General features: G+C 69.8%; 104 protein-coding genes and 3 pseudogenes (2 of these 107 only partly in view). 68 read left to right on the plus strand and 39 right to left on the minus strand.

Annotated features, from left to right (window positions below; all coding sequences use genetic code 11):
• The 9 genes from map to OQ968_RS17080 all read left to right on the plus strand — a co-directional run.
• Positions 1 to 404, plus strand: partial view of a type I methionyl aminopeptidase gene (map, locus tag OQ968_RS17040; protein WP_324679940.1) — the 3' portion only. 397 nt of this gene lie to the left of the window's left edge; 404 of the gene's 801 nt are visible here — the last part of the coding sequence; the start codon falls outside the window, past its left edge; its stop codon occupies positions 402 to 404.
• Between the two features lie 50 nt (positions 405 to 454).
• The gene (locus tag OQ968_RS17045; RefSeq protein ID WP_324679941.1) at positions 455 to 1,000 is read left to right on the plus strand and encodes a sigma-70 family RNA polymerase sigma factor; all 546 of its coding nucleotides are present in this window, start codon (positions 455 to 457) and stop codon (positions 998 to 1,000) included.
• Between the two features lie 66 nt (positions 1,001 to 1,066).
• Positions 1,067 to 1,822, plus strand: coding sequence for an anti-sigma factor family protein (locus tag OQ968_RS17050; protein ID WP_324680208.1), 756 nt, complete (start codon positions 1,067 to 1,069; stop codon positions 1,820 to 1,822).
• A gap of 48 nt (positions 1,823 to 1,870) precedes the next feature.
• Positions 1,871 to 3,616 carry a thiamine pyrophosphate-binding protein gene (locus OQ968_RS17055; protein WP_324679942.1) on the plus strand — a complete coding sequence of 582 codons (1,746 nt, stop codon included), beginning with the start codon at positions 1,871 to 1,873 and terminating at the stop codon, positions 3,614 to 3,616.
• Positions 3,597 to 4,244, plus strand: a complete 648-nt coding sequence (locus tag OQ968_RS17060; protein ID WP_324679944.1) for an SRPBCC family protein — start codon at positions 3,597 to 3,599, stop codon at positions 4,242 to 4,244. The genes OQ968_RS17055 and OQ968_RS17060 overlap by 20 nt, the downstream gene beginning before the upstream one ends.
• 7 nt (positions 4,245 to 4,251) lie before the next feature.
• Positions 4,252 to 5,271: a 3-oxoacyl-ACP synthase III family protein gene (locus OQ968_RS17065; protein WP_324679946.1), complete on the plus strand. Its 1,020-nt coding sequence runs from the start codon at positions 4,252 to 4,254 to the stop codon at positions 5,269 to 5,271.
• Entirely contained in the window at positions 5,268 to 6,326 is a 1,059-nt protein-coding gene (locus OQ968_RS17070) for a pyridoxal phosphate-dependent aminotransferase (protein WP_324679948.1), read from the plus strand. Before OQ968_RS17065 ends, OQ968_RS17070 begins: the two co-directional genes overlap by 4 nt.
• 8 nt (positions 6,327 to 6,334) lie before the next feature.
• A complete protein-coding gene (locus OQ968_RS17075; protein ID WP_324679950.1) occupies positions 6,335 to 6,832 on the plus strand; it encodes a MarR family transcriptional regulator in 498 nt (165 codons plus the stop codon).
• Between the two features lie 16 nt (positions 6,833 to 6,848).
• Positions 6,849 to 7,391, plus strand: a complete 543-nt coding sequence (locus tag OQ968_RS17080; protein WP_324679952.1) for a TIGR03086 family metal-binding protein — start codon at positions 6,849 to 6,851, stop codon at positions 7,389 to 7,391.
• A gap of 15 nt (positions 7,392 to 7,406) precedes the next feature.
• On the opposite strand, the gene mmsB is transcribed toward OQ968_RS17080, so the two are convergent.
• From mmsB to OQ968_RS17095, 3 genes are read right to left on the minus strand one after another with little or no spacing between them, the layout of a single operon-like run.
• Positions 7,407 to 8,291 carry a 3-hydroxyisobutyrate dehydrogenase gene (gene mmsB / locus OQ968_RS17085; RefSeq protein WP_324679954.1) on the minus strand — a complete coding sequence of 295 codons (885 nt, stop codon included), beginning with the start codon at positions 8,289 to 8,291 and terminating at the stop codon, positions 7,407 to 7,409.
• 11 nt (positions 8,292 to 8,302) lie between these two features.
• Positions 8,303 to 9,472, minus strand: a complete 1,170-nt coding sequence (locus OQ968_RS17090) for an acyl-CoA dehydrogenase family protein (protein ID WP_324679956.1) — start codon at positions 9,470 to 9,472, stop codon at positions 8,303 to 8,305.
• A gap of 4 nt (positions 9,473 to 9,476) precedes the next feature.
• On the minus strand, positions 9,477 to 10,997 hold the full coding sequence (locus tag OQ968_RS17095; protein WP_324679958.1) for a CoA-acylating methylmalonate-semialdehyde dehydrogenase: 1,521 nt from the start codon (positions 10,995 to 10,997) through the stop codon (positions 9,477 to 9,479).
• A 341-nt stretch (positions 10,998 to 11,338) separates the two neighbouring features.
• Here OQ968_RS17095 and OQ968_RS17105 point away from each other — a divergent pair.
• The 7 genes and pseudogenes from OQ968_RS17105 to OQ968_RS17135 form a co-directional block, all read left to right on the plus strand.
• Positions 11,339 to 11,698 (plus strand): annotated as a pseudogene (locus tag OQ968_RS17105) (hypothetical protein); the annotation flags it as partial.
• Between the two features lie 11 nt (positions 11,699 to 11,709).
• A complete protein-coding gene (locus OQ968_RS17110; protein WP_324679960.1) occupies positions 11,710 to 13,140 on the plus strand; it encodes an NAD(P)/FAD-dependent oxidoreductase in 1,431 nt (476 codons plus the stop codon).
• Positions 13,141 to 13,172: 32 nt separating this feature from the next.
• Positions 13,173 to 13,718, plus strand: coding sequence for a sigma-70 family RNA polymerase sigma factor (locus OQ968_RS17115; protein ID WP_324679962.1), 546 nt, complete (start codon positions 13,173 to 13,175; stop codon positions 13,716 to 13,718).
• Entirely contained in the window at positions 13,715 to 14,425 is a 711-nt protein-coding gene (locus tag OQ968_RS17120) for a Rieske (2Fe-2S) protein (protein WP_324679964.1), read from the plus strand. The genes OQ968_RS17115 and OQ968_RS17120 overlap by 4 nt, the downstream gene beginning before the upstream one ends.
• Positions 14,426 to 14,446: 21 nt before the next feature.
• Positions 14,447 to 14,911 carry a cupredoxin family copper-binding protein gene (locus tag OQ968_RS17125; protein ID WP_324679966.1) on the plus strand — a complete coding sequence of 155 codons (465 nt, stop codon included), beginning with the start codon at positions 14,447 to 14,449 and terminating at the stop codon, positions 14,909 to 14,911.
• Entirely contained in the window at positions 14,908 to 15,831 is a 924-nt protein-coding gene (locus OQ968_RS17130; protein ID WP_324679967.1) for a metallophosphoesterase family protein, read from the plus strand. Before OQ968_RS17125 ends, OQ968_RS17130 begins: the two co-directional genes overlap by 4 nt.
• A complete protein-coding gene (locus OQ968_RS17135; RefSeq protein WP_324679969.1) occupies positions 15,828 to 16,211 on the plus strand; it encodes a hypothetical protein in 384 nt (127 codons plus the stop codon). The genes OQ968_RS17130 and OQ968_RS17135 overlap by 4 nt, the downstream gene beginning before the upstream one ends.
• Here OQ968_RS17135 and OQ968_RS17140 read toward each other — a convergent pair.
• Genes OQ968_RS17140 through OQ968_RS17160 form a run of 5 tightly spaced genes read right to left on the minus strand, consistent with a single transcriptional unit; the run spans position 16,195 to position 20,032 of the window.
• Positions 16,195 to 16,623 (minus strand): hypothetical protein, encoded by a 429-nt coding sequence (locus OQ968_RS17140; RefSeq protein WP_324679971.1) that lies wholly within the window; start codon positions 16,621 to 16,623, stop codon positions 16,195 to 16,197. The genes OQ968_RS17135 and OQ968_RS17140 overlap by 17 nt on opposite strands.
• Positions 16,624 to 16,650: 27 nt before the next feature.
• Positions 16,651 to 17,265 carry a dTDP-4-dehydrorhamnose 3,5-epimerase gene (gene rfbC / locus OQ968_RS17145; protein WP_324679973.1) on the minus strand — a complete coding sequence of 205 codons (615 nt, stop codon included), beginning with the start codon at positions 17,263 to 17,265 and terminating at the stop codon, positions 16,651 to 16,653.
• A 1-nt stretch (position 17,266) separates the two neighbouring features.
• On the minus strand, positions 17,267 to 18,262 hold the full coding sequence (rfbB, locus tag OQ968_RS17150) for a dTDP-glucose 4,6-dehydratase (protein ID WP_324679975.1): 996 nt from the start codon (positions 18,260 to 18,262) through the stop codon (positions 17,267 to 17,269).
• Between the two features lie 27 nt (positions 18,263 to 18,289).
• Positions 18,290 to 19,156, minus strand: a complete 867-nt coding sequence (locus OQ968_RS17155; RefSeq protein WP_324679977.1) for an LLM class F420-dependent oxidoreductase — start codon at positions 19,154 to 19,156, stop codon at positions 18,290 to 18,292.
• Between the two features lie 24 nt (positions 19,157 to 19,180).
• Positions 19,181 to 20,032 carry an LLM class F420-dependent oxidoreductase gene (locus OQ968_RS17160; protein ID WP_324679978.1) on the minus strand — a complete coding sequence of 284 codons (852 nt, stop codon included), beginning with the start codon at positions 20,030 to 20,032 and terminating at the stop codon, positions 19,181 to 19,183.
• Positions 20,033 to 20,189: 157 nt separating this feature from the next.
• Here OQ968_RS17160 and OQ968_RS17165 point away from each other — a divergent pair, with 157 nt between their 5' ends.
• The 9 genes from OQ968_RS17165 to truA all read left to right on the plus strand — a co-directional run bounded on the left by OQ968_RS17165 (position 20,190) and on the right by truA (position 26,714).
• Positions 20,190 to 21,935 (plus strand): serine/threonine-protein kinase PknD, encoded by a 1,746-nt coding sequence (locus tag OQ968_RS17165; RefSeq protein ID WP_324679979.1) that lies wholly within the window; start codon positions 20,190 to 20,192, stop codon positions 21,933 to 21,935.
• A gap of 260 nt (positions 21,936 to 22,195) precedes the next feature.
• Positions 22,196 to 22,417, plus strand: coding sequence for a translation initiation factor IF-1 (gene infA / locus OQ968_RS17170; protein WP_003418601.1), 222 nt, complete (start codon positions 22,196 to 22,198; stop codon positions 22,415 to 22,417).
• Between the two features lie 32 nt (positions 22,418 to 22,449).
• The gene (rpmJ, locus tag OQ968_RS17175; protein WP_003879483.1) at positions 22,450 to 22,563 is read left to right on the plus strand and encodes a 50S ribosomal protein L36; all 114 of its coding nucleotides are present in this window, start codon (positions 22,450 to 22,452) and stop codon (positions 22,561 to 22,563) included.
• Between the two features lie 166 nt (positions 22,564 to 22,729).
• Positions 22,730 to 23,104: a 30S ribosomal protein S13 gene (gene rpsM, locus OQ968_RS17180; protein WP_324679988.1), complete on the plus strand. Its 375-nt coding sequence runs from the start codon at positions 22,730 to 22,732 to the stop codon at positions 23,102 to 23,104.
• Positions 23,105 to 23,107: 3 nt separating this feature from the next.
• A complete protein-coding gene (gene rpsK, locus OQ968_RS17185; protein ID WP_076061621.1) occupies positions 23,108 to 23,527 on the plus strand; it encodes a 30S ribosomal protein S11 in 420 nt (139 codons plus the stop codon).
• 15 nt (positions 23,528 to 23,542) lie between these two features.
• A complete protein-coding gene (rpsD, locus tag OQ968_RS17190; protein ID WP_324679990.1) occupies positions 23,543 to 24,148 on the plus strand; it encodes a 30S ribosomal protein S4 in 606 nt (201 codons plus the stop codon).
• Positions 24,149 to 24,220: 72 nt separating this feature from the next.
• On the plus strand, positions 24,221 to 25,264 hold the full coding sequence (locus OQ968_RS17195) for a DNA-directed RNA polymerase subunit alpha (protein ID WP_324679992.1): 1,044 nt from the start codon (positions 24,221 to 24,223) through the stop codon (positions 25,262 to 25,264).
• A gap of 42 nt (positions 25,265 to 25,306) precedes the next feature.
• The gene (gene rplQ / locus OQ968_RS17200; RefSeq protein ID WP_324679994.1) at positions 25,307 to 25,873 is read left to right on the plus strand and encodes a 50S ribosomal protein L17; all 567 of its coding nucleotides are present in this window, start codon (positions 25,307 to 25,309) and stop codon (positions 25,871 to 25,873) included.
• On the plus strand, positions 25,845 to 26,714 hold the full coding sequence (truA, locus tag OQ968_RS17205; RefSeq protein WP_324679996.1) for a tRNA pseudouridine(38-40) synthase TruA: 870 nt from the start codon (positions 25,845 to 25,847) through the stop codon (positions 26,712 to 26,714). The genes rplQ and truA overlap by 29 nt, the downstream gene beginning before the upstream one ends.
• Here the strand turns inward: truA and OQ968_RS17210 are convergent.
• The 3 genes from OQ968_RS17210 to OQ968_RS17220 are packed head-to-tail and all read right to left on the minus strand — an operon-like array spanning position 26,711 to position 28,900.
• On the minus strand, positions 26,711 to 27,337 hold the full coding sequence (locus OQ968_RS17210) for a cutinase family protein (protein WP_420715942.1): 627 nt from the start codon (positions 27,335 to 27,337) through the stop codon (positions 26,711 to 26,713). The genes truA and OQ968_RS17210 overlap by 4 nt on opposite strands.
• 58 nt (positions 27,338 to 27,395) lie before the next feature.
• Entirely contained in the window at positions 27,396 to 27,971 is a 576-nt protein-coding gene (locus OQ968_RS17215) for a cutinase family protein (protein ID WP_324679998.1), read from the minus strand.
• A 41-nt stretch (positions 27,972 to 28,012) separates the two neighbouring features.
• Complete coding sequence (locus OQ968_RS17220; RefSeq protein WP_420715943.1) at positions 28,013 to 28,900, minus strand: cutinase family protein; 888 nt, start codon at positions 28,898 to 28,900, stop codon at positions 28,013 to 28,015.
• Between the two features lie 203 nt (positions 28,901 to 29,103).
• Here OQ968_RS17220 and eccB point away from each other — a divergent pair, with 203 nt between their 5' ends.
• A complete protein-coding gene (gene eccB / locus OQ968_RS17225; RefSeq protein WP_324680000.1) occupies positions 29,104 to 30,510 on the plus strand; it encodes a type VII secretion protein EccB in 1,407 nt (468 codons plus the stop codon).
• Here eccB and mycP read toward each other — a convergent pair.
• Positions 30,475 to 31,785 carry a type VII secretion-associated serine protease mycosin gene (gene mycP / locus OQ968_RS17230; protein WP_324680002.1) on the minus strand — a complete coding sequence of 437 codons (1,311 nt, stop codon included), beginning with the start codon at positions 31,783 to 31,785 and terminating at the stop codon, positions 30,475 to 30,477. The two genes, eccB and mycP, sit on opposite strands and share 36 nt — an antisense overlap.
• A complete protein-coding gene (eccD, locus tag OQ968_RS17235; RefSeq protein WP_324680004.1) occupies positions 31,776 to 33,164 on the minus strand; it encodes a type VII secretion integral membrane protein EccD in 1,389 nt (462 codons plus the stop codon). The genes mycP and eccD overlap by 10 nt, the downstream gene beginning before the upstream one ends.
• 133 nt (positions 33,165 to 33,297) lie before the next feature.
• Between eccD and eccCa the strand changes: the two genes are divergently transcribed.
• The 9 genes from eccCa (at position 33,298) to OQ968_RS17280 (ending at position 43,297) form a co-directional block, all read left to right on the plus strand.
• The gene (gene eccCa, locus OQ968_RS17240; protein ID WP_324680005.1) at positions 33,298 to 36,984 is read left to right on the plus strand and encodes a type VII secretion protein EccCa; all 3,687 of its coding nucleotides are present in this window, start codon (positions 33,298 to 33,300) and stop codon (positions 36,982 to 36,984) included.
• Positions 36,981 to 38,234 carry a type VII secretion-associated protein gene (locus tag OQ968_RS17245; RefSeq protein ID WP_324680214.1) on the plus strand — a complete coding sequence of 418 codons (1,254 nt, stop codon included), beginning with the start codon at positions 36,981 to 36,983 and terminating at the stop codon, positions 38,232 to 38,234. Before eccCa ends, OQ968_RS17245 begins: the two co-directional genes overlap by 4 nt.
• Before the next feature lie 41 nt (positions 38,235 to 38,275).
• Complete coding sequence (locus OQ968_RS17250) at positions 38,276 to 38,593, plus strand: WXG100 family type VII secretion target (RefSeq protein ID WP_324680006.1); 318 nt, start codon at positions 38,276 to 38,278, stop codon at positions 38,591 to 38,593.
• Between the two features lie 7 nt (positions 38,594 to 38,600).
• The gene (locus OQ968_RS17255; RefSeq protein ID WP_324680007.1) at positions 38,601 to 38,903 is read left to right on the plus strand and encodes a WXG100 family type VII secretion target; all 303 of its coding nucleotides are present in this window, start codon (positions 38,601 to 38,603) and stop codon (positions 38,901 to 38,903) included.
• A 221-nt stretch (positions 38,904 to 39,124) separates the two neighbouring features.
• A complete protein-coding gene (gene rplM / locus OQ968_RS17260) occupies positions 39,125 to 39,568 on the plus strand; it encodes a 50S ribosomal protein L13 (RefSeq protein WP_324680009.1) in 444 nt (147 codons plus the stop codon).
• Positions 39,565 to 40,053: a 30S ribosomal protein S9 gene (rpsI, locus tag OQ968_RS17265; RefSeq protein WP_324680011.1), complete on the plus strand. Its 489-nt coding sequence runs from the start codon at positions 39,565 to 39,567 to the stop codon at positions 40,051 to 40,053. Before rplM ends, rpsI begins: the two co-directional genes overlap by 4 nt.
• A gap of 148 nt (positions 40,054 to 40,201) precedes the next feature.
• Entirely contained in the window at positions 40,202 to 41,539 is a 1,338-nt protein-coding gene (gene glmM, locus OQ968_RS17270) for a phosphoglucosamine mutase (protein ID WP_324680013.1), read from the plus strand.
• 46 nt (positions 41,540 to 41,585) lie between these two features.
• A complete protein-coding gene (locus tag OQ968_RS17275; protein ID WP_324680015.1) occupies positions 41,586 to 41,891 on the plus strand; it encodes a type VII secretion target in 306 nt (101 codons plus the stop codon).
• A gap of 2 nt (positions 41,892 to 41,893) precedes the next feature.
• Entirely contained in the window at positions 41,894 to 43,297 is a 1,404-nt protein-coding gene (locus OQ968_RS17280) for a hypothetical protein (RefSeq protein WP_324680017.1), read from the plus strand.
• A 3-nt stretch (positions 43,298 to 43,300) separates the two neighbouring features.
• Here the strand turns inward: OQ968_RS17280 and OQ968_RS17285 are convergent, their stop codons facing one another.
• From OQ968_RS17285 to OQ968_RS17295, 3 genes and pseudogenes are all read right to left on the minus strand, one after another.
• Entirely contained in the window at positions 43,301 to 44,344 is a 1,044-nt protein-coding gene (locus OQ968_RS17285) for an LLM class F420-dependent oxidoreductase (protein WP_324680019.1), read from the minus strand.
• Positions 44,345 to 44,386: 42 nt separating this feature from the next.
• Complete coding sequence (locus OQ968_RS17290) at positions 44,387 to 45,226, minus strand: hypothetical protein (protein ID WP_324680021.1); 840 nt, start codon at positions 45,224 to 45,226, stop codon at positions 44,387 to 44,389.
• A gap of 9 nt (positions 45,227 to 45,235) precedes the next feature.
• Positions 45,236 to 45,346, minus strand: a pseudogene (locus OQ968_RS17295) (Rv1535 family protein); the annotation flags it as partial.
• A gap of 390 nt (positions 45,347 to 45,736) precedes the next feature.
• Here OQ968_RS17295 and glmS point away from each other — a divergent pair.
• From glmS to groL, 13 genes are all read left to right on the plus strand, one after another.
• A complete protein-coding gene (gene glmS / locus OQ968_RS17300; protein WP_324680026.1) occupies positions 45,737 to 47,611 on the plus strand; it encodes a glutamine--fructose-6-phosphate transaminase (isomerizing) in 1,875 nt (624 codons plus the stop codon).
• Between the two features lie 133 nt (positions 47,612 to 47,744).
• A complete protein-coding gene (locus OQ968_RS17305; protein WP_324680028.1) occupies positions 47,745 to 48,590 on the plus strand; it encodes a DUF4436 domain-containing protein in 846 nt (281 codons plus the stop codon).
• 24 nt (positions 48,591 to 48,614) lie between these two features.
• Complete coding sequence (locus OQ968_RS17310) at positions 48,615 to 49,322, plus strand: rhomboid-like protein (RefSeq protein ID WP_324680030.1); 708 nt, start codon at positions 48,615 to 48,617, stop codon at positions 49,320 to 49,322.
• Between the two features lie 473 nt (positions 49,323 to 49,795).
• On the plus strand, positions 49,796 to 51,226 hold the full coding sequence (locus OQ968_RS17315; protein WP_324680032.1) for an NAD(P)H-hydrate dehydratase: 1,431 nt from the start codon (positions 49,796 to 49,798) through the stop codon (positions 51,224 to 51,226).
• Positions 51,227 to 51,260: 34 nt separating this feature from the next.
• Positions 51,261 to 52,640: a glutamate decarboxylase gene (locus tag OQ968_RS17320; RefSeq protein WP_324680034.1), complete on the plus strand. Its 1,380-nt coding sequence runs from the start codon at positions 51,261 to 51,263 to the stop codon at positions 52,638 to 52,640.
• A gap of 69 nt (positions 52,641 to 52,709) precedes the next feature.
• Positions 52,710 to 53,885, plus strand: a complete 1,176-nt coding sequence (gene alr / locus OQ968_RS17325; RefSeq protein WP_324680036.1) for an alanine racemase — start codon at positions 52,710 to 52,712, stop codon at positions 53,883 to 53,885.
• A gap of 52 nt (positions 53,886 to 53,937) precedes the next feature.
• Positions 53,938 to 55,002, plus strand: a complete 1,065-nt coding sequence (locus OQ968_RS17330; RefSeq protein WP_324680215.1) for an alpha/beta hydrolase — start codon at positions 53,938 to 53,940, stop codon at positions 55,000 to 55,002.
• Complete coding sequence (tsaE, locus tag OQ968_RS17335; RefSeq protein WP_324680038.1) at positions 54,995 to 55,456, plus strand: tRNA (adenosine(37)-N6)-threonylcarbamoyltransferase complex ATPase subunit type 1 TsaE; 462 nt, start codon at positions 54,995 to 54,997, stop codon at positions 55,454 to 55,456. The genes OQ968_RS17330 and tsaE overlap by 8 nt, the downstream gene beginning before the upstream one ends.
• A complete protein-coding gene (gene tsaB / locus OQ968_RS17340) occupies positions 55,453 to 56,073 on the plus strand; it encodes a tRNA (adenosine(37)-N6)-threonylcarbamoyltransferase complex dimerization subunit type 1 TsaB (RefSeq protein ID WP_324680041.1) in 621 nt (206 codons plus the stop codon). Before tsaE ends, tsaB begins: the two co-directional genes overlap by 4 nt.
• Positions 56,070 to 56,537 carry a ribosomal protein S18-alanine N-acetyltransferase gene (gene rimI, locus OQ968_RS17345; RefSeq protein WP_324680043.1) on the plus strand — a complete coding sequence of 156 codons (468 nt, stop codon included), beginning with the start codon at positions 56,070 to 56,072 and terminating at the stop codon, positions 56,535 to 56,537. Before tsaB ends, rimI begins: the two co-directional genes overlap by 4 nt.
• The gene (gene tsaD, locus OQ968_RS17350) at positions 56,534 to 57,559 is read left to right on the plus strand and encodes a tRNA (adenosine(37)-N6)-threonylcarbamoyltransferase complex transferase subunit TsaD (RefSeq protein ID WP_324680045.1); all 1,026 of its coding nucleotides are present in this window, start codon (positions 56,534 to 56,536) and stop codon (positions 57,557 to 57,559) included. Before rimI ends, tsaD begins: the two co-directional genes overlap by 4 nt.
• A gap of 241 nt (positions 57,560 to 57,800) precedes the next feature.
• Positions 57,801 to 58,103 carry a co-chaperone GroES gene (gene groES, locus OQ968_RS17355; RefSeq protein WP_007167930.1) on the plus strand — a complete coding sequence of 101 codons (303 nt, stop codon included), beginning with the start codon at positions 57,801 to 57,803 and terminating at the stop codon, positions 58,101 to 58,103.
• A 79-nt stretch (positions 58,104 to 58,182) separates the two neighbouring features.
• The gene (groL, locus tag OQ968_RS17360) at positions 58,183 to 59,796 is read left to right on the plus strand and encodes a chaperonin GroEL (RefSeq protein ID WP_324680048.1); all 1,614 of its coding nucleotides are present in this window, start codon (positions 58,183 to 58,185) and stop codon (positions 59,794 to 59,796) included.
• A gap of 73 nt (positions 59,797 to 59,869) precedes the next feature.
• Here groL and OQ968_RS17365 read toward each other — a convergent pair whose 3' ends face one another.
• The 3 genes from OQ968_RS17365 to sodC form a co-directional block, all read right to left on the minus strand.
• Positions 59,870 to 60,271 (minus strand): hydrogenase, encoded by a 402-nt coding sequence (locus OQ968_RS17365; RefSeq protein ID WP_324680051.1) that lies wholly within the window; start codon positions 60,269 to 60,271, stop codon positions 59,870 to 59,872.
• A 169-nt stretch (positions 60,272 to 60,440) separates the two neighbouring features.
• On the minus strand, positions 60,441 to 62,771 hold the full coding sequence (locus OQ968_RS17370; RefSeq protein WP_324680217.1) for an arylsulfatase: 2,331 nt from the start codon (positions 62,769 to 62,771) through the stop codon (positions 60,441 to 60,443).
• Positions 62,772 to 62,956: 185 nt separating this feature from the next.
• Positions 62,957 to 63,805 (minus strand): superoxide dismutase[Cu-Zn], encoded by an 849-nt coding sequence (sodC, locus tag OQ968_RS17375; RefSeq protein ID WP_324680053.1) that lies wholly within the window; start codon positions 63,803 to 63,805, stop codon positions 62,957 to 62,959.
• Between the two features lie 135 nt (positions 63,806 to 63,940).
• On the opposite strand from sodC, the gene OQ968_RS17380 reads away from it, so the two are divergent.
• Both OQ968_RS17380 and OQ968_RS17385 read left to right on the plus strand, forming a co-directional pair.
• Complete coding sequence (locus OQ968_RS17380) at positions 63,941 to 65,008, plus strand: phosphotransferase (protein ID WP_324680054.1); 1,068 nt, start codon at positions 63,941 to 63,943, stop codon at positions 65,006 to 65,008.
• Positions 65,009 to 65,010: 2 nt separating this feature from the next.
• Entirely contained in the window at positions 65,011 to 72,348 is a 7,338-nt protein-coding gene (locus OQ968_RS17385) for an ATP-binding protein (protein WP_324680056.1), read from the plus strand.
• Positions 72,349 to 72,449: 101 nt separating this feature from the next.
• Here OQ968_RS17385 and OQ968_RS17390 read toward each other — a convergent pair whose 3' ends face one another.
• Positions 72,450 to 72,746: a WhiB family transcriptional regulator gene (locus OQ968_RS17390; protein WP_324680059.1), complete on the minus strand. Its 297-nt coding sequence runs from the start codon at positions 72,744 to 72,746 to the stop codon at positions 72,450 to 72,452.
• 342 nt (positions 72,747 to 73,088) lie between these two features.
• Here OQ968_RS17390 and OQ968_RS17395 point away from each other — a divergent pair, with 342 nt between their 5' ends.
• The 3 genes from OQ968_RS17395 to OQ968_RS17405 all read left to right on the plus strand — a co-directional run bounded on the left by OQ968_RS17395 (position 73,089) and on the right by OQ968_RS17405 (position 75,364).
• Positions 73,089 to 73,895 (plus strand): hypothetical protein, encoded by an 807-nt coding sequence (locus OQ968_RS17395; protein WP_420715940.1) that lies wholly within the window; start codon positions 73,089 to 73,091, stop codon positions 73,893 to 73,895.
• 91 nt (positions 73,896 to 73,986) lie between these two features.
• The gene (locus tag OQ968_RS17400; RefSeq protein WP_324680063.1) at positions 73,987 to 74,562 is read left to right on the plus strand and encodes a sigma-70 family RNA polymerase sigma factor; all 576 of its coding nucleotides are present in this window, start codon (positions 73,987 to 73,989) and stop codon (positions 74,560 to 74,562) included.
• Positions 74,555 to 75,364 (plus strand): anti-sigma-D factor RsdA, encoded by an 810-nt coding sequence (locus OQ968_RS17405; RefSeq protein WP_324680065.1) that lies wholly within the window; start codon positions 74,555 to 74,557, stop codon positions 75,362 to 75,364. Before OQ968_RS17400 ends, OQ968_RS17405 begins: the two co-directional genes overlap by 8 nt.
• A gap of 14 nt (positions 75,365 to 75,378) precedes the next feature.
• On the opposite strand, the gene OQ968_RS17410 is transcribed toward OQ968_RS17405, so the two are convergent.
• The gene (locus OQ968_RS17410; protein ID WP_324680068.1) at positions 75,379 to 75,792 is read right to left on the minus strand and encodes a DUF5319 domain-containing protein; all 414 of its coding nucleotides are present in this window, start codon (positions 75,790 to 75,792) and stop codon (positions 75,379 to 75,381) included.
• Positions 75,793 to 75,919: 127 nt separating this feature from the next.
• Here OQ968_RS17410 and guaB point away from each other — a divergent pair, with 127 nt between their 5' ends.
• The 3 genes from guaB to OQ968_RS17425 all read left to right on the plus strand — a co-directional run bounded on the left by guaB (position 75,920) and on the right by OQ968_RS17425 (position 80,502).
• Positions 75,920 to 77,518 (plus strand): IMP dehydrogenase, encoded by a 1,599-nt coding sequence (gene guaB / locus OQ968_RS17415; RefSeq protein ID WP_324680070.1) that lies wholly within the window; start codon positions 75,920 to 75,922, stop codon positions 77,516 to 77,518.
• Positions 77,519 to 77,532: 14 nt separating this feature from the next.
• The gene (locus OQ968_RS17420) at positions 77,533 to 78,660 is read left to right on the plus strand and encodes a GuaB3 family IMP dehydrogenase-related protein (protein ID WP_324680219.1); all 1,128 of its coding nucleotides are present in this window, start codon (positions 77,533 to 77,535) and stop codon (positions 78,658 to 78,660) included.
• 96 nt (positions 78,661 to 78,756) lie between these two features.
• Positions 78,757 to 80,502, plus strand: coding sequence for a GMC family oxidoreductase (locus OQ968_RS17425; protein ID WP_324680072.1), 1,746 nt, complete (start codon positions 78,757 to 78,759; stop codon positions 80,500 to 80,502).
• Between the two features lie 4 nt (positions 80,503 to 80,506).
• Here OQ968_RS17425 and OQ968_RS17430 read toward each other — a convergent pair whose 3' ends face one another.
• Positions 80,507 to 81,409, minus strand: a complete 903-nt coding sequence (locus OQ968_RS17430; RefSeq protein WP_324680074.1) for a TauD/TfdA family dioxygenase — start codon at positions 81,407 to 81,409, stop codon at positions 80,507 to 80,509.
• A gap of 61 nt (positions 81,410 to 81,470) precedes the next feature.
• On the opposite strand from OQ968_RS17430, the gene OQ968_RS17435 reads away from it, so the two are divergent.
• Positions 81,471 to 82,037, plus strand: a complete 567-nt coding sequence (locus tag OQ968_RS17435; protein WP_324680076.1) for a helix-turn-helix domain-containing protein — start codon at positions 81,471 to 81,473, stop codon at positions 82,035 to 82,037.
• Between the two features lie 5 nt (positions 82,038 to 82,042).
• Here the strand turns inward: OQ968_RS17435 and OQ968_RS17440 are convergent, their stop codons facing one another.
• The 6 genes and pseudogenes from OQ968_RS17440 to OQ968_RS17465 form a co-directional block, all read right to left on the minus strand.
• Positions 82,043 to 84,418, minus strand: coding sequence for a glycoside hydrolase family 65 protein (locus OQ968_RS17440; RefSeq protein WP_324680078.1), 2,376 nt, complete (start codon positions 84,416 to 84,418; stop codon positions 82,043 to 82,045).
• Positions 84,415 to 85,168, minus strand: a pseudogene (locus OQ968_RS17445) (beta-phosphoglucomutase family hydrolase). The gene OQ968_RS17440 and the pseudogene OQ968_RS17445 overlap by 4 nt, the downstream one beginning before the upstream one ends.
• 56 nt (positions 85,169 to 85,224) lie before the next feature.
• Entirely contained in the window at positions 85,225 to 85,656 is a 432-nt protein-coding gene (locus OQ968_RS17450; protein WP_324680080.1) for a hypothetical protein, read from the minus strand.
• Positions 85,653 to 86,465: a class I SAM-dependent methyltransferase gene (locus OQ968_RS17455; protein ID WP_324680082.1), complete on the minus strand. Its 813-nt coding sequence runs from the start codon at positions 86,463 to 86,465 to the stop codon at positions 85,653 to 85,655. The genes OQ968_RS17450 and OQ968_RS17455 overlap by 4 nt, the downstream gene beginning before the upstream one ends.
• Positions 86,462 to 87,280 (minus strand): class I SAM-dependent methyltransferase, encoded by an 819-nt coding sequence (locus OQ968_RS17460; protein WP_324680084.1) that lies wholly within the window; start codon positions 87,278 to 87,280, stop codon positions 86,462 to 86,464. The genes OQ968_RS17455 and OQ968_RS17460 overlap by 4 nt, the downstream gene beginning before the upstream one ends.
• Complete coding sequence (locus OQ968_RS17465) at positions 87,277 to 88,806, minus strand: MFS transporter (protein ID WP_324680087.1); 1,530 nt, start codon at positions 88,804 to 88,806, stop codon at positions 87,277 to 87,279. The genes OQ968_RS17460 and OQ968_RS17465 overlap by 4 nt, the downstream gene beginning before the upstream one ends.
• Before the next feature lie 76 nt (positions 88,807 to 88,882).
• Between OQ968_RS17465 and OQ968_RS17470 the strand changes: the two genes are divergently transcribed.
• Complete coding sequence (locus OQ968_RS17470; RefSeq protein WP_324680088.1) at positions 88,883 to 89,527, plus strand: helix-turn-helix domain-containing protein; 645 nt, start codon at positions 88,883 to 88,885, stop codon at positions 89,525 to 89,527.
• On the opposite strand, the gene OQ968_RS17475 is transcribed toward OQ968_RS17470, so the two are convergent.
• A complete protein-coding gene (locus OQ968_RS17475; RefSeq protein WP_324680221.1) occupies positions 89,509 to 90,063 on the minus strand; it encodes a peroxiredoxin-like family protein in 555 nt (184 codons plus the stop codon). The genes OQ968_RS17470 and OQ968_RS17475 overlap by 19 nt on opposite strands.
• Before the next feature lie 57 nt (positions 90,064 to 90,120).
• The gene (locus OQ968_RS17480; RefSeq protein ID WP_324680090.1) at positions 90,121 to 91,227 is read right to left on the minus strand and encodes a cytochrome P450; all 1,107 of its coding nucleotides are present in this window, start codon (positions 91,225 to 91,227) and stop codon (positions 90,121 to 90,123) included.
• A 90-nt stretch (positions 91,228 to 91,317) separates the two neighbouring features.
• Between OQ968_RS17480 and OQ968_RS17485 the strand changes: the two genes are divergently transcribed.
• Positions 91,318 to 91,893: a TetR/AcrR family transcriptional regulator gene (locus tag OQ968_RS17485; RefSeq protein ID WP_324680093.1), complete on the plus strand. Its 576-nt coding sequence runs from the start codon at positions 91,318 to 91,320 to the stop codon at positions 91,891 to 91,893.
• A gap of 44 nt (positions 91,894 to 91,937) precedes the next feature.
• Positions 91,938 to 93,506, plus strand: a complete 1,569-nt coding sequence (guaA, locus tag OQ968_RS17490; protein ID WP_324680095.1) for a glutamine-hydrolyzing GMP synthase — start codon at positions 91,938 to 91,940, stop codon at positions 93,504 to 93,506.
• Positions 93,507 to 93,598: 92 nt separating this feature from the next.
• Here guaA and OQ968_RS17495 read toward each other — a convergent pair whose 3' ends face one another.
• A complete protein-coding gene (locus OQ968_RS17495; RefSeq protein WP_324680097.1) occupies positions 93,599 to 94,297 on the minus strand; it encodes a hypothetical protein in 699 nt (232 codons plus the stop codon).
• Here OQ968_RS17495 and OQ968_RS17500 point away from each other — a divergent pair.
• Together OQ968_RS17500 and OQ968_RS17505 are read left to right on the plus strand one after the other, a co-directional pair.
• The gene (locus tag OQ968_RS17500; protein WP_324680099.1) at positions 94,296 to 94,964 is read left to right on the plus strand and encodes a hypothetical protein; all 669 of its coding nucleotides are present in this window, start codon (positions 94,296 to 94,298) and stop codon (positions 94,962 to 94,964) included. The two genes, OQ968_RS17495 and OQ968_RS17500, sit on opposite strands and share 2 nt — an antisense overlap.
• Positions 94,965 to 96,530 (plus strand): DNA polymerase Y family protein, encoded by a 1,566-nt coding sequence (locus tag OQ968_RS17505; RefSeq protein WP_324680101.1) that lies wholly within the window; start codon positions 94,965 to 94,967, stop codon positions 96,528 to 96,530. It abuts the gene before it with no gap.
• A gap of 6 nt (positions 96,531 to 96,536) precedes the next feature.
• On the opposite strand, the gene OQ968_RS17510 is transcribed toward OQ968_RS17505, so the two are convergent.
• The gene (locus tag OQ968_RS17510; protein ID WP_324680103.1) at positions 96,537 to 97,691 is read right to left on the minus strand and encodes an alpha-hydroxy-acid oxidizing protein; all 1,155 of its coding nucleotides are present in this window, start codon (positions 97,689 to 97,691) and stop codon (positions 96,537 to 96,539) included.
• An 84-nt stretch (positions 97,692 to 97,775) separates the two neighbouring features.
• On the opposite strand from OQ968_RS17510, the gene OQ968_RS17515 reads away from it, so the two are divergent.
• On the plus strand, positions 97,776 to 98,888 hold the full coding sequence (locus OQ968_RS17515; protein WP_324680105.1) for an enolase C-terminal domain-like protein: 1,113 nt from the start codon (positions 97,776 to 97,778) through the stop codon (positions 98,886 to 98,888).
• Here OQ968_RS17515 and OQ968_RS17520 read toward each other — a convergent pair.
• The 3 genes from OQ968_RS17520 to OQ968_RS17530 form a co-directional block, all read right to left on the minus strand.
• Complete coding sequence (locus OQ968_RS17520) at positions 98,851 to 99,906, minus strand: nucleoside hydrolase (RefSeq protein ID WP_324680107.1); 1,056 nt, start codon at positions 99,904 to 99,906, stop codon at positions 98,851 to 98,853. The two genes, OQ968_RS17515 and OQ968_RS17520, sit on opposite strands and share 38 nt — an antisense overlap.
• A 42-nt stretch (positions 99,907 to 99,948) precedes the next feature.
• Positions 99,949 to 101,958, minus strand: coding sequence for an SDR family oxidoreductase (locus tag OQ968_RS17525; protein WP_324680109.1), 2,010 nt, complete (start codon positions 101,956 to 101,958; stop codon positions 99,949 to 99,951).
• Positions 101,959 to 102,028: 70 nt separating this feature from the next.
• A complete protein-coding gene (locus OQ968_RS17530; RefSeq protein ID WP_324680111.1) occupies positions 102,029 to 102,739 on the minus strand; it encodes a histidine phosphatase family protein in 711 nt (236 codons plus the stop codon).
• Between the two features lie 105 nt (positions 102,740 to 102,844).
• Here OQ968_RS17530 and OQ968_RS17535 point away from each other — a divergent pair, with 105 nt between their 5' ends.
• Complete coding sequence (locus OQ968_RS17535) at positions 102,845 to 103,714, plus strand: MaoC family dehydratase (RefSeq protein WP_324680113.1); 870 nt, start codon at positions 102,845 to 102,847, stop codon at positions 103,712 to 103,714.
• On the opposite strand, the gene otsB is transcribed toward OQ968_RS17535, so the two are convergent.
• Entirely contained in the window at positions 103,711 to 104,883 is a 1,173-nt protein-coding gene (otsB, locus tag OQ968_RS17540) for a trehalose-phosphatase (RefSeq protein ID WP_324680115.1), read from the minus strand. The genes OQ968_RS17535 and otsB overlap by 4 nt on opposite strands.
• 64 nt (positions 104,884 to 104,947) lie before the next feature.
• Between otsB and OQ968_RS17545 the strand changes: the two genes are divergently transcribed.
• Positions 104,948 to 108,229 carry an error-prone DNA polymerase gene (locus OQ968_RS17545; protein ID WP_324680117.1) on the plus strand — a complete coding sequence of 1,094 codons (3,282 nt, stop codon included), beginning with the start codon at positions 104,948 to 104,950 and terminating at the stop codon, positions 108,227 to 108,229.
• A gap of 92 nt (positions 108,230 to 108,321) precedes the next feature.
• Here the strand turns inward: OQ968_RS17545 and OQ968_RS17550 are convergent, their stop codons facing one another.
• The gene (locus tag OQ968_RS17550; RefSeq protein ID WP_324680119.1) at positions 108,322 to 108,732 is read right to left on the minus strand and encodes a TIGR03667 family PPOX class F420-dependent oxidoreductase; all 411 of its coding nucleotides are present in this window, start codon (positions 108,730 to 108,732) and stop codon (positions 108,322 to 108,324) included.
• Positions 108,733 to 108,766: 34 nt separating this feature from the next.
• On the opposite strand from OQ968_RS17550, the gene OQ968_RS17555 reads away from it, so the two are divergent.
• Positions 108,767 to 109,411, plus strand: coding sequence for a nitroreductase family protein (locus tag OQ968_RS17555; RefSeq protein WP_324680121.1), 645 nt, complete (start codon positions 108,767 to 108,769; stop codon positions 109,409 to 109,411).
• Between the two features lie 3 nt (positions 109,412 to 109,414).
• On the opposite strand, the gene OQ968_RS17560 is transcribed toward OQ968_RS17555, so the two are convergent.
• Both OQ968_RS17560 and OQ968_RS17565 read right to left on the minus strand, forming a co-directional pair.
• Positions 109,415 to 109,741 carry a YciI family protein gene (locus OQ968_RS17560; protein WP_324680123.1) on the minus strand — a complete coding sequence of 109 codons (327 nt, stop codon included), beginning with the start codon at positions 109,739 to 109,741 and terminating at the stop codon, positions 109,415 to 109,417.
• Between the two features lie 37 nt (positions 109,742 to 109,778).
• Positions 109,779 to 110,243 (minus strand): tRNA (cytidine(34)-2'-O)-methyltransferase, encoded by a 465-nt coding sequence (locus OQ968_RS17565; RefSeq protein ID WP_324680125.1) that lies wholly within the window; start codon positions 110,241 to 110,243, stop codon positions 109,779 to 109,781.
• A gap of 274 nt (positions 110,244 to 110,517) precedes the next feature.
• Here OQ968_RS17565 and OQ968_RS17570 point away from each other — a divergent pair, with 274 nt between their 5' ends.
• Positions 110,518 to 113,340, plus strand: a complete 2,823-nt coding sequence (locus OQ968_RS17570) for an ATP-binding protein (protein WP_420715941.1) — start codon at positions 110,518 to 110,520, stop codon at positions 113,338 to 113,340.
• Positions 113,337 to 113,646, plus strand: partial view of a serine protease inhibitor gene (locus OQ968_RS17575; protein WP_324680130.1) — the 5' portion only. Its footprint extends 92 nt past the window's final position; 310 of the gene's 402 nt are visible here — the first part of the coding sequence; its start codon is at positions 113,337 to 113,339; its stop codon lies off the right edge, out of view. The genes OQ968_RS17570 and OQ968_RS17575 overlap by 4 nt, the downstream gene beginning before the upstream one ends.

The raw sequence follows: 113,646 nt of genomic DNA on the forward strand, positions 1-113,646 counted from the left end.
CGCTGTCCGCGGCGACCCGGGAGTCGCTCGAGGCCGGAATCGCGGCGATGGTGGCCGGCAACCGGCTGACCGACGTCTCGTTCGCCATCGAGACGGGCACCCACGCCGCCGAGGCCCGCTACGGGCGCGCCTTCGGGATCGTGGAGGGGTACGGGGGCCACGGCATCGGCCGCCACATGCACATGGATCCGTTCCTGCCCAACGAGGGCTCCCCGGGCCGGGGCCCGGTGCTGGCCCCCGGCTCGGTGCTGGCCATCGAGCCGATGCTGACGCTAGGAACCGGCAAGACCGTGGTCCTCGACGACCAATGGACGGTGACCACCACCGACGGGTCACGCGCGGCGCATTGGGAACACACCGTCGCGGTGACCGAGGCGGGGCCGCGCATCCTCACGCTCGCCTAGCCTTGAACTCAACACCCGCTTGACTCGTGTCAGTAGGCGGAGGTGATCGAGTGGCTCGGGTTGCCGGCACTTGGGGGTCGTCCAGGGCTGCCGAAGCCGCTCTGATGAAGGCGCTCTACGACGAGCACGCCGCGGTTCTGTGGCGCTACGCGCTCCGGTTGACCGGCGACGCCAGCCAGGCCGAGGACGTCGTCCAGGAGACGCTGTTGCGGGCCTGGCAACACCCCGAAGTCGTCGGCGACACCGAGAGGTCGGCGCGGGCGTGGCTGTTCACCGTGGCCCGGAACATGATCATCGACGATCGCCGCAGCGCGCGGCACCGCAACGTGGTCGGGTCGCTCGACGAGGAGGGCGCGCCCGAGCAGTCCACCCCGGACCAGGTCAACGCGGCCCTGGACAGGCTGCTGATCGCCGACGCGCTGGCGCAGCTGTCCGCGGAGCACAAGGCCGTGATCGAGCGGTCCTACTACCGCGGATGGACCACCGCGCAGATCGCCACCGACCTCGACATCGCCGAAGGAACCGTGAAGTCGCGACTACACTATGCCGTGCGGGCATTGCGGCTCACTCTGCAGGAACTCGGAGTCACCCGATGACTACACAACCGCCCATCCGGCTGGTCATCGGCTCCGAATACTTGAGGGTGACAGGAGATGGATGAGATGAGGATGCCGCTACGGGGCCTCGGCCCGCCCGGGGACGACGAGGTGTTTGGTGTGACCGTTCAGGACGACCACCGTTACGCGATGTGGGATGCCGCATACGTGCTGGGGTCCTTGTCGGCCGTCGACCGCCGCGAATTCGAGGCGCACATGGCCACCTGCCCGGCGTGCCGCGAGGCCGTCGCCGAGCTCAGCGGCGTCCCCGCCCTGCTCTCGCACCTCGACCGTGACGAGGTCGCCGCGATCGGCGAGGCCGGCCAGTCGTCGCCGACGCCCGAGATGTCGCCCGACCTGCTGCCGTCGTTGCTGGCAACGGTGCGCTGGCGCCGCCGCCGCGCCCGGGTGACGACGTGCGTGGCCTCGGCCGCCGCGGCCGTCGTGTTGGGGATCGGCGTGTTCATCGGCGTCCAGGGCCACCCCTCGACGTCCGCGCCGCAGATGGCCGCGTCCGCGCAGCCGATGGCGCAGGTCGGCACCACCCTGCTGACCTCCACGGTGTCGCTGTCCAGTCAGCACTGGGGGACGTTCATCAACCTGAAGTGTGTCTGCCTGGCCCCGCAGTACGCGCACCACGACACGCTCGCGATGGTTGTGGTGGGCCGCGACGGCAGCCAGACCCGCCTGGCGACCTGGGTGGCCGAGCCCGGCCACACCGCGACGCCGGCCGGCAGCATCTCCACGCCGATGGACCAGATCGCCGCCGTGCAGGTGGTGGCCGCCGACACCGGGCAGGTTCTGCTGCAGCGCTCGCTGTAAATTCCCGCCCGCGGTGAACTCGATTCGCTCGCGGGCCGTGTACATGACATGCCTCGGAAATGCCGGGTGGTCGACCACGTCGTCGAATGTCTCGCAGCAATCGGAGTCGACCACATCTTCGGCGTCGACGGCGCCAACATCGAGGATCTCTACGACGCCGCGCATTTCCGGTCCGACATCACCGCGGTTCTGGCCAAGCACGAGTTTTCGGCCGCCACGATGGCCGACGGCTACAGCCGCAGCGGGGCCGGACTGGGTGTGGTCGCGGCGACGTCGGGTGGCGGCGCGCTGAATCTCGTCGCGGCGCTGGGGGAGTCGCTGACGAGCCGGGTTCCGGTGTTGGCCCTGGTCGGCCAGGCGCCCACAACCATGGACGGGCGCGGCAGCTTCCAGGACACCAGCGGCCGCAACGGATCGCTGAGCGCCGAGGCGGTTTTTTGCGCGGTGTCGTTGTGGTGCCGGCGGGTGCTCGAGCCGGCCGACATCGTTGCGGCGCTGTCGGAGGCCATCTCAGTGGCGCGCACGGGTGGCCCGGCAGTGTTGTTGCTGCCCAAGGACATTCAGCAGGGATACGTCGACATCGAGGTGTCGTCCGGCGGTCGCGTCCACGACCTGCGGCCCATCGGCAACCCGGCCCCGATCGTCGGCGTGCTGCGCGACGCGGACGGCCCGGTCACCATCATCGCGGGCGAGCAGGTGGCCCGCGACGACGCCCGCGCCGAGCTCGAGGCGCTGCGCGCGGTGTTGCGCGCGCGGGTGGCCACGGTGCCCGACGCCAAGGACGTCGCGGGCACACCGGGATTCGGGTCGTCGTCGTCGCTCGGCGTGACCGGCGTGATGGGCCACCCGGGGGTGGCGGACGCGGTGGCCGCGAGCGCCGTGTGCCTCGTCGTCGGCACCCGGCTGTCGGTCACCGCGCGCACCGGCCTCGACGACGCGCTGGCCACCGTCCGGACGGTCTCGATCGGGTCGGCACCGCCGTACCTCGAGTGCACGCACGTGCACACCGACGACCTGCGCGGCTCGCTGCGCATGCTGACCCAGGCGCTGTCCGGGCCCGGACGGCCCCTGCGCGTGCGGGTGCCCGACGCGGTCCGGCGCACCGAACTGGCGCCGCCTCCGTGCGAGGGCGACGGGGTGCGCTACCGCGCCGCCATGGCGGTGCTCGACGACGCCCTGCCCGACGGGGCGGACATCGTGGTCGACGCCGGCAACACCGGCGCGGCGGCGATCCACCACCTGGGGGCGCGTCGCGGCGGCAGGTTCGCGGTCGCGCTCGGCATGGGCGGCATGGGGTACAGCTTCGGCGCCGGCATCGGGATGGCCTTCGGGCGCGCCAACAGCGGACGGCCCCGCGGCCGCACCGTGGTGATCGCGGGGGACGGGGCGTTCTTCATGCACGGCATGGAGGTGCACACCGCCGTGCACTACCGGCTTCCGGTGACGTTCGTGCTGTTCAACAACAACGCCCACGCCATGTGCGTGACCCGCGAGCAGCTGTTCTACGACGACCTGTACAGCTACAACCGGTTCCGGCCCAGCCGGCTCGGGGCCGGCCTGGCCGCCATGTTCCCGGGTCTGACCTCCGTCGACGTCACCGACCTCCGCGGCCTGGCCGCCGCGATGCGCACGGCGCTCGACGTCGACGGGCCTGCGGTGGTCAGCGTCGAGTGTGCGGCCGACGAGATCCCGCCGTTCGCACCTTTTCTCAGCCGGGTTCCGGTCAAAGCTTCTGTCCCAGACGAGATTTCAATCGAGAAGGAGAACCGATCCGATGTCGCTGCCAGCGCTTGAGGACATCCCCACGCCCATCGAGGGGGTCGTCCGCATCGAAACCAGCCCTCGGGAGAAGGCGACGCCGATCATCATGGACATGATGCGTTCGGTGTACCCGCACGATCAAGTCTTCGGTGAGTACTGCACCGTCAACGACTACATCGACTGTCCGCCCGACGAATTGTTCGAGTACATGTCGGACACGCGCAGCCTCGAGGAGTGGACGTACAGCCTGCGCGGTTTCACCACCACCGACGAACCGGGCCTGTGGCTGGCCTACGACCGGCTCGGCTCGGAAACCAAGATCTACACCCGCACCGTCGTCAACGAGCAGGTGCGCACCGTCGACTACCACTGCGCCTGGGATCAGGGCAAGCACCTGTGGATGATCTATCTGATGCGCGTCATCGACGCCCAGCTGGTACTCGACAGGCCGGGTTCGGTTGTGCTGTGGACCAATTGCCACCACCCGTTCTACGACCGCAACCCGTATCCGGAGACGGCGCCGCCGCAGCGCCCGGTCTGGGTCGGCGACTTCTGGGACATGTTCGGCGCCGGCCACCTACTGGAGATGAAGAACCTCAAGGCGATCGCCGAATACCGCCACCGCAACGGCCTTCCGGTAACCCCGAAATGGATGATCTGAGGACACCATGAGCCAGCCCACCGTCAGCCTGGTCGACGTCTCCACCTACCTGCCCGGTGAACCGATCGGCGCCGAGTACTACGCGCAATTCGCCGAGTCGGATGACCTGCGCGACAACCTCATGTTCCGCGCGCCGAAGTTTCGCCACCACGTGGCGCCGGACGAGACGGCGGTCGACATGGTCGAGCGCGCGGCGCAGGGGCTGATCGAGCGCCACGGCCACGACGTGATCGAGGGTGTGGACGTGTTGATCACCCACACCCAGGTGCCCGACATGGCGTTCTACGGCGAAGGCGGCGGCATCGCTCACCGGCTGGGCCTGCGCCCCTCCTGGGTGCTGGACCTGAACAACGGCGGGTGCGCCGCATTTGTGTTGGCGCTCAACGTGGCCCGCAAGCTGCTGTCGACCGGCGCGGGACACAGCGCGCTGATCGCCATCGCGCAGAACGCGGCCGGCCAGTTTTTCGACCAGCCCACGATCCGCCGCAAGGCGCAGTCGGCGGTGCCCGGCGACGGGGCCGCGGTCGGGCTGGTCACGGTGGGCGACTCCTCGCCCATCCTCGACGTCGAGTGCCGCACCTACGGCGAATACGCCGGCGAGATGACGCTGTCCTACGACCCGCCCCGCAAGTGGTGGGCGGCCGGGCCCGGCGAGGGCAGCATCGGGTTCACCGAAAGCAAGATCACCAAGGTCCTGGCGCGGGGCAACCGGCAGGTTCCCGAGGTGGCGCTGGCGGTCTGTGACCGAATCGGCCTGCCCGCCAAGGACATCGACCTGCTGGTCACCAACCAGCCCAACCGCGCGTTCCTGCGGAACTGGCGTGACGCGCTCGAGCTACCCAAGGAGAGGCACCGGGACACTTTCGAAGAGTGCGGCAACCTGTTCGGCGCCGGGATCCCGGTGAACCTCGACCGCGCGATATCCGACGGTCAGCTCGAGGCGGGCGACGTCGTGATGATGGCGGCGTTCGCCCACGCCGGTGACTTCGCCGGCGCGGCGGCGGTGCGCTGGGGTGGACGGGGATGACCCTGCTGGGCCCGCTGGCGGCCGAGCTGGACGACGCGTTTCCCGACGCGGTCGACCCGCACGCGTTGTCGCTCAACGAAAATCCGTTTCCGCCGCTCCCGGCGGTGCGTTCGGTGTTGATCCGCTCCATCGATGCGGCCAACCGCTATCCGGAGTTTCTGCCCGAGCGGTTGCGCCGCCTGATCGCCGACCGCATCGGCGTGCCCGCCGAGCAGGTGGTGCTGGGCGCCGGGGCCACGGGGGTGGTGCTGCAGGCGCTGCAGGCGCTGACCGTTCCGGGTGACGCGATAGCGATGTCGGCGCCGACCTTCGACGGCTACCCGATCGTCGCCGAGATGACGCGGCTGAAATCGGTGACCGTCGCGCTCGACGAGCGCGGACACAACGACCTCGACGGGCTGGCCGACGCCGCCGCGGATGCCCGGGTCGTGGTGGTGTGCCGGCCACACAACCCGACCGGCACCCTCGAGCCGGCGGCCCAGCTGCTCCAATTCCTGCGCCGCGTGCCGCGCGACACCATCGCGGTGCTCGACGAGGCGTACATCGAGTTCGCCGCGCCCGAGCACCACATCGACGTGGTGGCGCTGCTCGCCCGATTCCCGAACGTCGTGGTGGTGCGGACCTTCTCCAAGGCCTACGGGCTGGCCGGGCTGCGGATCGGTTACGGGGTGGCGTCTCGCGAGCTGGCCCGGATGCTGTGGTCGCAGCAACTGCCATTCGGCATCGCGATGACCAGCTTGCCTGCGGTCGCCGCGTCCTACAACGCCGAAGACGAACTGCAGCAAAGGATCCGGGTGATCACCGCCGAACGCCGCTACCTGCGGATGCACCTGAGCGCGCTGGGGATCTACACCACCGACGCGCACGCCAACTTCGTGTATCTGCCCGCGAGGGGTGGGCGGGGCCGGCTGTGGCGCGAGGTGTTCGCGGACAGCGGGCTGCACGTTCGCTGTTATGCGGACGGTGGGGCACGGATCACCGTGGGCAATCGGGCGTCGACGAAGGCGGTGCTGTCCGCGGTGGGAAAGTTCCCGCCGGGGCTGCAAGTGCGGTAAGAAAGGGCGTGGCCGTCGACAAACGGGATCCGATCGCGGCGGCGCGGGCCAACTGGGAGCGTGCCGGGTGGGGCGATGTTTCGCAGGGCATGGTCGCGGTGACGTCGGTGATGCGTGCCCATCAGATCCTGCTGGCTCGCGTCGAGACCGCGTTGCGGCCCTACGACTTGAGCTTCTCCCGTTTCGAGCTGCTGCGGCTGCTCGCCTTCAGCCGCACCGGCGCGCTGCCGATCACCAAGGCGTCCGACCGGCTGCAGGTTCACGTCACGAGCGTGACCCACGCGATCCGCCGGCTGGAGGCCGACGGGCTGGTTCAGCGCGTGCCGCACCCCACCGACGGCCGGACGACGCTGGTGCAGATCACCGAGCTGGGCCGCTCCACCGTCGAGGACGCCACGGTCACCCTCAACGAGCAGGTGTTCGCCGACATCGGCATGGGGGACGACGAAGCGCGGGCGCTGGTGTCGGCTATTGAAACCCTGCGGCGCAACGCGGGAGACTTCTGAGATTGGAGGCAGACACATGGACCCACTAGTTGCTCACCAGCGCGCCCAGGACGCGTTCGCGGGCGTCCTTGCCAACGTCAGCGCCGACCAGCTGGACGCGCCGACGCCCTGCTCGGAATGGACGATTCGGGACCTGATCGAACACGTCATCGGTGGCAATGCGAACGTCGGGAAATTGGCGGGCGAGGAGCTGCCGGCGCGGCCCGACGACCCGGTCGCGGCCCACCGGGCCTTCGCCGCCGCGGCTCAGCAGGCCTTCGCCGGGCCGGACGGGATGTCAAGGATGTTCACGCTGCCGTTCGGGGAGATTCCCGGACAGATGTTCATCGGGTTGCGCACCAGCGATGTGCTGACCCACGCGTGGGACCTCGCGGCGGCCACCGGCCAGCCCACCGATCTCGACCCCGAGTTGGCGACCGAGCAACTGGCCGCGGCGCGGGCGTTCGTCGGGCCGCAGTTCCGCGGGCCCGGCAAGCCCTTCGCCGAGGAGCAGCCCTGCCCGCCCGAGCGCCCGCCCGCCGACCAGCTGGCCGCGTTCCTCGGCCGAAAGGTGCAGTGACACAAGGTTTTCAGCTCAGCTGCCGCGCAGCATCTCGATCACCGCGCTGAAGTCCTTGTCGGCGTGGTCGGCGGCGAACTTGGCGTAGATCTCGGCGGCGTGACTGCCCAGCGGCGCCGAGGAGCCGGTCGATTTCACGGCATCCATCGCCAGCCCCAGGTCCTTGTTCATCAGCGCGGTCGCAAAACCCGGCTTGAAGTCGTTGTTGGCCGGCGACGTCGGCACCGGGCCCGGCACCGGGCAATTGGTGTGCACGGCCCAGCAATTGCCCGTCGCGCCGGTGATCACGTCGAACAACGCCTGCGCCGACAGCCCGAGCTTCTCGGCCAGCACGAACGCCTCGCCGATCGCGATCTGCTGCACGGCCAGCACCATGTTGTTGCACACCTTGGCGGCCTGCCCGGCGCCCGCCGCGCCGCAGTGAATGATCTTGCCCGCCATCGGTTCCAGCACCGGTCGCGCCCTCTGCAGGGCGGACCCGTCGCCGCCGACCATGAACGCCAGCGTCCCGGCGACCGCGCCCTTGACCCCGCCGGACACGGGCGCGTCCAGTTGCGGCATGCCGTGCGATTCCGCCAGCGAGTGCACCTCGCGGGCGTCGTTGACCGAGATCGTCGAGCTGTCGATGAACAGCGCACCGGCCCGCGCGGCGGGCAACACATCGGCGTAGCAGCGCTTGACCAGCTCGCCGTTGGGCAGCATGGTGATCACCACGTCGGCTTCGGCGACCGCGTCGGCGGCGCTGTCGAATATGGTTGCGCCGCCCGCGGCTCCGGCGGCCGCAGCTGCCGGCACCGGATCGAAGCCGCGCACCGCATGCTTGGCGGCAACGAGATTCGCCGCCATCGGCGCGCCCATATTGCCCAGACCCAGGAAGGCCACCACCACGTGCTCCGTCATCTCGGACCTTCCTACGCGCTGGCGCGGAACCGCGCGGCCTCGGCCCTGCCGATGACCACCCGCATGATTTCGTTGGTGCCTTCCAGGATTCGATGCACCCGCAGGTCGCGGACGATCTTTTCCAGACCATACTCGCGCAGGTAGCCATAGCCGCCGTGCAGCTGCAGGGCCTTGTCCGCGACCTCGAAGCAGGTGTCGGTGACGTAGCGTTTGGCCATCGCGCACAGCTCGACCTTGTTGGCGTCGTCGGCGTCCAACGCGCTTGCGGCCCGCCACAACAGCATTCGCGAGGTCTCCAGCCCGGTGGCCATGTCGGCCAGCGTGAACCGGATGGTGGGCTCGTCCAGCAGGGCGGAACCGAACGCCTGCCGGTCGCGCACGTAGGCTCCCGCCTTGTCGAAGGCGGCCTGTGCGCCGCCCAGCGAGCAGGCCGCGATGTTGAGCCGGCCGCCGTTGAGGCCGTTCATCGCGATGCCGAAGCCGGCGCCCTCGCCGTCCGCGCCGCCCAGCATCGCGTCGGCGGGCACCCGCACACCCTCCAGGATCACCTGCGCGGTGGGTTGGGCGTGCCAGCCCATCTTCTGCTCGAGCGAGCCGAAACTCAGGCCCGGCGTGCCCTTTTCGATGATGAACGCGGAGATGCCGCGCGGGCCGGGATTTTCCGGGCCGCCGGTTCTGGCCATCACCACATAGACGTCGGAGGCTCCGGCGCCGGAGATGAACTGCTTGACGCCGTCGAGCACGTAGTCGCCACCCTCCCGGACGGCGCGGGCGCTCAGCGCGCTGGCGTCGGATCCGGCGCCGGGCTCGGTGAGGCAGTAGCTGGCGATCACGTCCATGGAGGCCAGCCGGGGCACCCAGGCCTTGCGTTGTTCCGGGGTGCCGAAGGAGTCGACCATCCACGCGCACATGTTGTGGATGGACAGGAACGCGGCCGTGACCGGGTCGGCGATGGCCAGCTGCTCGAAGATGCGCACGCCGTCGAGCCGGCGCAGCCCACTGCCGCCGACGTCTTCCCGGCAGTAGATCGCCGCCATGCCCAGGTCGGCGGCCTCGCGTAGCACGTCCGTCGGGAAGTGGTCGGTGGCATCCCATTCCAGCGCGAACGGGGCCATCCGCTTCTCGGCGAAGGCGGCCGCGGTCTCGGTGATGACGCGCTCGTCGTCGTTGAGGGTGAACATGTTGCTAATTCATTGTGGGGATGACGAATTCGGCGCCGTCCTTGATGCCGGACGGCCACCGCGACGTGACGGTCTTGACCTTGGTGTAGAACTGGATCGACGCCGGCCCGTGCTGGTTGAGGTCGCCGAAGCCGGAACGCTTCCAGCCGCCGAAGGTGTGATAGGCCACCGGAACCGGGATCGGCACGTTGACTCCGACCATGCCCACCTGCACGCGGGAGACGAAGTCGCGGGCGGTGTCGCCGTCGCGGGTGAACACCGCCACGCCGTTGCCGTACTCGTGCTCCGAGGGCAGCCGCAGGGCCTCTTCGTAGTCGTGGGCGCGCACCATGCACAGCACGGGCCCGAAGATCTCGTCGGTGTAGATCGACATGTCGGGGGTGACGCGGTCGAAAAGGGTTGGGCCGATGAAGAATCCGCCCTCGAGGTTGGCGTCACCGAACGAGAGGTCATCGCTGGCCCGCTCCCGGCCGTCGATCACCAGCTCGGCGCCGGCGTCGGCGCCCTGGCCGATGTAGTCGCGCACCCGCGCCAGCGCGGCCTCGGTCACCAGCGGGCCGTAGTCGGCCTTGGGGTCCAGGCTGTGACCCACCCGCAGGTTGTTGATCCGCTCCACGAGCCTGGCGCGCAACCGCTCCGCGGTCTGCTCGCCGACCGGCACCGCGACGCTGATCGCCATGCACCGCTCCCCGGCGCTGCCGTACCCGGCGCCGATCAGCGCGTCGACCGCCTGATCCAGATCCGCGTCGGGCATCACGATCATGTGGTTCTTGGCGCCGCCGAAGCATTGCGACCGCTTGCCGGTCGCCGCGGCGGTCGAGTAGATGTACTGGGCGATATCCGAGCTGCCGACGAAACCGACCGCCTTGATGTCGGGGTGGTGCAGGATGGCGTCGACGGCCTCCTTGTCGCCGTGGACGACCTGGAACACGCCGGGGGGCAGGCCGGCCTCGACGAACAGCTCGGCCAGCCGCACCGGGACCGACGGGTCACGCTCGCTGGGCTTGAGCACGAACGCGTTCCCGCACGCCAGCGCGGGCCCGGCCTTCCAGAGCGGGATCATCGCCGGGAAGTTGAACGGGGTGATGCCGGCGACCACGCCCAGCGGCTGCCGCAGCGAGTAGACGTCGATGCCCGGGCCGGCGCCCTCGCTGTACTCGCCCTTGAGCAGGTGCGGGATGCCGAGGCAGAACTCGATCACCTCGATGCCGCGCTGGATGTCGCCGCGCGCGTCGGGCACCGTCTTGCCGTGCTCGAGGGACAGCAGCTCGGCCAGCTCGTCCATGTGGGCGTTGACCAGCTCGATGAACCGCATCAGCACACGGGCGCGGCGCTGCGGATTCCATGCGGCCCAGCCCTTTTGGGCTTCGACGGCCGACGCCACCGCCGCGTCGACGTCGGCCTTGCCGGCCATCGGCACCTTCGCCTGCACCTGTCCGGTGCTGGGGTTGAAAACGTCGGCGGTGCGGCTGGCCTGGCCGGCGGTGCGCTTTCCATCGATGAAGTGCGGGATCTGTGTGGTCATGGGTGTCCTTGTTTGTCCTACGCGGTGAATACTTGCATATCCTAGTAACGTCTTTCGGGCGTGGCAAGGTGGGGTGACTTGTCGCCCCCGTTTGGCCTGAATACCGTTTCGGCGTGTCCGAAGAAACCGGTGCCGCCCCCGACGCGGCGCGCGCCCGGGAGACGGCGCTGGCCCAGGGCGTCCGGGCGCCCGTGGAAGCCGACCGGGTCGTCGTCCCCACGCTGCGGGCCGCCTATCGGACCGCGCTGGGGGAAGGCAGCAACTCGATGCCATCGGAGCCGAGATCGAGGGCGCCGTCGCGAATCAGCGGGCGCTGGCGCTGGGCACACCGGCCGGCGGAGGAGTGCCCGTCCGGTCTGGATCTGCGGAGCCCAAACCCCGAGGCCTACGAGATCACCGGCCAGCGAGAAGGGGAATACGTATTCGTGCTGAATTACCTGGGGCATGTGAGGGCTGTCGTGGGTCAGTGCGTCGTCGAAATCATGCCTATGGCCATCGGGAGGGAATCGACAAGTGAAGTAATCGACCTGAGCAAGTTGGCCGATGTGGCGCTGGACATCGGCCGCACCGTCGGCTGCTCGGCGTACCAGAACGACTTCACGCTGCCGCACGTTCCGGAAGAATGGCGCAACCAGCCGGTGGGTTGGTACACGGAAGGCCTTCCTCCGTACATACCGGGCCTGTCGGACCCGAAGGAATAACCTTACCCGGTATGCACAGCATCGAGGCCGATTATCTCGTCATCGGGGCGGGCGCCATGGGCATGGCGTTCATCGACACGCTGCTCACCGAGACCTCGGCGACGGACGCCCGCGTGGTGCTGGTCGATCGCTACCACCAGCCGGGCGGGCATTGGACGACGGCCTACCCGTTCGTGCGGCTGCATCAGCCCTCGGCGTTCTATGGCGTGAACTCGCTGCGCCTCGGCACCGACAGCATCGACCACGTGGGCTGGAACGAAGGGCTCTACGAACTGGCGACCGCCGGGGAAGTCTGCGCCTACTACGACCATGTGATGCGGCAACGGTTCCTGCCGACGGGCCGGGTCAGCTACTTCCCGATGAGCGAATACCTCGGCGAGAACCGCTTCACGACAATGGCCGGGACCGATTACACCGTCAACGTGGCGCGGGGCGTCGTCGACGCCACCTATATGCGCGTCATGGTTCCCTCGATGCGCCCGCCCCCGTATCGGGTCGCGCCCGGCGTCGAATGCGTCCCGCCCAACGACCTGCCGCGGCACGGCGCCCGCGGGCGCTACGTCATCGTCGGGGCCGGCAAGACCGGCATCGACACGTGCCTGTGGCTGCTGGCCCAGGGCGTCGCGCCGGACCGGCTGACCTGGGTCATGCCGCGGGATTCGTGGCTGCTGGACCGGGCCACGATCCAGCCCGGATCGTTGTTCGCCGACCGGATCAAGGCCACCTTCACCGCGCAACTGCGGGCCGTCAACGACGCGGTGTCCGTCGACGATCTGTTCTCGCGTCTCGAGGACGCCGGCGCCCTGTTGCGGATCGACCCGGCGATCCGGCCCACCATGTATCGCTGCGCGACCGTCACCCGGCTCGAACTCGAGCAGCTGCGGCGCATCACCGACATCGTGCGGATGGGCCACCTGCTGCGTATCGACGCCGACAAAATGGTTCTCGACGAGGGCACCGTTGCGATGGACGGCGGGGCACTGTACATCGACTGCACCGCCGATGGTGCCGAAAAACGGCCCGCCACACCCATTTTCGACACGGGTCGAATCACGTTGCAAAGCGTGCGTGGGTGCCAGCAGATATTCAGCGCCGCGCTGGTCGCCCACGTCGAAACGGCGTACCCCGACGACACCGTGAAAAACCAGCTGTGCGTGCCGTTGCCGCATCCGGACACCGACGTCGACTGGTTGCGCCTCGCGATGGCCGACTACAGAAATCAGCAGCGCTGGCTCGACGACCCCGACCTGGCCGCCTGGCTCGCTTCGGCGCGCCTGGACCTCTTCGGTCACCTGATGAGCCACCTGCTGGCGCCGGCGTCGGTGAAGCCCCAGGTGCGAGACCGAATACTGGGCATCGCCAAGACGGCGCTGTCGGCCACCGCCGCCAAACTCGAGCAGCTGATGGTCGGGGAAGCCTCGCTCACCGCGCCCCCGGTGTAACCCGAGCCGATATTGGTCGGTGAAGGAGGCACGTGGCGGCGCAAAACGAACCCGTCGGACCGCGACCGTTGCGCGCGGTACCCGACAGTGACGAGGGCTACACCGACTGGGAAGCGGTGTACCAGGACAACGCGGCCTGGGTGTACCGGACGCTGTTCGCCCGGGTCGGCAACCGGGCCGACGCCGAGGACCTCGCCGCCGAGGTCTTCCTCGCCGCGCTGCGGCCGCTGCGCCTGACCGCGAGCGTCGGCGAGGTGCGCGCCTACCTGCGGGCCACGGCCCGCACCGTGCTGGCGGCGCATTGGCGCGAGACGATGGGGCGCGAGATCACCTCCATCGACGACATCGAACAACCACCCGACAGCGAGGAAGCGATCAGCACCGCACCCCAGCGCGTCGCCCGGCTTCTCGACAGCCTGCCGGACCGCTATCGACGGATCCTGGAATTGCGTTTCCTGCAGGGCAATTCGATCAAGGAGTCCGCCACCGAACTCGGGATCAGCGTGGCCAACGCCAAAGTGCTCCAGCACCGCGCCCTGCGACTGGCGGCGCAAGTCAACGATGGGGGCCAGCCATGAACGCGCGAGGACTACGCCGTTACGTCGACGATCTGCTGCGGGGCCGCCGGCCGAAGCCGTTCGCGCCCGACGACTTCGAGGCGGCGCAGATCCGCACCGCGATCGAGTTGCGCGCCGCCCGGCAGGAGTCCGGCGTCGTCGACGCCCCGCGCGAGGAATTCCTGTCTGACCTACACCGTCGCCTCGCGGAGCAGATGTCGGGCGCGCCACCGGAAGCCGCGCCGGTGGCGGCGAAGCAAAGCACGACGCGCAGGCAGGTCATCGTGGGCACGTCGGCCGCCGCGGCCGCAGCGGCCGCCGCGGTGTCCATCGATCGCGCGGTGATCGGGAGCCCCGTGCAGGGCCCCGCTGTCGCGGCCGGTGAGCTGACACCGAACGACGGAAGCTGGCAGCGTGTCGCATCCAGTTCGGAGGTCCCCGACGGCGTCATGCATCCGTTCGACCTCGGTTCGGTCACGGGGTTCGTCCACCGCGTCGACGGCAAACTCCGGGCCATCTCCGGCGTCTGCACCCATCAGGGCTGCCGGCTGTGGTTCGACGTCCAAGACGACGCGCTGCACTGTCCCTGCCACACGACGTCGTTCTCGCCCAGCGGGCAGGTTCGCACCCACCAACTGCCGATCGCTCCAAAGCCCCTGCCCGCGCTGATGGTTCGCGAGGTCGACGGGGTTATCGAGGTCTTCGCGCCGCCGCGCCGCGACGCGTAACCCGTCGTCATATCTCTTGGCGTGAACATCGCCAAGCTTCGACAAAATCTGATCGCGGCGTCGGCCGTCGGCGCGCTGCTGGCTGGCTGCTCGTCGTCGCCGCCGGCCGCGCAGCCGTCGGTCACCTTCGGATCGAATACCAGCGGCACGCCCGGGATGTCGGGCATGAGCGGCATGCCGTCGATGCCGGGTCCGTCGGCGAGCGCGCCGGGGACCGGGTCGCCGGCGGCGGTCGCGGGCGACCAGGTGAGCATCGACAACTTCGCCTTCGCGCCGGCCACGCTGACCGTCAAGGCGGGCAGCACCGTCACCTGGACCAACCGCGACGAAGAACCGCATACGGTGGCCGCGAGCGACGGGTCGTTCCACTCGCCCGGAATGGGGACGGGCGCCACCTTCTCGCACACCTTTCCTACGGCGGGCACATTCGACTACGTCTGCTCCATCCACCCGATGATGCGCGGCAGCGTGGTGGTGACGGGATGACTGACACCGCGATGACACGTCGCCAGCTGATTCGGCACTCGGCGTGGTTCGGCGCGGCGGTCGGTTTTGCCGTCGTCGGTGGCGAGGTCATCTCGCACGTCGCCGGCTCGGCTTCTGCCTCGCACGCCGGCGCCCGGCCCGCGCTGCGGTTCGCGCAGGTGAGCGACAGCCACATCGGCTTCACCGGCGCGCCCAATCCGGACGTCACCGGCACCTTCGGCCACGCGATCGATCAGCTCAACAGCCTCGGCTACACGCCGGATTTCGTCATCCACACCGGCGACCTCACGCACCTGTCGACTCCCGACCAGTTCGATCAGGTCAGGCAGATGCTCTCCAAGCTGCACACGCCGCACGTGTTCACCGTGCCGGGCGAACACGATTCGGTCGACGACGCGGGGCAGAAGTACCGCAGCGTGTTCGGCGGGGGGACCCGCGGCGACGGCTGGTACAGCTTCGACATCGCCGGTGTCCATGTGATCGCACTGGTGAACACGCTGAACCTGACGAAGCTCGGGCACTTGGGCGTCGACCAGCTGGAGTTCGTCGAAAAAGACGTCGCGGGATTGTCGAGTGACACCCCGATCGTCGTGTTCAGCCACATCCCGTTGTTCGCGATGTACCCGGACTGGGGCTGGGGCACCGACGACGCCACCCTGGCGCTCAGCTACCTGCGCCGGTTCTCGTCGGTGACATGCATCAACGGGCATGTCCACCAACTCTTTTCCAAAACGGAGGGCAACGTGACGTTCTACACCGGCACGACGACCGCCTATCCGTTGCCGCGCCCGGGTGACGGGCCCGCGCCCAAGCCGGTCACGTTGCCGGCCGGCAAGCTGCGCGACGCCCTGGGCATTCGCGAGGTCAGCTACACCAAGGGGCAGGCCGCGCTGGCACTGAAAGAGGCCACGCTGCAATGACATTCCTGCTTCGGCTCGGCCTGACCCTGTCCCTGGCGGTCAGCGCCACCAGCCACGCCTACCTGTATATCCATGGCTACCAACACATTGCGACGATCGGCACCGCCTTCCTCGTCCAGGCCAGCATCTCGTTCGCCTTGGCGCTGCTGATCATCCTGGGCGGGCCGGGTTGGCTGCAGTGGGTCGCCGCCGCGGTGGCCGGCGGGTCCCTGCTCGCGTTCGCCCTGTCGAGGACGGTCGGGCTGTTCGGCTTCGCGGAGCGCGGCTGGGACCCATCGCCCCACGCCGTAATCAGCGTGGTTGCCGAGGCGCTGACGGTGCTGTTGTGGGCGGGCGCTCTGGTCGGGTGGCGCCGGAGTTACTTCAGGCCGCCCGCGTGAGCTGCTCGTTATTGGTGAACGTGTAGCCCACCGAATCGCCGCACGCCGGCATGAGCACGGTGCTTTGCGACGTGCCCGCGAGGGAATTCGGGTCCCACGTCATGTGGACCATGAGCGCGCCCTCAACCTTCGTACCGTCCGCGCAGTCATCACGGTCGATGAAGTCCATGACCCATTGACCATTGATCAAGTGAGCCTGACTGGTTGGGCCGGACGGCGTGTCCTTGGCTACGTTCGCGCAGCCGTCACCGCACGGAGTGAAGTAGAAATCTGCGGTCGTGGAAACGCCTTTGGAGTCCGTAGAGGTGTCGACGAAGTGGCCGCTCATCTCCTCGGCGGATGCGGGCGCCGCCGTCCCGATCGCGACGGCGCCGACCGTGGCCACGACTGCAAAGCTCCGTGTGACGTTCATCTTTGCACTCTAATTCGATAAGTCCGGCTATCCAAGGCGCTGCCGCAGGCCGGCGATGAACCGCTGCGTCTCCTCCCACGTGGGTAGGAGTCCGGATTCGCGGACTTCCTCGAAGCTGGGAGCCGCCGCGTCGCGGTCGGACAAGCTCGGGGCGGCCCCGGCGACCAATGGCCAGTCGATGGCCAGCGCCGGGTCCGTCGCACAGATGGTGTGCTCACGCTTCGGGTTGTATTCCGCCGAGCACAGGTACATCACCGTCGAATTGTCTTGCAGTGCAAGGAAGCCGTGCGCGAGGCCCTCGGAGATGTAGGTCGACCTGCGCTCGGAATCGTCGAGCACCACCGAATCCCAGCGGCCGAATGTCGGTGAGCCCAAACGGATGTCGACGACGACGTCGAACACCGCCCCGGACACGCAGGTCACATACTTGGCCTGGCTCGGCGGCAGCTGGGCGAAGTGCAGGCCGCGCAGCACGCCGGCCGCCGAGACCGAGCAGTTGGCCTGCCGGACGTCCAGAGAGTGACCGGCAAAGCCGGTGAACCCGCGCTCGGTGAGCCACTCGAAGAACAGGCCGCGGGAGTCGCCGTGGATATCGGGAGTGATCTCCCAGGCGCCCGGGACGGCGAGCTTGCGAACCTTCATGTCACTGACCGCGCTCTTCGTAGCGCGCCTCGGCGGCATCCTTCAGCGGACGCCACCAGGATTCGTTGGCCCGATACCAGTCGATGGTGGCGCGCAGACCCTCGTCAAAGTCGGTGTGCTTTGGCGCCCAACACAATTCGTCGCACAACGCCGAGGGGTCGATCGCGTACCGCAGGTCGTGACCGACGCGGTCGGTGACCTGGTCGAAGTCGTCGGGATCGCGCCCCATCATCTGCAGCAGGGTGCGCAGCACCGTGCGGTTGTCGCGCTCGCCCTCGGCGCTGATCAGGTATGTCCGGCCGATCTCGCCCTTTTCCAGGATCCGCCAGACCGCGCTGTTGTGGTCGTCGACGTGGATCCAGTCCCGAACGTTGGCGCCGCGGCCGTACAACTTCGGCCGCCGGCCGGTGAGCACGTTGGTGATCTGGCGCGGAATGAACTTCTCGACGTGCTGATACGGCCCGTAGTTGTTGGAGCAATTGGAAATTGTCGCGCGCACCCCATACGAGCGCACCCACGCCCGGACCAGCATGTCGGCGGCCGCCTTGGTCGCCGAGTACGGGCTCGACGGGTTGTAGGGCGTCGACTCGGTGAACCGCTGTGGGTCGTCGAGCTCGAGGTCGCCGTAGACCTCGTCGGTCGAGATGTGGTGCAGTCGCACGCCGTAGCGTCGCACCGCCTCCAGGATGGTGTAGGTCCCGATCACGTTGGTGCGCAGAAACGGCTCCGGGTCGTCGAGTGCGTTGTCCACGTGGCTTTCGGCGGCGAAATGCACCACCGCGTCGGACTCGGCGACCAGCGTGGAAACCAGCGCGGCGTCGGTGATGTCGCCCACCACCAGCCTGATGGCATCGTCGACGTCGGCCAGCGACTCGCGCCGGCCCGCGTAGGTCATGGCGTCGAGCACCGTTACCGCGACGTCCGGACGCTCGCGGACGGTGCTGTGAACGAAATTGGTGCCGATGAACCCGGCGCCACCGGTGACCAGCAGGCGCATGAATCAAACCCTAACCGAGTGCGGTGGTCAGTTTCCGCGGGTTAGCCCCAGCGGCCCGGCCAGTTCGCCCAGCGCGGGCAGCAGCGTCTCCTCGTTCCAGCCGCCCAGCACCTGGATCGCCACGTGGTCGGCGCCGGCCTCGCAATGCTCGTTGAGGCGACCCGCGATGGCCTCCGGCATGCCGTAGGCCACCATCGCGTCGATCAGCCTGTTGCTGCCCGGCTTTCGCACGTCGTCATGGGTGAATCCGGACCGCAGCCAGTTGTTCACGTAGTTGCTCAGCCCCAGGTAGTGGTCCAGGAATCGACGGCCGACCGCGCGGGCTTCGTCACGGTCGGTGGTGAGAACCACCTTGTGTTCGGGCGCCAGGAACACCGACTTGCCCATCAGATCGCGCGCCTTGGCCGTGTGTTCGGGGGTGGTCAGGTACGGGTGCGCGCCCGCGCTGCGCTCCGCGGCCAGCCGCAGCACCCGCGGCCCGAGCGCCGCCAGCACCCGACGGCTGGTCGGCACCATCGCCGCGTCGAGGTCGTCGAGGTAACCGACCAGGGCGTCGTACGGCTTCAGATACTCCTCGGTGTGTTCGCGATGTCCCACCCCGATGCCGAGCAAAAACCTTCCCGGATAGGCGTCTTCGATGCGCCCGAAGGACGCGGCGACGGCCGGAGCCGGCGCGGACCAGATGTTGACGATCCCCGTGGCCAGTTGCAGCGAGGCGGTCCGCGCCAGGGCCGGCTCGACCCAGGCCAGGTCGGCGTCGGGCGATCCCCCGACCCAGGCCGCGCCGTAGCCGAGCGACTCGATGCCCGCGGCCAACTCCGGGGTCAGGGAGCGGATGGGCAGCCAGGCGCCGAACCGGCCCAGGTCGGGTTTCAGCGAAACTGCGTCGGTCATCTGCGTCCCCCCTACGCGGTTACCTCACGTGCCGTTCAGTCCGAGCGGCCCGGCCAGCTCGGCCAGCGCAGGAACCAGGTTTTCATCTTTGGTCAGGATCTGCACCGGGACGTGGTCGGCCCCGGCGTCGAGGTGCTCCTTCAGCCGCGCCGCGATCTGGTCCACGGTGCCATAGGCCACCACCGCGTCCACCAGGCGGTCGCTGCCGGGCCGGGTGACCTCGTCGTCGGAAAAGCCCAGCCGCTTCCAGCTGTTGCGGTAGTTGGCCAGGTTGAAATAGATGTCGAGCGCCTTGCGGCCCACCGCGCGCGCCTTTTCCGCGTCGGTGGTCAGCACCGCCTTGTGCTCCGGCGCCAGGAACGCCGACGGGCCGATCAGCTCCCGGGCGTGCGCGGTGTGCTCGGGGGTGGTCAGGTAGGGATGCGCGCCCGCGCTGCGCTCCGCCGAAAGCTTCACCACCCGCGGGCCCAACGCCGCCACCACGCGACGGTGGGCGGGCACACCGTACTCGTCGAGCTGGTTCAGGTACTGCACCAGCGCGTCGTAGGGCTTGCGGTATTCGGTGATCGCCTCGCGATGGCCCACGCCGATGCCGAGCAGGAAGCGGCCGGGGTAGGCCTTGTCGATCCGGTGGAACGAGTCGGCCACCGCCTTGGCGGGCGCCGTCCAGATGTTGACGATGCCGGTGGCCACCTGCAGCGTGGTGGTGGCTTCGAGGATCGGTTCGACCCAGGCCAGCTCGGCGGGCGGTGAACCGCCCACCCAGACGGCCCCGTATCCCAGGGACTCGATCTCTTTGGCTTGCTGGGGCGTGACGCCGCGTCCGAACGATCCGAACCGGCCGAGGTTGGGCTTGCGAGCAGCAGAATCGGTCATGGTCGCTGCAACCGGCGGTGTGCGGGCGCTATTCCGGTTCGCATGGAAAATCAAAGAATCCGTAATGCGCGGAATCGGTGAATATAATCCGTCGGAAATAAATGGGCGCAGTTAATTTGCGATTTTGCGGAAGTCGCCGTGCTTGTGGAGGGGCTCGTTGCAGGGAACGTGGTTCGGAAACTACCGGCTGATCGAGTTGCTCGGCCGGGGCGGTATGGGCGAGGTGTGGCGCGCCCACGACACCGTCATCGACCGGATCGTTGCGATCAAGATTCTGCCCGCCGAGATTTCCCGCGACGAGGTGTTCCAGCAGCGGTTCCGTCGCGAAGCCCATGCCGCCGCGCGGTTGAACAGCCCGCACATCGTGCCGATTCACACGCACGGGGAGATCGGCGGGCGGCTGTTCGTGGACATGCGGCTGATCGAGGGCATGGACTTACAGTCGCTCCTGGACGCCGGGCCCCTACCGCCGGCACGGGCGGTGAACATCGTCGAGCAGGTGGCCAAGGCGTTGCAGGCGGCGCACAAGGCGGGACTGCTGCACCGCGATGTCAAGCCATCCAACATTTTGCTCGACGACGACTATGCCTATCTGATCGATTTCGGAATCGCCCTGGCGATAGGCGAGCGGGGTTTGACAAGCGTCGGCGATGTGATCGGGACGTTCCATTACATGGCCCCGGAGCGGTTCAGAACCCAGGAGGTCGGCGCCCCTCCGATCGACGCACGCTCCGACATCTATTCGCTGGCCTGTGTGCTGTACGAGTGCTTGACCGCGGAGCACGCGTTCCCCGGCGACAGCCTGGAGCAACAGGTGGGCAACCACCTCGTCACCCCGCCGCCGCGGCCGTCGGAGACCAGGCCCGGGCTGCCGCGCGCGTTCGACGCGGTCATCGCCAAGGGCATGGCCAAGGACCCGCGCGAGCGCTACGCCACCGCGCTGGAGCTGGCGCGAGCCGCCCGCGACGCCCTCACCGAGCCGATGCCCGCCGCCGCGGCCGGACCGTCGCGCACCCCGGCTCGGCCGTCCCCGCCGTGGTGGCGCCGCAAACCCGTCGTGGTCTCGGTCGCGGCCCTGCTTGCGGTGGCCGCCGCCGTCGTCGTCGTGGCCGTGGCCGTCCTCGGCGACCATGGCCCACCGCCCGGGAACCCCCGGCAGACGACGCTGCCCTTCACCGGCCTGCGAGAACCGCAAGGGCTGTCGGTCGACATCGGCGGCACGGTGTACGTCGCCGACACCATGCACAACCGGGTGCTGGCGCTGTCCGCGGGCTCGACCGAACCGGCCGTCCTGCCGTTCGAAGGCCTCAGCTATCCGAGCGGTGTGACGGCGGATAACACCGGCACCGTCTACGTCAACGACTCCGGCAACAAGCGGGTGCTGGTCCTCCCGGCCGGCTCGCGGAAGCAGATTCAACTGCCCTTCACCGACCTCGTCCATCCGACCGGCCTGACGGTGGACAACGCCCGCACCGTCTATGTCACCGACACCGCCAGGAATCGGGTGGTTGCGCTGGCCACGGGCTCGACCAGGCAGTACGAGCTGCCCTTCACCGGTCTGAACGCCCCAACCGGCTTGGTGGTGGGGGCCACCGGCACCGTCTACGTCGCCGATGGGGGCAACAATCGGGTGCTGTCGTTGGCCCCCGACTCGAGGGCCCAAACCACGCTGCCCTTCGTCGGCCTCTCCGACCCCGGGGGCGTGACGGTGGACAACAAGGGCGCCGTGTACGTGACCGACAGCGCGGGCAATCGTGCGCTGAAGCTTCCGGTGGGCTCGAGCCAGCAGGTCGTGCTGCCCTTCACCGGCCTCGATTACCCGTGGGGCTTGGCGGTCGACAACAATGGCACCGTCTACGTCGGGGGCCGCAACAACAAGATTGTGGCGCTGCGGCCGAAATAGGGACAGTTGACGCCGGGTTCGCCGCGGGGTCGAGCGGGCGAGGGGCTCCGGCCTTGGCTCGGCGCGCGGCGGTATTTTGCGCCGACTGTGGCCCTGCGGGTAAAGTGGCCAGACGGTGCGGTGTCTCGTGCCGACTTTTTGCGTGCCCAGTCCCTAGGAAATTTTCCGGTCACCGGCTCACGTTTCAAGTCGGTGTGAATGCTGCGCCGATACGGGCGCAGACGCAACGAAACCAAACGACGAGGATTTGACGAGAGGTTATGGCCAAGAAGGACGGCGCCATAGAGGTCGAGGGCCGCGTGGTCGAGCCCCTGCCCAATGCGATGTTTCGCATTGAGCTGGAGAACGGCCACAAGGTGCTTGCCCACATCAGCGGCAAGATGCGGCAGCACTACATCCGCATCCTGCCCGAGGACCGGGTGGTGGTGGAGCTCTCGCCCTACGACCTGTCCCGGGGCCGCATCGTGTACCGGTACAAGTAATCAACCAACAGACGAGAACAGGATCGAAAGCCGTGAAGGTCAACCCGAGCGTGAAGCCAATCTGCGACAAGTGCAGGGTGATCCGTCGGCATGGGCGGGTCATGGTGATCTGCTCCGATCCGCGCCACAAGCAGCGACAGGGCTAGCGCGCCCATACAACTGAATGCAGACCTCCCAGCACCAGTGAGCGGCTGGCATCTATACGAGATGGGCCAGCTCATCCACGCCCGGACGGAGGCCGGGCCCCACCCTTTTGGGTCAGGGAACGGACTGGGACCAGACCTCCGCTAGAGACAAGAGGAAACGCCACACATGGCTCGACTAGTAGGCGTCGATCTGCCGCGCGACAAGCGGATGGAGATCGCCCTGACCTACATCTTCGGCATCGGCCGCACCCGCTCCAACGAGATCTTGGCGGCCACCGGCATCGACAAGGATCTGCGGACCAAGGACCTCACCGACGACCAGCTGACCCACCTGCGTGACTACATCGAGGCCAACCTGAAGGTGGAGGGCGATCTGCGCCGCGAGGTGCAGGGCGACATCCGCCGCAAGATCGAGATCGGCTGCTACCAGGGCCTGCGGCATCGCCGCGGCCTGCCGGTGCGCGGCCAGCGGACAAAGACCAACGCGCGGACCCGCAAGGGGCCCAAGCGCACCATCGCAGGCAAGAAGAAGGCCAGGTAACCGATGCCACCGAAGAAGGCAAGTGGTGCTGCGGCGCCCAAAAAGGGACAGAAGACCCGCAGGCGGGAAAAGAAGAACGTCCCGCACGGCGCGGCGCACATCAAGAGCACGTTCAACAACACGATCGTGACGATCACCGACCCGCAGGGCAACGTCATCGCCTGGGCGTCGTCGGGCCACGTCGGCTTCAAGGGCTCGCGAAAATCGACCCCGTTCGCCGCGCAGCTGGCCGCCGAGAACGCCGCCCGCAAGGCCCAGGAGCACGGGGTGCGCAAGGTCGACGTGTTCGTGAAGGGCCCGGGCTCGGGCCGGGAGACCGCGATCCGTTCGCTGCAGGCCGCCGGTCTGGAGGTCGGCGCGATCTCCGACGTCACCCCGCAGCCGCACAACGGCGTGCGCCCGCCGAAGCGACGCAGGGTCTAGGAGGAGAAACAACCGATGGCTCGTTACACCGGACCCGTCACTCGCAAATCGCGCCGGTTCCGCACCGACCTCGTCGGCGGCGACCAGGCCTTCGAGAAGCGTCCCTACCCGCCCGGCCAGCACGGTCGCGCGCGGATCAAGGAAAGCGAGTACCTGCTGCAGCTGCAGGAGAAGCAGAAGGCCCGCTTCACCTACGGCGTGATGGAAAAGCAGTTCCGCCGCTACTACGAGGAGGCGGCAGGCCGTCCCGGCAAGACCGGCGACGAGCTGCTGCAGATCCTGGAGAGCCGGCTGGACAACGTGATCTACCGCGCCGGGCTGGCCCGGACCCGACGGATGGCCCGTCAGCTCGTCACCCACGGCCACTTCACGGTCAACGGCGTGCGCGTCGACGTCCCCAGCTACCGGGTGTCGCAGTACGACATCATCGACGTGCGGGACAAGTCGGTGAACTCGGTGCCGTTCCAGATCGCGCGGGAGACTGCGGGTGAGCGCCCGATCCCGAGCTGGTTGCAGGTCGTGGGGGAGCGCCAGCGCATCCTGATCCACCAATTGCCCGAGCGCGCGCAGATCGAGGTGCCGCTCACCGAGCAGCTGATCGTCGAGTACTACTCGAAGTAATGCTTCCGCACCAGCCGGTGCGGACTTAGCGGCATCAAATAGCGGGTGCCGAGAAGGAGAAGAAGAAACACCATGCTGATCTCACAGCGACCCACACTGTCGGAGGAGATCCTCACCGACACCCGGTCCCAGTTCGTCATCGAACCGCTGGAGCCGGGATTCGGTTACACCCTGGGCAATTCGCTGCGGCGGACACTGCTGTCGTCGATCCCCGGGGCGGCGGTCACCAGCATCCGCATCGACGGCGTGCTGCACGAGTTCACCACCGTTCCCGGCGTCAAAGAGGACGTCACCGCCATCATCCTGAACCTCAAGGGCCTGGTCGTGTCCTCCGAGGAGGACGAGCCGGTCACCATGTACCTGCGCAAGCAGGGCCCGGGCGAGGTCACCGCGGGTGACATCGTGCCGCCCGCCGGTGTCACCGTGCACAACCCGGGCATGCACATCGCGACGCTGAACGACAAGGGCAAGCTCGAGGTCGAGCTGGTCGTCGAGCGGGGCCGCGGTTACGTCCCGGCGGTGCAGAACCGGGCTTCCGGCGCCGAAATCGGCCGTATTCCAGTCGATTCCATCTACTCGCCGGTGCTCAAGGTCACCTACAAGGTGGACGCCACCCGTGTCGAGCAGCGCACCGACTTCGACAAGCTGATCCTGGACGTGGAGACCAAGAGCTCGATCACCCCGCGCGACGCGCTTGCATCGGCGGGTAAGACCCTGGTCGAATTGTTCGGCCTGGCACGCGAACTCAACGTCGAGGCCGAAGGCATCGAGATCGGGCCGTCGCCGGCGGAGGCGGACCACATCGCATCGTTCGCGCTGCCGATCGACGACCTGGATCTGACCGTGCGGTCCTACAACTGCCTCAAGCGCGAGGGCGTGCACACCGTGGGCGAGCTGGTCAGCCGCACCGAGTCGGACCTGCTCGACATCCGCAACTTCGGCCAGAAGTCCATCGACGAGGTGAAGGTCAAGCTGCACCAGCTGGGTCTGTCGCTCAAGGACAGCCCGCCGAGCTTCGACCCGTCCGACGTCGCCGGCTACGACGTCGCCACCGGGACCTGGTCCAGCGAGGGTGCCTACGACGACCAGGACTACGCCGAAACCGAACAGCTCTAACGCTTTTCAGCGGCCTTGAGAATCTAGACAGGAGCGTCAGCAATGCCCAAGCCCACCAAGGGTCCTCGCCTCGGCGGGTCGTCTTCGCACCAGAAGGCCCTTCTGGCCAACCTGGCCACGTCGCTGTTCGAGCACGGTCGGATCAAGACGACCGAGCCGAAGGCCCGCGCGCTGCGGCCGTACGCGGAGAAGCTGATCACGCACGCGAAGAAGGGCACGCTGCACAACCGTCGAGAGGTTCTGAAGAAGATCCGCGACAAGGACATCGTGCATGCCTTGTTCGAGGAGATCGGGCCGTTCTTCGCCGACCGCAACGGCGGCTACACCCGGATCATCAAGGTCGAGGCGCGCAAGGGCGACAACGCCCCGATGGCCGTCATCGAGCTGGTGCGGGAGAAGACGGTGACCTCGGAGGCCGATCGGGCGCGCCGGGTGAAAGCCTCGAAGAAGGCTGACGCTCCCGTCGCGGCCGCGGCAGCACCGCAGGCGGCGGTCGAGCCGGAGGCGGCGGAGGGCCCGACGGCCGAGGACGTCGCGGCGGAGGACGTCGCGGCCGAAGAGGCCAAGGCTGAGGCCGCCGATGAGGGCGACGGAGCCACCGACAGTTAGCGAGGAAGTCCGTCTGCGGCTCGACATCGCGTACGACGGAACGGATTTCGCGGGCTGGGCAACCCAGGCCGGGCAGCGCACCGTCGCCGGCGTCCTCGATGAGGCGCTGACGACCGTATTCCGCACCCCGGTGCGGCTGCGCGCCGCCGGGCGCACCGACACGGGCGTGCACGCCACCGGCCAGGTGGCACACGTCGACGTGCCGGCCGACGCGCTGCCGAACGCGTATCCGCGCTCACCGCGCGCCGGCGAACCGGAGTTTCTGCCGCTGCTGCGGCGTCTGGGCCGGTTCCTGCCCACCGATGTCCGGGTGCTCCGCATTGCCCGCGCCCCAACCGGTTTCGATGCCCGCTTCTCGGCGCTGCGTCGCCATTACCGCTATCGGTTGTCCACGGCGCCCTATGGGGCCGAGCCGCAGCAGGCGCGCTACGTCACCGCGTGGCCGCGGGCACTGGACCTGGATGCGATGAACGCGGCGTCGCGAGACCTGTTGGGGCTGCACAACTTCGCGGCGTTCTGCCGCCAGCGCGACGGGGCCACCACCATTCGCGACCTGCAGCGGCTGGACTGGTCGCGCGACGGCGAGCGGATCACCGCGCACGTGACGGCCGACGCGTTCTGCTGGTCGATGGTGCGGTCGCTGGTCGGGGCGCTGCTCGCCGTCGGCGAGCACAGGCGCGCGGTCGGCTGGTGTCGCGACCTGCTCACCGCGACGGACCGGTCCAGCGATTTCGCGGCCGCGCCCGCGCACGGCTTGACGTTGATCGGCGTGGACTATCCACCCGACAACGAGCTCGCGTCGCGAACCCTGATCACCCGGGATCTGCGCACGCCTGATTAGACGCGGGCCGCGACGAAACTGGCGGCCTGGTTGGTCGATCCGGGCACGTAGCTCAGGTGCGCTTTCCACTGGTTGCCGTTCGAGCAGATCGGGTCGCCGGTGTTGCACAGATCGATGGTCTTGCCGTCGAAATTCGGGGTCAGGGCGCTCATCAGTCTGCTGGCGCGGGCAGACGGATTGCCGAACAGGGCCACCGCGGCGACGTGGGTGGCGGCGTCGGCGGGCAACGGCTGGCGGAAGCCAAGGCCGGGAACTGGTGCGGCGGTGACGATGTCGATGACGGCAGCTCCTTGCGAATACCCGCCGAGCACCAGCTTGGTGTTGGGGCAGTTGTTCGCCATCCGCTGGACGTGGTTGCTGGTGTCGTTCGCGCCGTCGGCGGCGGCCAGGAAGTCCTTGTTGGCGGGATAGTTAACCGCATATGCGCCAACGCTTTTGCTGGTGTGCTGGCGAAGCGAGCTGATGAACGCCTGGCCCACCCGCCCGACGCCCGGAGGCTCGTCGGTCCCTCGGGCGAACACCACCTCGGCGTCGGGGCACGACGCCCAGGCGAGCGGCAACAGCTTCGGCGCGACGAAAAACGCGACCGCCGCGAGAAATACGACGGCCAGCCCGAAGCGGATAAGTCGCACACAACGATGCTAGGGGCCTATGGTCAAGCGCCGGTAACGATTTGGATGACTACAGTCTTGCGGCGGCGAAGCCGGCGGCCTGATCCACCAGGCCGGAGTCGATGTACGCAGGCTGCAGGTGTGACGCCCAGCGCATGCCTTTGCCGCAGATCGGGTCGCCTTGTGCGCACTGGTCGATCGTCTTACCGGCGAAGGCGGGGGCGACCTGCCGGGTGCCGTTGCCGAACAGCGCGACCGCCGCGACGTGCTGATCCACGCCCGGCGGTATCCGGCCCCAGGTCGCGAGGTCGGCCACCTCCGCGCCCAGGGAATAGCCGCCGAGCACCTCGCGGGTGTTCGGGCAACTTGCGGCCATGGATCGAACGTGCGCGCCCATGTCGTTGGCGCCGCTGTCGACGCTGATGTTCGCGGGGTAGTTGACGCCATACGCGCCAACCGGCATGCGCGTCTTGCCGCGCAGTGAGTTGAGGAACGCGTCGCCGACGGCGCCGAGTCCCGGCGGTTCCTCCCGGCCCCGGGCGAAAACCACCTCGGCACCAGGGCACCCTGCCGAGGCAATGGGCGCCGTGGCGATCACCGACGTCGCGGCGAGCAACGCCGCGGCCGCGAAACCGGGCAACCTCATGGCCCGATCTTAGTAGGGGATTGGCGGACCGGCCCCTGCCGTCAGTGAATCGCCGAGACCAAATCGGGTGCCGGCGTGGGCGCCGCGGGCGCTCCAGGCGCAGGGCCCGTGGGCGCGGGGCCAGTAGGAGCCGGGGCGGTAGGAGCGGGCGCCCCGGGCGCGGGGTCGTGGATGGACGGTGCGGACCCCGGCGTCTGCGGCCCGTACCCCGGAGCCTGCGGGCCGTAGCCCGGAGTCTGCGGGCCGTACCCGGGCGTCGCCGGGCCGAATCCGGGCACCTGCTGCCCGGTCCCGGCCAACAGCTTGGACGCGACGAACGCCGCGGCCTGAGTGGTGTACACCGGCACATACCCCTCGGTGTGCCCGCTCCACTCGTTGCCCGGTCCCGCGTGACAGATCGGGTCGTTGGGGTTGCAAAGGTCGATCGCCTTGGAACCGAACATCGCGCTCTGGGCCGGCAGCGACCCGCCGGCGCGGTCAGCGACGTCACCGAACGTCGCAACCGCCGCGACGTGGCTCGCGAGGTCGGCCGGCAGCTGACTGCCCCAGTTGATGCCCCCGATGGGCACCCCTGCCACGATGTCCATCACGCTGGCGCCCTGCGAGTAGCCGCCCAACACGATCTTGGTGTTGGGGCAATCCGACACCGTCTTCTTGACGTGATTGATCACGTCGTTGGCGCCGTCGCCGCCGTGCAGCTGCAGCTTGCTGGCGGCGTAGTTCACCCCGTATGTGGCGATGTTCATGCCGCCGGTCTGCTGGCGCAGCGAGTCGACGAAGGCGTCACCGACCCGCCCCATGCCGGGCGGCTCGTTGGTGCCTCGCGCGAAAACGACCTCGGCGTCCGGACAATTGTCCGCGGAGGCGGTCGGCGCCGTGGTCGGGAGGGTGAGCAGGCCGGTGGTGGAGAGCAGTGCGGACGCGCCCAGGCCGAGCCAGCGACCCCCCGACCGCCCGCTGAGGGCCGTAGGGCACGGACGGCCGAGTATGCGGTGAATAAACACGCCGAAATTTTACCCGTATCCGGCAAAATCGAAACTCGGCCGCCCTGTGGATAAACTCCTGCAGCCCACTCAACCTGCGGTTTAACGTGGACCAGAAATTCTGATTCGACAAACTTCGCGGGGAGATTTTGGACGCCGCAGGGTCCCGGCAATCGCAAACCCGTCTGCAAATCAGCGCTTACCGATTCCTGCTGCGCCGCATCGAGTGCGCCTTGCTGAGCCGCGGCACCGGCGTGGCCGGCCCGCAGCCGCGGGCGCGGACCGTAGCGCTGACGGCGGGGTGCGTGCTGGCCGCCCTCGTCGTGGCCGGATCCGGATGTCTTGCTTTGCTACGGCCGCCGGCGGGGCTTGGTCGCGCACGGATCGTGATGGGTCGAGAATCCGGGGCGCTGTACGTGCGGGTGGGCGACGCCTGGCATCCGGTGCTGAACCTGGCCTCGGCGCGGTTGATCGCCGCGACCGACGCCAACCCGCGGCCGGTGCGCGAATCCGAGTTGGCGCGCACCAAACGTGGCCCGCTGCTGGGCATTCCGGGTGCACCGCAGCTTCTCGCCCCGCCGCTGGCGGGCGACGAATCGGTGTGGACGATCTGCGATACGGACGGCAATGCGTCGACGACGGTCGTCATCGGGCCCGCTGCGGGATCGGCGGTCCGCCGCCTGAGCCCCGAGCAGGCCGTGGTGGTGACTGCCGGCCCGGGTTCGCCGGCCTACCTGCTTTATGACGGGCAGCGGGCGATGGTGGACCTTGCCGACACCGCGGTCGTGCGAGCGCTGAGGCTCGAGGGCCGCGCGCCGCGAATCGTCTCGCAGTTGTTGCTGAAGGCCGTCCCGGAGGTGCCGCCGATCACGGTCCCGCGGATTCGCGACGCCGCCGCAAAGGCCGCCGGCCTGCCGGGATTTCCGGTGGGCGCCGTGTTGCGCGTCACGCGAGCCGGGGGTGACGAGTATTACGTCGTTTTGGCCCGGGGCGTGCAGCGAATCGGTCAGGTGACCGCGGATTTGCTGCGTTTCGGCAATTCGCAGGGCAGCACGAACATCATCGCGGTGGCGCCGGATGTGATCCGTGGCGCGCCGATCGTGACCGCGCTGCCGGTGGCGACCTTTCCGGACCGCGCACCCGGCGAAGGCGACCTGACGACCACCGATACCACCGTGTGCGCGACGCGGGCGCCCGCCGCGTCCGGGCAGTCCGACGTTGCCGTCGTCGCGGGAAGCGGGCTGCCGTTGCCGGACGGCCGGGCGCCGGTGGCGCTGTCGCAGGCCGACGGGCCCGGTCCCGCGCTGGACGCGGTGTACCTGCCGCCGGGCCGAAGCGCCTATGTGCGGGCCGATGGCCAAGCCGGCGCGCGGTACCTCATCACCGACACCGGGGTGCGGTTCGCGATCCGCGACGACGACGCGGCGCACGACCTGGGGCTACCGCCGGCCGCCGCGCCGGCGCCCTGGCCGATGCTGGCGGCGTTGCCGTCGGGACCCGAGCTGAGCAGGCAAAGCGCGTCAGTCGCTCGGGACACCGTGTCGGGACCCCCGTAGCCCGCCCCGGACCGCGCCGGCGACCAGGGCCGCCACCAGCGCAACCAAGCAGATCGCCGCGCCACTGAGTGCGGTGTTGCGGCCGTGATGGTCAGCCGGCGCCGGGGTGCGAGAGGGTGGAATCGGCACCGGCGCCGGGTCTGGCTTCGGGTTGCCGATGGGCGGCGCCGGGTCGGAGCTGACCGCGGCGAGGGCGTCGATCGTGCCGTTGCCGGTGACCGGGTCCCAACCCGCGGGCGCATGATGCGCGGTCGACTCGATGCGCTGCATCACCTGCCGCGCGGTCATCGTCGGGAACCGGGCCCGGATGAGCGCGGCCAACCCGCTGGCGACGGGCGCCGCGTAACTGGTACCCGAAAGCGGTGACGCGCCAAGCGAATTCACCCCTTCGCCGACGGCGGCGACGTCCACCCAGGGTCCGGCAAGGGTAAAGGCCGACGGGATCCCGTCGGGATTGACCGAACCGACGGTGAGCACGTAGTCGTCGTACCAGGCGGGACTGACCGCGACGGTGGCGGTGTCCCAGGTCGCGTCCGGGCGCTGCGGCGGGCACTGCCCTGCGCCGGCGGCGTTGCCCGCCGCCGCCACCACTACCGCGTTCTTGACGTCGACCGCGTACGCGAGCGCGGCGCCCAGCGCCCGGTCGTCGAGCGGCGCCGCGATCGGAACGCAGGCGACCGACGAAATGTTGATCACCGACGCGCCGAGATCGGCGGCCGTTCGGACGGCCTTCGCCATGGTGTCGACGTCGCCCACCCCCGCGCTGGAGCGGTCGTCGGCCGCGGTGAACTTGGCGCTGGACTGGCGGATGCTGATCAGCGTGGCGTCCGGCGCCACGCCGCCGTAGCCGTCGGGATCCGTTGCCGCGGCGATGATCCCGGCCACCAGGGTGCCATGTGCGTCGCAGTCCTGGGTGCCGTCGCCGGTGGACACGTAGTCGCCCCCGGGAACCAGGTTGGGTAGCCGGCGGTGCCGCGCGACGCCGGTGTCGATGACCGCGACCCGCTGGCCGGCGCCGCGGGTGAGTTGCCAGACCCGGGGCAAGTCGAGGTTGGCGAGCTGGTTGCCGCCCGGCCCCGAGTCCGCCGTGATCGCCGCGCACACCTCGCGTTGCACGGTCGGCCGCGGCGGCGCGGGCAGGGCCGGTTTCGGCAGCCGCCGGTCGTCGATCTTCGGCGGTGAAACCGCGTGCGCCGCCGGCGTGCCGAACTGGGCCAGCGCGATCAGCGCCGAGACCGCCAGCAGCCGCACGGCGCACGACGCGGTCAACTCCATGGCGGATTCAAGCCACGAACGACGCCATAAAGGCCGCATATCCAGCACGTCAGGGGCACCATCGCGATCAGGGCCAGACACTCCAGCAGCTCGACGCCCCGCCGCAGCACCGGCGACGGCGATATCGCGGGTGCCGCGAAGCCGAGGTACGTCGCCGCGGCGGCCAGCATCGACGTTGCCCCCGCGATCCACGGTCCGCGATCCGGACTGCCGACCGCGACGACGCCGAATGTGGTTCCGATGGTGGCGATTCCGGTGACGACGAAGATCAACCGCCTTTTGGTATCGACGCCGCGCGCATACAACAGCAGGAGCGAACCCGTGACGGCGGCGAAAGCGATGCAGCCGGGGCTCGGCGCGCCGGTGAGCGCTGTGACGACGGCGCCAAGAGCCGCCGACCCCGCAAACGCGGCCAGCAGGCCGGTCAGCCAGTTGTCGGCGCGGATCGCCTTGGCGGCCAAGCGATCCGCGGCATCGACATCCGGCTGCAGCCGCGGGGACAATCCGGCCAGCACGATCGACACCCGCGCCGCCATGCCGAGCAGCCCGAAGGACACCAGCGCGGACACCGACGCGATGCTGCGCGGCGGGGCCGCGGTGAACACACTCGCCAGCGCGGCGACGGCGACGACCAGCGCCGCGCACGACACCGCGGTCAAGGTGACAAACCCACAACCCGACAGGCGCATCGCCAACACCGACACCACCGCCACGCCCATCGCGGCCAGCAGCACGCCGCCCGCACCCGGCGGCCCGGGCACCGCCAGAAAGCCGGCGACCGCCGCGAATACGGTGGCGATCGCGCCGAGCGTGAGCCCGGCGATCGAGTCGCCGAGCACCCGGTGCGCAACGACCGCGAACAGCAGGGCGGTGCAGCCGGCCACCGCCGCAACGGCGGCGGTGGCGCCCGGGTGACGGGCGACGCTGACGCCGCACGCGTTTCGAATGAGGGTGAGCGCTCCGACGCCGGCCAGCAGGCTCGCCGCCGCCGCGCCCGTGAGCCGGGTTGCTCGCCCGTCCTGGTCGAGGCCGGAACCGCGGGCGGTTGTGCGCAGCGTCGCCAACACCGCCTCCGCCACGTCGTCGTGCCGCGGGGCGGCGGGAGGGGTCCGCTCCTGGCTCAGCACCATGACCGAACCGTCACGAATACCGTGCTGCGCCAACGTCGTCGACGCGTCCAGGGCGGGTGCGCCGGGCAGGGACAGGTGGTAGCACCTTCCCGCGAGACCACCCGCGGAGTCGCTGTCGCGGCCCTCCAGCATGTCGACGATCGGCGGGATCAGCGTGGCGACGGGGACCCCGGCGGGCAGCGACAAATCGACGACCGCGGTGCCGGCGTGAACCGACACGCGGCGCAGTCCCGGATCGGATGCGGACACGGGTCACCCCCCTTCAGGCTCGAATCATCGCCACGTTAAGCGGTTTTCGATCGCCTCGTCTGCGGCTATCCACAGGTGAGTTGCAGCGGGTTCGGGTGCTTCCTAGCGTCGTCGAACGGTGGGAGGTGCTGGGATGACCGAGGCGTTCGTGCCCGCGGCGCGCCGGCCGCCACCCGCGGTGGCGACCGCGGACGTCAGCATCGCCGCGCCGCCCGCGCTGCCGCCCTCCTCGTCGTCGGGCCTGGCGGCCCGCCTGGTACCGGTTCTGCTTTCGGTCGGCAGCCTCGGCGTCATGGCGGCGGTCTTCTTCTCGGGGTCCGCGTCGTCGGGGTCCGCGGCAACCCGCAGTCCCATCTTCCTGGCGTTCCCGGTGATGATGCTGGTGTCGATGACGGTGACGGCGGTGGCCGGGCGGGGGCGTCGGCGGGACGGAGACATCGACGCGGACCGGGTCGAGTACCTCGAATACCTCGGCCGCCTGCGCGGGACAGTGGCCGAAACCGCTGCGGCGCAGCGCTCGTCGCTTTGCTGGAGTCATCCCGACCCCGCCACGTTGTGGACGTTGGTGGGCGGCCCGCGTATGTGGGAGCGGCGGGCGACGGACTCCGACTTCTGCGTCGTCCGCGTCGGCACCGGAATCCGGCCGCTTGCCACGCGTTTGGTGGCCCCGGGCCTCCCGCCCGCGGAGCGTTCGGATCCAGTCACCGCGACGGCCGTGCGCCGCTTCGTCGAGGCGCACTCGACGATCGAGGCGCCGATCACGATCGGCCTGCGGCCGGATTCGACGGTGACGATCGACGGCGATGCGTGCGAAGCGCGCGGCGTCCTGCGCGCGATGGTCTGCCAACTGGCTGTGCTGCATCCGCCGGGCCAGCTGCTGATCGTCGCGGTGATCGGCGAACGGAACAGGTGCTACTGGGATTGGCTGAAATGGTTGCCGCACAACCAACATCCCGGCGCCACCGATGCGCTGGGGTCCGCGCGCATGGTGTGTGAAAGCTCGGCCGAGGCGCGGCGCGCGCTGGCCGGCATGGAAACGGCGCGTGTGGTGGTGATCGGCGACGTCGACGATGGCGCCGCGGCCGGTGCGATCCCCGGCGCGACCGTCGTCGAGGTCGGGGCCGTCGGTGACGGCGCGCCGTTGGTGGTCAGGCAGGACGGCGAAACCCAAACGGTGCAGCACCCCGACCGAATGGAGGCCATCGACGCGCTGACCTGTGCGCGGCGGCTCGCCGCGTACCCCGCCGGCGCGAGGGCGTCTCACCGCGACGCCGGTCCGGGCTGGCCGGCCCTGATGGGCCTTCGCGAGCTCTCCCGCTTCGACCCGGTCACGCTGTGGCGCGGCCAGGAGCACCGACTTCGCGTTCCGATCGGAACCACCGTCGACGGTACGCCGCTCGAGCTCGACATCAGAGAGCCCGCCGAAAACGGCATGGGACCGCACGGTCTCTGCGTGGGCGCCACCGGCTCGGGTAAGTCGGAGCTGCTGCGCACCGTCGCGTTGGGCATGATGGCTCGGAACTCGCCCGAACTGCTCAACCTGTTGCTCGTCGACTTCAAGGGCGGCGCAACGTTTCTCAACTTCGCGGGCGCACCGCACGTGGCCGCCGTCATCACCAATCTGTCGGACGAGGCACCGATGGTGGCCCGGATGCGAGACGCGCTGGCCGGTGAGATGAACCGGCGGCAACGGATTCTGCGGGCGGCGGGCTGCGTCAGCGTCGCGGCATACCAGGACGCACGCCGCACCGGCGCGCAATTGGCCGCGCTGCCAACACTGTTCATCGTCGTCGACGAGTTCTCCGAACTGCTGAGCCAGCACCCCGATTTCGCCGACATGTTCGTTGCGATCGGCCGGCTCGGCCGGTCGCTGGGCATGCACCTGTTGCTGGCCAGTCAGCGCCTCGACGAGGGCCGGCTGCGCGGCCTGGAAGCCCACCTGTCCTACCGCGTGTGCCTGAAGACGCTGTCCGCCAGCGAATCACGGATCGTTCTGGGAACGCTCGACGCGTACCAATTGCCGAACACTCCCGGCGCCGGGTTCCTGCGCTGCGGCGGCGGGGAGCCGATCCGCTTCCAGACCGCGTTCGTCTCGGGCCCGCTGCGGCCCGGTTCGGCGGGCGTGACCGCCGCGACGGCATCGCCGTCGGTGCGGCTGTTCAGCACCCGCGCCGAGGGACCGATCACCCGTGGCGCCGAGACCGTTGGGCGGCCCACCCAAACCGTCCTGGGCGTGGTGCTGGAAGGGCTCTCCGGGCACGGGCCGCCCGCGCATCAAGTCTGGCTGCCCCCGCTCGGCGCGCCACCACGATTGGACGACCTGTTGCGCGACGTCGGGCCCCGGGGCGGTGACCTGACCGTACCCGTCGGCGTGGTCGACCGCCCGTTCGAGCAGTCCCGGACGCCGCTGATCGTCGACTTGTCCGGGGCCGCGGGCAATGTCGCGATCGTCGGGGCGCCCCGATCGGGAAAGTCGACGGCGCTGCGCACCCTGATCACCGCGCTGGCGGCCACCCACGGTCCGCGCCGGGTGCAGTTCTACTGCCTAGATTTCGGCGGCGGAACCCTGGCGTCGGTACGGACGTTGCCGCACGTGGGCGTCGTCGCCGGCAGGGCCGAGCCGCGGCTGGTCGCGCGCATCGTCGCCGAGATGGAATCGATCGTCCGCTCCCGGGAGTTGCAGCGAACCGACGCGGCGGCCGGCTCGGACCCGTTCGGCGACGTCTTCCTCGTCGTCGACGGCTGGGCGGCCCTGCGCCATGAGTTCGAGGCGCTCGAGGAAGCGATCACTTCCCTGGCGACGCAGGGGCTTTCGTTCGGGGTGCACGTCGTGCTGTCGGCGTCGCGCTGGGCGGAGATCAGGCCGTCGCTGAAAGATCAGGTCGGGACCTGCATCGAGTTGCGGCTGGGTGACCCCGCCGACTCCGAAATCGACCGCCGGCGGGCGCAGCAGGTGCCGCACGGCAAGCCCGGCCGCGGCCTTTCCCGCGAGGGCCTACACATGGCGATCGCGCTGCCCATCGATGAGCTGCAGCCTCAAGACGGCGAGCCGGCCGCGCCGCCGATCCGGCTACTGCCCGCGCACGTGGACCGCGACGCTCTAGTGCGTCACGGTGGCGCGGAATCCGCAGCAGGAATCCTGCTCGGGCTCGAGGAGCGCCGGCTGCAGCCGATCACAGTCGACTTCGGGCACCAGTCGCATCTGCTGATCCTGGGAGACAACGAGTGCGGAAAGACCGCGACGCTGCGCACCCTGTGCCGCGAGATCGTTCGCACGAAGACCGCCGCGGAAGCGCGACTGCTGATCGTCGACTTTCGGCGCTCCCTGCTCGGCGTCGTCGAATCGGAACACCTTGGCGGCTACGCGATGTCGCCGGCCGCCCTGGGTGCGCTGCTGCCCGGTCTCCTCGATCTGCTGCACCGGCGGATGCCCCCATCGGACGCGAGCCAGGCACAGCTGCGGGCCAGGTCCTGGTGGTCCGGGCCGGACATCTTCGTCGTGGTCGACGACTACGATCTGGTCGCCGCATCGGCAGACAACCCGCTGGCCGCCATCGTCGAATACCTGCCGCATGCAAGGGATCTCGGGCTGCACCTCGTCGTGGCGCGCCGCGCCGGCGGCGCGGCGCGGGCCCTGTTCGAGCCGCTGCTGGCCGGCCTGCGTGACCTCGGTTGCCTGGGACTGGTGATGAGCGCGCGTCCCGACGAGGGCGCGCTGTTGGGCTGCCGCCCGGCGCGGTTGCCGCCGGGCCGTGGTGTCCTGGTCGGCCGCGCCGGTGACGAGCAGGTTGTGCAGGTGGCGTGGAGCCCCCCGCCGTGAGCGGTCATTGCGCGATCATAGAGGCGGGTCCGGGTACGGTCCGCCGATTATGTTGCGGCACAAGCGTGGTCGCCGATGCCGAGATGGCCGAGGCGGCGCTGGAGTCGATAGACGATCCGGTGACGATGGTGGACGGGCGGCCGGTCGCCGTCGACTCGCTGTGGCGGGCCATGCTGCGGTCGGTGGACTGCCGGGAGCGGGCTCCGAAGGGGGCCATGGTGGTTGTGCACCCGTCGTGGTGGTCGTCGCCGCGTGTCGGTGTCGTGACCACCGCCGCGAGGACCCTGGCCGAGGAGGTGTCGGCTCGCCCGCGGTCGTGGCTGCTGCGGCGGGGTTCGAAGGGTGAACCGGAAGCGGCGGTGGTGGTGGAGATCGCGGAGCGATTGGTCGCGATCGCCGGTGCCGACGTGGTCGCCGTGCCCCGCCGGTCGGAACACCGCGCCGTCGCCGAACGGGTGGCGAGTGTCGTCGACGGGATCATGTGCGACGCGACGGGGACCGTGCTGGTCGACGCCCCGGCGACGGTGGCGGGTGCGCCGGCGCTCGCGACGCTGATCGCCACCGCGATGCGCGGGCGCGGCCGGCGGGTGGTGGAGGTCGGCGATGCGGCGTTGCCGCGGCTGGCCGGGCTGGCTCAGGCGTACCTGGGCGCCCGGGACGAACCTTCCCCGCCGCGGTCGGCCGCGGCCGTCGGTGGCATTCGCCCGCACGCCTGGATGCTCAGGGGGCTGGTGGCCGCCGGCGTGGTCCTGGCCGCGGCGGTTCCGGCGGTGGCGGCCATGGGCCGGCACGGTGTGACGCGGGCGGACGCGGTGGCGACGGCGTTCCTGGTGGAAGGCCGGGTCGCGGTCGAGGTGCCCGCCAACTGGCCCACGCAGCGCGTGGTTGCCGGCCCCGGTTCGGCGCGGGTGCAGGTCACGTCGCCGTCGGATCCCGAGGTGGCGTTGCACGTCACGCAGTCGCCCGTTCCCGAGGAGACGCTGAGCGACACCGCGGAGCGGTTGAAACGCGCGATCGACGCCGAGCCCGCCGGCGTGTTCGTCGACTTCAACCCGTCCGGTAATAGCGCGGGCCGGCCCGCGGTGACCTACCGCGAGGTGCGCGCCGGCCATCAGGTGCGGTGGACCGTGGTGCTGGACGGGACGGTCCGGATCAGCATCGGATGCCAGAGCCGGCCCGGCGGAGAGGACGCCGTCACCGCCGCGTGCGAGCGCGCGGTGCGGTCTGCCCACGCGATCGGCGGAACCTAAATCGATGGAACCCGATCGGCGTCGGCGGGGTCGAACTTGGTATGGGAACAGCGAACACGCTGAGCGCCGACTTCGACCTGATGCGCTCGGTCGCGGGCACCACGGACGCCCGCAACGAAGAGATCCGGGCAATGCTGCAGGCATTCATCGGCCGCATGAGCAGCGTCCCGCAGTCGGTGTGGGGCGGGCTCGCGGCCGCGCGGTTCAAGGATGTGGTGGACCGCTGGAACGCCGAGTCGATGCGGCTGTACCACGTCCTGCACGCGATCGCCGAAACGATCCGGCACAACGAGGCAATGCTGGCCGAGGCGGGTCAGAACCATGCGGACCACATCGCCGCCGCCGGCGGAGAGCTGTGATCGGGGGATGCCTGTGGACCCGGTGCTGTCGTACAGCTTTGGCGAAATCGAATACTCCGTCCGCCAGGAGATTCACACCACGTCGGCGCGTTTCAACGCCGCGCTCGATGAGCTGAGGTCCCAAATCGCTCCGCTGCAGCAGTTGTGGACCCGCGAAGCCGCGGCCGCCTATCAGGCCGAGCAGCTCAAGTGGCACCAGGCGGCGACCGCGCTCAACGAGATATTGGTCGACCTGGGCAACGCGGTGCGCGACGGCGCGGACGAGGTGGCGAGCGCCGACCGCCGGGCCGCGGGGGTCTGGGCAAGGTAGCCCAACGCATAAGGCTCTGTGCGGTCCCGACGGAGGAGAGCCGTTGGGACCGCACAGTCATTTTGACCTGCGGGGATGCGGGTCGGTAAGCTGCTCGGTTGGCGTGCGGTACGCCGGGGCCTCGGGTCAACGTCGGTCGCCGAGATCAAGCCCCACCGCGAACGCCCGACCGATACCCGGGTCACACCGGGATCCACCTCGAGAAGAAGAAGGTAAGCGCTGTGCCCACATACGCGCCCAAGGCGGGTGACACCACGAGGTCGTGGTACGTCATCGACGCCACGGACGTGGTGCTTGGCCGCCTTGCCGTCGCGGCGGCCAACCTGCTGCGCGGCAAGCACAAGCCGACGTTCGCCCCCAACGTCGACGGCGGTGACTTCGTCATCGTCATCAACGCCGACAAGGTCGCCTTCAGCGGCGACAAACTGCAGAAGAAGCTGGCCTTCAGCCACTCGGGGTATCCCGGCGGCCTGCACAAGCGCACGATCGGCGAGCTGATGGAAAAGCACCCGACCCGCGTGGTGGAAAAGGCGATCGTCGGCATGCTGCCCAAGAACAAGCTCAGCCGTCAGATCCAGCGCAAGCTTCGCGTCTACGCGGGCCCGGAGCACCCCCACACCGCGCAGCAGCCGGTTCCATACGAGATCAAGCAGGTGTCCCAGTGACCGAAACTACCGAGGCCGTAGAAACCCCGGCGACCCCCGAAGCCCCGGAAACCCCGGCCGAGGCGCCGGCGGCCCGGCCCGCCGAGGCGTTCGTGTTCGACCGGCCCATCCAGACCGTCGGGCGCCGCAAGGAGGCCGTGGTGCGGGTGCGCCTGGTGCCCGGCACCGGCAAGTTCGACCTCAACGGCCGCAGCCTGGAGGATTACTTTCCCAACAAGGTGCACCAGCAGCTGATCAAGGCTCCGCTGGTCACCGTCGATCGGGTGGAGAGCTTCGACATCTTCGCCCATCTCCACGGCGGTGGCCCGTCGGGTCAGGCCGGTGCGCTGCGGCTGGGCATCGCCCGGGCGTTGATCCTGGCCTCGCCGGAGGACCGGCCGGCCTTGAAGAAGGCCGGGTTCCTCACCCGCGATCCGCGCGCCACCGAGCGCAAGAAGTACGGCCTGAAGAAGGCGCGCAAGGCGCCCCAGTACAGCAAGCGCTGATCCGGTCACTTTCCGGCCGCAACCGGGCATCTTGTGCATAGTCGTGCGGCGTGTCTGCGCACGAACCCGCCCGGTTTCGGTCAGAAAAGAACGGGCACGTTAGGTGCACAGTAGGTACACAGCCGTCAACTGTGAGAGGTTTGTCCGCATGGGTCGACTATTCGGCACCGACGGTGTTCGCGGGGTCGCCAATCGCGAGTTGACCGCCGAGCTGGCGCTGGCGCTGGGGTCGGCGGCGGCGCGGCGCCTGGCCAGTTCCGGGGGACCGGGCCGACGGGTCGCCGTGATCGGTCGCGACCCGCGGGCCAGCGGCGAAATGCTGGAGGCGGCGGTGATCGCCGGCCTGACCAGTGAGGGTGTCGACGCGCTGCGGGTCGGGGTGCTGCCGACCCCGGCGGTGGCCTACCTGACCGGCGCCTACGACGCCGACTTCGGGGTTATGATCTCGGCGTCGCACAACCCGATGCCCGACAACGGCATCAAGATCTTCGGCCCGGGCGGCCACAAGCTGGACGACGACACCGAGGATCAGATCGAGGAGCTGGTCGCGGCCGGGCCGGGGTTGCGCCAGGTCGGTGCCGGGATCGGGCGCGTCGTCGACGCGCAGGACGCGGCCGACCGCTACCTGCGCCACGTGGGCAAGGTCAACACCCTGCCGCTCGACGGCCTGACCGTGGTCGTCGACTGCGCCCACGGCGCGGCGTCGGCGGCCGCCCCGCGCGCCTACCGCGCCGCCGGCGCCCGCGTCATCCCGATCAACGCCGACCCCAACGGGCTCAACATCAACGACGGCTGCGGCTCGACGCACCTGGATTCGCTGCGGGCAGCGGTCATCGCCCACCGCGCCGACCTGGGCCTGGCGCACGACGGCGATGCCGACCGCTGCCTGGCCATCGACGCCAACGGCGAACTCGTCGACGGCGACGCGATCATGGTCGTGCTCGCGCTGGCGATGCAGGAGGCCGGCGAACTGGCCGCCAACACCTTGGTGACCACGGTGATGAGCAACCTCGGCCTGCACCTGGCCATGCGCTCGGCGGGCATCACCGTGCGCACCACCGCCGTCGGCGACCGCTACGTCCTGGAGGAGTTGCGGGCCGGCGAATACAGCCTCGGCGGCGAGCAATCCGGTCACATCGTGATGCCCGCGCTGGGTTCCACCGGCGACGGCATCGTCACCGGCCTGCGGTTGATGACGCGCATGGTGCAGACCGGCTCGTCGCTGGCCGACCTCGCTTCCCGGATGCAGACGTTGCCGCAGGTGCTGATCAACGTCCAGGTCGCGGACAAGGCCACCGCCGCCGCGGCGCCCGCGGTGCAGGCCGCAGTGGAGCAGGCCACGGCCGAACTGGGCGACACCGGACGAATCCTGTTGCGCCCCTCGGGAACTGAACCGATGATCCGGGTGATGGTGGAAGCGCCCGAGGCGGCCGTCGCCCAGCGCGTCGCCGCCCGCGTCGCCGAAGCGGTGAGCGCCCAGCGCTGATCCGAAACCCTGGAACCCCGTCGGGGGATCCGGCGTCGGATTAGGCATGAGATTCGATAGTCGTATTGGGGTCGACGTCGCCGCGGTGCACAGGGTCGCCGACCAATTGCGCGGGGCGGCCGAGCTCGTCGATGCCGCGCTGAATGACCACCTGGCCGGGCCGGCTTTCAGCGGCGCCACCGCGGGGCGGGCGCACACCGCGCGCGGCGACGCGCTGCGCGCCCAGCTGGACCAACTGGTTGCGCAGTTGTCGCAGTGGTCGCGGGCGTCCGTCGCGATCGCGGTTGCGCTGCGGTCCGGCGCCGAACGCTATGCCGACGCCGAAATGTATGCCGCCGCGCGGATCGCCTGACCGTGGGCGACCGGTTGGACGTCGCCGAGCGCCTCGCCGAGGGCCGGCCCGCCGTCGAGCACACGCAAACGTACGTGCGCGCCTGCCAGGCGCTGGGCTACGAGCAGTCCGACCTGACGTCGCAGCCGTCGCAGGTCCGCGACTGGTACGACAGCGAGGACGGCCTCGACCTGCACGCGCTCGACCGCGATTGCGGGCAGCTGCGGGCGGCGGGCGCCGCGCTGATGGAAGGCCTGCGCACACAGCGTGCCCAGCTCGGCGAGCTGTCGGCGGCGTGGATGGGTCCGGGAGCGGACGCCGCGCTCGCGTTCTTGCAGCGTCATTGCGACGAGGCGGGCGTGCTTGCCAGCGAGGTGCGCGCGGCGGCCCAGCGATGCGAGTCGCTGCGCGACAACCTGTGGTTCCTGGTCGACTCTAAGGTCGCGACGGCCATCGCCATCGACGATCGCACGCAGGCGCAGCGGCCGGTATGGCTGGCCGCTTCGGCCGCGGTCAGCACGGGGGCGGGGGGTAGCTGTACGGCGGCCGAGGTTGTCGAGGAACAGGTAAAGCCCTACGTGGACAACGACATTCGCAACGACTGGGTGACCGCGATGCGCTCGTCGCTGACCGGCTTCGCCACGTCCTACGACATGGTTATCGACAGGATGGCCGCCGCGCCGGTGGTGTACTTCGAGCTGCCCGGCGATCTCGGCCCGGGCTGGCAACCGGCCGAGCCCGTACCGTCGGTCACCCCGGCCACGCCCCCGCCGGTCACTCCCGCCGCCGTTGCGCCCGCGGCCGTCGCGCCCGCAGCCCCGGCGCCGCCCGCCTTCGGACCCCCCGTGGATCCCGCGCCGGCCGCTGCCGCGCCGGCCGCGGCCCCGGATTTGGGGACGGCGCTCGGTGATGCTTCCGGCATGCCGACCGGGGCGGGGGATCTCGGTGGGGGATCGAGCGGTCTTGGCGGGCTGGGCGGGCTCGGCGGGCTCGCCAACCGAATCGTCGATGCGATGGGCGGGCTGCTGGGTTCCGCAGGTGACCTGGCAGGCGAGGACCCATTCGACGCCGACACGCTCGACAAGGATCCCCTCGATCCGGACGACGAGCACGACGAGGAACACGACCAAGCCGACGCCGACGACAAGCACGACGAACCCGAGGAGGCCGAAGAGGCCGACATGGTGGTAGAGGACGACAAGGTACCCGCGCCGGCCGCGGCGCCGGTGGGTGCGCCGGCGCCGACCGACGTGCCGCCGCCGACCGACGCGCCCGCCCCGGCCGACGCGCCCGCCCCGGTTGACGCGCCCGCCCCGGTTGACGCGCCGCCGGCCGCACCCGCGCCCGCGCCGGCCGTCGCACCGCCGACCGACGGATCGACACCATGCGAGATCGCCGCGGATCAGCTCCCGCAGGCGGGGCAGTGAGGGTCAGGAGGGCCGCAGCTGGAGCACTTCTTCGACATAGCGCACAGATTCTTTCGGATTGCTGGCCATCGGGCTCACCAGCAGCGTCGTGACGCCCGACTCGGCGAAGGCGGCCAGGCGCTCGGCGATGTAGCCGCGCGGGCCGACAAGCGACATCCCGCGCACCAATTCGTCGGGAACCAGGTCGACCGCCTCGCGCTTGCGGCCGGACAGGTACAGCTCCTGGATCTTGTCCGCGACCTCTCCGAACCCATAGCGCGTCGCCAGGTTGTGGTAGAAGTTGCGACCCTTGGCGCCCATCCCACCGATGTAGAGGGCCAGCTGCGGCTTGGCCCAGGCCAGCCGCTCGTCGACGTCGTCACCGATGGCCACCGACGCGTGCACCATGATGTCCAGCGGCCCCAGGGCCGGATCCCGTTTGGCGGCACCGGCCGCCAGCGCCTCGCCCCAAACCGAGCCGGCCTTCTCCGGAAGGTAGAACACCGGCTGCCAGCCCTCGGCGATCTCGGCGGTGAGCTCGACGTTCTTCGGCCCAAGCGCCGCGATGGTTATCGGAATGCGTTCGCGCACAGGATGATTGATGAGCTGCAGGGGCTTGCCCAACCCCGTTCCGCGATCCGCGGGCAACGGCAGCTGATAGTACTTGCCGTCGTATTGCACCCGTTCGCGGCGCCACACCTTGCGGCAGATCTCCACGATCTCGCGGGTGCGGCCTATCGGCGCGTCGAACGCGACGCCGTGAAAGCCCTCCATTACCTGCGGTCCGGACGTGCCGATCCCGAGGCGGAAGCGGCCGTCGGAAACGAAGTCCAGGCCGGCGGCCGTCATCGCCAGCAGCGAGGGCGTCCGGATGTAGATGGGAAACACCCCGGAGGCCAATTCGACGGTGTTGGTCTTGGCGGCCAGGTAGCCGAGCTGGCTGACGGCGTCGAAGGAGTACGCCTCGGCCACCACCGCGATGTCGATGCCGGCCCCCTCGAGTTCGACGACGCGGTCGACGGCCTCGTGAAAGCCGCCCGAATAATCCAGAGCGATCCCGATTCGCATCAACGACAGATACCACGACGATGGCCGCGGTCGTCCAGGGGCTCACTTCAGCAGCGCGACGATCTTTTCCTCGGGCGTCACCGGCGGGGCCTCCGGATCGACCGGGACCGTCTTGGGCAGGTGCGCGTCCGGATCGGCGAAGGCGCGATAGGTCTTGTCGCCGCCGAGCGTCGCGAGCAGGTACCCGGTCAGCAGCGCCCGCACCGATCGTTGCGTGCCGCGGTGCGGTCCGGGCAGCCCGACCGCTTTGGTCAGCCGCCGGCCCTCGATCAGGCCGCCCGGTTTGGCCTTTGTGACGATGCGCAGCGTGGCGGTGTCCCACGCGCGGGAAAGCGCCAAGGCGTTGGAGTTCAACGTCTTTGGGTCCCCCGGGGCGGTCAGGATCAGGCCAGGGACCTGAAGCGTCGCCGCCGGCTGCTCGGCCGGCGGACTGGTGACGGTCGGGAACAGCGCCGCCACAGCTGCGGGCTTGGCCGGCATGCCGGCCGCGGCGAACACCGCCGCCGAGCCGCCGAAACCGTGGCCCAGCACGCCGAGCTTGGCGGGGTGCACGCTGATCTTGCCGGGCCCGAGGCGCACGCCGGCCACGATGTCGAGCGCGGTACCGAGGTCGAAGGCCAGGTTGAGTACCGAGGGCGCCAGTCCCCGTTCGGTGTCGGGGGCGCCGGCCACGATGCCCCACGACGCCAGATGCTCGAGCAGACCCGAATAGCGGGCCGCACCGGCGAGCCAGTCGTGTCCGAAAGCGACGCCGGGAAGATTGAATCCGGCCTCCGGCGTGTACACCACCCCCGGCAAACCGGCGAAGGCCAGGTCACCGCGCAACACCCGATGTGGGCCGGGCCGACTGAGAGCGCTGACGAGCTTGCGGATGCGGGCCACGCGTCGACGTTAGCGCACCTCGATCAGCCCGAGCCGCCACAGCGCCGCGTACACCTGGCGCAGCGGGATGCTCAGCAAACCGGCGGCCGCGTCCACCACCGGGTCGCCCCCACCGATCGGCGCGCGCGTCGCCGCCACATCGTCGCAGAGAACAGCAGTCATTATTCGCTCCTAGAAGATTGCGCGTGGAAGTCGAATTGAGGTCGTTGATGTCGGCTGAAAGGCGGCTGCGGCAAAACCATTGTGCAGCAGCGTTATTCGCTGGTGGACTTTCCTTTCCGGTGGCCGATGTCCCGAAGTTTAGGTGCGCGCCACGCGCGATTGATGAAGCGGTAGGAAACGTCGGAAATACATAAAGTGACGAATTCACGCCGTTCGGGTCCGGGACCGACGGCGTTTCGTCGAGGGCCGCGCCCCGCGCCCCGGCCCTCGGGGCACGTCTGCGCAGGTCAGCGGCCCGCCGTCCCGCCCTGCTGGGACCGCCCCGGCGGCTCCACTACCCTGTGCAGGATGTGCGGAATCGTCGGCTACGTGGGGCAGCGTCCTGCCCTCGACGTCGTCATGGACGCACTGCGCCGCATGGAGTATCGCGGCTACGACTCCTCGGGAATCGCACTGCTCGACGGCAAGGGCAAACTCACCGTGCGCCGCCGGGCCGGCCGGCTGGCCAACCTTGACGAGGCGCTGGCCGAGACGCCCCCGGAGTCGCTGGCCGGCACCACCGGGCTGGGCCACACCCGCTGGGCGACCCACGGCCGGCCCACCGACCGCAACGCGCACCCGCACCGCGACGCCGCCGGCAAGATCGCCGTCGTCCACAACGGCATCATCGAGAACTACGCCACCCTGCGCCACGAACTTGAGGGCGCCGGCGTGGAATTCTCCAGCGACACCGACACCGAAGTCGCGGTGCACCTCGTTTCGCAGGCCTACCGCAACGGCGAAACGGCCGGCGATTTCGTGGCCTCCGTGCTGGCGGTGCTGCGCCGGTTGGAGGGCCACTTCACCCTGGTCTTCGCCAACGCCGACGAGCCCGGCACCATCGTCGCCGCCCGCCGGTCGACACCGCTGGTGATCGGGGTGGGGGACGGCGAGATGTTCGTCGGATCCGACGTGGCCGCCTTCATCACCCACACCCGCAACGCCGTCGAACTCGGCCAGGACCAGGCCGTCGTGCTCACCGCCGACGGCTACCGGATCACCGACTTCCACGGCAACGAAGACCTGGAGCCCGGGGCGTACCGCGAGTTCTACATCGACTGGGACCTGTCCGCCGCGGAAAAGGGCGGCTACGAGTTCTTCATGCTCAAGGAGATCGCCGAGCAGCCCAGCGCGGTCGCCGACACTCTGCTCGGCCATTTCGTCGACGGCCGGATCGTGCTCGACGAGCAGCGACTGTCCGACCAGGAACTGCGCGAGATCGACAAGGTGTTCGTCGTCGCCTGCGGCACCGCGTACCACTCCGGGCTGCTGGCGAAGTACGCGATCGAGCACTGGACGCGGCTGCCGGTGGAGGTGGAGCTCGCCAGCGAATTCCGTTACCGGGACCCGGTTTTGGACCGCAGCACGCTGGTGGTGGCCATCTCGCAGTCCGGCGAGACCGCCGACACCCTGGAAGCCGTCCGGCACGCCAAGGATCAGAAGGCCAAGGTGCTGGCGATCTGCAACACCAACGGCTCGCAGATCCCCCGCGAATGCGACGCGGTGCTCTACACCCGCGCCGGCCCGGAGATCGGCGTGGCGTCGACCAAGACGTTCCTGGCGCAGATCGCCGCCAACTATCTCGTCGGCCTGGCGCTGGCGCAGGCCCGCGGCACCAAGTACCCCGACGAGGTCGAGCGGGAGTACCGGGAGCTGGAGGCGATGCCCGATCTGGTGGCGCGGGTGCTCGCCACGGCCGAACCGGTGGCCGCCCTGGGCTATCGGTTCGCCCAGTGCCCGACCGTGCTGTTCCTGGGTCGCCACGTCGGCTACCCGGTGGCGCTGGAAGGCGCGCTGAAGCTCAAGGAGCTGGCCTACATGCACGCCGAGGGGTTCGCGGCCGGCGAGCTCAAGCACGGCCCGATCGCGTTGATCGAGGACGATCTGCCCGTCATCGTGGTCATGCCCTCGCCCAAGGGGTCGGCGACGCTGCACGCCAAGCTGCTGTCCAACATCCGCGAGATCCAGTCTCGCGGCGCGGTGACGATCGTGATCGCCGAGGAGGGTGACGACACCGTGCGCCCCTACGCCGACCACCTGATCGAAATCCCTTCGGTGTCAACGCTGTTGCAGCCGTTGCTGTCGACCATCCCGCTGCAGGTGTTCGCCGCGGCGGTGGCGCAGGCCCGCGGTTACGACGTGGACAAGCCGCGAAACCTGGCCAAGTCAGTCACCGTCGAATAGTCCGTTTCGGCTGTATCGCCTCGGGCCCTCTTCTCCCGGTTTTACAATCGCTGGCCGGGCCGCAATTCGTGCAGATAGCTAGTTAGGGGAGGCATCCTTGTCGGCGGATCGCTTGCGTCCCAGGCCGTCGTCCATGACTTTCGCCGTCGTCGCCCTCATCGTGGCCGTCGTCGCCGCCTACGTCGCGTCGGTCGCCATGTACGCCAGCAGCGGCACGGCCGGCCACCGTCAGGCCGGAACCCAGCCCGCGGGCGATCAGACCTCGGTGACGTTGAATGTCGAAGACATCCAGTCGAACTACACGGTGCTGAACGCCAACCTGATCTTCTCGCCCGGGTCCGACCTGTTGGATCCGCAAACCCACCACCTCAAGGAAGACCTGGGCCTTCGAGTCCGGTCCGTGGCCACGCCCACTCGCCGGACATGGCTGAAGGGCATGCTTCCCGGCATGTTCCCGGTGCCGCTGACCCTGGCCGGCGAGATCAACGAGTGGCCGTTCGATCGCTACAGCTCGGGGCCGATCGAGATCGAGGTCATGCGCGGCGACTCCGAGAACGCGGTCCAGCGCGTGCCGATAACCTTCGTCAACCGCCTTTCGGGTTGGGAGATCGACACCACCGACGCCAACGGTCAGGGCCCGTATCGAGTGAGCGTGCGGCGCTCGCTCAGCGCGGGGGCGTTCGGCGTCGTCATCCTCGGCGTCCTCATCGCCATCGCCGGCCTGGGCCTGTTCGTCGCGGTCCAGACCGTGCGCGACCGGCGAAAGTTTCAGCCGCCGATGACGACGTGGTACGCGGCGATGCTGTTCGCGGTGGTGCCGCTGAGAAACGCGCTTCCCGGCTCGCCGCCGTTCGGCGGCTGGGTCGACATCACGATCGTGCTGTGGGTGCTGGTGGTGCTGGTGATCTCGATGCTGCTGTACATCGCGTGCTGGTGGCGGCATCTGCGGCCCGAAGCCGAGAAGGCGGCAGTGCCTTAGGCCCGGGCATGTAAAGGTTGAGCCGTGGCCAATGCATCGGCGGGGACACAACTGCGCAGGATGGCGCTCGCGGTCTGGCATTTCGTCATCCGCGCCCCCCTGACCTACAGCTGGCTGTTGGTGTTGCTGATCACGACGATCGTGCAGAACGAACTTCCCGGGCGCGAAGTGCACCACGTGTTGCTGCACCGATCCACCAACATTCACGAGCTGGGCACCGACCCGCTGGGCGTGCTGTTCTCCAGCCTGCTGTGGATCGACGGCAAGAACCTGGAGCCGTACCTGTTGCTGTTCACGCTGTTCCTCGCGCCCGCCGAACACTGGCTGGGCCAACTGCGCTGGCTCACGGTGGGATTGAGCTGCCACATCCTGGCCACCTACGTCAGCGAAGGCATCCTCTACTACGCGATCCAGGAACACGAGGCGTCGGAAAGGCTGGTGCACGCGCGCGACATCGGCGTCAGCTATTTCCTGGTCGGCGTGATGGCCGTGCTGACCTACCACATCGCGCGGCCCTGGCGCTGGGGCTATCTCGGCGTGCTGTTCGTCATCTTCGGCTTCCCGCTGCTCACGATGAACCACCACGAGCTGAACTTCACCGCGATCGGCCACTTCGCCTCGATCCTGATCGGGCTCTGCTTCTATCCGATGGCGCGCGAGCGCAGGCGCCCCCAGCTGAATCCGGCGAAAATCAGACCCGCCTTCCGGCGACTCCGCTCCGGCGAATCCTAGGTGCGCTTGGTAACGAAACCCCTTAGGCGCCAGGCATATCCATGGGGCAGGCAGGCCCTCCGACCACGCCGCCGGATCGTGACGATCCTTCGTCACAAGAAGTGCCACACTGTATGTGGAGTCAGGAAAAGGGAAGAGCCGATGAAGCGGGCGATAGTGGGCGTATCGGCGGCATGCGCACTAGCACTGGCCCCCCTCTGCACTCCATCGGCACAAGCACACGAGCCTTGTGTCGGCATCACCGATCCCGCTGCCTACCAGGCGTGCATGGCCGAATACCAGCGCATGCAGGACCTCTACAAACGCGAAATCGCCCAGTGCGAGGCCAGCCCTAATCACGGACAGATCGGCCAAGTTTGTGGGTGACCCGCTGGGCACCTCGGGGCCGCGACCCTGAACCGTTGGTGACGGGCCCACCACCCATCGACGAGTGCCGCGTGTAGTTCGCGCTCGGGCATGGAAAGCTGGCTTCGATGCGGCATTACTACTCCGTTGACGCGATCCGCGCCGCCGAGGCACCGCTGCTGGCCAGCCTGCCCGACGGCGCCCTGATGAGACGCGCGGCCTTCGGCCTGGCCACCGAGATCATCGGCGAGTTGACCACCCGAACCGGCGGGGTCGTCGGCCGCCGCGTCTGCGCGGTCGTCGGGTCGGGCGACAACGGCGGCGACGCGCTGTGGGCGGCGACCTTCGTGCGTCGTCGTGGCGCGGCCGCCGACGCGGTGCTGCTCAACCCGGAGCGCACCCACCGCAAGGGGCTGGCGGCGTTCCGCAAGGCCGGCGGCCGCATCGTGGAAAGCGTCTCGGCCGCAACCGATCTCGTCATCGACGGGGTGGTGGGCATCTCCGGTTCGGGCCCGCTGCGGCCGGCCGCGGCCGGGGTGTTCGCCGCGGTCGATGATGCCAAGATCCCGGTGGTCGCCGTCGACAGTCCCAGTGGGATCGACGTGGCGACCGGGGCGATCACCGGGCCCGCCGTGCACCCGGCGCTCACCGTCACCTTTGGCGGGCTCAAACCCGTGCACGCGCTGGCCGATTGCGGCCGGGTCCGGCTTGTCGACATCGGGCTCGACCTGCCGGGCACCGACGTGCTGGGCTTCGAGGCCGCCGACGTGGCCGCGCGCTGGCCGGTGCCCGGCCCCCACGACGACAAGTACAGCCAGGGCGTGACGGGGGTGATGGCCGGCTCGTCGACCTACCCGGGCGCCGCCGTGCTGTGCACCGGGGCGGCCGTGGCGGCCACCTCCGGGATGGTCCGCTATGCCGGCAGCGCGCACCGCGAGGTGCTCGCGCAGTGGCCCGAGGTGATCGCGTCGCCCACCCCGGCCGCGGCCGGACGGGTGCAGGCCTGGGTGGTCGGGCCCGGACTGGGCACCGACGACGCCGGGGCCGCCGCGTTGTGGTTCGCGCTGGAGACCGACCTGCCGGTGATCGTCGACGCCGACGGGCTGACCATCCTGTCCGCCCACCCCGACCTGGTGGCCAACCGGGCCGAAAGGGGGGTGCCGACCGTGCTGACCCCGCACGCGGGCGAATTCGCCCGGCTGGCGGGCAATCCGCCCGGGGACGACCGGGTGGGCGCCGCCCGCAAGCTGGCCGACACGCTGGGCGCCACCGTCCTGCTCAAGGGCAACGTCACGATCGTCGCCGACCCCGGCGGCCCGGTCTACCTGAACCCGGCCGGGCAGTCCTGGGCCGCCACCGCCGGCTCCGGCGACGTGCTGTCCGGGATGATCGGCGCGCTGCTGGCCTCCGGGCTGCCGGCGGTCGAGGCGGCCGCGGCGGCGGCCTTCGTGCACGCGCGCGCGGCGGCGCTGTCGGCCGCCGACCCGGGGCCGGGCGAGGCGCCGACGTCGTCGTCACGCATCGTCCCGCACATCCGGACCGCGCTGGCCACCCTGTAGTCCCAGACCTGTAGTCCCAGAAAGGATTCGCCCAGTGCCACAACATCCGTCCGTGCCCGCGCACGCGATCGCCCCCGCCTACACCGGCCGCCTGTTCACCGCGCCGGTGCCGGCCCTGCGGATGCCGGATGAATCGATGGATCCCGACGCCGCCTACCGGTTCATCCACGACGAGCTGATGCTCGACGGCAGCTCCCGGCTGAACCTGGCCACCTTCGTCACCACCTGGATGGACCCCGAGGCCGGGAAGCTGATGGCCGAGACGTTCGACAAGAACATGATCGACAAGGACGAGTACCCGGCGACCGCGGCCATCGAGCAGCGCTGCGTGTGCATGGTGGCCGACCTGTTCCACGCCGACGACCTGCGCGACGACGACCCCTACAGCGCGTGCGGGGTGTCCACCATCGGCTCCAGCGAGGCGGTGATGCTGGGCGGGCTGGCCATGAAGTGGCGGTGGCGGGCGAAGACCAAGGACTGGAAGGGCCGGACCCCCAACCTGGTGATGGGGTCCAACGTCCAGGTGGTCTGGGAGAAGTTCTGCCGCTACTTCGACGTCGAGCCCCGCTACCTGCCGATGGAGGAGGGCCGCTACGTCATCACCCCGGAACAGGTCGTCGACGCCGTCGACGAGAACACCATCGGCGTGGTGGCGATCCTGGGCACCACCTACACCGGCGAGCTGGAACCGGTCGCCGAGATCTGCGGCGCCCTGGACAAGCTGGCGGCCGGCGGCGGTGTGGACGTGCCGGTGCACGTCGACGCCGCCAGCGGCGGGTTCGTGGTCCCCTTCCTGCACCCGGCGCTCAAGTGGGACTTCCGGCTGCCCCGCGTGGTGTCGATCAACGTCAGCGGCCACAAGTACGGGCTGACGTATCCCGGCGTCGGGTTCGTCGTCTGGCGCAGCAAGGAATACCTGCCCGACGAGCTGGTCTTCCGGGTCAACTACCTGGGCGGCGACATGCCGACGTTCACGCTGAACTTCTCCCGCCCCGGCAACCAGGTGGTGGGGCAGTACTACAACTTCCTGCGGCTGGGCCGGGAGGGCTACACCAAGGTCATGCAGGCCCTGTCCGAGACGGCGCGCTGGCTGGCCGAGCAGCTCCGGGTCAGCGACCACTGCGAGCTGGTCTCGGACGGGTCGGCGATCCCGGTGGTCGCCTTCCGGTTGGCCAAGGACCGCGGCTACACGGAGTTCGACGTCTCCCACGAGCTGCGGACCTTCGGCTGGCAGGTGCCCGCCTACACCATGCCGGACAACGCCACCGACGTCTCGGTGCTGCGCATCGTGGTGCGCGAGGGACTCTCCGCCGACCTGGCCCGGGCCCTGCACGACGATGCCGTCACGGCGCTGACCACGCTGGACAAGCTCAAGCCGGGCGGGCATTACGAGGCTCAGCACTTCGCGCACTGAGCCCTGGGCGCCGGCGGCGCGTTGGGCGCTGGGGGAGGGCACGCCCGCGCTTCTGGGAGAATGACGGCCATGAAGGGGCCCGCCGTTACGCCGATATCCCTGATTCCCGGCGTGCTCGCCGAGGCCGTGGTGGACCTGGGCGCCGTCGAGCACAACGTGCGGGTGCTGCGCGAGCACGCCGGCAACGCGCAGCTGATGGCCGTCGTCAAGGCCGACGGCTACGGCCACGGGGCCACCCGGGTCGCCCGCGCCGCGCTGGCCGCCGGGGCGACCGAACTCGGCGTCGCCACCGTCGACGAGGCGCTGGCGCTGCGCGCCGACGGGATCACCGCGCCCGTGCTGGCCTGGCTGCATCCGCCCGGGCTCGACTTCGGGCCCGCGCTGCTGGCCGACGTCGAGATCGCCGTGTCCTCGGCGCGCCAGCTCGACGAGCTGCTCGACGCGGTGCGCCGGACCGGCCGCACGGCGACGGTGACCGTCAAGGTGGACACCGGCCTGAACCGCAACGGCGTCGCCCCCGCGCAATACCCGGCGTTGCTGGCCGCGCTGCGCCAGGCCGTCGCGCAGGACGCCGTCCGGCCGCGCGGGCTGATGTCGCACATGGTTTACGCCGACCAACCCGACAATCCCATCAACGACGTTCAGGCCCAACGCTTTTCCGAGATGCTGGCGCAGGCGCGCGAGGCGGGGCTGCGATTCGAGGTTGCGCACCTGGCGAATTCGTCGTCCACCCTGTCGCGCCCCGACCTGGCCTTCGACATGGTGCGGCCCGGTATCGCGGTCTACGGCCTGAGCCCCGTGCCGCAGCTCGGCGACATGGGGTTGATCCCGGCGATGACGGTGAAATGCGCTGTTGCGCTGGTGAAGTCGATCCGGGCCGGCGAGGGCGTGTCGTACGGGCACACCTGGATCGCCGACCGCGACACCACCCTGGCGCTGATGCCGATCGGCTACGCCGACGGTGTCTTCCGCTCGCTGGGCGGACGGCTGGACGTGCTGATCAACGGCAGGCGGCGCCCCGGCGTCGGGCGGATCTGCATGGACCAGTTCCTCGTCGACCTCGGTCCCGGACCGACCGACGTCGCCGAGGGCGACGAGGCCATCCTGTTCGGCCCCGGCGGCAGCGGCGAACCCACCGCCCAGGACTGGGCCGACCTGCTCGGCACCATCCACTACGAGGTGGTCACCAGTCCCCGGGGCCGCATCACCAGGACCTATCGCGAGGCCGGAACCGTTGAGCGATGAGAAAACCCGCAGGCGCCGCCGGGAGCGGGCGTGGCTTGCGGGAGGCACGGGGCTGACGGCGGTCGCCGGCATCGTCGGGGCCTCGGCCCGCCGCTCGATGATCCAGCGGGCCGCGGCTGTCGAAGACCCTTACGCCGAAGAGGATTTCGAGAGGATAGACAGCGACCGCAGCTACGTGGTGATTACGCCCGACGGGGTGCCGCTGGCGGTGCGCGAGGTCGGCCCCGTCGACGCGCCGGTGACCATGGTCTTCGTTCATGGCTTCTGTCTGCGCATGGGCGCCTTCTACTTTCAGCGGACCCGGCTCGCCGAGAAGTGGGGACACAGGGTGCGCATGGTGTTCTACGACCAGCGCGGGCACGGCCGCTCCGGCGAAGCCGACCCCGAGACGTACACGCTGACCCAGTTGGGCCAGGACCTGGAATGCGTGCTGACGGAGGCCGCGCCGCGCGGGGCGATCGTGTTGGTCGGGCATTCGATGGGCGGGATGACGGTGTTGTCGCACGCCCGGCAGTACCCCGAGCAGTACGGGCGGATGATCGTCGGTGCGGCGCTGATTTCCTCCGCCGCCGAAGGGGTTACCCGCTCCCCGCTGGGCGAGATCCTGAAAAACCCTGCGGTGGAAGCGCTTCGGTTCACCGCCCGGTCCGCCCCCAAGCTGACGCACCGCGGCCGCAACGTGTCGCGCTCGCTGATCGCGCCGGTCCTACGGGCCGCGTCCTACAGCGACCTGCACGTCAGCCGAAGCCTGGACGCGTTCTCCCAGTGCATGATGAACGGCACCCCCATCGCGACCCTGGTGGGTTTTCTGCGCGCGCTGGAGGTGCACGACGAGACCGCCGGGCTGTGGACGCTGCTGCGCGTCCCGACGCTGATCGCCTGCGGCGACCACGACCTGATCACCCCGGACGAGTACTCGAGGAAGATGGCGGCCTCGCTGCCGCGATCCGAGCTGGTCATCGTCACCGGGGCCAGCCACCTGGCGCTGCTGGACAAGCCCGAGGCGATCAACGACGGCCTGATCCGGCTGGTCCACCGGGCCACGCCGAGCAGGATCGTCCTGCGCTACCGGCGCCTGCGGGAAAGGCTGCGGGAAAGGTTGCGGCGCCGTGCGTGAGCAGGGCACGGCCACCTGCGAGCGCGTCGAGGACACCCTGGCCCTGGGCTCGCGGTTGGGCGAGCAGCTGCGCGCCGGCGACGTGGTGGTGCTGTCGGGTCCGCTCGGCGCCGGAAAGACGGTGCTGGCCAAGGGGATTGCCGCGGCGATGGATGTCGACGGCCCGGTCATCTCGCCGACGTACGTGCTGGCGCGGGTGCACCCGCCGCGGCGGCCCGGCGCGCCGGCGATGATCCACGTCGACTTCTACCGGCTGCTGGACCGTCGGGGCGCGGACCTGCTCGGCGAGCTCGACTCGCTGGACCTCGACACCGATCTCGACGACGCCGTCGTTGTGGTGGAGTGGGGCGAGGGCCTGGCCGAACGCCTCTCCGAGCGGCACCTCGACGTCCGGCTGGAGCGGGTCGGCCACTCCGACGCGCGGATCGCGACCTGGGAGTGGAACCGCTCATGAATCTGGTTCTCGCCCTGGACACTTCGACCCCGGCCGTGACGGCCGGCCTCGTGCGGTTGCCCGATCAGGTGCTGGCCGAGCGGGTCACCCTCGACCCCCGGGCGCACGCCGAGCGGCTGACCCCCAACGTGCTGGCCGCTCTGGACGACGCCGGGCTGAGGATGGCCGACCTCGACGCCGTTGTGGTGGGCTGCGGGCCCGGCCCGTTCACCGGCCTGCGCGCCGGGATGGCGACCGCCGCCGCGTACGGGCACGCGCTGGGCATCCCGGTGCGCGGGGTGTGCAGCCTGGACGCCATCGGCGTGCGCACCGGCGGCGACGTCCTGGTGGTCACCGACGCCCGCCGCCGCGAGGTCTACTGGGCCCGCTACCGCGACGGATTCCGCATGGCGGGACCGGGAGTCAACGCCCCCGCCGACGTCGACCCCGGCCCCGCCGCGGCGGTCGCCGGCTCGCCCGAGCACGCCGCGCTGTTCGGCCTGCCGCTGATCGAGCCCGCCCACCCGACGGCGGCCGGCCTGGTGGCCGCGGTTCCCGACTGGTCGGAGCCCCCGCTCCCGCTGGTGGCCCTGTACCTGCGCCGCCCCGACGCGAAGCCATTGGCGGCCGGGCGATGACCGCCCGCAGCGAGCCCGTGACCATCGGCGCGTTGACACTGGCCGACGCCGAGCGCTGCGCCGAGCTGGAGGCGCAGCTGTTCGACGGTGACGACCCGTGGCCGGCGGTGGCGTTCAACCGCGAACTGGCCGGCCCGCACAACCACTACGTGGCCGCGCGCGTCGCCGGCGAGCTGGTGGGCTACGCGGGCATCTCCAGGTTGGGCCGCAAACCGCCGTACGAATACGAGGTGCACACCATCGGCGTGGACCCGGCGTTTCAGGGGCAGGGCATCGGCCGTCGGCTGCTCGACGAGTTGCTGAGTTTCGCCGACGGGGGCGTGGTCTATCTGGAGGTGCGCACCGACAACGAGGCGGCCATCGCGCTGTACCGCAGCGTCGGTTTCGCCCGTGTCGGCCTGCGCCGCCGCTACTACCGGGTCAGCGGAGCCGATGCGTACACGATGCGGAGGGAGCCTCAGTGACGACCATCCTGGCCATCGAAACCTCTTGCGACGAAACGGGAGTCGGCATCGCCCGGCTGGATGCCGACGGGACCGTGACGCTGTTGGCCGACGAGGTGGCGTCCAGCGTCGACGAGCACGTCCGGTTCGGTGGCGTGGTGCCCGAGATCGCCTCCCGTGCGCACCTGGAAGCGCTCGGTCCGGCCATGCGGCGCGCGCTGGCCACGGCCGGCGTGAACCGGCCCGACGTCGTCGCCGCCACCATCGGGCCCGGGCTGGCCGGCGCCTTGCTGGTGGGAGTGGCCGCGGCCAAGGCGTATTCGGCCGCGTGGGGCGTGCCGTTCTACGCCGTCAACCACCTGGGCGGGCACCTGGCCGCCGACGTGTACGAACACGGGCCGCTCCCGGAGTGCGTGGCGCTGCTGGTGTCCGGCGGGCACACGCATCTGCTGCACGTGCGTTCGCTCGGCGAGCCGATCGTCGAGCTGGGCAGCACCGTCGATGACGCCGCCGGCGAGGCCTACGACAAGGTGGCGCGGCTGCTGGGCCTGGGCTATCCCGGCGGCAAGGTGCTCGACGACCTGGCGCGCACCGGCGACCGGGAGGCCATCGCCTTCCCGCGCGGCATGACCGGCCCGGCCGACGACCCGCACGCGTTCAGCTTCTCCGGGCTCAAGACCGCCGTCGCGCGATACGTGGAAAGCCATCCCGACGCCGCGACCGCCGACATCGCCGCCGGGTTCCAGGAGGCCGTCGCCGACGTGCTGACCATGAAGGCGGTGCGGGCGGCGACCGGGCTCGGCGTCTCGACCCTGCTGATCGCGGGGGGCGTGGCCGCGAACTCGCGGCTGCGTGAGCTGGCCACGCAGCGCTGCGCGGCGGCGGGCCTGACGCTCCGGATCCCCAGGCCGCGGCTGTGCACCGACAACGGGGCGATGATCGCCGCGTTCGCCGCGCACCTGGTGGCCGCCGGCGCGTCACCCTCGCCGCTGGACGTGGCCAGCGACCCGGGGCTGCCGGTGGTAAAGGGGCAGGTGAGCTGAGCGGGGGCCGTCAACGCGCGGGAAGCAGCGGGGCGCCCTTGAGTGCTAGCACTCTCATGTATAGAGTGCTAGGTGGCAACCCGGCCAAGCCCCCGTGTCGGCACCCGCGACGACGGCGCGAGGGTACGGACGGATGCCGAATCACCTGACAATTCGGACGGTTCGGGGCAAGCCCCGGACCGACCGCCAACTCCGGTCCGGGCAGTCCCGGACCCGACCCAAATAGTGGAGGGCTCCAATCGTGGCGAAGGTGAACATCAAGCCACTCGAGGACAAGATTCTCGTGCAGGCCAACGAGGCCGAGACCACGACCGCGTCCGGTCTGGTCATTCCTGACACCGCCAAGGAGAAGCCGCAGGAAGGCACCGTCGTCGCCGTCGGCCCCGGTCGCTGGGACGAGGACGGCGAGAAGCGGATCCCGCTGGACGTGTCGGAGGGTGACACCGTCATCTACAGCAAGTACGGCGGCACCGAGATCAAGTACAACGGCGAGGAATACCTCATCCTGTCGGCACGCGACGTGCTGGCCGTCGTATCCAAGTAAAGAACCGTGTACCGCCCCGGCGATCCCCGTCTGAATTGCGGGTGATTTCCGGGGCGGCATGCGTCGAAGGGGAGCCTTGATGAGCAAGCTGATTGAGTACGACGAAGTCGCGCGCCGCGCCATGGAAGCCGGCGTGGACAAGCTCGCCGACGCGGTACGCGTGACGCTGGGCCCGCGTGGCCGGCATGTGGTGCTGGCCAAGGCATTTGGCGGGCCGGCGATCACCAACGACGGCGTCACGGTCGCGCGCGAGATCGACCTGGAAGACCCGTTCGAGAATTTGGGCGCCCAGCTGGTGAAGTCGGTGGCCACCAAGACCAACGACGTCGCCGGCGACGGCACCACCACCGCCACCGTGCTCGCGCAGGCGTTGGTCAAGGGCGGCCTGCGCATGGTCGCCGCCGGCGCCAACCCGATCGCGCTGGGCGCCGGAATCGGCAAGGCCGCCGACGCGGTGTCCGAGGCGCTGCTGGCCGCCGCCACCCCGGTGGCCGGCAAGGACGGCATCGCACAGGTGGCGACGGTCTCCTCGCGCGACGCGCAGATCGGCGAGCTGGTCGGGGAGGCCATGACGAAGGTGGGCCACGACGGCGTGGTCAGCGTCGAGGAATCCTCGACGCTGAGCACCGAGCTGGAGTTCACCGAGGGCGTCGGCTTCGACAAGGGCTTCCTGTCGGCGTATTTCGTCACCGACTTCGACTCCCAGGAGGCGGTGCTCGAGGACGCGCTGATCCTGTTGCACCAGGAGAAGATCAGCTCGCTGCCCGACCTGCTGCCCATGCTCGAGAAGGTCGCCGAGGCCGGCAAGCCGCTGCTGATCATCGCCGAGGACGTCGAGGGCGAGGCGCTGGCCACGCTGGTCGTCAACTCCATCCGCAAGACGCTCAAGGCGGTCGCCGTCAAGGCGCCGTTCTTCGGCGACCGCCGCAAGGCCTTCCTCGAGGACCTGGCGGTGGTCACCGGCGGCCAGGTGATCAATCCCGACGCCGGCCTGCTGCTGCGCGAGGTGGGCGCCGAGGTGCTGGGCACCGCCCGCCGCGTCGTGGTCAGCAAGGACGACACGATCATCGTCGAGGGCGGCGGCTCGGCCGACGCGGTGGCCAACCGCATCAAGCAGCTGCGCGCCGAGATCGAGAAGAGCGACTCGGACTGGGATCGCGAAAAGCTGCAGGAGCGGCTGGCCAAGCTGGCCGGCGGGGTGGCCGTCATCAAGGTGGGGGCTGCCACCGAGACCGCGCTCAAGGAGCGCAAGGAAAGCGTCGAGGACGCCGTCGCGGCCGCCAAGGCCGCCGTCGAAGAGGGCATTGTCGCCGGCGGTGGGTCGGCGCTCATCCAGGCCGGCAAGAAGCTGACGGAGCTGCGCGCGTCGCTGAGCGGCGACGAGGCGATCGGCGTCGACGTGTTCTCCGACGCGCTGTCCGCACCGCTGTACTGGATCGCCACCAACGCGGGGCTGGACGGCGCCGTCGCGGTCAACAAGGTCAGCGAGCTGCCCGCCGGGCAGGGGCTGAACGCGGAGACGCTGAGCTACGGCGACCTGCTCGCCGACGGCGTGATCGATCCCGTCAAGGTCACCCGCTCGGCGGTGCTCAACGCGGGGTCGGTGGCCCGGATGGTGCTCACCACCGAGACGGCCGTCGTCGACAAGCCCGCCGACGAGGACGATGAGCACGGCCACCATCACCATCACTAGGTGAACAACGAGGAGCGCCCCCGGGGTCAATTACCCGGGGGCGCTTCATCTTTCACGTGTCATACGGTCATCGTCAGAGCCCGACTATGACGATGACCACGCCGGCGACTATCGCCAGTGCGAGGGACACCAGCAGGAAGTTGACGAACCCTTCCTTCCCCGCCGAGGCCTCGTGGTTGCCGCCAGCGATGGGCGCGAGCTTGCGCCCGGCGCCCCATGCCGCCGCGAGCAGCGTCGCCATCCAGTTCGCGTAGCCGGCGTAGACGATAAGTGCCACCGCGGCAACTCCCCACGCGTGGGGCAAGTGGATGTGTGGCCAGAGGAGGCCGAGCAGTACGAGGAACATGCCGTTGAGCACCGCCTCGAGGTGGCTCGACAGCGCCATGCGCGGGTTCTTCAGTGCGGGCACGGCGAACCCGGTGAGCAGGCCAAGCAGGAATAGGACCAAGCCGAGGGTGAACAGCACTGTCTGCACGTCAGAACAGTACGGCGTCCGGCCGCGCGCGCCTTGGATATTCAAGCCCTGGCGGCTACGGGCGGCGACATCGCACCCGACGCGACGGGCTCAGCCCTCGAGACTGAAGCCACTGTCGCGTTCGGCGGGTCGTGTGTGTCAGTCGGCGCTCTCGTCTCGAGACCGGGAGCTACTGTTTGGCGATCGCGATGTTGATCCGGTCCTCGGGCTTGATCAGGTGGTCGTGTAAGTCATTGCCGATGTCGAGCTGCACCCACTTGATCTCGCCGGTGAATTTGTTGCCCGACGCGCCATAGTCGGGGGAGGCGGGTGAGCCGGTGTCGGCGCCGACATCGCAGGCCTCGTCGGCCGAGAAGGCCATCGGCTGGGTTATCTCGACGCGCCCGTTGCCCAAGGGCTGGCCGTCGTAGAAGAGCGTGACGTCGCCGCCCTTGGCCAATCCGCCGCCGTCGTAAGCGAATTCCATCCGGACCTGGTGTTCCCCGGGCGGTATCGGCTGCTCCGCGGTGACCATGAAGTACTGAATGCCGAAGAAGTTGTAGCAGTACTTCAGTCGGCCCTCATGCGCGTAGAGACTCCACCCTCCGACCATGCCGCCCTGGGTGACGATGACCCCGCTGACACCGGATTCGGGCACGACGAGCTGCGCGGTGACGCTATGCGACTTGTTCTTGAGGTTCACCACGCAGTTCTCGCTGACCCGCATCCCGGAGAACAGCAGCTGGCTGTTCCCGCGGATGAGTTGGGGGCGCCCCGCGAGGTCGGGGTTGATGCGCTCGAAGGAGCGGTCGTCGAGTGGCACGACGTCGTACTTGACCGCTTCGATGAGCCAGAGGCGCTGCAACTCGGCGAGCTTCTCGGGGTTTTCCTTGGCGAGGTCGCGGGCCTGGGTCCAGTCGTCGGGGCCGTAGAGCTCCCAAACGTCCTCATCGAACGGCGGCGCGTCGACCAGCCACGGCGTGCGGTGCTTGGTCACCGCGGTCCAGCCCTGGTGATAGATGCCGCGGTTGCCCATGATCTCGAAGTACTGCACGTCGTGCGTCTCGGGCGCGTTGCCGTCACGCAGCATTGCCAGCATGCTGACGCCCTCGAGCGGAGCCTGCTGAATCCCGTTGACGGACAACGGTGCCGGCAGCCCGGCCGCCTCGAGAATTGTCGGCGCGATGTCGATCACGTGGTGGAATTGGTTGCGGCACTGGCCTTTGTCGGCGATTCCGTTGGGCCAATGCACGATGGTGCCGTTGCGAGTGCCGCCCCAGTGCGAGGCGATCTGCTTGGTCCACTGATATGGCGTGCACAGCGCGTGCGCCCATCCCACCGCGTAATGGTTGTAGGCGTCGGGGGTGCCGAAATCGTCGATCTTCGATAGCAGAAACTCCGTGGTTTCGATGCCGGGCATCCCGTTGAGCGTGGTCATCTCGTTGAAGCAGCCGACCGGGGTGCCCTCGGCCGAGGCGCCGTTGTCCCCGATGATGTAGTAGATCAGCGTGTCGTCGAGGACGCCGAGGTCATCGATCGCGTCGATAACCCGGCCGACCTCGTGGTCGGTCTGCTCCATGAAGCCCGCGTAGATCTCCATCTGCCGGGCCAGCACCGGCTTGAGCTCGGCCGGCATGTCATCCCACGCGGGAATTTCCTTGTGGCGCTTCGTCAGTTCGGCGTCGGCCGGGATCACGCCCAGTTCCTTCTGCCTGGCGAAGATCTGCTCGCGCAGCACATCCCAGCCGTCGTCGAACTTGCCCTTGTACTTGTCCGACCACTCTCGTGGCACGTGGTGGGGCGCATGCGTCGCCCCCGGCACGTAGTACATGAAGAACGGCTTGTCGGGTGCCAGAGCTTTCTGCCGGCGCACCCAGGTGATGGCGCGATCGGCGAGGTCCTCGTTGAGGGTGTAGCCCTCCTCCGGTGTCTTGGGCGGCTCGATCGCGGTGGTGCCCTCGTACAGTCCGGGGTAATACTGGTTGGCCTCGCCGCCGACGAAGCCGTAGAAATACTCGAACCCCGACCCGGTCGGCCACTGGTGGAACGGCCCGACCGGAGATATCTCCCAGGCCGGGACCTCGTGGCACTTACCGAACTGCGCCGTCGAATATCCGTTGAGCCGCAGCGTTTCCGGGAAGGGCGCCTTGCTTTTTGGCCGGATGCTGTTGTTGCCGGGCGCGGAGGTGGCCATCTCGACGATGGCCCCCATCCCCACGGAGTGGTGGTTGCGCCCGGTCAGCAGCGCTTGGCGGGTAGGGGAACACAACGCCGTGGTGTGGAAGCGATTCAGCCTTAGCCCACCGGCCGCCAGCCGATCGGCCGTCGGGGTGCTGCACGGTCCTCCGAACGCAGAGGAGGCGCCGAAGCCGACGTCGTCGAGCATCACGATGAGCACGTTCGGCGCGCCCGGCGGCGGCCGCAGCATGGTGATCGGCGGATACTTCGTGTTCGGATCCTTCGCGTCGTAGGTCGTCAGGCCCACGTGCTGAGGATCGGGGATGGGCAGGGTCTCACGCATGACGGGTGGGGCGGCCTGCGCGCCCGGCGCTCCCGAAAGTGCTTCGCCATTGCCGTGGCTGGGTGACACCGCCATGATCGTCCCCTTCTTGAACGATGATGCGGTGACCGACGCTACGCCCGGCGGGTGGCAAATGGGCGTGGATTTCCTGAACTCTCAGCGACCCGGTGAGAGATCGTCGGGCGTCAGCGGCTGGGGGGAAGGCTGGGCGGGGTCGTCACGGTCATGGTGGGCGTGGACGTTAACGTCGGGACGCTGCTGGTGACCGTGACGGTGCTCGTGCTGATGCTCGTGCTCGGCGGCGGCACTGCCGTCGTGGTGGTCACCGTGCTGGTGACGGTAGACGTCTCCGTTGTCGACGAGGTCGTCGTCGCGCTCGCCGGAGCAAGCACCCCACAGGCCACCCGCTTGCCCGAGTCACCGGTGCTCAGCGTATGTTCGTCCGGGCCCGGCGCGCCGTTCTTCTGGGTGTAGCGCGCGGTGGGGATGTTGCCGAAGTTGTCCGGATCCTGGTGAATGATCAGCGCGGTGCCCGAGGCGTTTCGCAGGTCCGCCGCGGTGAACGCGTTCGTCGTCGTGACGAGTTTCGCCGAGCCGTCGGGCCGCACCTCCAGGGAAGTCAGGTCGCCGCTGGCCGGATAACCGGTGTGGCCGGGCGCCTGGAAGTGACCGCCGGCCGAGTTGAAGTCACCGGCCGCGCCGCCCGTGGGCGCGACCGAGTTGGCCTCGCATCTGCCCACCGAGTGGATGTGCAGCCCGTGGAAACCGGGGGTCAGGATGTGGTTGGGGCCTGCTTCGACGGTGACGGTCGCGTAGCCGTTGGTGAAATCGAACGTCGCGTTGGCGACTGGAGCCCCGTCGGCGCTCTTCAGCTGCGTCGTCAGGCTTTCGGCGCCCGGCGCCGGGCTGGTCAGCGGTGACGTGTTGGGCTGGCTACCGCGCTGGTTCGCGTTGGTGCACGCACCCAACGGCGCCGTGGCTGCGGCCAGCACCGCGACCGCGGCGGCTACTTCCCTTTTGGTGGGCTTTTTCATGGGCGGGGCCTACCCCGATTGGTCGATGTCAAAACGGGCGCCACCACTACGGGTCGGCAAAATTATTCACGCGCCGAATAAGCCGCCATATCCGCAGGATTTCGTAAGATTGCGTAATTCACAGGGAGGCGGGCGATGGCGAGGTTCCCGGTCGATCCCCTGTCCGTGACGGGCGCTTGGCTCGGCGACGTGCTGGGCGCCGACGTGCGGGGCTGCCGCCTCGAACAGATCGGCATCGGCGTCGGGCTGCTCGGACGCTTGTATCGTGCCCATCTCGACGGCGGGCCCGACGTGCCGCGGTCGGTGGTCGTGAAGCTGCCGCTGGCCCGCAGCGACGCCCGCTCGGCCGTCTGCGAGGACCTCGAGTTCTACCTGCGTGAGGTGCGCTTCTACCAGGAGATCGGCCTGGCCAATCCGCTGCGGCCGGCGCGCCCGTACTTCGCGGCGTACGACGAGACCACCCACGACTTCGTGCTCGTGCTCGAGGACCTCGGACTCCTCCGCAACGCCGACCAGATCGCGGGATGCACGGTGGCGGACGCCGAGACCGTCATCGACGCCATCGCCGGCCACCATGCCCACTGGTGGGAGAGCCGCCGCTTCGCGGCGTTGCCGTGGCTGCAGCCGTTCAGCACCCCGCCGATCACGGCGGGTCTGACCGCCAACCTCGAGGCCGCCTGGCCCCGCTTCCTCGAGGGTGTCGGCACCGGCCTGTCGCCCGCGATGCGCGCCTTCGGCGAGCGGATTCCCGCGCTCGTGCCGTGGTTCTGGCAGGAGCTCGCGCGGCCACCGCACACCTTCCTGCACGGCGACCTACGGCTCGACCAGCTGTTCTTCGCGGTCAAGCCGGACGATCCACCGCTGACCGCGCTCGACTGGCAGGTCACGTCGAGGGGCCGGAGCGCCTATGACGTGGCGTATTTCGTCAGCCAGAGCCTCGCCACCGAAACGCGGCGGAGTTGCGAGAGCCGGCTCGTCGAGCGGTACGCCGAGCGCCTGGCTGAGCACGGAATCGACTACCCCCGCGACGAGCTATGGCGCGACTACCGGCTCACCACGGCGTGGTGCTTCGCCTACCCCGTGATCGCGGCGGGCCGAATCGACCTCGCCAACGACCGCCAGCTACACCTGCTGCGCAGCATCACCGATCGCGCCGCCGTGGCGATCGAGGACCACGACGCCCTGTCCCTGAGGCCCGACTGACGATGGCCGAACATCGCCGCGCCTGCGCGTCGTGCGGCACGACGAACGAGGAGGACGCCCGCTTCTGCGAAGGGTGCGGCGGTGCACTCGGTCGGGCCTGCGCGACGTGCGGGGTGGAGGCCAGCGCCACCGCGCGGTTCTGCCGGGCATGCGGCGCGCCGCTCGACGATCGAGCCCGGCCGGCGCCGGCCCCGGCGCGCAAGACCGTGACCGTGCTGTTCGCCGACCTGGCGGGTTCGACGACCTTCGAGGAGCGGGTCGACGCCGAGACGGCGCGCGAGGTCATCGGCGGCTACCACGAACTGCTGCGCTCGGCCGCGGACCGCAACCGCGCGGGGGTCACGAAGTACATCGGCGACGGGTTCATGGCCGTCTGGGGCGTTCCGGAGATGGGGGCCGACGACGCCGGCCGCGCCGTCGACGCCGCGGTCGAGCTGCAGGAGCGCTTCGTCGACCTCGCTTCCGGCGTGTCGCAGGCGCACGGCGTCGAGCTCGCGCTGCGGGTCGCGGTCAACACCGGTGAGGTCGCGGTCGGCGCGGGCGACGCCGACCTGGTGGGCGACGCGCTGAACGTCGCGGCGCGGCTCGAGGCCGAATGCCCGCGCGGACACGTCGTCGTCGGCGAGGAGACGTGGCGGTCGACGCGTGGCCGGCACCGGTACGACTCCGTCGGCCAGGTGCAGGTGAAGGGCCGGGCCGCGCCCGTGGCGGTGTACCAGTGGGCCGGCCGCCAGTCGGAGGCCGCCGAATCCGCCATCTTCGTCGGCAGGGCCGGCGAGCTCCAGCGGCTGCAGGCCGCGCTCGACGCGACCGTCGCGGCGCAGGCGGCGCGGCTGGTCACGGTCATCGGCGACCCCGGCGTCGGCAAGAGCCGGCTGGCGGCGGAGTTCGTCGAGTCCCAAAGCGGCATCAGGGTGATCCAGGCCCGCTGCGACGCCGAGCAGACCGTCGCCCTGGCGCCGGTTGTCGAGGTGCTGCGGGCCCGCGACCTCGACGCGGATCTTCCCGCCGGAGTCGCCGAGCGGGACCGCGTGCTCAACGACCTCGACGGCCTGGCGGCCGGCGTCCCGGGCTCGGTGGAGGAGACGTTCTGGGCGCTGCGCCGGTTCGTGGAGGTGCTGGCGTCCGCCGAGCCGCTGGTCATCGTCCTCGACGACGTGCACTGGGCCGACACCCTGCTCCTCGACCTCGTCGAGCACCTCACGGAGTGGGTGCAGGGGGTGCCGGTCCTCGTGGTGGCCCTCGCCCGGCCCGAGCTCCGCGAGATTCGGACCGACCTGGTCACCGTCGGCCGATGGGTGTCCGACGTGGTCCACGTCGGCGGCCTCGACCCCGGCGCGACCGCCCAACTCGCGGCCGGTGTGCTGGGGGCGTCCCGGCTGCCGGAGGAGCTCGCCGGGCGCCTCCCGTCGTCGACCGGGGGCAATCCGCTGTTCGTGCGTGAGCTGGTCGGGATGCTCGTGCACGACGGCGTCCTCGTCGCGGAGCCGGCCGGCTGGCGGCTCACAATCGATGCCGACGCCATCTCCATCCCGCCCACCATCCAGGCGCTGCTGGCGTCGCGGCTGGAACGGCTCGACGCCCCGGACCGGCGGGTGCTCGAGATCGCCTCGGTGGTGGGTCTCGACTTCTCGCCGGCGGCCGTGTGCGCGCTGGAGGGACGGGCGGCGACGATCAAGACGTCGCTCGAACGACTCCGTCGCCTCGAGCTGGCGCAGCCAACCGGGGCTTATGTCGGCGACGAGCCGGTCTGGCGGTTCCACCACGTGCTGATTCGCGACGTCGCCTACCGCCGGCTGTTGAAGTCGGACCGGGCGCAGCTGCACGAGCGGCTCGCCGGCTGGGTGGAGGCGGGCGGGGCGAGCCTGGCGTTCGACGCCGACGAGATGGTCGCCCGGCATCTGGACGCCGCTCACAGGTATCGGCTCGAGCTCGGCCTGCGCGACGAGCACACCGATGATCTCGCCCTGCGCTCGGCGCGGTGCTACCTGGCATCGTCGCGCCGTGCCCTCGACCGCGACCAACTTGTGTCGGCGGGCACCCAGGCGGCCCGCGGCGCGGACCTCGCCGCGGCCGACGGGGCGCTGCATGCCGCGCTGCTGTCGGTCGGCTGCGAAGCCTTCCTATCGGCCGGCGACGTCGCCGCCGGTGCGCCACTCGTCGACGGCCTCGACCGCATCGCCGACCAGGCGTTGGCGCCGTGGGCGACCTGCTACCGGTGCCAGTTCGTCGTCTACACCGACCCGGAGCGGCTGCTGGAGGTCGACACAAGCCTGCAGGGCGCGATCGACGAGTTCGCCCGGCGCGGCGATGCGGTGGGGCTGGCGAAGGCGTACCGGGTGCGCGCGACCGCCCGGGCCCGGCTCGGCCGGATCGGCGACTGCGAGGCCGACCTCTTCGATGCGCTGGTCGCGGCGCGCCGGGGTGGCGACCACCGGCAGATCACCGCGGCGCTGAGCGCGGCGCCCAGCGCGGCGCTGTGGGGACCCAGTCCGGTGCCGAAGGCCGGCGGGCGGTGTCTCGACGTGGTCCGGATGCAGCGCATGACGACGGCGGCGCCGTCGCTCGAGGCGACCTCGCTGCGCTGCCTGGCCGTGCTTGAGCTGCTCCGCGGGCGGCCCGACAAGGCGCGTTCGATGCTGGCCGACGCCCGACGCGTCGTCGCCGATCTCGGGCTTCGGCACGGGCTGATGGAGACCGAGTTGTTCGCCGGCATCATCGAGTTGATGGTGGGCGACGCGGCGGCGGCCGCGCCGCACTTCCGCACGGCCCTGGAGGGGCTGGACGCCTTGGGCGTCGGCGTCGACGCCGGGCAGGCCGCCGCCCTGCTGGCGCGGTCGGTGCTCGCCCAGGGACGCGTCGAGGAAGCCGACCGGTACGCCACCGAGAGCGAGCGCCTGGCGGGGCACAACCTGAAGACGGCCATCGCGTGGCGGGCGGCGCGGGCCGAGATCCTGGCGGCACAGCGCCGGCACGACGACGCCGTCGCGATGGCCCGAGAGGCCGTCGCCGTCGCCGCCGCCACCGACCTCGTCCTCGACCACGCCGACGCCTGCCTCGCGCTCGCCCGGGTGCTCGCCGCCGCCGGTGACGCCCGGGGCGCGGCGGACGCGCGGCGCGACGCCGACGCGCTGTATGCGGCGAAGGAGGCGACGGGCTCGATCGCCCCGGCGGTCGAACCCGCCGCGCCCGAGCCGATCCCGACGAATTCGCGTCTGGCCGTTGCGAATTGGGCGAGCGCGATCACCGAGTCCGCGTTGCTGGCGATGCGCGACGGAGATGTCGACGGTGCCGCAGCCGTCTTCTCGGAGGAGTATGTCGAAGACGATCGGCGGCGGCTGGCGGGTGACCCGATCGCGGAAAGGGGTGGCGTGCGGGGCGCGCTGCAGCGCATCCGCGGCCAGTACCCGCACGTGGAATGGCGCACGCTGGCCGTCCGGGGCGAGCGCCTGCAACTGATTTGGAGTCGCTGGTCGGACGACACCGGGAACGAGGCGACGTATCTGCACGTGTTCGAGGTCGGCGACGACGGGCTGATCTGCTACGACGGCCGCTTCGACGAGGACGACTTCGAAGGTGCCTACCGAGAGCTCGAAAACCGTTACTACGCAGGCGAAGGCGCACCGTTCGCCGAGGCGGGCGCCGTCACAACGGATTTCATGACCGCGCTGAACCAGGGTGACTTCGACCGGGTGTTCGGTGAGCTCACTTCCCCAGACATGCGCCTGGAGAGCCGGTCACCACACTCCGTCTTCTCGGATATTTCGATGGCGGAATGGCGCGCCACCCTCGAGGAGCTGAACTCGATGGTCGCCTCGGCAAGGATATGGTACGCGGCAACGTGCTGGCTATCGCCGACCTGCGCGGTGACGCACATGCAGCGCGACGCCGTCGGGTTGGACGGCGAGCACTATGCGTGGACGATGATCTATGCATACGAGTTCCGCGGCGGTCGCCTCAGCTGGGCGTGCCGGTTCGACCCGGACGATGAGCAGCAGGCGTTCGCCTACGCCAAGGCGCGGATCCGAGCGACTCCCAGCCGGCTCGCCGTCAGCAACCGCGCCAGCCAGGTGGTCCACGGCCTCGTCGACGCGGTACGGGCACGGAACGCCACCGCCGCCGTCGAGTCCTACGCCGAACGGTTTTCATTCGATGATCGGCGCCGACTCAGCGGCGAACCGATCGACGACCGTGCAACGCTGCTCGCGGCCATCGAACAAATCGTCGCTCATTACTCGCAATTCGAGGTCCGCACCCTGGCAGTGCGCGGCGAACGCCTGCAGCTGTCCCGGGCCCGCTGGTCCGACGAGGCCGGGAACGAAACGACCCCCCTGCACCTGGTCGAGATCGACGATTCCGGGCGGATCACATATGACGCCCGCTTCGATGACGACGACTTCGAGGGCGCCTACCGCGAGCTCGAGCGTCGTTATTACGCGGCGGAGGGCGCGGCCTTCGCCGAGGCGGGCGCCGTCGCGACGGAATTCATGGCCGCGCTAAACCAGGGTGACTTTGACCGGGCCTTCGGTGAGCTCACTGCTCCTGGGATGCGCATCGAGAATCGGTCACGATCGGTTTTCCCAGATGATCGCTCGGCCGGTGAGCTTCGCGCCAGCTTCGAGGAATTGAACGCCACGATGGCCTCGGTGCGGATGTGGCTCTCGGCAGTGTGCAAGGTATCGCCAGCCTGCAGTGTTACCCGCCTTGAGCGCGAGGCCGTCGGCTTGGACGGCGAGCGCTATGCCTGGACTCGGCTCCACGTAACTGAGTTCCGCGACGGCCGCATCGTGTCGATTTGTGAGTTCGAACCCGACGACGAGGAGTCGGCATTCGCCCTCGCCGAGGAGCGAACGCGAGCCACCACCAGCCGTCTCGCCGTCAGCAACCGGGCCAGCCGGGTACACAACGCTGTGTTCAACTCGCTGCGGGCACAGGACGCCCGCGCCGCCGTCGAGTTCTATTCGGAGCAATCCATTCACGACGATCGGCGCCGACTCCCCGGTGGCTGGGTTGACAACCAGGCGACGATGCTCGCGAGCGCTGAACGAGTCCTGTTGCAATATAAGCGATTTGAGGATCGCACGCTGGCCGTGCGCGGTGAACGCCTTCAGCTCTCTTGGAGCCGCTGGTCCGACGACGCCGGCAACGAAACAACTTATCTGCACGTAATAGAACTCGGGAGCGACGGGCTGATCTCCTATGATGGTCGCTTCGACGGTGACGACTTCGAGGGCGCCTATCGCGAACTCGAGCGCCGCTACTACGCGGGCGACGGCGCGTCGTATGCCGAAGCGGATGCCGTCGTCACTAATTTCATCACCGCCATCAACCAAGGCGACTTCGACCGGTTGTTCGGCGAGCTCAGTGCCCCTGAGCTGCGTTGGGAGAGCCGGTCCCCCCGCTCGCTCTTCGTGGAGCTTTCGGTTGCGGAATTGCGCACCAACCTCGAAGAGCTGAACTCGATGGTCGCCTCGGTCAGGTCATGGAACGCGGCCGTGTACTGGCTGTCGCCGACCTGCGGGGTGACTCGCACCTATCGCGAGGCCGTCGGGCTGGACGGCGAACAATACGCATGGAAGTGGATCTTTGCCTACGGGATCCGCGACGGTCGCCTCGCCTGGGCGTGCCAGTTCGAACTGGACGACGAGGAGGCGGCGTTCGCCTTGGCCGAGGAGAGGATGCGAGCGACGTCCAGCCGGCTCGCGGTCGCCAACCGCGCCAGCCAGGCAATAGGCGGGATTTTCCACGCGATGCGGGCACGAGACCCTCAAGCTGCCGTGGGGTTCTACGCGGACCGGTTCACGAACGATGATCGGCGCCGACTCAGCGGTGACCCGATCGATGACCGCGCGGCGCTGCTGGCGGCCGCCGAACGAATCCTCGCGCAGTACACGCGATTCGAGATACGCACCCTCGCCGTGCGAGGTGAACGCTTGCAGCTGGGCTGGAGCCGTTGGTCCGACGAGGCGGGGAACAAAACAACCCACCTGCACGTGGCGGAGGTCGGCGGCGACGGGCGAATCACGTATGACGGACGGTTCGACGGCGACGATTTCGAGGGCGCGTATCGCGAACTCGAGCGCCGCTACTACGCGGCCGAGGGCGCGGCGTTCGCCGAGTCTGGCGCCACGCTGGCCGATGTGATCGTCGCCGTGAACCACCGCGACTTCGAGCGGTTGTTCGGCGAACTGAGCGTCCCGGAACTGCGCGTCGAGAACCGGTCACGGTCACCCTTCCTCGATCGTTCGGCCAGCGACCTTCGCGCCAGCATCGAGGGCATGGCCGCGATGGTCGCCTCCGTGCGGACGTGGCTCTCGGCGGTGTGCTGGGTGTCACCGGCCTGGTGTGTCAGCCGCCTCGACCGTGAGGCCGTCGGGCCGGAGGGCGAGCAGTACACGTGGACGGGGATCGTCGCGGTCGAAATCCGCGGCGGCCGAATGACATTGATCTGTCAGTTCGAACTCGACGACGAGGAGGCGGCGTTCGCTTACGCCGAGGAGCGGACGCGGGCGACCCCCGGCCGGCTCGCCGTCAGCAACCGCGCCACCCGGGCAATGGACGGGGTTTTCGACGCGATGCGGGCACGAAACCCCGGCGCTGCGGTCGAGTTCTACGCGGACCGATTCAGCAACGATGATCGGCGCCGACTCAGCGGCGATCCGATCGACGACCGCGCTGCGCTGCTCGCGGCGGTCGAGCGAGTCCTCGCTCAGTACACGCGATTCGAGGCACGCACCCTGGCCGTGCGCGGTGAGCGCCTGCAGTTGTCCTGGAGCCGCTGGTCCGACGATGCGGGGAATGAAGCGACTCATCTGCACGTGATCGAGGTCGACGGCGACGGGCGAATCACGTGTGACGGACGCTACGACGGCGACGACTTCGACGCCGCCTACCGCGAGCTCGAGCGCCGCTACTACTCCGGCGAGGGGGCGGCGCACGCGGGGCCGGGCGCCACGGTGCTGACCGACGCGATCGTCGCCGTGAACAACCGCGACTTCGACCGGTTGTTCGGCGATCTCAGCGTCCCGGAATTGCACGTCGAGAGCCGGACACTGGCGGCCTTCCCGGATCGTTCGGCCAGTGACCTCCGCGCCAGTTTCGGGGAGCTGAACACAATGGTCGCCTCGACGCGGACCTGGCTTTCGGCGGTGTGCTGGGCGTCGCCGGCATGGAGTGTGACCCGCCTCGACCGGGAGGCCGTGGGGCCGGAAGGCGAGCGGTACGCGTGGACTCGGTTGCTCGTCATCGGGACCCGCGACGGCCGGCTCGCGTTGCTGTGCGAGTTCGAACTCGATGACGAGGACGCGGCGTTCGCGTTCGCCGAGCGACGGGCGCAGTAGCGCCGCTCTAATTACCCACCGTTGACTCTGCGCTCAGGTAGAAGTTTTGCAAGTGGGACGCGCCCTCACCGCAGAGTCAACGGCCTTCGGCACGCGGCAAGCTAAGCCGAGCGTCGGCGGCCGATGTCGCCCTTCAGCAGCAGGTCGCGCTCGGATTCCGACAGGCCGCCCCAAACGCCGTACGGCTCACCGACTTCCAGCGCGTGGGAACGGCACTCCTGGATCACCGGGCACTGCCGGCACATCTCCTTGGCGCGCTGTTCGCGTTGCATGCGGGCGCGTCCGCGCTCGCCGTCGGGGTGGAAGAACATCGATGAATCGACGCCGCGGCACAGGCCTTGCAGTTGCCAGTTCCAGATGTCGGCGTTGGGCCCGGGTAGCTGCTCCGGTTGTGGCATGGCTTGTTCCCTCAGTGATTGTGCGACTAATTACTGCGGCGTCACCGATGACTACCCGTCATTGCTAGAACTTAGGGGCGGCGGTGAATTTCCGTCAATAGGCGCTTAGCCGGACAAAATACCTGAGCGTTGCGGCAAAATTAACTCCGCGTTCATGTGCAACGCATTTACCGAACAAGGGCCGTGCTACCAGCTTGTTGGCGCCCCTTGGGATTTCGCTGCTCAGGGCGCTTGGATAGGGATGCGAGAATTTGTACACCCTGATCGTGATTAACATTTCAGTAACACAGCGACCATGAACTGTTTACTACTATCACCGTGATTGATACTCGTCACACTTCGATGATTGACCGGACGCTGGCGGCCGCGGCGTTCGGAAACCGGCCGCAAAGCTGGCCGCTGCCGGCCGCGACCACACCCGAGCAATTGTGGCTGCGCGCCGTCGCGTCCGGAGGGCAGGGCCGCTACGGCAGCGCCTACCGCGACCTGGCGGCGCTGCGTCGCACCGGATCGGGTGGCCGGCTGGTGTCGTTGGCGCACAGCACGCAGGGATCGTTTCTGCGCCAGCTCGGCTGGCACGCGCGGGCGCGGGGCTGGGACGGACGCGCCCTGGCGCTGGCCGGCGCCGATCCCGAGGCGGGGGCCGACGCGCTCATCGGGCTGGCGGCCGACGCGCTGGGCGTCGGCCGCCTTGCCGCCGCGGCGACGTTGTTGACGCGCGCGGACTCGGTGCTGGCGTCCGCGACGGTGCCGGACCGGCTCGCGGTGCGACGGGGGTGGGTGGGCGCCGAGTTGGCGATGGCTTCCGGCGACGGGGACACCGCCGTCCGTCGCGCCGAGGACACCGTCGCGCTCGCGGGGGCGATGGCCTCCAATCCGGCCGGCGCCTCGGCGCGGCACCGGGTGAAAAGCGACGTGGTGCTGGCCGCGGCCCTGTGTAGCGCGGGCCGCACCGAGCGCGCCCGGACGGTCGCGGAGGCGGCGCTGGACGCCACCCAGCGATTGGGACTGACACCCCTTCGGTGGGCGCTGGCTTGCTTGCTGATTGATATCGGAAGCGTCACTTTTCCGGCACAGAATCTGGTCGAAATTCGCGATATCTGCGCAGGCCAAGTGCGGCGCGCCGGTGGGGCGTGGCGTTCCGCTTGAAACGCCCTTCGGGCCGTTAAAGTCATTGCGTGAGTTAGCCCGTCCACGCCCGTGCTGTGCTCGGTTCGTAACGTTGGAGATACCGCCGTCGATGACAATTCAAGCGGAACGTCTCGACGCTGTGGTGGCCGAGGCCGTAGCGGGAGACTCGAAGGCATTACGGGAGGTGCTGGAGACCATCCGTCCGATCGTCGTGCGATATTGCCGCGCTCGGGTCGGCACGATCGAGCGGGGTGGCCTGTCAGCCGACGACGTGGCGCAGGAGGTTTGCTTGGCCACTATTACGGCGCTGCCGCGCTACCGGGACCGGGGTCGCCCGTTCCTGGCCTTCCTGTACGGCATCGCGGCGCACAAGGTGGCCGACGCCCACCGGGCCGCCGGCCGCGATCTCACCTACCCGTCCGAGTCGCTTCCCGAGCGATGGTCGGCCGACGCGGGCCCGGAACAGCGGGCCATCGAAGCCGATTCGGTCAGTCGCATGAACGAACTCCTCGAGATCCTGCCCGCCAAGCAGCGCGAGATCCTGATCCTGCGCGTGGTCGTCGGCCTGTCCGCCGAAGAGACCGCCGCGGCCGTCGGCAGCACCACGGGGGCGGTGCGGGTGGCCCAGCACCGCGCCCTGTCACGCCTGAAATCCGAGATCGTCGCGGCGGGTGACTATGCCTGAGTTCATGGTTCCCGACCAGCCCGCCCTGGACGAGCTGGCGCGCACCGATCTGCTGCTCGACGCGCTCGCCGAGCGGGCGCCGGTCGACATCGACGATCCCGACGAGGACGCGCTGGCCGCCCTGCTGGAGCAGTGGCGCGACGATCTGCGGTGGCCGCCGGCCAGCGCACTGGTGTCGCCGGAGGAGGCCATCGAGGCGCTGCGCACCGGGCTGGCCGAAAGCCGGCGCAGCCACCGCGGCCTGGCGGCGATCGGATCCGTGGCCGCGTCGCTGCTTCTCCTCAGCGGCTTCGGCGCCCTGGTCGTCGAGGCCCGCCCCGGCGACGCGCTGTACGGCCTGCACGCGATGTTCTTCGACCAGCCGCGGGTCAACGACGAGAAGATCGAGCTGTCCGCCAAGGCCGAGCTGGCGAAGGTTCAGCAGATGATCAACCAGGGCCAATGGGACCAGGCGCAGAATCAGCTGGCCGAGGTCAGCAGCGCCGTGCAGTCGATGAACGACGGGGCCAGCCGGCACGACCTGATGGACGAGGTCAACCTGCTGAACACCAGGGTCGAGTCGCGAAACCCGAACGCGACGCTGCCGCCCCAGTCGGCGGGTTCCCCGGCGCCGCAAACCAAGGCGCCGAAGGCGCCGGCCGCGTCTACCACGCTGACGGTGTCGCCGGCGCCGACCACCACGCCGCATTCGAGCCCGTCGTCGTCGAGTCCGTCGTCGTCGACCACGACGACGCCGTCGTCGGGTCACCACCATCACCACGGCGACACGACGACACCGCCGTCACCGCCGCCGGGCGGCTAGAAAAATCGGAGAGTTCAGTGACGCCGGTAAAAACCGTCGGCGTCTGACGTCGCTTCGTTGAGCGACGCGTCGGCATACCCCCGGCAGTAGTCCCACGTGACGTAGGCGTCCGGCTCGGGGTCGTAGGCCGGCTCGTGCGGGCGGACGGTGCCGTCGATGAGCAGCTGCAGCAAATTCGCGCGCAACATGTCCCAGTCGTGGTAGTGGTCCTGCTGGCACTCGTCGCAACACACGACGAGCCCGCGAATTCCCTTGTGCGCCAACAGGGCTTCGTAAACGGCCAGGTCCGCCAGGTCGGCCTCGACCGCCATTCGCTCTTGGGCATCCAGGGGCTGTCCCGGCTCGACGGCGTCCAACGCCGCCGACGGATCGCAGGGGTCGTCGGCAAACGGATCGGGTGGCAAACCCGGGGGGAGGTGGTCGCGCACGCCTCTAGACTACGCAGGCGGCCCGTCATAACGCCAGCAGGCGGCACGCCCGGGCAAGCCATCTCGACGGGTCCCCCAGCCGATAGGATGGGTTTCTCACTCCGCGTGCGTATGGAGGGCCTCACCGATGTCCCGTGGCATGTCCCGCCTAGAAGACAGCTCCGAGCTGGTCGCCAGTCCGTACGTGCGCGACGCCCCCCTCGGGGGCCTGGCCGACGACCGGGTGCCGACCGGGGGCGACGACCCGCACAAGGTCGCGATGCTGGGGCTGACCTTCGACGACGTGCTGCTGTTGCCGGCGGCGTCGGACGTGGTGCCCGCGACCGCCGACACGTCCAGCCAGCTGACCAGGAAGATCAGGCTCAAGGTGCCGCTGGTCAGCTCGGCGATGGACACCGTGACCGAGTCCCGGATGGCCATCGCGATGGCCCGGGCCGGCGGCATGGGAGTGCTGCACCGCAACCTGCCGGTCGCCGAGCAGGCCGGCCAGGTCGAGATGGTCAAGCGCTCCGAGGCCGGCATGGTCACCGACCCGGTCACCTGCCGCCCCGACAACACGCTGGCCCAGGTCGACGCGATGTGCGCCAAGTTCCGCATCTCCGGGCTGCCGGTGGTCGACGACTCCGGCGCGCTCGTCGGCATCATCACCAACCGCGACATGCGCTTCGAGGTGGACCAGACCAAGAAGGTCGCCGAGGTGATGACCAAGGCCCCGCTGATCACCGCCCAGGAGGGCGTCAGCGCCGACGCGGCGCTGGGCCTGTTGCGCCGCAACAAGATCGAGAAGCTGCCCGTCGTGGACGGCCACGGCCGGCTGACCGGGCTGATCACCGTCAAGGACTTCGTCAAGACCGAACAACACCCGCTGGCCACCAAGGACAGCGACGGCCGGCTGCTGGTCGGCGCGGCCGTCGGCGTCGGCGGTGACGCCTGGGTGCGCGCGATGATGCTCGTCGACGCCGGGGTGGACGTGCTGATCGTGGACACCGCGCACGCGCACAACCGGCTGGTGCTGGACATGGTCGGCAAGCTCAAGGCCGAGGTCGGCGAGAAGGTCGAGGTGATCGGCGGCAACGTCGCCACCCGGGCGGCCGCCGCGGCCCTGGTCGACGCCGGCGCCGACGCCGTGAAGGTCGGCGTGGGGCCGGGCTCGATCTGCACCACCCGGGTGGTGGCCGGCGTCGGCGCGCCACAAATCACGGCGATCCTGGAGGCCGTCGCGGTGTGCGGGCCGGCCGGCGTGCCGGTGATCGCCGACGGCGGGCTGCAGTACTCCGGCGACATCGCCAAGGCGCTGGCCGCCGGCGCGTCGACGGCGATGCTGGGCTCGCTCTTGGCCGGCACCGCCGAGGCGCCCGGCGAGCTGATCTTCGTCAACGGCAAGCAGTTCAAGAGCTATCGGGGCATGGGGTCGCTGGGCGCCATGCAGGGCCGCGGCGGGGCCAAGTCGTACTCCAAGGACCGCTACTTCGCCGACGACGCCCTTAGCGAGGACAAGCTGGTGCCCGAGGGCATCGAGGGCAGGGTGCCGTTCCGCGGTCCGCTGTCGTCGGTGATCCACCAGCTGACCGGCGGGCTGCGGGCCGCGATGGGCTACACCGGGTCGCCCACCATCGAGGCGCTGCAGCAGGCGCAGTTCGTCCGCATCACCGCGGCCGGACTCAAAGAGAGCCACCCGCACGACGTCGCGATGACCGTCGAGGCGCCCAACTACTACGCGCGGTGAACAGCGAACTGGCCATGGTCGAGATCGGGATGGGCCGCGCCGCCCGTCGCACCTATGAACTCAGCGAAGTCAGCATCGTGCCGTCGCGGCGCACCCGCTCGTCGCAGGACGTGTCGACGGCGTGGCAGCTGGACGCCTACCGCTTCGAGATCCCCGTGATCGCGCACCCCACCGACGCCCTGGTGTCGCCGGAGTTCGCGATCGAGCTGGGCCGGCTCGGCGGCCTGGGCGTGCTCAACGGCGAGGGGCTGATCGGCCGGCACGCCGACGTCGAGGCCAAGATCGCCCAGCTCGTCGAGGCCGCCGAAAAGGAGCCCGAACCCTCGGCGTCGATCCGGCTGCTGCAGGAGCTGCACGCGGCGCCAATCAACCCGGACCTGCTGGGCGCCGCGGTGGCCCGCATCCGCGACGCCGGGGTGACCACCGCGGTGCGGGTCAGCCCGCAGAACGCGCAGGCGCTGACCCCGGTGCTGGTGGCGGCCGGGATCGACCTGCTGGTCATCCAGGGCACCATCGTCTCGGCGGAACGCGTGGCCAGCGACGGCGAGCCGCTCAACCTGAAGACCTTCATCGCCGAGCTCGACGTGCCGGTGGTCGCCGGCGGCGTGCTCGACCACCGCACCGCGCTGCACCTGATGCGCACCGGCGCCGCGGGCGTCATCGTCGGCTACGGCTCCACCCGCGGGGTGACCACCAGCGACGAGGTGCTGGGCATCAGCGTGCCGATGGCCACCGCGATCGCCGACGCCGCCGCCGCGCGGCGCGAATACCTCGACGAGACCGGCGGCCGCTACGTGCATGTGCTGGCCGACGGCGACATCCACACCTCCGGCGAGCTGGCCAAGGCCATCGCCTGCGGGGCCGACGCGGTGGTGCTCGGCACGCCGCTGGCCGAGGCCGCCGAGGCGCTTGGCGGCGGGTGGTTCTGGCCGGCCGCCGCGGCGCACCCGTCGCTGCCGCGCGGGGCGCTGCTGCAGATCGCGGTCGGGGAGCGGCCGCCGCTGCGGCAGGTCCTGGGCGGGCCGTCCGACGACCCGTTCGGCTCGTTGAATCTGGTCGGTGGCCTGCGCCGGTCGATGGCCAAGGCCGGCTATTGCGACCTCAAGGAGTTCCAGAAGGTCGGCCTGACCGTCGGCTGTTAGTTGTTGCGCCACCCCGCGAGCAGACACAAAAGTCCCTGAATCATCGGCGTGTCGGGGGATTTTGCGTCTGCTCGGCAGGGGGCCGATACTGGTCGGATGCAGCCGGATTACGACGTCCTGATCATCGGATCGGGTTTTGGGGGCAGCGTCAGCGCGCTGCGGCTGACCGAAAAGGGCTACCGCGTAGGCGTATTGGAGGCCGGCCGGCGCTTCGCCGACGAGGAGTTCGCCAAGACGTCCTGGGACCTGCGCAAGTTCCTCTGGGCGCCGAGGCTGGGGTGCTACGGCATCCAGCGCATCCACCCGCTGCGCAACGTCATGATCCTGGCCGGCGCGGGAGTGGGCGGCGGCTCACTCAATTACGCCAACACGCTCTACGTCCCGCCCGAGCCGTTCTTCGCCGACCGGCAGTGGTCGCACATCACCGACTGGCGCGCCGAGCTGATGCCGCACTACGAGCAGGCACAGCGGATGCTGGGCGTCGTTCTCAACCCGACCTTCACCGACGCCGACCGCATCGTCAAGGCCGTCGCCGACGAGATGGGCTGCGGCGACACCTGGGTGCCCACCCCGGTGGGGGTGTTCTTCGGGCCCGACGGCACCAAGACGCCCGGCAAGACGGTGCCCGACCCGTACTTCGGCGGCGCCGGTCCGGCGCGCACCGGCTGCCTGGAATGCGGCTGCTGCATGACGGGGTGTCGCTACGGCGCCAAGAACACGCTGCTGAAGAACTACCTCGGGCTCGCGGAATCAGCTGGCGCGCAAGTGATTCCGATGACGACGGTGAAGGGCTTCGAGCAGCGGCCCGACGGGCTGTGGGAGGTGCGCACCGTTCGCACCGGAAGCTGGCTGCGCCGCGACCGGCGCACCTACACCGCCAACTACCTGATCCTGGCCGCGGGCACCTGGGGGACGCAGCACCTGCTGTTCAAGATGCGCGACAAGGGCCGGCTGCTCCGCCTGTCGGACCGGCTGGGCGTGTTGACCCGGACCAACTCCGAGTCGATCGTCGGCGCCGGGCGGCTGGAGGTCTCGCCGGATCTGGACCTGACCCACGGCGTGGCGATCACGTCGTCGATCCACCCGACGCCGGACACCCACATCGAGCCGGTGCGCTACGGCAAGGGCTCCAACGCGATGGGACTGCTGCAGACCCTGATGACCGACGGCCACGGGCCCGAGGGCACCGACGTGCCGCGCTGGAAGCAGCTGTTGGACCAGGCCCGCGAGGATCCGCGCCGCATGCTGCGGCTGCTCAATCCCCGGCAGTGGAGCGAGCGCACGATGATCGCGCTGGTGATGCAGCACCTGGACAACTCGATCACCACCTTCACCAAGCGCGGGAAGTTGGGCATCCGCTGGTATACCAGCAAGCAGGGGCACGGCGAGCCCAACCCGTCGTGGATTCCGGTCGGCAACGAGGTCACCCGGCGCATCGCCGCCAAGATCGACGGCGTCGCCGGCGGCACCTGGGGCGAGCTGTTCAACATCCCGCTGACCGCGCACTTCCTCGGCGGCGCGGTGATCGGCGACAGCCCCGAGCACGGGGTCATCGACCCGTATCACCGGGTCTACGGCTACCCGACGCTGCTGGTGGTGGACGGCGCCGCGATATCGGCGAACCTGGGCGTCAACCCGTCGCTGTCCATCACCGCCCAGGCGGAGCGGGCCGCCTCGCTGTGGCCGAACAAGGGCGAGGAGGACGAGCGTCCGCCGCAGGGCGAGGCCTACCGCCGGCTGAACCCGATTCCGCCCGCGCACCCGGTGGTACCCCTCGACGCCCCGGGTGCGCTGCGCTGGTCGCCGGCCGATCCGGTCAGCTCGTCCGGTCAGGCCGGCTGAGCCGTCAGCTCGCGATCACCTGCAGCGGTGCGCCGCTGACCACCCGGCTGCGTTCGCCGTGCACGTTGACCGGCACATCGCCCGTCAACGTGACCCGGTGCATGAGCCGAGGCTGGTTGTCGTAGTCGTCGATGGCCCGGTGCTGGGTCGCCCGGTTGTCCCAGATGGCAACGTCGCCCGGCGCCCAATTCCAGCGAATGGTGTTCTCGGGCATGGTGATTCGCCGTTGCAGCAATTCCAGCAGCGCACTCGACTCGTGGCCGTCCAGCCCGACGAAGCTGCGCACGAAGTCGCCCGCCAGCAGGGTGCGCTCACCGGTCTCGGGGTGCACCCGGACCACGGGATGCTCGGTGCGGAAGTCCGGCTTCTCGAACGCCTGCCGGAACGCGCGCTGCGCGTCGGTCATCGACATGGCCGCCTCGGTGGTCACGTAGTCGTAGCGGTTGGTGTGCAGCGCCCACAGGTTCTCGGCCAGGCACCGCAGCGGTTCGGGCAGGTGCTCGTAGGCCGCCGCGGTCGAGGCCCACAGCGTCGACCCGCCGTAGCTGGGCAGCGTGATGGCGCGCAGGATCGAGGCCGCCGGGTAGTTGGCGGCGAACGTCATGTCGGTGTGCCAGCGTGTGGCCTTGCCGTACTCGGAGTTGATGGGCGTGACGATGGGCGCGTCGTCGGCGGAGAGCACCGCCGCGGCCGGGTGGCCGACCGGGGTGCCCAGCAGGCGGGCGAACGCGAGCTGCCGCTGGTCGTCGAGGTGGTGCTGGTGGCGAAAGAAGATCACCTTGTGGGTCAACAGCGCCTGGTGGATCGCATCGACGGAGGCCGGGTCCAGGTCGCCGTCGAGGCGCACCCCGTCGACCCGGGCGCCGATGCGGCTGCCCAGCTTGGTCACTGTCACTGGCTGCGTCATTTTGTCGCCCTTCGGAGTAATCCTACCGTAGTCAACTGACTACATGCGCTACTGTAGTCATATGACTACACATTCCGCAAGGGGCGGCGCGAAGACACCGACCGGGCGTGAAGAGGTGGTCGCGGCGATCCTGGAAGCGGCCACCGAGCTGTTCGCCGAGCGGGGCCCGGAGGCGACCTCGATCCGCGACATCGCCGCCCGGTCACGGGTCAACCATGGGCTGGTGTTCCGTCACTTCGGCAGCAAGGAAAACCTCGTCGCCGCCGTGCTCGACCGGCTGGGCGAAAACCTGAGCGAGCGCCTGCGGTCGGGCGAGACCCTCGACGTCCTGGACGATGTTCTCGACCGGCAGATGCGGGTCATGGCGCGCACGCTGCTCGACGGCTACCCGGCGGCCCAGCTGCAGAAGCGCTTTCCCAACATCGCGGCCCTGCTCGACTGGGTGCGGCCACTGCACGACGACGACACGGGCGCGCGGCTGGCCGTCGCCAATGCCCTTGCGCTGCAATTCGGTTGGCGGTTGTTCGCGCCAATCCTGCGCTCGGCGACCGGCCTGGACGACATGCCCGAGCCCGAACTACGCGCCGCGGTGCGCGCCGAGGTCGCCCGGATCGTCCAGCCGCACTGAGGAATTCAGCGCTCGGTCAGCTGCTGAAGCATGCTGCGCCGGTGCACGGGCTCGCGGCCCGGCGGCTGAGGTGGCGGCGGCAACAGCGGCTTGCGCCGGCGCACCGCGATGGTCGTCGGCTTCTCCGTGGACAGTAGGAGTTCTTCGCCGGCGTGCCGGATGGTCAGGTCGCCGCCGGGCCCGTCACGCAGGGTGTAGGTGACGTCGGCGTGGTTGGCGTCGACCGTCACCCGGAAGTCGCGCCACCGCAACCGGAACCGCAGCCGCGTAATGCCGTCGGGCAGTTGGGGATCCAGGGCCAGGATGCCCTCGTCGTCGCGCAGCCCGCCGAAGCCGCCGACCAGCGCCGTCCAGGCGCCGGCCAGCGACGCCATGTGCAGCCCGTCGCGGGTGTTGCTGTGCAGGTCGCGCAGGTCGATCAGCGCGGCCTCGTAGGCGTAGTCGTGGGCCAGCTCCAGATGGCCGACCTCGGCGCACATCACGGCCTGGGTGCAGGCCGACAGCGACGAGTCGCGCACCATCCGGCGCTCGTAGTAGTCGACGTTGCGGGCCTTCTGCTCGGGCGTGAACGCGTGGCTCTGCCACTGCATCGCCAGCACCAGGTCGGCCTGCTTGATCACCTGCGCCGGGTAGAGCCGCACATACGCCTCGTGCAGGAGCAGGGGATACGTGGTGTTGGCCTCGAAGTCCCACTCCGCGAAGGTGGTGAAGCCCTCGCACTGCTGATGGACCCCCAACTCTTCGTCGTAGGGGATATGGACCGCGGCGGCCGCGTCGCGCCAGGTGGCGGTCTCCTCGTTGGTGACGCCCAGTTCTTGTGCCTTCTCGGGATGGCGGTTGCAGGCGTCGGCGGCGATGACGAGATTGTGTGCGGCCATCAGATTGGTGAACACGTTGTCGCGGACGACCGCCGTGTACTCGTCGGGGCCGGTGACCCCGTCGAGGTGCCAGATGCCGTGGCGGTCGTGGTGCCCGAGCGACATCCACAGCCGCGACGTCTCGACGAGAACCTTGAGGCCGCACTCGACCTCCAGCGACTGGTCGCCGGTGACCACGCGGTACCGCTCGAAGGCCAACGCGATGTCGGCGTTGATGTGCCAGGCCGCGGTGCCGGCCGGCCAGTACGCCGAGCACTCCTGGCCGCGGATGGTGCGCCAGGGGAAGCTGACGCCGTCGAGGCCGAGTTCGGCCGCCCGGTCGCGGGCCAGGTCCATCGTCGAGGCCCGCCAGCGCAGGGCGTCGGCGACGGCGTGCGGCGCGGTGTAGGTGAGCACCGGCAGCACGTAACCCTCGGTGTCCCAGAAGGCGTGGCCGTCGTAGCCGGTTCCGGTGAGCCCCTTGCTGGCGATCGCGCGGCCCTCGGCGCGGGCGCTGGCCTGCAACAGGTGGAACATGCCGAAGCGCACCGCCTGCTGCGATTCCGGGTCGCCCTCGACCTCGACGTCGGCGCTCTCCCAGAAGCTGTCCAGGTATTTCCGCTGCGAGTCCAGCAAGCCCTGCCACCCCGTGTAGCGGGCGCTGTGCAGCGCGGCGGCGGCCTGATCGCGCAGCGCCGGGCGCGACCGCAAACTCGACCAGCCATACGCCAGGTACTTGACGATGCGCAGCTTCTGCCCCGGGCGCAGCCCGCAGATCACGGTGGTGCGCGCCAGGTCCTCGCGCGCGTCGGTGTTCACCTCGACCCGTCCGGGAACGTCGATCTCGTGATCCATCGCCGCGGCCATCATCAGCGCGCTGGCCCGGGTCCGGTGCATGAGAAGCGCGCCGTACTCGGTGTTTTCGTGGTCGACGGCCTCCAGCGGCCGGTCCAGGATGGCCGCCACCCGCGGGTCGGCCGACGTCGTGGGCTGGTCCTCGTTGGTGACGAGCTCGGACTGCACGGTCACGCGGACGAATTCGTCGACGGCCTCGACCACGTATTCGATGGCCGCGACGCTGCGCTGGGCCAGCGACACCAGCCGGGTGGACACGATTTTCACCTGCTTGCCCGCGGGCGAATTCCAGTGTGCGCGGCGGGTCAGCGTCCCCGCGCGCAGGTCGAGGGTCCGCTCGTGGGAGAGCAGTTGGCCGTACCGGACGTCGAAGGGCTCGTCGCCGACCAGCAGGCGGAAGATCTTGCCGTTGGTGACGTCGACGACGGTCTGGCCGGCCTCCGGATACCCGTAGCCGGCCTCGGCGTAGGGCAGCGGCCGGATCTCGTAGAAGGAGTTCAGGTAGGTGCCCGGCAGGCCGTGCGGCTCGCCCTCGTCGAGGTTGCCGCGTAACCCGATGTGCCCGTTGGACAGGGCGAACAGGGATTCCGACTGGGCGATCAGGTTCAGGTCGAGCCGGGTTTCGCGGACCTGCCACGGTTCGACGGGGAAGGCTTCCTGGGTGATCATGACGGCAGCAATTCGGCCAGGTCGGTGACCACCACGTCGGCGCCGTTTCGTCGTAAGGCCTCCGCCTGGCCGACTCGGTCCACGCCCACCACGAAGCCGAAGTTACCGGCCCGGCCGGCCTGCACGCCGGACAACGCGTCCTCGAATACCGCGGCCGCGTCGGCGGGGACGCCGAGTAGCTGTGCCCCGCGCAGGAACGAGTCGGGCGCCGGCTTGCCGGGGAGATGCTCCTCGCGCAGCGTGATCCCGTCCACCCGCTGCTGCACGAACCGGTCCAGGCCGGTGACCTTGAGTACCTCCGGGGTGTTGGCGCTGGCTGAGACCACCGCGATGCCCAGGCCCGCCGCCGAGGCCGCCTCCAGATAGCGCCGCGACCCGTCGAACACCTTGACGCCGTCGTCGTGCAGGACCTTCTGGAACATCTCGTTCTTGCGGTTGCCCAGGCCGTACACGGTGTCGGCGGCGTCGGGATCGTCGGGGCTGCCCTCGGGCAGCTGGATGCCGCGGCTGCTCAGGAACGAGCGGACGCCGTCCTCGCGCTTCTTGCCGTCCACGTACTGCCGGTAGTCGGCTGCCTCGTCGAAAGGGACGAACTTCTCCCCGGTGCTCTCGGCCCGTTGGGAAAGGTAGGCGTCGAACATCGCCTTCCAGGCCTTGGTGTGCACGCTCGCGGTGTCGGTGAGCACACCGTCGAGGTCGAACAGGCAGGCACGCACCTTGTCGGGCAGACCCAGCACAGCGGATCCTCACTCTCGGAGTTGTTGGCCGCTAATACTCCACCATGCTTGCCCGCGAGCCGCCAGGGATCAGGTCCGTGTCCCGCGTCGGACCGGAAGCCAGCATGCCGCCAACGGGACGGTGGTGAGCAATCCGAGGACCAGGACTCCCGCGATGTGCTGGTGCTGATCGTCTATCGCGACGGCCATGATGAGCATGGCGGCGAAGTGGGCCGAGTTCGCGGTGAGGTTGAAATCTAGGAACAGCCGGTTGGCCAGCGGGGTCCGCGCCGAGGCGAACAAGAACAGCGCCCACACGATATAGACGGTGGCGAACATGACGGCTACCGGGTCGCCACCGGCTCCCCAGTCGAAGAGCCGGGCGAGCGGCGGCGGCAACGTGTCGAGGTGATGCGTGCTCGCGAGGACGAGATCGGGCACGAAGAACAGCAGATACCCGACCGCGGTCAGCCGGACCATCACCGGGAGCCAGGCCGCCGCGCGGCGCGGTGTTCGGCTCACGGGCCGGTCGTCCGTGCGATGCCCTGGATGGCGCGCAGGCGTCCGTCCGCCAGTGCGCTGGTGAGGTTTTCGATTTTCCGCGCGAAGTCGGTGACGAAGGCGTGCAGGCCCAGCGGGTTGGCGGGCTGGGCCAGCATGGTTTGCATGAGCGTGGTCGCCTGATCGGTCAGGTCGTTCCACTGCTCGACCGCGAATCCTGCGGACTCGACGGCCGCGCGTAACTCGCCGGGGGTGACCAGATGACCGCGGGCGGGTTGGTCTGCCCACGGAAGCGGATAGTCGAGTGCGCCACCGTCGCCAATGGTGATGTCCCACAGGGCAAGCCGGCCGCCGCCTCTCAGCACTCGGCGCGCTTGACCGTACAGGGGCGCCTTGTCGGCGATGTTCATCTGAACGTGCTGGCTGATGACGACGTCGAAGGTGCCGTCGGCGAAGGGGAGGTCGGTGACGTCGGCCTGGCGAACGCGGATGAGGTCGTCGAGGCCGACGAGTTGGTTGAGCCAACGGTTCGTTTGGCAGTATTCGTCGGTGAGATCCACGGCGTCGACCCTGCAGCCGTAGCGATCGGCTACGTAGCGGGCGGCGCCGCCGACCCCACTGCCGGCATCGAGCACAATACTGGCACTGGTGATCTGCGCCAGGTCCACTAGCTGGATGGTGGCGTAGCGGCCCATGGTGTGGAAGTCCTCGAGCAGGCCCAGGTCGGCAGGCGTGAGGCGGTCGAGGTCCTTGCCCGCGGCGAGCAGAGCCCGCTCGATGTTATTGCGCGACAGGCCGGTCGAGTACTGGCTCTGGATGGTGTCGTTCATTTCCGCACCCGCGCCCATGCGGTGATGAGGGGAGGCATCGTGATGAGGGCGTCGGCGGCAGCCGCCTCCTCGCGGAACAGCGACACGAAGTTGTCGATGTCGTCGAGCTCGTCGATGGCGAAGCCGTGCTGGTGCGCTATCGGGGAGACCAACCGCCAGACTTCCGCGGCGTAGGACAGGATGCCGGCGTCGGCGGCGGTGCCGACAGGCGCGCCGAGCGTCAGGTGTGGCGCGCCCAGGCCGGCGTCGTGGAACACCGTGTGCAGCGTGGTGCCGAACCGCGCGCTGAGCCCCATGGCCTCGAAGGCGCGGACGATCCCCGCCGTCACCCGACGGAACAGGGGCAGCTCCGGGATACTGCGTGTGTCGGTGATGTCGTTCTCGGAGAACGCGACGACGCCGCCGCGGCGGACCCGGTTGCTCAGTTGGCGCAGCGTGGCGGCCGGGTCGGGCAGGTGCATCAGGATCAACCGGCCGATCACCGCGTCGACGGGTTCGTCCAGGGCGATCGCGTCGATCGGGCTCTGCATGAATTGCACTGTGGTCAGGCCTTTTTCGGCGGCCCGGGCGCGAGCCAGTTCGATCATCTCGGGTGCGACGTCCACGCCCAGAACGGTGCCCGTCGGACCGACCAGCCGGGCGGCGATGAACGACACGTCGCCGGGCCCGCTTCCGACGTCGAGCACCCGCATGCCCGGTCGCAGCCCGGCCAGCCGCAGCGCATGCTCGGTGTAGTCGTTGTACAGACGTCCCTGCAGGAGCAGCCGCTGCACTTCCGCGTCGGCATGGCCCAGGACATAAGTGCTGTCGCTCATGACATGATCCTTTCGGTTTGGCGCGCCGGCTCCCAGGCGGGGAGAAGCCAGCCGACGACGATCGCGGCGCCCAGCGCGATGCCCGCGCACACCAGCGAGCTGACTTGCAGGCCGTCCAGGAATGCGTGATCGACGGCGCCGCGAACATAGCCGGCCCGGTGTGCCGGCAGCTGCTCGATCACCTTGTGCGCCAAGGCCATCGAGTGGCGCATCGCATCGGCGGGCAGCCCCGTCAAGGCGGCCGACCCGAGATGCCCCGAGTACACCGACGCGAAGACGCTGCCGGCGATGGCCACGCCGAGGGTGCCGCCGAATTCTCGGGTTGTGTCGTTGACGGCCGAGCCGACGCCGGCCTTGTCGACGGCCAGCGATCCCATGATGGCCTCGGTGGCCGGTGCCGTCGTCAGGCCGAGGCCGGCGCCGAGCAGCACCATCTGCATGGCGATCTGGTCGTAGGGCGTCGCGGCGTCCACCGTGGACGCCCAGGCCAGCCCGGCGGCGAAGACGGCGAGGCCGGTGGCGACGACGGCGGTGGTGCCGACCCGTTGCACCAGCCGGGGCCCCAGGATGCTGGCCAGCGCGATCGACGCGGCGACCGGCAGCAATCGCACGCCGGTCTGAAATGCCGTGTATTCCTTGATGAATTGGAAGTACTGGGTGATGACGAAGATGAACCCGAACAACGTCAGGAAGCCGGCGGTCACCGCCAGGCTGCCGCCGGAGAACCGGCGGTTGAAGAACACCGAGACGTCCAGCATCGGGTGGGTGCTGCGCCGCTCCCACAGCGCGAACCCGGCGAGAACGATTGCCGCCAGCGTGAATCCGGCCGCGGTCCGGCCGTCGGTCCATCCCCAGGTGGGTGCCTCGATGACCGTGTAGACGAGGGTCGTGATTCCGGCCGCGGACAGGGTCAGGCCACCGGCGTCGACGCGCGGCGCGGCCGGGTCGCGGGAGGTCGGAACAAACAGGATGCCGCCGATTACGGCTAGCGCCGCGATGGGGATGTTCACCATGAAGATCGAGCCCCACCAGAAGTGTTCGAGCAGCCAGCCGCCGCTGATCGGCCCGACGGCCACCCCGACGCCGACCATGGCCGCCCAGAGTCCGATCGCCTTGGCGCGCGGGACCGGGTCGGTGAAGATGTTGGTGATCAGCCCCAGCGTGGTCGGGAAGATCACCGCCGCGCCCACGCCCATGGCGGCGCGGGCCGCGATCAGTGCGTCGGCCGAAGTCGCCTGTGCCGCAACGGCGGACGTGATCGCGAACACGGTGAGCCCGGCGTTCAGCCACCCCCGCCTTCCGTAGCGGTCGGACAGGCTGCCAACCGACAGCATCAGGCCCGCCATGACCAGGGTGTAGGCGTCGACGATCCATTGCAGCTGGGCGGTGTCGGCGCCGAGTTCGCGCGAAAGGGTGGGCAGCGCGACGTTGACGATGGTGGCGTCGACGCTGATGACGAAGACGCCGAGGCAGATGACTGCGAGTGCGGAGATCGGGTGGTTTCGGAGTATCGGTGAGGTACGCATAGACAAGAGGCTAAAGTTGGTAGACAAATAAATCAAGTAACGAGTTGAAAAAGATATCTACCGCAGATAGGGTGGCATGGTGCCCTCCCGCAGGAACTACAACCAGAACTGCCCGATCGCGCGCGGCCTCGATGTCCTCGGCGAGCGGTGGACGCTGCTCATCCTGCGCGAGCTGGTCGGCGGGCCGCGCCGCTACGGTGACCTGCGCGACGAGCTGCCCGGCATCGCAACCAATCTCCTGGCCGAGCGACTCAAGGAACTACAAGATGCCGGCCTCGTCGATCGCGCCGACCTGCCGGCCCCGATCGGGCGCACCGTCTACACGCTCAGCGACCTCGGCTGGCGGCGGGTGCTGCCGATCCTGCGGAGCCTCGCATGGTTCGGGCTGGACCGGCTGGACCCGATCGGGGACGGCCCGGTATCGCCGCTGAACGGGTTCCTGGCAGGCATCCTGCTGGGCTTCGACTCGGGTGCGGCGGACGGTTTGGAGGCGACGTGCCGCGTCGAGATCGACGGCCGCCGTTTCGAGTTCGCCGTGACGGACGGTCATCTCACCGGGGCGCACGGCGAACCGGCGGTGACGATCACCGCCGACGCGGCCGACCTTGTCAATGCCCGCCTTGGGCCGAGCGAGGCCAAGCGCAAGGCTTCGCTGCGGCGGGTCCATTTCGGCGGCGAGCCCGATGCCGTCGGCGCGGTGCGTCAGGCGTTCTCGTTGTAGGCGTGCGCGAGCACCTCGTCCACCGACCACTGATCGTTGGCGTGCGTGCCGCGCTTGCACGCCAATATCCGGCCGTCCGAGCCGATGAGAAAGTCGCCGGGCAAACCCAAGTGGCCACCGGTCGGATGCGGATTGACCACCGGTTGGCGAGCCCGGATGCGACCGATCTGCTGACGGGCGATCCGTATCAGCACCGGCGCCAGTGCGCGGGGATCGAGCACGGACCGTGGCGAGGAGCCGACACCGAATTCGGCGTACAGCTTCTTGTCGGGGTCACCGATCACCGCGAACGGCAGCTCGCCGACGTAACGACGCAATTCGTCGTCGGTGGAGTGAAAAACCACGACCTCGCGGATGCCCGCGCGCGCGATCTCGTCGTGTCGACGCACGATCGACTGCAGGTGGACATTGCAGATGGGGCAGCCGGCGAAACGCCGAAGCTGCAGATGCACGAGCCGACCGGGATCGGGAATGGGCACCGCCTCGCCGGAAACACTGGCCAATTCCCGCGCCGGGACGACGCTGCCCTTACTCATGTCCGCCATCACAGACAATGTACGGCCGATTCGCGACGGCGGAGGCCAGCGTTCGCCTCACCACGACACCGGTAGCGCGACGAGGCCGCCGGCCAGCGCATCGCGTCGGGTGGGCAGCGTCGCGGGATCGACCGTCAGGTGCATGGACGGGAATCGTGGAATGAGTTGAGCGAAAACCGTTTTCAGCTCGATGCGGGCCAAGGGCGCCCCGATGCAATAACGCGCGCCGTATCCGAACGCGAGGTGGGAGGCCGCCTGACGGGTGACGTCGACCCGGTCCGGGTCGGCAAACACGGCGGGGTCGTGGTTGGCCGATCCGAGGTCCAGCAGCAGCAGGTCTCCGGCGTGGATGGTGACACCGTCGACGTCGAAATCCGTGCGCGCATAGCGGGGAATGCCGCCCACGCCGGTCGCGATCGCCGCCGCGCGCAACAGCTCCTCCACGGCGTTGGGGATCAGCCCGGGGTCATCCAGCAGGGTCCGCCACTGATCGCGGTTCGCCAGCAATAGCGATGTTCCGAGCCCGATCTGGACGACCGTGGTCTCGTGCCCGGCGAACAACATGAACATCGACAGCATCGCCGCCTCCTCATCCGAGACGCCCTCCGTCGCGCACAGCCGCGACATCACGTCGTCGCCGGGATGGGGGCGCTTGCGCTCGACCAGCCTGCGGCCGTAGTCGAACAGCTCGGCCAGCCCGCGCTCGGAGCGGGCGTGATCGCACACATTGCCGGCGTCCTCGGCCCACGCGCGGAACTGGTCGCGATCGGAATACGGCACGCCGAGCAGCTCGCAGATGACCAGAATCGGCAGCGGCAACGCCAATGCCGCGTGCAGGTCGGCCGGGGGGCCCTGCTCGGCCAGTTCGTCCAGCAGTCCGCGGGTGAGGGCCTCCACCCGGGGTGCCAGCGCCCGCAGATGCTTGGGCGAGAAATGGGGCTGCAACAGCTTCCGCATCCGGTTGTGGTCGGCCATTTCGGTGTCGAAGTCGCCCAGCGGACCGCCGAACAAGGCCGAGTCCCCGGTGCGCGCCGCCGTGTCGGGTTCGGGATGGGACCGGCCGAGGCGATCGTCGTCGAGCAGCCGTCGCACATGGGCGTACTCGGTGACCAGCCAGGCGTCGTCGCCCACCGCCGTGCGCACCCGACGAACCGTCCCTGTCATCACGCCCGCCTCCAAGTAGAGGAGTGCTTGTATAAGAGAAGATATACAAAGTTACTTATACACTGGCTCCGGGGCAAGAGGAGGTTCCGGATGACGGTGGTCCGATCCGAGACGACTCGGCGGCTGCCCCGGGCCCAACGCCGTGAACAGATCCTCGACGCCGCCACCCGCGCGTTCGCCCGGGGCGGTTTCGCGAGCACGGGGCTCGATGCCATCGCCGCGGAAGCCGGTATCACCCCGGTGATTCTGTACCGGCACTTCGCTTCGAAGGCCGACCTCTACCGGGAGGTCATCCAGAGCGGTCACACCCGGCTCCGCGAAGCCGTCGGCGGATACGACTTCGGCGACGCCAGCATCCCCGCGCTCATCCGCGCGGCCGCGGCCGACCCCGACGCCTTCCGACTGCTCTACCGCCACGCCACCCGCGAACCCGAGTTTCGTGACGTGATCGACACCCTCAGCGAGAGCTCAACGGCGATCACCCGCCGCCACCTCGCCGGCATCGCCGACGATCGATGGCGGAACTGGGCGGCGCAATTGCTTCCCAACATGACGGTGGACGCGGTCATCGCGTGGCTCGACGCCGGCCAACCCGACCCCGACCAAGCCGCCGTCCGAATCCGCGGCATCGTCGACGCCGTGATCCAGGCCGCCGCCGCGCACTGAAACGGGGTCACTGTGCGGCCGACGCCAGCCACTAAGCTTGCGGCGTGGCGAAACCTGTTGACGCCGGGCCCGCTGACCGTCCCGTGCTTGTCGTGGACTTCGGCGCGCAGTACGCGCAGCTGATCGCCCGTCGGGTTCGGGAGGCGCGGGTGTTCTCGGAGGTGATCCCGCATACCGCGTCGGTCGAGGAGATCAAGGCCCGTAACCCGGTGGCGCTGGTGCTCTCCGGCGGGCCGGCCAGCGTCTACACCGAGGGCGCCCCGCAGCTCGATCCGGCGCTGTTCGATCTCGGGCTGCCGGTGTTCGGCATCTGCTACGGGTTTCAGGCCATGGCGCAGGCGCTGGGCGGGACCGTCGCCCACACCGGCACCAGCGAGTACGGCCGCACCGAACTGAAAGTGCTTGGCGGCGAACTGCATTCGGACCTGCCCGGTGTGCAGCCGGTGTGGATGAGCCACGGCGACGCCGTCACCGCCGCCCCCGATGGTTTCGACGTGGTGGCCAGCAGCCCGGGTGCGGCGGTGGCCGCCTTCGAGAACCGCGCCCGGCGCCTGGCCGGGGTGCAGTATCACCCGGAGGTGATGCACACCCCGCACGGGCAGCAGGTGCTCAGCCGGTTCCTGCACGACTTCGCCGGGCTCGGCGCCGACTGGACGCCCGCCAACATCGCCGGCGCGCTGGTGGAGCAGGTTCGTGCCCAGGTCGGCGACGGCCACGCGATTTGCGGGCTGTCCGGCGGGGTGGATTCGGCGGTGGCCGCCGCGCTGGTGCACCACGCCATCGGGGATCGATTGACTTGTGTCTTCGTCGATCACGGGCTGTTGCGCGCCGGCGAGCGCGCGCAGGTGCAGCGCGATTTCGTGGCCGCCACCGGCGCCAACCTGGTGACCGTCGACGCCGCGCAGACCTTCCTCGAGGCGCTGTCGGGTGTGCACAATCCCGAGGGCAAGCGCAAGATCATCGGCCGGCAGTTCATCCGGGCCTTCGAGGGCGCGGTCCGGGATGTGTTGGGGGACAAGCAGGTCGAGTTCCTGGTGCAGGGCACGCTGTATCCGGATGTGGTGGAGTCCGGCGGGGGCAGCGGCACCGCCAACATCAAGAGCCACCACAACGTCGGCGGCCTGCCCGGCGACCTGAAGTTCAAGCTCGTCGAGCCGCTGCGGCTGCTGTTCAAGGACGAGGTGCGCGCGGTTGGGCGGGAGTTGGGCCTGCCGGAGGAAATCGTTGCGCGCCAACCGTTTCCGGGTCCCGGCCTGGGGATCCGGATCGTCGGCGAGGTCACCGCTGGGCGTTTGGAAACCCTGCGGCGCGCCGACGAGATCGCGCGCGAGGAACTCACCGCCGCCGGTTTGGACAACCAGATCTGGCAGTGCCCGGTGGTGCTGCTGGCCGACATTCGCTCGGTCGGCGTTCAGGGCGACAACCGCACCTACGGACATCCGATCGTGTTGCGGCCGGTGTCGAGTGAGGACGCCATGACCGCCGACTGGACGCGGGTGCCCTACGAGGTGCTGGAGCGCATCTCGACCCGGATCACCAACGAGGTGGCCGAGGTCAACCGCGTGGTGCTGGACATCACCAGCAAGCCGCCCGGCACCATCGAGTGGGAATAGCCTTACGGTCTATGCCGCGAGACTGTAACTGCCGACGCGTCTTCTCGAGAAATGCGTCGCGGAATACAGTTTCGCGGTGTGGCCGCTCGCGGTCACTCCACGAATTCTCGCCTGCCGTAGGCGATCGTGGCCGCGTCCCAGTTCCCGCCGGATTCGATGACGAGCCGGCGGGCAACGTCGAGATCCCCCGTGCCCGCGACCAGGATCAGGGTTCGGTCGGTGGTGACGGAGCCCCCGCGCAGTCGTTGGTGCGCGGCCGAATCGGCGGTGAACGCGTCGGCGAAGCGCGCGATGTCGACGTCGGGCACGCTGATGGTGATCGCGTCGGCTGCCGGCTGCGGCAGGTAGTCGAAGGTCAACACCGTTCTCTGGTTGAACTGGCGGCACAGCGCCTGGGCGGCGGCGTGCGACGAACCGTCGGCACCGCACAGATGAAATTCGCGCGAGCGCTCATGGCTGGTCTGCTGCAGCTCATCTGACCAGAACACCCCGTCGAGCGGGGTCGATCCGGTCACGGTCGCGCCGCTGAGAATGATCGTCAGGTCGGCGTGCGCCTCGAACAGGGGATCGGTGGTGTCGGTGGCGAACAACTCGGCCGGATGACACGGATCGGCGCCGGCTCGGGCCGGGATTCCGGCGACGACGGCACTACCCAAAAGCACCATGAGCCACACCAGCACCGAGCGCATAAGGCAGCCTCTCACGTTGCTTGACGGTTGTCGGAGGGCGGGTGTTAACTCCAGGCAGATCGAACATATATTCGAAAATCCGGGTGGTAGGAGGCTGGTCATGACTGCGGCTTTTGCCTCCGGCCAACGCCAGGAAAATCGTGCTGACCAGCTCGAATCACTGCGCCGGCGGATGGCCGAAATGTCGGGGCGAGTCGTCGCCCCCGCTGACGACCTGCTGCCCGAATCGGAATCCCGGCTGCCGCTCCCGCGGTGGCTCGCGGAGTCGCTGCCGGTGCCGTTGCCCCGGGGGACGGTGGCGGTGCTGTCGGGGGCCCGGTCGCTGCTGCTGGGCATGGTCGCCGCGGTGACGGCGGCCGGGGGCAACGTGGCCATCGTCGGCCAGCCGGACATCGGACTGCTGGCCGCCGCGGAGATGGGGGCGGACCTGAGCCGGCTCGCGGTGATACCGGATCCCGGAACCGATCCGGTGGAGGTGGCCGCGGTGCTCGTCGACGGCATGGACCTGGTGGTGCTCGGCCTGGGCGGGCGCCGGGTGCCGCACACGCGGGCGCGCGCGGTGGTGGCGCGGGCCCGCACCAAGGGGTGCACCCTGCTGGTCACCGACGGCGACTGGCAGGGGGCGCCGACGCGGCTCGCGGCCCGGGTCTGCGGCTATGAGATCACCGCCTGCGGGCGGCCGGGATTCGGACGCATCGGCCGGGTGCGGCTGCAGGTCAGCGGGGTGTGCGCGGGCAGGCGGGTGATCGGCCGGGCGCGAGCGGGATGAATGCCGGTGGCTTCCCGGGTTTTGGCGATCTGGTGCATGGACTGGCCCGCGGTCGCGGCGGCCGCGGCCGCGGGCCAACCCGCGACGGCCCCGGTCGCCGTCACGCTGGCGAATCGGGTGATCGCCTGCTCGTCGGCCGCGCGGGCGGCGGGGGTGCGGCGGGGGCTGCGCCGCCGCGAGGCCGCCGCCCGGTGCCCGCAACTGCACGTCGCGACCGCCGACGCCGACCGCGATGCCCGCTTCTTCGAAGCGGTGATCGCGGCGGTGGACGACCTGGTGCCGCGCGCCGAGGTGCTGCGGCCCGGGCTCCTGGTGTTGCCGGTGCGCGGGGCGGCCCGCTACTTCGGGTCCGAGGAGCGGGCCGCCGAGCGGCTGATCGATGCGGTGGCCGCGGCCGGCGCCGAGTGCCAGGTGGGAATCGCCGACCAGTTGTCCACCGCCGTGTTCGCCGCGCGGGCGGGCCGGATCGTCGAGGCGGGGGGCGACGCGAGGTTCCTCTCGGTGCTGTCGATCCGGCAGCTCGCCACCGAGCCGAGCCTGGCCGGTCCGGGGCGCGAGGAGCTGACGGATCTGTTGTGGCGGATGGGGATTCGCACCATCGGGCAGTTCGCCGCGCTGTCTCGCACCGACGTGGCCTCCCGGTTCGGCGCCGACGGGGTGACCGCGCACCGGTTGGCGCGCGGCGAACCCGAGCGGGGACCGTCCGGGCGCGAGCCGCCGGCCGAACTCGAAGCCGTGCTGGACTGCGACCCGCCGATCGACCGGGTCGACGCCGCGGCATTCGCCGGACGCTCGCTGGCCGGCACGCTGCATCATGCCCTGATGGCCGCGGGGGTCGGCTGCACCCGGCTGGCCATCCACGCCGTCACCGCCAACGGTGAAGAGCTGCACCGGGTTTGGCGGTGCGCCGAGCCGTTGACCGAGGACGCCACCGCCGACCGGGTGCGCTGGCAGCTGGACGGGTGGTTGAGCAACCGGACCGCGCGCGAGGCCCGCCCCACCGCGGCGGTGACGCTGTTGCGGCTGCGGGCGGTGGAGGTGGTGTCCGCCGAGGCGCTGCAGTTGCCGCTGTGGGGTGGTCTCGGGGAGGAGGACCGGCTGCGGGCCCGCCGGGCGCTGGTGCGGGTGCAGGGCCTGCTCGGCCCGGAGGCGGTGCGGGTGCCGGTGCGCTCCGGCGGTCGCGGGCCCGCCGAGCGCATCACGCTGACGCCGCTGGGCGACGAGCCGGTGCCGCACGCCGACCCGGATCGACCGTGGCCCGGCCGACTGCCCGAGCCGTCGCCGGCGGTCCTGCTCGACGACCCGGTGGAATTGCTTGACGCCCAAGGAAATCCGGTACGGGTGACCAGCCGGGGCATGTTCTCAGCCGACCCCGCCCGGCTGACCGTGCGCGCCAGGGACGAGCGGCTGCGCTGGTGGGCCGGACCCTGGCCGGTCGACGAGCGGTGGTGGGACCCCGACGCCAAGGGCCGCAGCGCCCGCGCCCAGGTCTTGCTGACCGACGAGCGGGCGTTCCTGCTGTGCTACCGCCAGCGGCGCTGGTATCTCGAGGGAAGCTACGAGTAGCGGCGCTCATCCGGTGGGCCGCAACGCGTCCGGCGTCAGGTCCTTGAGCGACGGGTAGCCGTCGACGGCCATGATCAGGTCGGCCTCGGCCAGGATCGAGCGCAGCACGTGCACGATGCCGCCGACGCCGCCCAGCGCCAGGCCGTAGGCGTAGGGGCGGCCGATCCCCACCGCGGTCGCGCCCATCGCCAGGGCCTTGATGACGTCGGCGCCGCTGCGCACGCCGGAGTCGAACAGCACCGGCAGCCCGTCGGCGGCCTCCAGCACCCCGGGCAGGCAATCCAGGCAGGACAGCCCGCCGTTGGCCTGCCGGCCGCCGTGGTTGGAGCAGTAAATGCCGTCCACCCCAAGGTCTTTGGCGCGCCGGACGTCGTCAGGGTGGCAGATGCCCTTGACCATCAGCGGCAGGTGCGTCTCCGACCGCAGCCACTCCAGGTCGCTCCACCGGAACGGGCCGCCGAAGATCGGCAGCTTGCGCACCGCCGCCTCGGTGGCGTCCTCGCCCGGCCGCAGGCCGGCGCGGAAGACGGGGTCGGAGGTGTAGTTGGCCAGGCATCCGCTGGGCACCTGCGGGTAGTTCCCGGCGCTCAGGTCGCGCGGACGCCAGCCGGTGACCCAGGTGTCGAGGGTGACCGCGATGCACTTGAAGCCGGCCGCCTCGGCGCGGTGCACCAGGCTGGCGGCCATCTCGCGGTCCGGCGGCGTGTACAGCTGGAAGAAGCCGGGGGTATCGCCGAGCTCCGGCGCGACGTCCTCCATCGGGTCCGACGTGAGGGTGCCCACGAAGAACGGCACGCCGGTGCGGGCGGACGCCCGGGCCGCGGCCAGGTCGCCGTGACCGTCCTGGGCGCACACCCCGATGACCCCAATGGGCGCCATGAAGATCGGCGACGGCAACGTCATCCCGAACAACTCGACGGACATGTCGCGCTGCTCGGGGGCAATGCCCATGCGAGGGAACAGGCCCCAGCGCTTGAAGGCCTCGACGTTGGCCCGCTGGGTGTGCTCGTCGCCGGCGCCGCCGGCCACGTACCCCAGCACCTTCGGCGGCATGGCCGCGGCCGTCCTGGCCTCCAGGTCGGCGAACCCGATGGGGTAGGGCGGCTGCCGGCCGGCCTGCCCCTGTTGGTAGAGCTCGTTTTGGTACTCGGCGAAAGGCATAGCGTCAGCGGGTACCCCGCGATCGGCCGGGCAAACTCAGACGCCCGCGGGCATACCCGGTCGGTGGGTGGGTAGTCACCCGGCATGGCCCTGCTCGCGAGTGCACCGATTCCCGTCGAATCCGTTGAGGCCTCGGCCTACTCGATCCCGACCGACGCGCCGGAGTCCGACGGCACCCTGACGTGGGACTCGACGACCCTGGTGCTGGCGAGCGTGCGCGCCGGCGGGCAGGTCGGGGTCGGCTACACCTACGCGGACACGGCCGTCGTCACCGTCGTGCGATCCAAGCTTGCCGAGGCCGTCACCGGGGCGGACGCGTTGCAGCCGCCGGCGCGGTGGGCCCAGATGCAGCACGCGGTCCGCAACCTGGGCAAGCCCGGGCTGGCCGCCGAGGCGATCTCGGCCGTAGACGTCGCGCTGTGGGACCTGCGTGCCCGGTTATTGGACGAACCGTTGGTGGTTGCGCTGGGCGCCGTGCACGACGCCACCCCGATCTATGGCAGCGGCGGGTTCACCTCATACGACAACGATGCACTCGCGAGGCAGCTGGGCGGCTGGGTCGAGGCCGGCATTCCCCGGGTCAAGATGAAGGTGGGCCGCGACCCGGAAACCGACATCGACCGGGTGGCGGCCGCCCGGTCGGCGATCGGCGACGGCGCCGAGTTGTTCGTCGACGCCAACGGCGCGTACCGGCGCAAGCAGGCGCTGCTGTGGGCGCAGCGCTTCGCCGAGTACGACGTGCGGTGGTTCGAGGAGCCGGTGAGCTCCGACGATCTCGACGGTTTGCACCTGCTGCGCGAGCACGGCCCGGCCGGCATGGACATCGCCGCCGGCGAGTACGGCTATCACCTGCCCTACTTTCACCAGATGCTCGCCGCCGGCGCGGTCGACTGCCTGCAGGCCGACGTCACCCGGGCGCTCGGCATCACCGGGATCCTCAAGGTCGCCGCGCTGTGCGACGCGCGTGGGATGGACCTCTCGCTGCACTGCGCCCCACAGATCAGCGGCCACGTCGGCACTGCCGTCTGGCACCTGCGCCACCTGGAGTACTTCCACGACCACGTGCGGATCGAAGGCCTGGCGTTCGACGGGGTGATCCAGCCGGAGCCCGGCGGCCTGCTGCGCCCCGACCGGACGGCGCCCGGGCACGGGTTGACCGTCAAGCACGCCGACCTGGAGCGGTTCCGGGTGGCGTGAACCCGCGCGCGAACATCCCGACCCGTTCGACGAACCGGTCGAAGAACGCGCCGGGGTCCACGCCAATGCCGATGTGGGCGTTGGGTTCTCGGCCCCACCGCCCCGACCAGTCGACGACGGTCATGCCGCGGGTCAGGGTTCCGGCGAGCTCGACGTCGACCGTCGCCGCCCGGGTCGTCACCAGCCCGGGGTCCAGCGCCATGGCGGCGGCCAGCGGATCGTGCAGGTGCGCCACGTATCCGTGACCGTTGTCGTGATGGACCTCGAAGTAGTAGCGCAGCGCATCCTCGATCACCCGGATCAGCGGGTTCGACGCCGTCGACCGGGTGCCGCGTTCGTCGAGCGCGCTCATCGCGGTGGTGGTCGAGCCCGCCGCGGCCGCCAGCCGCGCCAGCACCTCCGGCGTCATCGCGATGTGCCGCGTGAGGTCCAGCCCGCACAGGATCGGAAAGCGTTGGGGGTCAACGGCCGCGGTGGACCAGGCCGCGAACACCTCGGCCGCCGCCTCGGGGTCCACGGCGATATTCCATTCGGCCACCGGGTTGGTGTTGCCGCGGTAGTCGTAGGCGCCGCCCATGATCGCCAGCCGCCGCAGCAGCGTCGGCAGGGCGGGCTCGGCGCGCAGCGCCAGCGCCAGGTTGGTCAACGGGCCGGTGGCCACGCCGATCAACTCCCCGGCATGGGCGCGCGCGGCGCGCATCCAGGCGGTCGCGGAATCGCAGCCGGTGAGCCGCAGATCGGTGGCCGGCAACTCCGCGTACCCCATGCCCCTGGGGCCGTGCGCCTTCCCCGGCGGCAACGAACAGTTCAGCGGCCACTGCGCACCCTTGGACACGGGAATGCCTGTGGCCCCGCACAATTGGAGCAGGCCAAGGTTGTTCTCGCAGACCTGGTCCACCGCGACGTTTCCGGCGGTCGAGGCGATGCCGACCACGTCGGCGTCCGGGCTGGCCAGCAGGTACACCAGCGCCATCGCGTCGTCGACGCCGGTGTCGACGTCGACGAAAACGGGCTTCACCGCGGCAACGATACCGGCGCTCACGGCCAGCGGGACGCCGATTTACCAGTGCAGGCCGGGCACCAGCCGCGCCAGCCGCTTGACCGGTCGGGGTGCGCGGATGCCGCGGGCGACGGCGCGCACCGGGCGCTTCGGCTTGCGGCGCGACGGGCGGGGCGCGGCCGGCTCGGTGGCGGTGACCACGCCGCGGGCCGCGGCCGAGTCGGGGTAGCCCAGGTACAGCTGATGCAGGATCCGGCGCGACAGCCTGGGCGTGAAGTAGTTGCCGGCCTCGGCCAGCGTGCCCACCGGGGTGTCGATGCGCGCCGGCTTCTCCACCAGCCCGCGCACCACCATCGCGGCGGCGCGCTCGGGGCTGATCGGCGGCACCGGGTTGAGCCGGTGCGACGGCACGATCATCGGCGTGCGGACCAGCGGCATGTGGATGTTGGTGAACGTGATGTGGTCGGACAGCGTCTCGGAGGCGACCACATCGGCGAACGCGTCGAGCGCCGCCTTGGTGGGCAGGTACGAGCTGTACTTCGGGTTGCGGGCCTGCACGCCCGCGCTGGAGACGTTGACGACGTGGCCGAATCGCCGCTCGCGCCAGTGCGGCAGCAGCGCCAGCACCATGCGCACCGCGCCGAAGTAGTTGACCGCCATCACCCGTTCGTAGTCGTGCATCCTGTCCGTCGCGTTGACCACCGAGCGGCGAATCGACCGGCCGGCGTTGTTCACCAGGTAGTCGACGTGGTCGAACCGGCCCAGGATGTCCTTGACGGTGTGCTCCACCGACACGGAATCGGTGATGTCACAGGTGAATGCGTACGCCTGACCGCCGTTGGCGCGGATCTCGGCGACCAGCTTGTCGAGCGCGTCGCCGTTGCGGGCCAGCGCGAACACCGTCGCACCGCGCTCCGCGACGGCGATCGCCGACGCCCGGCCGATCCCGCTGGATGCGCCGGTGATGATGACGTGCCGGCCCACCAGCGGCCCGGCGGGATTGTCGCGACGCGCGCGGTCGGGATCGAGGTGCTCGGCCCAGTAGCGCCACAGCTTGGGTGCGTAGTCGGCGAATTCGGGCACGTCGATGTTGGTGCCGCGCAACGCCTTCCGGGTCTCGTCGCTGACGAACTGCGGCGCCAGGTCGACGACGTCGAGGACCTCGGCGGGAATGCCCAGCTGGGTGGCCGCCATGTTGCGCACCACTTTGGCGCGCCCGCTCACCTTCAGCACCGGCGTCGCCACCGAGCGGGGCAGCGATCCGCGCAGCGGGGGCAGCCCGGCCTCCTCGGCGACACCGCGGTAGATGCCGCGCAGCCCAATGGTTTTCGGCGCGGTCAGGTGGAACGTCTGCCCGTCGCGGCCGTCGGCGTGCATGAGGGCGACAAGCGCGTCGACGACGTAGTCGACCGGGACGATGTTGGTGCGCCCGGTGTCGGGCAGCATGATCGGGGTGAACTTGGGCAGCACGGCCAGCTTGGCCAGCACGCCGAAGAAGTAGTAGGGCCCGTCGACCTTGTCCATCTCGCCCGTGCGCGAGTCGCCGACCACCACCGCCGGCCGGTAGATGCGGTGGCGCAGCCCGGGCGTCGATCGCACCAGCAGCTCGGCCTCGAACTTGGTCTGGTGATACGGGGTGGGCAGCTGCTGGCCGACGTCGAAGTCGTCCTCGGTGTACTCGCCGCGGAAGTCGCCCGCCACGGCGATCGACGACACGTGGTGCAACGTGGCGTCCAGCCGTTGCGTCAGCTCGATGACGGCGCGGGTCCCGTCCACGTTGGCGGCCCGCTGCTCGGCGTCGCCGGCGGTGATGTCGTAGATCGCCGCGCAGTGCACGACGTGGTCGACCTCGCCCAGTTCGGCGACGGTCTCCTCGGTGAGCGCCAGCTCGGGCAGCTCGCCGACGAGGGGCTTCGCCCGCTCCCCCCACTCGGCGGCGAGGCGCTCGAAGCGGCCCAGCGACTGGCGGCGGACCAGCACCCACACCTGCGCGTCGGGCCGCGCGTCCAGCAGGCGAGTGACGACGCGGCGCCCAATAAACCCGGTACCGCCGGTAACGACATACCGCATTCAGCCATGGTGGCCCTGGTGGTGGCGCACGTCAACCGTGATCTACGTCGCTACCGGCGCCGCCCGAGGCTCAGGTGAAGTTGCGGATGCCGTCCCAGTCCACCAGCGTCCAGCCGTCGGCCGGGTTGCCGGTGATCACCACGTGGCCGATGTTCGGCAGGGGATGGCTGGTCAGCAGGCTGTTCTTGCCGTTCTTGGTGTTCATCAGCGTCCACACCATGATCGCGGTGCCCTGCGAGAACACCACCGGGTTGTGGTGGCCGCTGCTGTAGATCTTCTGGACCGCGCCGGTGAACTGGTCGTTGAACTGCTTGCCGCTGACCGACCCCGGGATGCTGTTCTGGACGTCGCCGTTGACCCAGCCCGTCGGCGCCAGCAGATACGTCGAGTTCGCCATCGCTTCGGGTTTGCCGTTGTACCAGCCGGCGTTGATCGACTGCAGGCCGTTCAGCACCTCGACCTGCTTGCCCAGTTCGCTGGCCAACGGCGCGGCGGTCTGCTGGGCTTCGGCCATCGCCGAGGCGTAGACGGCGTCGAACTGGTTGTGGCCGGCCTGGTGGACCACCTGCTGGGCCTGCCCCTTGCCCTCGGCGGTGAGGCCGGGACCGGGAATCTCGGTGTCGATGACCCCGTCCGCGTTCGCCTGGGACTGTGCGTTCCGGATGAAGGTCAGGGTGATGCTGCGCGCCTGCGTCGACCCGCCGCAGGCGCCGACGATCAGCGTTGCGGCAAGCACGGCCATTGCTTTTGAAGCCATCCTGATCCTGCTGCGATTGCGCATGGCGATAGCCTGCCCTGCCAACGGTGCCGGTGGGAAGGGTTTGCGATGGTTGAGTGCAGAAATAGCCGAAAATTCCACCCGATTTCCACCTGAGAGGATCCTCGTATGGCGATTGATCCGACTGCCGTCGGCGCGGTGACCGAGCCGATGCTGTTCGAATGGACCGACCGGGACACGCTGCTGTACGCGCTGGGCGTCGGCTGCGGGACCGATGACCTGTCGTTCACCACCGAGAACAGCCACGACATCCCCCAGCAGGTGCTGCCCACCTACGCGGTGATCTGCTGTCCGGCCTTCGGGGCGGCGGGCAAGATCGGAAAGTTCAACTGGGCCATGCTCTTACACGGATCGCAAGGCATCCGGCTGCATGCGCCGCTGCCGCCCGCGGGCAAGCTGTCGGTGGTCACCGAGGTCACCGACATCCAGGACAAGGGCGAGGGCAAGAACGCGGTCGTGATGCTGCGCGGTCGCGGCACCGACCCGGACTCGGGGACGCTGATCGCCGAGACGTCGACCACCTTCGTCGTGCGGGGCGCGGGCGGATTCGGGGGCCAGCCGGGCCAGCGGCCGATCGCGCCGGAGATCCCGGATCGCGAGCCCGACGCCCGCGTCGCGCTGCCCACCCGCGAGGACCAGGCGCTGATCTACCGGCTGTCCGGCGACCGCAACCCGCTGCACAGCGACCCGTGGTTCGCCCGGGAGCTGGCCGGGTTCCCCAAGCCGATCCTGCACGGGCTGTGCAGCTACGGGGTGGCGGGACGGGCGCTGCTCGCCGAGCTCGGCGGGGGCGTCGCGGCCAACATCACCTCGATCGACGCGCGGTTTTCCTCGCCGGTGTTTCCCGGCGAGACGCTGACCACGCTGATCTGGCGGACCGGCCCGGGCAAGGCGGTGTTCCGCACCGAGGCCTCCGGCGAGGGCGCCGACGCGCGGGTGGTGCTGGACGACGGCGCGGTGGAATACGCCGACGGCTAACTCACGGGGGCATCGCTGAGCTCGCGCGCCAGCCGGTCGGTGAACTCGACCACCCGCGCGGGACTGTCCAGCGCGAACAGCGCGGCGGTGGCGCGGTCGCCATCGTCGGTGTGCCGCACCACAATTGGGACACCGTCGTGGCGCACCGCGTCGAACGCGTCTTCGTCGGTGATGTCGTCGCCGAGATAGATGGGCATCAGCTGGCTCGAGCCGGCGTGCCGCAGGTGGTCGATCACCCAGCGCAGCGTCTTGCCCTTGTCCCAGTCGATGTCGGGGCGCAGCTCGATGACCTCGCGGCCGGTGGTCACGCGAAGCGCGTGGCGCCGGCCCGCCGCGCGCACCGTCGCCGCCACCTCGCCGACGCGGTCCCGGGCGGCGTTGCGGTAGTGCACGGCCACGCCGAATCGCTTGTGCTCCACCATGATCCCGGGGATGGGGCCGAGCTTTTCGCGCAGCTCGGCGGCCACCCCCTCCAGCACCGGTATCGTCGCCGCCGCGGCGTCGTTCTGGTGGTGCGTTCCGTCGGGCGCGGTCAGCTCGAAGCCGTGGCTGCCCGCATACCAGATGCCGGGCAGGCCGACCCGTCCGGTCACGTCGGCGAGGTCGCGGCCGGACAGCACCGCGACGGGACAGTGCGCGGCCAGCTTCGAAAGCGCCTCGGCCGCACCGGCGGCCGGGCGGGCCGCGTCCGGGTCGTCGACGATGTCGGACAGCGTGCCGTCGAAGTCGAAGAACACCGCGGGCTGCCGGGCGGTGAGGCCGGCGGCCAGCCCGAGCGCCTGCAAGGCGTCGGGCAGTTCCGACATCCGCCGGTCCCCGGTTCGCACGGTGACCTCGTCCAGGTCGACGACGACCGCGTCGGCGCCGAAGCGGCGCAGCTCGTCGCGGTGGGCCGTCGGGTCGACGCCGATGACCAAGGCGAACCCGGCGGCCCGGGCGGCCTCGACGTCCGCGGCTTCCGCGGCGATCACGACGCAGCGGCCCGGCCGCGCGCCCAGCCGGTCGGCGGCCCGCACCAGCCCGGTCGCGTCGGGCGAGCCGACCGCGTCGGCGCGGATGCCGGCGTCGTGCAGCCGCGCCATCACGGCTTCGGTCGCCAGCGCGCCGGACCCCAACAGCACCGCGTCGTGGCGGCGCGGGTCGATGATGACCGGCTCGAATCTGCGCACGACCAACCCTCTCACGGCAGGCGACACGCTACGAAATCGAACATACATTCGATAGACTGCGTGGGTGGGCTGGTTCAACGGACCGCCGAGTTGGGCGGAGATGGAGCGGGTGCTCGACGGCAAGCCGCGCCGCGCGGGCGCGCCCATGGCACCCGAAGAGGAAGGTCCCCTGTCGCGCAAGCGCGGGGCCTACGAGCCGCCGGACGACAACCGGAGGGTCCGCTCATCCGTCGCGTACGCCGAGCTGCACGCGCATTCGGCGTACAGCTTTCTCGACGGGGCGAGCACGCCGGAGGAGCTGGTCGAGGAGGCGGCCCGGCTGGATCTGCGCGCCCTGGCGCTGACCGACCACAACGGGCTGTACGGGGCGGTGCGGTTCGCCGAAGCGGCCGCGGAGCTCGACGTGCGCACCGTGTTCGGTGCCGAGCTGTCGCTGGGGTCGGTCGCCCGCACCGAGGAGCCGGACCCGCCCGGGCCGCACCTGCTGGTGCTGGCCCGCGGCCCGGAGGGCTACCGGCGGTTGTCGCGGCAGCTGGCCGCCGCGCACCTGGCCGGCGGCGAGAAGGGCAAGCCGCGCTTCGACCTCGACGCGCTGACCGAGGCCGCGGGCGGGCACTGGCACATCCTGACCGGATGTCGCAAAGGCCATGTGCGCCAGGCGTTTTCCGACGGTGGCCCGGACGCGGCGCGGCGCGCGCTGGCCGACCTGGTGGACCGATTCGGCGCCGTGCGGGTCAGCGTCGAGCTGACCCATCACGGCCACCCGCTTGACGACGAGCGCAACGAGGCGCTGGCCGGGCTGGCGCCGCGCTTCGGCGTCGGCGTCGTCGTCACCACCGGGGCGCACTTCGCGGGGCCGTCGCGGCGCCGGCTGGCCATGGCGATGGGGGCGATCCGGGCCCGGCAATCCCTGGATTCGGCCGCCGGGTGGCTGGCCCCGCTGGGCGGCTCGCACCTGCGGTCAGGTGCGGAGATGGCCCGGCTGTTCGCTTGGTGTCCCGAGGCGGTGACCGCCGCGGCCGAGCTGGGTGAGCAGTGCGCGTTCGGGCTGGCGCTGATCGCGCCGCAGCTGCCGCCGTTCGACGTGCCCGACGGGCACACCGAGGACAGCTGGCTGCGGCAGTTGGTGATGGCCGGGGCCCGCGACCGCTACGGGCTCCCCGACGGCGCGCCGCGGGCCTATGCCCAGATCGAGCGCGAGCTGAAAGTCATTGCGCAATTGCGGTTTCCGGGCTATTTCCTGGTGGTGCACGACATCACCCGGTTCTGCCGGGACAACAACATCCTGTGCCAGGGCCGGGGATCGGCGGCCAACTCCGCGGTCTGTTATGCCCTCGGCGTCACCGCGGTGGACCCGGTGGCCAACGAGCTGCTGTTCGAGCGCTTCCTGTCGCCCGCCCGCGACGGTCCGCCCGACATCGACATGGACATCGAGTCGGACCAGCGCGAAAAGGTCATCCAGTACGTCTACGACAAATACGGCCGCGACTACGCCGCGCAGGTCGCCAACGTCATCACCTACCGCGGCAAGATCGCGGTGCGCGACATGGCCCGCGCCCTGGGCTTCTCGCAGGGGCAGCAGGACGCGTGGAGCAAGCAGATCAGCAGCTGGAACGGGGTGGCGGATTCCCCCGACGCCGAGGGCATTCCGGAGCAGGTGATCGACCTGGCCACCCAGATCCGGAATCTGCCGCGGCACATGGGCATCCACTCCGGCGGCATGGTGATCTGCGACCGCCCGATCGCCGACGTGTGCCCGGTGGAGTGGGCGCGCATGGAGAACCGCAGCGTCCTGCAATGGGACAAAGACGACTGTGCGGCAATAGGTTTGGTGAAGTTCGACCTGCTGGGGCTGGGCATGCTCTCGGCGCTGCACTATGCCAAGGACCTGGTGGCCGAGCACAAGGGCATCGAGGTGGACCTGGCCCGCCTCGACCTCTCCGAGCCGGCCGTGTACGAGATGCTGGCGCGCGCCGATTCCGTCGGCGTGTTCCAGGTGGAGTCGCGCGCCCAGATGGCCACCCTGCCGAGACTTAAGCCGCGGGAGTTCTACGACCTGGTGGTGGAGGTCGCGCTGATCCGCCCCGGACCCATCCAGGGCGGGTCGGTGCACCCCTACATCCGGCGGCGCAACGGGCTCGACCCGGTGGTCTACGACCACCCCTCCATGGAACCGGCGTTGCGAAAGACGTTGGGGGTTCCGCTTTTTCAGGAGCAGCTGATGCAGCTCGCGGTCGACTGCGCCGGCTTCTCGGCCGCCGAGGCCGACCAGCTGCGCCGTGCCATGGGTTCCAAGCGTTCCACCGAACGCATGCGACGGCTGCGCGGCCGGTTCTACGACGGCATGCGCGCGCTGCACGGCGCCACCGACGAGGTGATCGACCGGACCTACGAAAAGCTGGAGGCGTTCGCCAATTTCGGCTTCCCGGAAAGCCACGCGCTGTCCTTCGCGTCGCTGGTGTTCTACTCGTCGTGGTTCAAGCTGCACCACCCGGCGGCGTTCTGCGCGGCGCTGCTGCGCGCCCAGCCGATGGGCTTCTATTCGCCGCAGTCGCTGGTGGCCGACGCGCGCAGGCACGGCGTGGTGGTGCACGGTCCGTGTGTGGCCGCCAGCCTGGCGCACGCCACCCTCGAGAATGCCGGGACGGAAGTCCGCCTCGGGCTGGGCGCCGTCCGCCATATCGGCGACGACCTCGCCGAGCAGCTGGTCGAGGAGCGAAAGGCCAACGGCCCCTTCGCTTCCCTGCTGGACCTGACCGCCCGCCTGCAGCTGTCCGTACCGCAGACCGAGGCGCTGGCGACGGCCGGGGCTTTCGCCTGCTTCGGGATGTCCCGGCGGGAGGGATTGTGGGCGGCCGGGGCGGCCGCCACCCAGCGGCCGGACCGGTTGCCCGGGGTGGGGTCGTCGTCGCGTGTTCCGGCCCTGCCGGGGATGACCGAGCTGGAGCTGTCCGCCGCCGACGTGTGGGCCACCGGCATCTCGCCGGACAGCTACCCGACGCAGTTCCTGCGGGCCGACCTGGACGCGATGGGGGTGGTGCCCGCCGAGAAGCTGCTCGGCGTGCCCGACGGCGACCGCGTGCTGATCGCCGGCGCGGTGACCCATCGGCAGCGACCCGCGACGGCCCAGGGGGTGACCTTCGTCAACCTCGAGGACGAGACCGGGATGGTCAACGTGCTCTGCACGCCGGGGGTGTGGGCCCGGCACCGCAAGCTGGCCAACACGGCGCCGGCGCTGCTGGTCCGCGGCCAGGTCCAAAACGCCAGTGGCGCAGTGACCGTCGTCGCCGAGCGGTTGGGCCGCATCACCCTGGCCGTCGGCTCGCGCTCACGCGACTTCCGCTGACCGTCCCTTCGCCGAAAGTGAAACTGTTGCGAAAAAACTCGCGAAAACTCGCAACAGTTTCACTCTCGGCGAGGAAGAGGCCGGCCCGGGCGCTAGCCCGTCGGCGTCGTCCACACCTTGGTCGGGGTGATCGTCAGCCGGGTGCTGTAGGCGCCCATCGCCTCGGTCAGGCCGAATTTCGCCGCCTCGTCGCTGTACTTGGCCCAGTACGGCTCGTCGTCGCGGCAGTCGACGTCGGTGGCATCCACGGTGGCGACCCCGCCGACGACGATGATGCCGCCGCCGTTGCCGTCGGAGTCCAGGTTCAGGCTCACCTTGGGCTGCGACTTGATGTGGGCGACCTTGCCCGCCCGCGGCATGGAGTACACCGTCAGCGTGGCGCCGTCGAAATAGAACCAGACCAGCCGCGGGATCGGTTGCCCCGATTTTGCGACCGTCGTCAGCCATCCGTAGTGATCGGAGATAAGCCTGCTGGAAACCTCTTGTGTCAGTTCGACGCTCATGGCACGAATCTAGCCCGACGGTAGTCTCCCACTCATGACCCTCAACCTGTCCGTCGACGAAGTCCTGACCACTACCCGCTCGGTTCGCAAGCGCCTCGACTTCGACAGGCCGGTGCCCCGCGAGGTGTTGATGGAATGCCTCGACCTGGCGCTGCAGGCGCCCACCGGCTCCAACTCGCAGGGCTGGCAGTGGGTCTTCGTCGAGGACGCCGACAAGAAGAAGGCGATCGGCGACATCTACCTGTCGAATGCCCGGGGCTACCTCAGCGCGCCGGCGGCCCAATACCCCGAGGGCGACACTCGCGGCGAGCGGATGGGCAAGGTCAGGGATTCCGCGACCTATCTTGCCGAGCACATGCACGAGGCGCCGGTGCTGCTGATCCCCTGCATCCAGGGCCGAGAGGACCAGACCCCGCTGGGTGGGGTGTCTTTCTGGGCGTCGCTGTTCCCGGCGGTGTGGAGCTTCTGCCTGGCGCTGCGCTCCCGCGGGCTGGGCTCCTGCTGGACGACGCTGCACCTGCTGCGCGACGGCGAAAAGCGGGCCGCCGAGGTGCTCGGCATCCCCTACGACAGCTACAGCCAGGGCGGGCTGTTCCCGATCGCCTACACCAAGGGCGCCGACTTCCGGCCGGCCAAGCGGCTGCCAGCCGAGCAGCTGACGCACTGGAACAGCTGGTAGGCCCTAAGTCGCCAGGGGCCACACCTCGACGACCCCGTGCGCCATCGCGCAGGGGGTCTGGCTCACCCGCTCGATCGCCGCGTCGAGGTCGTCGGCCTCCAGCACCGCGAACCCGGCGATCGGCAGCGCCGACTGCAGGTACGGCCCGGCTTCGGTCCGCAGGCCGGAGCCCTCCGGATTGCGCACCCGAACCGGGCGCCCCGCGATTCCGACCAGCACACCGCCCGCGCGCAATTCGTCGTCGCGCGCGTGCGCGGCCTTCTTGCAATCGTCGCTCACGCGGTCGTACCCGGCCGCGTCCCCGTAGCCGATCGTGATGAAAGTAGCCATGTCAATGCTGACTCGCGCGCGGCCCGGAACTCATCGGTCAGACGGCCCCGCGGTAGCCGTGCTGGCGCCAGGCCTCGTACACGGCGATGGCCGCCGCGTTGGCCAGGTTCAGCGAGCGCCGGCCGGCCAGCATGGGGATGCGCACCCGGTGGGTGATGTGGGCGTCGGCCAGGGTCGCCGCGTCCAGCCCGTCGGGTTCGGGCCCGAACATCAGCACGTCGCCGGGCCGGTAGTCGACGGCGGCGAAGGACGTGGTCGCGTGCGCGGTGAACGCGATCACCCGCGCCGGGCCCAGCGCCTCCCACGCCGCCGGCAGCGACGGGTGCACTGTGACCGACGCCAGGTCGTGATAGTCCAGGCCGGCCCGCCGCAACTTGGGTTCGGACAGGTCGAAGCCCAGCGGCTCGACCAGGTGCAACTGCGCGCCGGTGGCCGCCGCGGTCCGGATGGCGTTGCCGGTGTTGGGCGCGATGCGCGGGGTGACGAACATCAGCTTGAACACCCGCCGATCATGGCAAAGCCGTCCGCACCGGTCACCCGGCGCGTTTGCCAGAGCTGCCCGCCGGTGTAGCGGCAGCCCTTGAAGGGCTCCGTCTGCTCAGTAACAATTCTGGTGACCTGGGCCGCGGGCTGTCATACTCGTCGGATTGCCAGGCGTTTCCGCTCGCGCCTCTCTGCGCGGGCCGGGGTGTGAATAAAGCAGGAAGTTTCATGAGGCTGTCGTTTCCTTCAGCGCTGAGCGTCAGCGCAGCGGCCGGGGCACCGGCCGCGACCGCGTGACCATGTTCGCCCGCCCGGCCGACGCGGTCGAGGCGGTTCCCCCCGAGACCACCGACGCCCCCGCCGCGGCGGCCCCGGTGAAACGCCCGCCCGCCTGGTCGCTGAGCAACTGGCCGGTGCGCTGGAAGGTCTTGGCGATTGTGCTGGTCCCGCTGGTTTTGGCGACGGTTTTCGGCGCCCTGCGGGTCAACGCCGCGATGGCCAACTCCGGTGACCTGCGGCTGGCCGCGGCCCGCGCCGACGTGCTGCCGGCGATCACCAAATACATGTCGGCGCTGGACGTCGCCCTGCTGGCGAGCTCCACCAACCGCGACGTCGAGGGCGCCAAGAAGAACTTCGAGGCCCGTAAGGGCGAGCTTGCGGCGCGGCTGGCCGACACCGACGTCACGCCCGACGTCCGGTCGGCGGTGAGCACCCTGCTCAACGGCGGCCAGGCGCTGCTGGAGAAGGTCGCCGACAACAGCATCGGTTTGCGGGAGCGGGTGACGACGTACGCGCCGCTGCTGTTGACGGCCGAGGACGTGATCAACGCCTCGGTGCGCGTCGACGACGAGAAGATCCGGGCCGTGGCGCAGGGGCTGAGCCGGGCGGTCGGGGCCCGCGGCCAGATGACGATGCAGGAGATCCTGGTGACCCGGGGCGCGGACCTGCCCGAGCCGCAGCTGCGCACCTCGATGATCACTCTGGCCGGCACCGAGCCGTCGACGCTTTTCGGGATGAGCGAGGTGCTGGGCGCCGGCTCGCCGGAAGCCAAGACGCTGCAGCAGCAGATGGTGACCCGGATGGCGATCATGTCCGACCCGGCCAGCCCGCTCGTCGACAACCCCGAGCTGCTGCGCTCGATACGGACCACCGACGGCATCGCCGAACAGGTCGTCAAGGACGCCACGGCGTCGGTGACCAAGGCGGTGCACGCCCAGGCCGACGACCGGCGCAAGGACGCGATTGTCGACAGCGTCGTGGTGCTGGCCGCGATCGTGGTCGCGCTGGCGATCGTGTTGCTGGTGGCGCGCGCGCTCGTGGTGCCGCTGCGGGTGCTGCGCGACGGCGCGCTCAAGGTCGCCCACACCGACCTCGAGGAGGAGGTCGCGCTGGTCAAAGCCGGTGGCGCCGAGCCGATCCCGCAGCCGCTGCCGGTCTACACCACCGAGGAGATCGGTCAGGTCGCCCACGCCGTCGACGAGCTGCACACCCAGGCCCTGCTGCTGGCCGGTGACGAGGCCCGGTTGCGGCTGCTGGTCAACGACATGTTCGAGACGATGTCGCGGCGCAGCCGGTCGCTGGTCGATCAGCAGCTGCAGCTCATCGACCGGCTGGAGCGCAACGAAGAGGATCCCGACCGTCTCGACAGCCTCTTCCGGCTGGATCACCTGGCGGCCCGGCTGCGCCGCAACAGCGCCAACCTGCTGGTGCTGGCGGGCGCGCAGCTGGCGCGTGACCAGCGTGAGCCGGTGCCGCTGGCGACGGTCATCAACGCCGCGGTGTCCGAGGTCGAGGACTACCGCCGCGTCGAAATCGCCCGGGTACCGGAGGCGACGCTGCTGGGCGCGGTCGCCGGTGGGGTCATCCACCTGTTCGCCGAGCTGATCGACAACGCGCTGCGCTACTCGCCGCCGACGACGTCGGCCCGGATTTCCGGGGCGCCCGGCGGCGACGGCGGGGTGCTGCTGCGGATCGCCGACGCCGGCCTGGGCATGAACGACGCGGACCGGCGCATCGCCAACATGCGGCTGCAGGCCGGCGGCGAGGTCACCCCCGACAACGCCCGCCACATGGGCCTTTTCGTGGTCGGCCGGATCGCCGCCAGGCACGGGATCCGGGTCGGGCTGCGCGGTCCGGGGCCCAACGAGGCGGCCACCGGCACGACGGCCGAGATCTACCTGCCGCCGACGGTGCTCGTGGGCGCCGCCTCCCGGGCGGCCGGGCCGCGGGCCCGGGCCGTGTCGTCACCGAGCACGCAGCTGGCCAACGCCATGGCCACGACGGACCCCGCCGGTGAGGCCGCCGGAGACGACGGCCCCGTCGCGGGCACCACGTCCAACGGCTCCCAGACGCCGGCGCCGCCGATCACGTTGTTGCCGCGCCGCGACCCGGGTTCCAGCGGCATCACCGGCGTTCCCGCCCCGCCCGCCGAACAGCCGCGCCGGCACCGGCGCGAGCTGGCCACGCCGTGGTGGGAGACGCAGAAACAGCCGGAGCCGGAACAGGAGCCGTCGGAGGAGCCCGCGGCCCCTGCCGCGGCCGTGTCGGACACCTCGGCGTTCTTCGCCGCGCGTCGGGACGCCGGCGACGCGGCCGACGCCGGCGATGCGGCGGATGCGCTGGGTGCGCCGGCCGAGCCCCCCGAGGCCGCCGAGGCGCCCGAGGCACCCGAGGCGGCCAGCGGCGACGACGTGATCTACCGCCGGATGCTCTCCGAGATGCTGGGCGACCCACACGACCTGGTCAACAGCCCCGACCTGGATTGGCAGACGGTGTGGGACCGGGGCTGGTCGTTGGCCGCCGAGGCCGAGGACAAGCCCGTCGAGTCGCACACCGCCGAGCACGGCCTGCCGGTGCGCACCCCGGGCGCGCGGCTGGTGCCGGGGGCGGCCAACGGCGTCGGCCTCCCCGAAGAGGACGGCCCCGGCCAGGACGACGGCTCCCTCGTAGGATCGAATCGCGGATCCGGTTCGGCCCGGCCCGGCCGGGAGCCGCAACACGCGGCCGCGGTGCGCGACCCCGACGCGGTTCGCGCCTCCTTCAGCAGCCATTTCGGCGGCGTGCGCACCGGACGCTCGCATGCCCGTGAAACGAATCAAGGACCCGATCAGGAATGAGCTCACCCGGCAACTCACTGGACTGGCTGGTGACCAACTTCGCCCGCGACGTCCCCGGCGTGGCACACGCGCTGCTGGTGTCCGTCGACGGGCTGCCCGTCGCCGCCAGCGAACACCTGCCGCGCGAACGGGCCGATCAGCTGGCCGCGGTGGCCTCCGGGCTGGCCAGCCTCGCTACCGGCGCCGCGCAGCTGTTCGAGGGCGGGCAGGTGCTGCAGTCCGTGGTCGAGATGCAGAACGGGTACCTGCTGCTGATGCGCGTCGGCGACGGCTCGCACCTGGCGACGCTGGCCACGACGTCGTGCG

The sequence above is a fragment of the Mycobacterium sp. 663a-19 genome (assembly GCF_035616495.1).
Lineage (GTDB): Bacteria > Actinomycetota > Actinomycetes > Mycobacteriales > Mycobacteriaceae > Mycobacterium.

Excerpts from the sequence above, each read along its gene's own strand:
- infA (WP_003418601.1), top strand. The coding sequence starts at position 22,196 with ATGGCCAAGAAGGACGGCGCCATAGAGGTCGAGGGCCGCGTGGTCGAG.
- OQ968_RS17425 (WP_324680072.1), top strand. The coding sequence starts at position 78,757 with ATGCAGCCGGATTACGACGTCCTGATCATCGGATCGGGTTTTGGGGGC.
- alr (WP_324680036.1), top strand. The coding sequence starts at position 52,710 with ATGAAGGGGCCCGCCGTTACGCCGATATCCCTGATTCCCGGCGTGCTC.
- OQ968_RS17090 (WP_324679956.1), bottom strand. The coding sequence starts at position 9,472 with ATGTTCACCCTCAACGACGACGAGCGCGTCATCACCGAGACCGCGGCC.
- OQ968_RS17140 (WP_324679971.1), bottom strand. The coding sequence starts at position 16,623 with ATGAACGTCACACGGAGCTTTGCAGTCGTGGCCACGGTCGGCGCCGTC.
- OQ968_RS17460 (WP_324680084.1), bottom strand. The coding sequence starts at position 87,280 with ATGAGCGACAGCACTTATGTCCTGGGCCATGCCGACGCGGAAGTGCAG.
- OQ968_RS17120 (WP_324679964.1), top strand. The coding sequence starts at position 13,715 with ATGAACGCGCGAGGACTACGCCGTTACGTCGACGATCTGCTGCGGGGC.
- OQ968_RS17155 (WP_324679977.1), bottom strand. The coding sequence starts at position 19,156 with ATGACCGACGCAGTTTCGCTGAAACCCGACCTGGGCCGGTTCGGCGCC.
- guaB (WP_324680070.1), top strand. The coding sequence starts at position 75,920 with ATGTCCCGTGGCATGTCCCGCCTAGAAGACAGCTCCGAGCTGGTCGCC.
- OQ968_RS17485 (WP_324680093.1), top strand. The coding sequence starts at position 91,318 with ATGACGGTGGTCCGATCCGAGACGACTCGGCGGCTGCCCCGGGCCCAA.
- OQ968_RS17060 (WP_324679944.1), top strand. The coding sequence starts at position 3,597 with ATGTCGCTGCCAGCGCTTGAGGACATCCCCACGCCCATCGAGGGGGTC.
- eccCa (WP_324680005.1), top strand. The coding sequence starts at position 33,298 with ATGACCGAGGCGTTCGTGCCCGCGGCGCGCCGGCCGCCACCCGCGGTG.
- glmS (WP_324680026.1), top strand. The coding sequence starts at position 45,737 with ATGTGCGGAATCGTCGGCTACGTGGGGCAGCGTCCTGCCCTCGACGTC.
- OQ968_RS17305 (WP_324680028.1), top strand. The coding sequence starts at position 47,745 with ATGACTTTCGCCGTCGTCGCCCTCATCGTGGCCGTCGTCGCCGCCTAC.
- mmsB (WP_324679954.1), bottom strand. The coding sequence starts at position 8,291 with ATGACGGAGCACGTGGTGGTGGCCTTCCTGGGTCTGGGCAATATGGGC.
- OQ968_RS17465 (WP_324680087.1), bottom strand. The coding sequence starts at position 88,806 with ATGCGTACCTCACCGATACTCCGAAACCACCCGATCTCCGCACTCGCA.
- OQ968_RS17390 (WP_324680059.1), bottom strand. The coding sequence starts at position 72,746 with ATGCCACAACCGGAGCAGCTACCCGGGCCCAACGCCGACATCTGGAAC.
- OQ968_RS17455 (WP_324680082.1), bottom strand. The coding sequence starts at position 86,465 with ATGAACGACACCATCCAGAGCCAGTACTCGACCGGCCTGTCGCGCAAT.
- tsaB (WP_324680041.1), top strand. The coding sequence starts at position 55,453 with ATGAATCTGGTTCTCGCCCTGGACACTTCGACCCCGGCCGTGACGGCC.
- OQ968_RS17535 (WP_324680113.1), top strand. The coding sequence starts at position 102,845 with ATGGCGATTGATCCGACTGCCGTCGGCGCGGTGACCGAGCCGATGCTG.
- OQ968_RS17480 (WP_324680090.1), bottom strand. The coding sequence starts at position 91,227 with ATGACAGGGACGGTTCGTCGGGTGCGCACGGCGGTGGGCGACGACGCC.
- rfbC (WP_324679973.1), bottom strand. The coding sequence starts at position 17,265 with ATGAAGGTTCGCAAGCTCGCCGTCCCGGGCGCCTGGGAGATCACTCCC.
- OQ968_RS17065 (WP_324679946.1), top strand. The coding sequence starts at position 4,252 with ATGAGCCAGCCCACCGTCAGCCTGGTCGACGTCTCCACCTACCTGCCC.
- OQ968_RS17440 (WP_324680078.1), bottom strand. The coding sequence starts at position 84,418 with ATGATCACCCAGGAAGCCTTCCCCGTCGAACCGTGGCAGGTCCGCGAA.
- OQ968_RS17550 (WP_324680119.1), bottom strand. The coding sequence starts at position 108,732 with ATGAGCGTCGAACTGACACAAGAGGTTTCCAGCAGGCTTATCTCCGAT.
- OQ968_RS17250 (WP_324680006.1), top strand. The coding sequence starts at position 38,276 with ATGGGAACAGCGAACACGCTGAGCGCCGACTTCGACCTGATGCGCTCG.
- OQ968_RS17560 (WP_324680123.1), bottom strand. The coding sequence starts at position 109,741 with ATGGCTACTTTCATCACGATCGGCTACGGGGACGCGGCCGGGTACGAC.
- OQ968_RS17110 (WP_324679960.1), top strand. The coding sequence starts at position 11,710 with ATGCACAGCATCGAGGCCGATTATCTCGTCATCGGGGCGGGCGCCATG.
- OQ968_RS17515 (WP_324680105.1), top strand. The coding sequence starts at position 97,776 with ATGGCCCTGCTCGCGAGTGCACCGATTCCCGTCGAATCCGTTGAGGCC.
- rfbB (WP_324679975.1), bottom strand. The coding sequence starts at position 18,262 with ATGCGCCTGCTGGTCACCGGTGGCGCCGGGTTCATCGGCACCAATTTC.
- OQ968_RS17195 (WP_324679992.1), top strand. The coding sequence starts at position 24,221 with ATGCTGATCTCACAGCGACCCACACTGTCGGAGGAGATCCTCACCGAC.
- rplQ (WP_324679994.1), top strand. The coding sequence starts at position 25,307 with ATGCCCAAGCCCACCAAGGGTCCTCGCCTCGGCGGGTCGTCTTCGCAC.
- rpsK (WP_076061621.1), top strand. The coding sequence starts at position 23,108 with ATGCCACCGAAGAAGGCAAGTGGTGCTGCGGCGCCCAAAAAGGGACAG.
- OQ968_RS17525 (WP_324680109.1), bottom strand. The coding sequence starts at position 101,958 with ATGCGGTATGTCGTTACCGGCGGTACCGGGTTTATTGGGCGCCGCGTC.
- OQ968_RS17215 (WP_324679998.1), bottom strand. The coding sequence starts at position 27,971 with ATGAGGTTGCCCGGTTTCGCGGCCGCGGCGTTGCTCGCCGCGACGTCG.
- OQ968_RS17095 (WP_324679958.1), bottom strand. The coding sequence starts at position 10,997 with ATGACCACACAGATCCCGCACTTCATCGATGGAAAGCGCACCGCCGGC.
- OQ968_RS17255 (WP_324680007.1), top strand. The coding sequence starts at position 38,601 with ATGCCTGTGGACCCGGTGCTGTCGTACAGCTTTGGCGAAATCGAATAC.
- OQ968_RS17080 (WP_324679952.1), top strand. The coding sequence starts at position 6,849 with ATGGACCCACTAGTTGCTCACCAGCGCGCCCAGGACGCGTTCGCGGGC.
- mycP (WP_324680002.1), bottom strand. The coding sequence starts at position 31,785 with ATGGAGTTGACCGCGTCGTGCGCCGTGCGGCTGCTGGCGGTCTCGGCG.
- OQ968_RS17160 (WP_324679978.1), bottom strand. The coding sequence starts at position 20,032 with ATGACCGATTCTGCTGCTCGCAAGCCCAACCTCGGCCGGTTCGGATCG.
- truA (WP_324679996.1), top strand. The coding sequence starts at position 25,845 with ATGAGGGCGACGGAGCCACCGACAGTTAGCGAGGAAGTCCGTCTGCGG.
- OQ968_RS17405 (WP_324680065.1), top strand. The coding sequence starts at position 74,555 with ATGCCTGAGTTCATGGTTCCCGACCAGCCCGCCCTGGACGAGCTGGCG.
- OQ968_RS17400 (WP_324680063.1), top strand. The coding sequence starts at position 73,987 with ATGACAATTCAAGCGGAACGTCTCGACGCTGTGGTGGCCGAGGCCGTA.
- rpsD (WP_324679990.1), top strand. The coding sequence starts at position 23,543 with ATGGCTCGTTACACCGGACCCGTCACTCGCAAATCGCGCCGGTTCCGC.
- OQ968_RS17285 (WP_324680019.1), bottom strand. The coding sequence starts at position 44,344 with ATGCGAATCGGGATCGCTCTGGATTATTCGGGCGGCTTTCACGAGGCC.
- OQ968_RS17495 (WP_324680097.1), bottom strand. The coding sequence starts at position 94,297 with ATGACCAGCCTCCTACCACCCGGATTTTCGAATATATGTTCGATCTGC.
- rpsM (WP_324679988.1), top strand. The coding sequence starts at position 22,730 with ATGGCTCGACTAGTAGGCGTCGATCTGCCGCGCGACAAGCGGATGGAG.
- OQ968_RS17070 (WP_324679948.1), top strand. The coding sequence starts at position 5,268 with ATGACCCTGCTGGGCCCGCTGGCGGCCGAGCTGGACGACGCGTTTCCC.
- glmM (WP_324680013.1), top strand. The coding sequence starts at position 40,202 with ATGGGTCGACTATTCGGCACCGACGGTGTTCGCGGGGTCGCCAATCGC.
- OQ968_RS17430 (WP_324680074.1), bottom strand. The coding sequence starts at position 81,409 with ATGACGCAGCCAGTGACAGTGACCAAGCTGGGCAGCCGCATCGGCGCC.
- rimI (WP_324680043.1), top strand. The coding sequence starts at position 56,070 with ATGACCGCCCGCAGCGAGCCCGTGACCATCGGCGCGTTGACACTGGCC.
- OQ968_RS17380 (WP_324680054.1), top strand. The coding sequence starts at position 63,941 with ATGGCGAGGTTCCCGGTCGATCCCCTGTCCGTGACGGGCGCTTGGCTC.
- OQ968_RS17475 (WP_324680221.1), bottom strand. The coding sequence starts at position 90,063 with ATGAGTAAGGGCAGCGTCGTCCCGGCGCGGGAATTGGCCAGTGTTTCC.
- OQ968_RS17500 (WP_324680099.1), top strand. The coding sequence starts at position 94,296 with ATGACTGCGGCTTTTGCCTCCGGCCAACGCCAGGAAAATCGTGCTGAC.
- OQ968_RS17470 (WP_324680088.1), top strand. The coding sequence starts at position 88,883 with ATGGTGCCCTCCCGCAGGAACTACAACCAGAACTGCCCGATCGCGCGC.
- OQ968_RS17510 (WP_324680103.1), bottom strand. The coding sequence starts at position 97,691 with ATGCCTTTCGCCGAGTACCAAAACGAGCTCTACCAACAGGGGCAGGCC.
- OQ968_RS17395 (WP_420715940.1), top strand. The coding sequence starts at position 73,089 with ATGATTGACCGGACGCTGGCGGCCGCGGCGTTCGGAAACCGGCCGCAA.
- OQ968_RS17385 (WP_324680056.1), top strand. The coding sequence starts at position 65,011 with ATGGCCGAACATCGCCGCGCCTGCGCGTCGTGCGGCACGACGAACGAG.
- OQ968_RS17435 (WP_324680076.1), top strand. The coding sequence starts at position 81,471 with ATGACTACACATTCCGCAAGGGGCGGCGCGAAGACACCGACCGGGCGT.
- OQ968_RS17135 (WP_324679969.1), top strand. The coding sequence starts at position 15,828 with ATGACATTCCTGCTTCGGCTCGGCCTGACCCTGTCCCTGGCGGTCAGC.
- OQ968_RS17050 (WP_324680208.1), top strand. The coding sequence starts at position 1,067 with ATGAGGATGCCGCTACGGGGCCTCGGCCCGCCCGGGGACGACGAGGTG.
- groL (WP_324680048.1), top strand. The coding sequence starts at position 58,183 with ATGAGCAAGCTGATTGAGTACGACGAAGTCGCGCGCCGCGCCATGGAA.
- OQ968_RS17275 (WP_324680015.1), top strand. The coding sequence starts at position 41,586 with ATGAGATTCGATAGTCGTATTGGGGTCGACGTCGCCGCGGTGCACAGG.
- OQ968_RS17530 (WP_324680111.1), bottom strand. The coding sequence starts at position 102,739 with ATGCGCAATCGCAGCAGGATCAGGATGGCTTCAAAAGCAATGGCCGTG.
- OQ968_RS17315 (WP_324680032.1), top strand. The coding sequence starts at position 49,796 with ATGCGGCATTACTACTCCGTTGACGCGATCCGCGCCGCCGAGGCACCG.
- OQ968_RS17420 (WP_324680219.1), top strand. The coding sequence starts at position 77,533 with ATGGTCGAGATCGGGATGGGCCGCGCCGCCCGTCGCACCTATGAACTC.
- OQ968_RS17055 (WP_324679942.1), top strand. The coding sequence starts at position 1,871 with ATGCCTCGGAAATGCCGGGTGGTCGACCACGTCGTCGAATGTCTCGCA.
- OQ968_RS17555 (WP_324680121.1), top strand. The coding sequence starts at position 108,767 with ATGACCCTCAACCTGTCCGTCGACGAAGTCCTGACCACTACCCGCTCG.
- OQ968_RS17130 (WP_324679967.1), top strand. The coding sequence starts at position 14,908 with ATGACTGACACCGCGATGACACGTCGCCAGCTGATTCGGCACTCGGCG.
- sodC (WP_324680053.1), bottom strand. The coding sequence starts at position 63,805 with ATGAAAAAGCCCACCAAAAGGGAAGTAGCCGCCGCGGTCGCGGTGCTG.
- OQ968_RS17370 (WP_324680217.1), bottom strand. The coding sequence starts at position 62,771 with ATGCGTGAGACCCTGCCCATCCCCGATCCTCAGCACGTGGGCCTGACG.
- OQ968_RS17505 (WP_324680101.1), top strand. The coding sequence starts at position 94,965 with ATGCCGGTGGCTTCCCGGGTTTTGGCGATCTGGTGCATGGACTGGCCC.